Here is an 89,401-nt window from a genome sequence, read left to right as displayed (position 1 = left end):
CCCGCTACCTCCCGAACTACCTGGGCTGGCGCCGCATGCTTGAACGCTATCAGCAGCGTATTCAGCCCGTTCACTGTATCCAGGAGGCGGTTGGTCGGACCATGCAACACGCGATTGGGACATAGCCTTTTTTATTGCCTGAATCCACAGCAACCACACCGCGCGACGAAGGGCAGCGATTAATCCTTGCTATAAATCTAATAAGAATTATTCTCACCCAACTATTTGAAAGGGAGATGAGTCATGACCTACCTGACCGATGCCTGGCTGGACCGCCCGCAGCCGTATCTACGCATTCTTAACCGCAATACCGGCGAAGTCTGCGCGCTGCTTAAGGAGGATGCCCTGGATGAGCTGCGTGATCAGGGCGATCTGGATCTGCACGAGCTGAACTCCAGTGAGCCGCTGGTGCTTAAGGAGTTGGTGCGTAATCTGTTTCTCTACTGCTATGCCCGGGCGTTGCGCCCCTGACAATCTGGCCTTAAACGCATCGCGGGCATGGCCCGCGATAGATAGCGCCTGAGACTATAGATCTCGCGAGCTAGAGTCCTACAAGGCGCTACGTTAGTAACAGCCTCCGGCTGGTCAAAACGGCGAGGAAGCGGAGTGTACTGTTGTACATGAACATTACTCGCTTCGCTCGCCCCTTCGGGGCCGCACTGGCGTGCGTTAGCCGCAAGCGGCTTTTCGAGCCTGTTTTTACGCAGTAGGGCCGACGCGCAGCAGATCGTGGAGCGTCTCTTAGAGAACGTCCAGCAGCTCCACGTCAAACACCAGCACGCTGTGCGGTGGGATGCTGCCCACGCCTTGCTCGCCGTAAGCCAGCTCGCTCGGCACATACAGACGCCACTTGCTACCGGCATTCATCAGTTGCAGGGCTTCGGTCCAGCCGGCGATCACGCCGCCCACCGGAAACTCGGCAGGCTGACCGCGCTCGTAGGAGCTATCGAACACAGTGCCATCGATCAGGGTGCCGTGATAATGCGCGCGAATGGTGTCTTCGCGGGTCGGCATCGCGCCAGCACCGGTATTCAGCACTTCGTACTGCAGGCCGGAAGCCAGAACTGTAATGCCATCACGCTTGGCGTTTTCCGCGAGGAAAGCCAGGCCAGCACCGGCAGCCGCTTCAGCCTTGGCAGCCGCTTCGGCTTGCATGATGTCGCGGATTACTTTGAAGCTGGCGGTCAGCTCAGCTTCGCTAACGCGGCTTGGCTGGCCGGAGAAAGCATCGGTGATACCGGCGATGATCGCGTCCAGGCTGGCACCCGGCGGCGGGTTGTCGCGCAGCTGACCACCCAGTTGACGGCCGATGCCGTAGCTGACGCGGGTTTCGTCAGTCGAGAGATTGATATCGGACATAACACTGCTCCGCTAGGGGCTAAAAAAGGTCGGCCAGCCTAGCACAAACACCATTGCCACTCTAACCGCCGGCCACGCCAGCCGAGGAGCGATTACGCCGACAACGCTCGGAGCAGTACTTCACCTCACCCCAGCAATGCGCCCATTTCTTGCGCAACGCGAAAGGCAAACCACACACCTGGCAGGTCTTGACCGGCAGCTCGGCCTTTTTCACAACGCCTCGCCGGCATCCAGCCGTTCCAACAAATGCGCGCCGCGTGCCCAGAGGCCCTGCTGCTTGGCCTCGCTCATCTTGTCCAGGCCACGGTAGATCATGCCCAGCCGATGGTTACCCGACAGCTGCTCACGGTGGCGCATCAGGAAATGCCAATACAGCGCATTAAACGGGCACGCCTGCTCACCCACGCTCTCACTGACCTTGTAGGCGCAATCGCCGCAGTAGTTGGACATCCGCTTGATGTACTGGCCGCTGGCGCAGTAAGGCTTGGAACCCAGATACCCGCCATCGGCGTGCATGACCATACCCAGGGTGTTGGGCAGCTCGACCCAGTCGAAGGCATCCATATACACGGCCAGGTACCAGTCGCAGACCTGGCTGGGCACAATACCGGCCAGCAAGGCGAAGTTGCCGGTGACCATCAGCCGCTGGATATGGTGAGCATAGGCATGCTCCAGAGTCTGGCAGATAGCCTGGCTCATGCATTTCATGCGGGTCTTGCCGGTCCAGTAGAACTCCGGCAGCGGCCGGGTATTGCCGAAGGCATTGCGCTCGGCGTACTCGGGCATGTGCAGCCAGTAGATGCCGCGCACGTATTCGCGCCAGCCAATCAACTGGCGGATAAATCCCTCAGCGGCGTTTAGTGGCACCTGGCCGCGCCAGTAGGCCGCCTCCACGTCCGCACACAGACGGCGCACATCCAGCAGGCCGATATTCAGCGCCGCACTGATCCGCGCATGAAACAGAAACGGCTCACCGACCGCCATAGCGTCCTGGTAATCACCGAAGGCCGGCAAAGCGAAATCGAGAAAATGCTGCCACAGCGCCTCGGCCTCGGCGTGGGTCACCGGGTAATCGAAAGACCCCAGGCTGCCGTAATGGTGACTGAAACGCTCGGCCACCTGCTTCAGCACGTCCCGGGTAATGGCGTCCGCCGGGAAACGCGCGGTCATCGGCGCCTTGATCTGTTTGGGCAGCGCCTTGCGGTTTTCCGCATCGAAGTTCCACGCACCGCCCACCGGGGTACTGTCACCGTTAAGCAACAAGCCGGTCTTGCGGCGCATCTCGCGGTAGAAAAACTCCATACGCAGCTGCTTGCGCCCCTCGGCCCAACGGGCGAACTCGTCACGGGCGCAGATAAAACGATTGTCGGCATGCCAGGTGATCGGCACACCGCTGCGCTTCAACTGATCTTCCAGGCGCCACTCACCACATGCGGTGATATGCACCTCGGCCGCCTGCAACTTCGTAACCCAGCGCTGCAACTCACCCGGCAGCGAGCCGCTGTTCTGCGCATCGTCCAGCTTGACGTAATGCACGCGCCAGCCACGCTCGCCCAGGGCCTCGGCAAAATTGCGCATGGCACTGAAGATCAGCGCGATCTTCTGCGGATGGTGCGGCACATAGTCGGTTTCCGCCGCCACCTCAGCGAGCAGCACGGCATCCTGCTGCGGGTCCAGGGCCTGCAAACTGTGCAGATCGAAAGACAGCTGATCACCCAGTACCAGGGCAAGCCGGCGAGTAGACATAGATGGAGTCGTTACCAGGAAGAGTTGAAGGAGATCGGCACGCGCAAGGTGTCCTGGGTGCCATCCTGCATGCCGCACATTTCGTCATGCACCACCGCATGTACCAGGTGGAACGGTATGCGCGGCAAGTCGTGCAGCAGGTCGCGGGCATGCTCGATCGAGCGCAGGTGCAGGGTCTTTCCACTGCTATCACTGAGCGGGTGGGCACGGCCGTCCATGTGCGCCTCCAGCAGGTAGATCCCACCTTCGATGGAGATCAGGTTGAGCGCGTCGATATGCCCGGCGTGGGCGTGCAGCGACAAGTCTTGCAGGTTCATGGCGATATCCTCGGGCAAACAAAACTATACAAAAATCTATACAAATACAATTTTTGTACAGCACAGCAAAAGCACAAGGTACAACGCAAACCGCCCGTCCGTTTTGCAACGGCCGGGCGGCGGGGACGCATAAGAAGGGGGTCAGCTCGATTCGTACTTGGTCAGCTTATCCAGATAACCCATGGCGAAAGCCGACCCGACAAAAGTCAGGTGGATGATCACGTACCACTGGAGGTGATCAACATCGTAACTCTTGGCATCCATAAACACCTTAAGCAGGTGAATCGAGGAAATCGCCACAATCGAGGCAGCAACCTTCATTTTCAGCGAGCTGGAATCCATCTTGCCCAGCCAACTGAGCTTCTCGGTGCCCTCGTTTATATTGAGCTGAGAAACGAAATTCTCGTAACCCGAGAGCATCACCATCACCAGCAGGCCACCGACCAATGCCATATCGATCAGCGATAGCAGGCGCAGGATCAGGTCAGCCTCGGTCAGGGCAAAGATATCAGGGAGGATGTGATAAACCTCCTGAAAGAACTTGATGGACAGCGCCAGCACCGCCAGCGACAGTCCGAAATAGATAGGTGCCAGCAGCCAGCGCGAGGCATACATGGCATTTTCGATAAAGCGTTCCATAAGGGCTCACTCAGGGTTTAAAACTGCCGGCGAGTATACCCAGCGCCCTCGCCTAGACAACCCTGGAGTGTGGCAATTAATGACCGCTGCGGTTATCCCCTATAACTGTGGATAACCTTGTGGGCAGGCTCAAGATCAATGGCTGCAAGCCAGCCCTGAATAGGGTTGGCGACACCTGATCAAATACTCGGCAATTGCCCGCTCAGGTTTCCGGCTGAAACTGGTAATCACCCAGGTGATGACCTCGCTCAGCGTTCAAACGGCGCAGCTCGGCCTGGATATGCAGGCGCCAGATCGGCACGTCGGTCGATTGCTCGTACCCCATGCCGTGCAAGTTTTCAGCGATATCCGTGAGGATGCTTTCGGCAGCGAAAGCCCCGTGGAATGGGCCCTGCGCCTTGATCGTGGAAGGCTGTGCACCAGCCATGCCGGCGGCGCAGATCAGCGTCCAGAGGCCATTGTTACCGGCCAGCGGCAACACCACGCATTCGATACGAGTATCCAGGCCCAGACAGTGGCGAGTGAGATTGAGGCTGCGCGACATGGCGACGACCCTCTCAGGAGCAGGCCTTCAGCCTACACCCGAGCAACCGCCAGTGGGAAGCCAACAATTATCCCCGTTTGCTGTGGATAACTGTGTGGATGAAGTGAGGAAAAGCCGGCCCGATCCAGGCGCACGGGCCGGCGGCGCAATTCGCTCAGTGACTGACCAGCCACCGGGCGAATTGCCTGCGCGCTGCGGTCATTCAGCCGCAGGCTTTTTCGCTCGCGGCTTTTTCTCCTTGGCCGCAGCAGCCGGCTCTTCCTTCTTCGACTCCTCCTTGTCATCGTCTTCCATCCCCATGGCGGCGATATCGCGCAGACGCTCAACCACCCGTGCATTGACGCTGCCCGCAGGGAACTGGCCCTGTTCATTGGGCGAGCCAGCATCCGCGCCGACCAGCAGACTCAACGCCTCATCGACCTGACGCACGGCATAGATATGGAACTGCCCAGCGCGTACCGCCTGCAGCACCCGCTCATCGAGCATCAGGGTGGTGACGTTGGAGTGCGGAATGATCGCGCCCTGCTCGCCGGTCAGGCCGCGGGCCTCACAGAGGCGGAAGAAGCCTTCGATCTTCTCGTTGACCCCGCCAACCGCCTGCACCTCGCCAAACTGATTGATCGAGCCGGTAATGGCGAAACACTGCTTGAGCGGGGTGCGCGACAAGGCCGAGATCAACGTGCAGACCTCACCCAGCGAGGCGCTGTCGCCGTCGACATACCCGTAGGACTGCTCCAGGGCGATGCTCGCGGAGATTTCCAGAGGGAATTCCTGGGCATAGCGGCTACCCAGATAGCCAGTCAGGATCATCACACCCTTGGAGTGGATCGGCTGGCCGAGGTTGACCTCTCGTTCGATGTCGACGATGCCGCTGCCACCGGGATAGACCGTGGCCGAAATCCGCGCGGGCACACCGAAGGCCGAGTCGCCGACTTCCAGCACGGTCAGACCGTTACACTTGCCCACGGCTGCGCCGGCGGTGTCGATCAGGATAATCCCGGCCAACATGTCGTCGATGATCCGCGCCGACACGCGGCCCGTGCGGGTGGCTTTGGCCTTTAGCGCGCGCTCGATATGTCCGGCGTCAGTCACTTCATCACCGGCCAGGCTGCGGATAAAGTCGGCCTCGCTGACCAACTGGAACAGATCGCCAATACGCGCCGACAAACGCCCCTGGTGTTCAGCCAAACGCGCGCTGTAGGTCGCCACGCGCGCCACGGCGGCAGCGGTCAGCGGCGCCATGCCCTCTTCCGAGGTACGGGTTTTCATCAGCTGAGCGAATTGCTCCAGGCTGTCATCGGCCAGCGGGATATCTTCATCAAAGTCGACCAGCACGCGGAACATTTCCTGGAAGTCCGGATCGTGGTCCTGCAACGCGTAATACAGCTGGCGCGAGCCAATGATCACCATTTTGAGCTGCAACGGGATCACCTGGGGGTTGAGAGTCACGGTAGCAATGCGCCCGAGGTCGCCTAGCGGCGATTCCATCTTCAGCTGCCGCGATTGCAGGGCACGCTTGAGCGCGTCCCAGACAAACGGTTCACCGAGCATCTTTTCCGCTTCAAGAACCAGAAACCCACCGTTGGCGCGGTGTAGCGCACCGGGACGCAGCTGGCGGTAGCTGGTGTAGAGCGCGCCCTGGTCGGTGTTGTATTCGATGCGGCCGAACAGGTTGTCGTAAGTCGGGTGCGGCTCGAACACCACGGGCGCGCCGCCCTGGGCGTGATGACCGACCACCAGGCTCGGGCAGTACTGTTCTTCAAGCAATTTGCGGGTCTGGGCATCGATACGCTCCACTTCGACCAGCTGATCGACCACAGTTTTGAGCAGGTTGACCTGCATCGCCTGCAAATAAGCGCAGACCCCGGCGTTTTCCGCATATTTTTCCGATAGCGGAGCGAGCAGCGGCTGCAACGCCACGGTGATGGTCTCTTCGTTGAGCTGACGCAGCAGATTGCTCGATTCGCGCTTCCATTGCGGCAGGCTGGCCAGCTCCTCGTTCAGACGCTCTTCCAGGGAAGCGATATCGGCATGGAAGCGCTCTCGGTCGGCTTCCGGTAATTGAGCAAACTCGGCTTCATCCAGCGCCTTACCCTCAAGCATTGGGGTGAAGGCGATATTGCTGCTGTCGCGGTACAGGGCCACGCTCTTTTCCAGCGACAGGCGCTCAATCACATCCAGCGCCTGGTCGTAGCGCTTGTTGAAGGCGCGGTCGATGGCGTTCTTCTTCTGCTGGAACGAGGGGTGTTCGAACACCGCTGGGAAGGTCGCCAACAGGTTGTCGATCAGGCCATTGATATCGGCGAGAAACTCGCCGGCAGTGCCAGACGGCAGCTCCAGCGCACGCGGCTCGCGCGGCTCATCGAAATGGTTGACGTACAGCCGGTCAGCCGGAGTCTCCAGGCGTTTGGCTTCAGCCTTGAGATAGCGTTTGACGAAGGAGAAGCGGCCGGTGCCGGGCTCGCCCATGACAAATACGTTATACCCAGGGCGCGGCATCGCCACGCCGAACTGCAACGCCTCGACGGCGCGCTCCTGGCCCAATACACCACGAAAGGGTTCCAGGTCTTCGGTATTGGTGAAGTTGAACTGCTCAGGGGAAAAGGGACGGGTAAGTGCTTCAGGTGCCAACCGCAAATGGGCTGCGACGGAGTCTGGCATTGGAAATCCTTGGACGGGGGCCTGGTGGAAATCATGGCCGCATCGGCCCTCATCCACAAGCCAATAAGCGCGATCCTGTACACGTACGCCTGCGCGCAATGCACAAGAGCGCACACAACGCGGCCCAGGCAGGCTGTTGGCTCAAACTCAGAAACAAAAACGGAGCCTTGCGGCTCCGTTTTGTATTGCAACGTAGCTTACTGCGCCAGCTTCTTGTAACGCACGCGGTGCGGCTGCGCGGCAGCATCACCCAGACGCTTCTTACGGTCGGCTTCGTACTCGGTGTAGTTACCTTCGAAGAACTCGATATGCGAGTCGTCTTCGTACGCCAGGATATGGGTCGCCACGCGATCCAGGAACCAGCGATCGTGAGAGATCACAATGGCGGCGCCTGGGAAGTCGAGCAGTGCCTCTTCCAGCGAACGCAGGGTTTCCACGTCGAGATCGTTGGACGGTTCGTCCAGCAGCAGCACGTTGGCACCCTCTTTCAGGGTCAGGGCCAGGTGCAGACGGCCGCGCTCACCACCGGAGAGGTCCTTGACGAACTTCTGCTGGTCGCCACCCTTGAAGTTGAAGCGCCCCACGTAGGTGCGTGACGGTACTTCATAGTTGCCGATCTTGATCATGTCGGAACCGCCAGACACGGCCTCCCATACGCTCTTGCTGCCGTCGAGGTCGTCGCGGCTCTGATCGACGCACGCCAGCTGCACGGTTTCACCGATCTCGATGCTGCCCGAGTCCGGCTGCTCTTTGCCCATCAGCATGCGGAACAAAGTCGACTTACCGGCACCGTTACCGCCGATCACCCCGACAATGGCCCCTTTAGGCATACTGAACGACAGGCCGTCGATCAGCGCGCGGTCGCCGTAGCCTTTGCTGACATTAACGAAGTCGATGACCTTGTCGCCCAGACGCGGGCCAACTGGGATATAGATTTCGTTGGTCTCGCTGCGTTTCTGGAATTCCTGCGACTGCATTTCCTCGAAACGCTGCAGACGTGCCTTGGATTTCGACTGGCGGGCTTTGGCGCCTTTGCGCACCCACTCCAGCTCTTCCTTCATGGCTTTCTCATGCGCCGACTGCTGCTTGGATTCCTGGGCCAGACGGTTCGATTTAGCCTCGAGCCAGCCGGAGTAGTTGCCCTCGTACGGAATACCAGCGCCGCGGTCGAGTTCAAGAATCCAACCGGCGACGTTATCCAGGAAGTACCGGTCGTGGGTAATCGCCACCACGGTGCCCTGGAAGTCATGGAGGAAGTGCTCCAGCCAAGCCACCGAGTCGGCATCCAAGTGGTTGGTCGGCTCGTCCAGCAGCAGCATGTCGGGGGCCGACAGCAGCAAGCGGCACAGCGCTACACGGCGCTTCTCACCACCAGACAGTACGGCGACCTTGGCGTCCCAGGCCGGCAGACGCAAGGCGTCGGCTGCAACTTCCAGCTGACGCTCAAGGTTATGGCCATCGCTGGTCTGCAAAATGGCTTCGAGCTTGGCCTGTTCGGCGGCCAGCTTGTCGAAGTCGGCATCCGGCTCGGCGTAAGCGGCGTACACCTGATCCAGACGCGCCTGGGCGTCCTTGATATGGCTGACGGCCTCTTCCACCACTTCGCGCACGGTCTTGCTCGGGTCGAGCTGCGGTTCCTGCGGCAGGTAGCCGATGTTCAGTTCCGGCATTGGCCGGGCTTCGCCGTTGAACTCGGTATCGACCCCGGCCATGATTTTCAGCAGGGTGGACTTACCCGAACCGTTGAGGCCAAGTACGCCGATTTTCGCGCCGGGGAAGAACGACAGGGAGATGTCTTTGAGGATTTCCCGCTTCGGCGGCACTACTTTGCCGAGTCGATGCATGGTGAAGACGTACTGAGCCAAACTGAATACCTCGCAAAAAACGTAAAAAAATTGCGCCCATCTTATGACAGATAAGGGTGAGTCGACCATTTACATATCGAAGCAATCGCTAAGGTAACCCAAGCAAACCACTGACCTGCCGCAGTGGCCTATCGAACGGGGGACACGAGGCCGGGCGCTGTACGAGCGGGTGTCTGCCCGTGACCGCTATGCCTGTATTCGTTGCGGGAATACGCAAATCGTGGAAAGCCAGCAGCCCCCCCTCTGCGCCCGCGGTGAGCACAGCAGTTAGTCGCCCCGCGCTAAGGCATTCACGGCTGCGCTGACACACACTCTGCGCACTGCCGACGGTCTTTGACCACAGGCCGTCAGAGCTTCACCGCGCTTAACTGCAACCACAGCGAAAATGCCCCCAGTACGCCCCAGAACACGGCGAATAGCCAGGGGGAGCGCAACGAGAACAATAAGGTCTTGTAATAGCTGTCCTTTTTCGACTCCTGCTCACTAAACAATGGAGAGTCATCGTAGGCGTGGCCGAATTTTGGCTCACTGCGCAGCAGGTGTTCCTGCTTGAAATGCCAGTGGCCGATGATGTTTGCCGACGCCTTGATACCCGGCCAGGCGTGCAGTGAGCTGACGATACCCAACAGCGCCAGGAGCGCCGGCACCACCAAGGTGAAGAGATCGCCCCACTTCGTGTTGAGATTGGCCATGGAGGAGGCATAAGCAATCACCAGAAACGACTGAGCCGACAGGTAGGCATTGGTTCGATTGGCCAGCAGGCTGGTTTCGTATTGGATTTCCCGACGATAGAAATCCAACCGTTCTCTCGGCGTACCGAACATCAGTGGATCGGATGCCGCATTTGCGTCGACGGCGAGGTTCTCGGGAGAAATGATTCTGGACACATTCAGTACCGCGCTACAGGGGACACAACAGCGATCTGCCGTCGCCACACACTTCATTCGCTTGAGCTTGAGCCCGACCAGCAACTTGGTAGCGGCGCCGACCATCCATGGCCGCGCGTTAGTGATCCGCTACTCGGCGCTATACATCTCGGAAAGCTCATGGGCGAACTGGTCTTCAATCGCTTGGCGAGCCATCGTTATTCTCCTTATGACTTTACGTTCACGAGCCTGGACGATGCCTTCCCGCTCAATGTTCGTGTGTGACTGGCCATCGCAATAATGAGTTCAGACTCTTTAAGCAGCGTACGATCGACGCGCCAGTGGCACCCGGCTTCGTGATGCCCCCGTTCGCGGCGCGTCTGCATGGAAGGTTCCTGCGGGTTGGGCCTATCGTCGGCCCGAAAGCCAAAACAACAGTACCGTTCAGCGGGGTAACGCGCTGGCGACGACACCCGCCACCAAGCACCAGGAATATTGTGTATCTGCACTTCAGAATAACCTGGGCACGCCGACTATCTGAATGGCCGTCCACTAACCAGCGAGTCTCCTGTCATGTTCAACACGCATTTGAAGAAGGAACTGGAAGCGCTTCGGGAAGAAAATTCCAAGAATCAGCAGATCAAGGAATCGATCTATGCGGAAATGCTGGTGCTGGAACTGGACGCGCGTGGACATATCATCTTCGCCAATGAGCATTTCGTCCGGGAAATGCTGCACCGTCGCGAGGACCTGATCGGCCGTTCAATAGAAGATTTCATCCCAGATTCTTTCCGCCGCGAAGCCAACTACAGCAAGCTCAAGACCGCGTTGGCTCGCGGCGAGCACGTTAGCGGTGCCTACCGCATGCTGCGCGCCAATGGTGAGGAAGCCTGGCTACGCTCGATCTGGCAGCCGCTGAAGAACAGCAAGGGCCAGGCCACGGGCTTCACCCTGTGCGCCAATGACCTGACCCGCACCATCGAGACCTCGAAGGAGCATGAAGGCCTGATCAATGCCCTGCTGCGCTCCACCGCCGTCATCGAGTTCAATCTCAAGGGTGAGGTGCTGACCGCCAATGACCGCTTCCTCCAGGGCATGGGCTATCGCCTGGAGCAGATCAAGGGCAAGCACCACAGCATGTTTTGCGAGCCCGAGGAGTACAACTCCCCCGCTTACCGGGAATTCTGGGCTCAGCTCAACCGTGGCGAATTCGTCGCCCACCGCTTCAAGCGTGTAGACGCCATGGGTCGCGTAGTCTGGCTCGAAGCCTCTTACAACCCGGTACACGACGCCCACAACAAACTCTACAAAGTGGTGAAATTTGCCACGGTGATCACCGACCAAGTGGAGCGCGAGGAGGAAGTCGCCGCGGCTGCCAGCATCGCCTACGGCACCTCGCAGCAGACTGACGCCACCGCCAAGAAAGGCGCCGCGGTGATCAGCGAAACCGTGACCGTCATGCGGCGCATCTCCGAGCAGGTGCAGGAAGCGGCGCAAGGCATCGAGGCGCTGGACAAACAATCGCAGTTGATCAGTTCGATCATCAAGACGATCAGCGGCATTGCCGGCCAGACCAACCTGCTGGCGCTCAATGCGGCCATCGAGGCGGCCCGCGCGGGCGAACAGGGTCGCGGCTTCGCGGTGGTGGCCGATGAGGTCCGGCAACTGGCCGGACGCACCAGCCAGGCGGCCGAGGAGATCGTCGAGGTGGTGCAAAAGAACCAGAGCCTGGCGCAAACGGCAGTGGACAGCATGGCCAGTAGCCGCGAGCAGGCGGAACAAGGGCTGCACCTGGCCAACGAGGCCGGAGCAGTAATCGTTGAAATCCAAGACGGCGCGCAAAAGGTGGTCGATGCTGTCGGCCAGTTCGCCAATCAATTGAAGAGCTGATTGGTGGATCGCTGGCACTAACCCGGGTGCGCAAACGACGCTCGTCGGCCGCACTGGCACTTTGCCACGTTTATGGCATGCTAGCCGCCCCTTGGCTGCCGGCCGTTTCGCGCACCCGCCAGGGGCCCGCACATTGCCGTCAAGCCCCCAGGATGTATGTCTTTGCCAACAGTCACGCCCCCAACCACGCCGCGTACTCCTGGCGCCCCGCCGGCTGAGGCGATGCGTGGGCCGACCCGCGGCGCATTGGTGGTGCTGGTCCTGAGCATGTTGGTGCTGCTGCTCTGGCAACTGCGTCAGGAATCCCAGCAACTGCTGGACAATCAACGCCAACTTGGCCTGGCCTACAGTTCGCAGCTGGCCAACCATTTGAGCCTGAACATGGCGCTCAAGGCCAGCGCCGGCCAGGCCCTTCTACAACCCCATGTACTGCCGCCGAAGAACCCAGATGAACTGGAAGAGCTGCTACATACGTTGCGCGGCGTATTTCCAACCCTACGCAGCCTGGCCTGGCTGAATCGCCAGGGGCGTATTGTCGCCGACAGCCATACACCCACCGAAGATGCGCTGTACCTGGCTGAGTTGCTGCAACGTGGCGCCCGCGAAAGCTTCTTCTACACCTTCAGCGCTAACGATCACGGTCGCATCTATCTATTGCTGCGACATAACCCCGACAGCGCCGCCAGCGGTTTCTGGGTGTTGCGTCTGACCAACAGAGCCTTGACCAGCTGGCTGCATGAACACCATCAAAGCCCGCATCAGTGGCTGCTGGAAGACCGTAATGCGCAACGGGTCATTGCCAGCAATGCGATCCAGGGCGCTACCAGCTTGCCGGTGGCGCCACCGGTTACCGCAGAAAACCTTGACCAGAGCATGCAGGAAACCCCGCTCAATGGCAGCGATTGGCAGCTGCGCGCGTTATTCAATGAGCGCAAGGTGCGTGCCCAGCAACTGCCGCAACAGGCCAGCAAGCTGCTGCTGTTTATCCTCTGCGCCACCCTTACGCTGCTGGCGCTGTATCGCCTGCTGAATGAACAGCGCAGCCTGCATGCGCTGAATACCGCCTCACGGCGCTCGTTGCAGCAAGCGGCCAGCGTGCTGGGCGCCATCGAAGAACGTGTACTGGTCACCGACAGCAACGGCCAGTTGCAGTACCTCAACCCACAGGCCGAGGCGATGTTCGGCCTGAGTAACGACGAGGCGCGTGACTGGCATCTGCTCAAGCTGCTGCCGCGCCTCGACCCGCTGCTGCTGCACGACACCGCCCTGCACAACGACCTCGGCCCCGACTTGGTGGAAATCCAGCAAAATGGCGTCGCCCACCTGTACGACATCAGTCGCAGCGACCTCAGCGAAGACAATAAGCGCACAGGTTTTGTCTGGGTGCTGCGCGATGTCACCGAAGAACAGCACGCCTCACAGGTGCTGCAGGAAACCCGCCGGCGTTATCAGGATATCTTCGATGGTACCGGCACTGCGCTGTGCGTACTTGATCTGGCCGACCTGCAACGCTATCTGCAACAGCAGCAGTTGCGCAACATAGCCAGCCTGCAACGCTGGCTGGAGGTCGATCCGCAGCACCATATTGAGCTCTGCCAGCGTCTGCGCCTGACCGAAACCAACCATGTAGCCCTGCAACTGCTCGGCGTCGACTCCAATCAGCAAGCCTGGCAGCACCTGTTTAACAGCGGCCCGCTACGCCCGGAAGGCTTCCGCATGCAGTTGCTCAACGCCCTCCTGAGCGGCGGCGGCCAGCTGGAGATGGAGCGGCAGATCTGCACTCCGCAGGGCCACGAACGTCACCTGTGGCTGCTGATGCATCTACCGGAAAGCATTGACGACCTGCAGGCCGTAACACTCAGCATCAGCGACATCACCAATCGCAAGCGCATTGAAACCTCGCTGATCGAACGCGAGCGCTTCTGGTCCGATGTGGTCAGCGCGGTGCCCGACACCATCTATGTGCACGACATCGCCGGCAAACGGGTGATGTACAGCAACAACCACCTCGGCCCGCAGCTGGGCTACAGCAAGGCGGAAATGCTTCAGCTCGGCGAGCGACTGTGGGAGAAGATCCTGCATCCCGACGATGTCGAGCTGTATCAGCGCATGCGCAATATCCAGCAGGTACTGGGCAACGGCCTGCTGATGCAATTCGAGCTGCGCTGGCGGCACCGCGATGGCAGCTGGCACTGGTTTGATATCCGCGAGCAGGCCCTGGCGCGCGATGCCAAGGGTCGGGTCAGTCGGCTGATCGGCGTGGCCAAGGACATCACCGAGCAGATCACCCACAGCGAATCCCTGCGCACCAGCGAGCAGCGCTATCGCCTGCTGGCGGAAAGCATCAGCGACGTGATCTTTTCCACCGACGCCCAGTTGCAGCTCAACTACGTCAGCCCCTCGGTGATGCCGGTGCTCGGCTATGACAGTGAGTGGGCGCTGGCCAACGGTTTTCACAGCCTGGCCACCAACCCACGGCAGTTGAGCGGCTTCTACGCCCTGCTCGACCGCGTGCGCAACGCCCTAGGCGACCCGCAGCGGCTGGCCGAGCTGCGTGCCGAGTTTCTGCCACAGCTGTTTGTCTTCGACTGCCTGCGCGCCGATGGCCAGAAGATCCCGATCGAGCTGCGCCTGGTACCGATGTGGGATGACAGCGGGCGCTTCGAAGGCCTGCTCGGCGTCGGCCGCGACATCAGCTTGCAGCGCCGTGCGGAGAAAGACCTGCGCATGGCCGCCACGGTATTCGAGCACTCCACGGCGGCGATTCTGGTCACCGATCCGGCCGGCTATATCGTGCAGGTCAACAATGCCTTTAGCCGGGTCAGCGGCTACAGCTCCAAGCAGATTCTCGACCAGCTGCCGAGCATGCTCACCGCAGACACCCAGCAGGCCAGTCACCTAGCCTATGTGGTCAAACAGCTTAACCAGCAGGGCAGCTGGGAAGGCGAAGTGTGGCTCAAGCGCAAGAGCGGCGAGAAATTCCCGGCCTGGGTCGGCATCACCGCAGTTAAGGACGATGAAGGCGACCTGGTCAGCTATGTGTGTTTCTTCAGCGATATCAGCGAGCGCAAGGCCAGCGAACAGCGCATCCACCGCCTGGCCTACTACGACGCCCTGACTCAGCTGCCCAACCGCACGCTGTTCCAGGACCGCCTGCACAGCGCCCTGCAGCACGGTGAGCGGCACCAGGAGTGGGTGGTATTGATGTTCCTCGACCTTGATCGTTTCAAACCGATCAACGACTCCCTCGGCCACGCCGCCGGCGACCGCATGCTCAAGGAAGTGGCCACACGCCTGCGCGCCTGCGTTGACAGTGACGACACCGTGGCGCGCATGGGTGGCGACGAATTCACCCTGCTGCTGCAATCCCAAAGCCAGCGTGAGGTCGCGCTGACCCGCGCCATTCACGTCGGCGAGCAGATTCTCGCCAGCCTGGCACAGCCATTTGTTCTCGAAGGCCGCGAGTTCTTCGTCACCGCCAGTATCGGCATCGCCTTGAGTCCGCAGGATGGTAACGAGCTGAGTCAGCTGATGAAAAACGCCGACACAGCGATGTACCACGCCAAGGAACGTGGCAAGAACAACTTCCAGTTCTATCAGGCCGATATGAACGCCAGTGCCCTGCAGCGTCTGGAACTGGAGAGCGACCTGCGCCACGCCCTCGAGCAGAACGAGTTCAGGCTCTATTACCAGCCGCAATTTTCCGGCGACGGCAAGCGCCTGACCGGGGCCGAAGCGCTGTTGCGCTGGCAGCATCCACAACGCGGCCTGGTACCGCCGAATGACTTTATTCCGGTGCTTGAAGAGCTAGGCCTGGTGGTGCAGGTCGGCGACTGGGTACTGCGCGAGTCCTGCCGCCAGCTGGCCGAATGGCACGAAGCGAAGATTCGCGTACCGAAGATTTCGGTCAACCTCTCGGCGCGTCAGTTTGCCGAAGGCGACCTCGATCGGCGTATCGCCCAAATTATCGAGCAGAGTGGCGTTGCGCCGGCCTGTCTGGAGCTGGAGCTGACCGAAAGCATCCTGATGGAAGACGTGGCCAACGCCATGCAGACACTCACAAGCCTCAAAAAGCTGGGCGTGGGCATCGCCATCGACGATTTCGGCACCGGCTACAGCTCGCTGAACTACCTCAAGCAGTTCCCCATCGATGTGCTGAAAATCGACCGCAGCTTTGTCGACGGCCTGCCCCACGGCGAGCAGGACGGGCAGATTGCCCGGGCGATCATCGCCATGGCCCACAGTCTCAATCTCACAGTAATCGCCGAAGGTGTGGAAACCCTGGCCCAGCTGGACTTCCTGCGCGGCCACGACTGCGACGAAGTGCAAGGCTTCCTGCTCGGACGCCCAATGCCGGCGCACCAGTTCACCGCCCTGTTCACTGGCACCGCGCTGTTTATGCTCAGCTAGAACCTGCCGCACATGAACCCCGCTTGTCCGCCAGATGACCACGCTTCATATGCCTGTTTATTACGGATGAGGTAGAATTCGCCCCCTCTTTCTACCGCCCAGCTGATTTTCTCAGGGGAATGCCATGTTCAGCCGTGATTTGACTATCGCCCGTTATGACGCCGAATTGTTTGCCGCGATGGAGCAAGAAGCCCAGCGCCAGGAACATCACATCGAGCTGATCGCCTCGGAGAACTACACCAGCCCAGCGGTGATGGAAGCCCAAGGCTCGGTACTGACCAACAAGTACGCCGAAGGCTATCCAGGCAAGCGTTACTATGGCGGTTGCGAATACGTCGACATCGTCGAGCAGTTGGCCATCGACCGTGCCAAGGAACTGTTCGGTGCCGACTACGCCAACGTCCAGCCGCACTCCGGCTCGCAAGCTAACAGCGCCGTGTATATGGCTCTGCTGGAAGCCGGCGACACCGTACTGGGCATGAGCCTGGCCCACGGCGGCCACCTGACCCACGGCGCCAGCGTCAGCTTCTCCGGCAAGATGTACAACGCCGTGCAGTACGGCATCACCGATGCCGGCCTGATCGACTACGACGAAGTCGAGCGCCTGGCCGTTGAGCACAAGCCGAAGATGATCATCGCCGGCTTCAGCGCCTACTCGCAGGTGCTGGACTTCCCGCGCTTCCGCGCCATCGCCGACAAGGTAGGCGCTTACCTGTTTGTCGACATGGCTCACGTGGCCGGCCTGGTTGCTGCTGGTGTGTACCCGAATCCGGTGCCGTTTGCTGATGTGGTCACCACCACCACGCACAAAACCCTGCGCGGCCCACGCGGCGGCCTGATCCTCGCCCGTGCCAACGAAGCGCTGGAGAAGAAATTCAACTCCGCGGTATTCCCAGGCGGCCAAGGCGGCCCGCTGGAGCACGTCATTGCCGCCAAGGCCGTGTGCTTCAAGGAAGCCCTGCAGCCTGAGTTCAAGGCCTACCAGCAGCAAGTGATCAAGAACGCCCAGGCCATGGCCAGCGTGTTTATCGAAAACGGCTACGACGTGGTCTCCGGCGGTACTGAAAACCACCTGTTCCTGCTCAGCCTGATCAAGCAAGACATCACTGGTAAAGACGCCGACGCCGCCCTGGGTCGCGCCTTTATCACCGTGAACAAGAACAGCGTGCCGAACGACCCACGTTCGCCATTCGTCACCTCCGGCCTGCGTATCGGCACCCCAGCCGTGACCACTCGCGGCTTCAAGGAAGACGAATGCCGCACGCTGGCTGGCTGGATCTGCGAGATCCTCGCCAACCTGGGCAACGACGCTGTTGAAGCGCGCGTGCGCGAGCAAGTCAAAGCGGTCTGCGCGAAGTTCCCGGTTTACGGCAACTGAGTCTCTGACCCGCTGTCGAAAAGCCCGCCTTCAGGCGGGCTTTTTTATATCTGCCAGGTAGCTCTCAAGCACAGATAAAATCAAGCCATCGCCAGCAGCCTTGGCTATAGTGGATAAAACCTCGCAGGAGTTTCTTTGCATGAGCGAAACAGCCAATGAGCGTCGGCGCTTTCACCGCATCGCTTTTGACGCCCCCACCGAGATAGTGCAAGGGGAGCGGCGCTGGGCGGTCGAACTGCATGACGTATCGCTGAAAGGTCTGCTGATCAAGCGCCCCGACGGCTGGAATGGCGACCCAAATCAGCCATTCGAAGCCAATATCCAATTGGCCGACGACACCCGCGTGCTGATGGAGGTGGTGCTGACCCGCACCCAGGCCGACCTGCTCGGCTTTGTCTGCCGGCATATCGACCTCGACTCGATCAGCCACCTGCGCCGCCTAGTCGAGCTCAACCTCGGCGATGACAGCCTGCTGGAGCGCGAACTCGCTGCCCTAGGCGAAGACGACGAGTAAACAAAAAGGAGGCCGAGGCCTCCTTTTTTCATCCTGCCTGCGCGGGTTTAGAACGTGTTTACGATTTCGCGAGCTAGAGCCAGACAAGGCAAAAACAGCCGAGAAACGCAGCGCAGCGGAGTAACAGCCAAAGGCTGACCCGCAGGGTGAGCGAAGCGAATCACGCGCAGTTTACGAGCTGTAAATGAGCATTCCGAAGCTGTTTTTAACGCCAGATGGCCGACGCGCAGCAGATCGTAAACAGGTTCTTACTCGAACAACGCATCCAGCGCCTGTTCCAGGCGCGTTACGGCAATCACCTGTAAACCCGGCGGCGGATCTTTCGGCGCATTGCCCTTGGGCACGATGGCGCGCTTGAAGCCGTGCTTGGCCGCCTCCTTAAGACGCTCCTGACCGCTCGGCACCGGGCGGATCTCGCCAGACAGCCCCACCTCGCCAAACACCAGCAGATCATGCGGCAGTGGCTTGTTACGCAGGCTGGAAATCACCGCGGCCATCAGCGCCAGATCCGATGCGGTCTCCAGCACCTTGACCCCGCCCACCACGTTTAGGAATACGTCCTGATCATAGGTCGGGATGCCGCCATGCCGGTGCAGCACGGCCAGGAGCATAGCCAGACGGTTCTGATCCAACCCCAGGGTGACACGGCGCGGGTTGGCCATATGGCTGGTGTCGACCAGCGCCTGCACTTCCACCAACATCGGCCGGGTGCCTTCCCAGGTAGCCATCACCACGCTGCCCGGCACTTCTTCCTGGGCGCGGGTAAGGAAGATCGCCGAGGGGTTGGTGACCTCTTTCAGGCCCTTGTCGGTCATGCCGAACACGCCCAGTTCGTTGATCGCACCAAAGCGGTTCTTCACCGCGCGTAGCAAGCGCAGACGACCATCAGACTCGCCCTCGAAATACAGCACGGTATCGACCATGTGTTCGAGTACACGCGGGCCGGCCAGAGCACCTTCCTTGGTCACGTGGCCAACCAGGAAGATCGCCGTACCACTCTGCTTGGCAAAGCGCACCAGCAACGCCGCACTTTCGCGCACCTGGGCGACGCCGCCAGGGGCCGATTGCAGTTGTTCGGTAAAGATGGTCTGAATCGAGTCGATCACCATTACCTTGGGCTTTTCCAGCCGTGCGGTGGCGATGATGCTTTCAATGCAGGTTTCGGTCATCACCTTGAGCTTGTCTTCCGGAAGACCCAGGCGGCGCGCGCGCATGGCCACCTGCTGCTGGGATTCCTCACCAGTGACATACAGCGCGGGAAAGCGCGTGGCGATATTGCACAGGGTCTGCAAGAGGATGGTCGACTTGCCGATACCGGGGTCGCCGCCAATCAGCACCACCGAACCGTCCACCAAGCCGCCGCCAAGCACCCGATCCAGCTCGCCGGAGGCAGTGGAGAAACGCGGCACTTCCTCAACACTGACCTCGGCCAGGGTCTTGATTTGTACCTGATCACCCGCCCAACCAGCACGCCCGCTGGGAGTGGCCGCATTGGCTTCGAGCAGGGTTTCGACCAGGGTATTCCAAGCCCCGCACTCGCCGCACTGGCCGGCCCATTTCGGGAAGGTGGCGCCGCACTCGGTGCAGCCATACATGCGCTTGGCCTTGGCCATGCCGGACTCCTATAAACGCTGAGCCCGGATCATACGAAATAGCTGGATATATTTACAGCTCCATGACTTTAGAACCTGTTTCAGCTCTCGCGAGCGAGAGTCCGGCAAAGCAAAAACAGGCTCTTAGGACTTGCAGCCATTGCCGCAACCACAGCACTGCCCGGATGCACGCTTAAGCCGGCGAGCGAGATCATCCTTGAGGCCAATGCGTTCCTGCTTGAGCGCCAGCAGTGCATCGTCTGCCAGCAGCTCACCACCCGACTCGACCCGGCAGATGCGCTTATCCAGGGTTTCATAACTATCTGCCAGGCGCGCGAAGTCGGCATCGCCGAGGCGCAGCTCATGCAGCGCGCCACGCAGTTCGGGGAAGTCTTTGATCAGCGGATGGTGTTCAACATGCATGTAGGCGCTGCTCTGGGATAGTCACTGCCTGCAGACTATCCCCCGAGCCGGAGCCGACACTTGATCCGGATCAAACTAAGACGATTACGGCGTGCTACCCAGCAGACCGGCCAGTTCGTCCTTAAGGCTGACGCGCTGCATCTTCAAGCCCAGTAACAGCATCTCATCCATGGCCACTCGACCGCTTTCCGCCTCATAGATGCGCTTATCAAGCTCTTCATACTCTTCGGCCAAACGGGCGAAATGCCCATCACTGGACAACAAGGCGTGCAGCTGCGGCTTGAGCTCGGGAAACTCGCGGTGCAGCGGGTGATGTTCCAGTGGCATAACGACATCCTCATGGCGGGCCTGTATTGAGCCTAGTCCAGTCGCAACGGCTCTGCCTGAAGCCGCAGAACCTCCTTTGATGCCTGACCGGAGGCGCATTACACTCAGCCCAACCTCACCTATCAGGGAACGTCATATGAGCATACTCAGTGAATTCAAAGCCTTTGCAGTCAAAGGCAACGTGGTCGATATGGCCGTGGGCATCATCATCGGCGCGGCCTTCGGCAAGATCGTCTCGTCCTTTGTCGGTGACGTGGTGATGCCACCCCTGGGCATGCTGATTGGCGGCGTGGATTTTTCCGACCTGGCCATTGTGCTGAAAGCCGCCGAAGGCGAAGCCCCGGCAGTAACCCTGTCCTACGGCAAATTTATCCAGACGATTATCGACTTTGTGATTGTTGCCTTCGCCATCTTTATGGGCGTCAAGGTCATCAACAGACTCAAGCGCGAAGAAGAGGCCGCGCCGGCGGCCCCCGCCGCACCGACCAAGGATCAGGTATTGCTCAGCGAAATCCGTGACCTGCTCAAGGCGCAGCAAACCAAGGAATAGCCCGGCAACAACGCACAAAGGTACCCTCGGGTGCCTTTTGTTTGCCTGCGGCAATGGCTACCAGTAGTTCTCCACCGCAACCTGCCCCGGCCGGCGGGTCAGGCTGAGCTGCAGACCGCGCTGCTTCAACAACGCGCGGGTATCGTCGATCATCTGCGGATTGCCGCAGATCATCAGCCGTGAGTTCGCCGGGTCCAGATGTAAACCAGCCGCCCGTTCCAGCTCGCCACTTTCCAGCAAGGTGGTGATGCGCCCATGCAGGCAACCGGGCACCTGCTCGCGGGTAACCAGCGGCAGGTAAACAAAGCGCTCGGCGTACTCCTGCAGATGTTCCTGCTGCATCAATCCGTGAATCAGTGGTTGATAAGCCAACTCGCTGGCCGTGCGCGCGCTGTATATCAGCACCACGCGCTGAAAACGCTGCCACACTTCTAGCCCCTGCAGGATCGACAGAAACGGCGCGAGCCCCGTGCCACTGGCCAACAGCCAGAGGTCGCAGCCATCGGCAAAGCGATCAAGGGTGAGAAAGCCCAAGGCCTGCTTTTCCACCAGCAGGCGGTCGCCGACCTTTAGCCGGCTCAGCTCGGAGGTGAACTCGCCGCCAGGCACGACGATGGAGAAGAACTCGAGAAACTCGTCATGGGGCGCCGAGGCCATCGAATAGGCGCGCCAGACCACCGAGCCATCGGCCTTTGCTACGCCGAGACGGGCGAACTGCCCAGCGCGAAAGCGAAAGCCCGCATCGCGCGTACAACGCAGACTGAACAGGCTGGGCGACCAGATCTGAATAGAGGTAAGGGTTTGCTGGGTGTACTTGTCGTCATTGATCATGCGAACACCGGGTTTATGCGGATTGCACAAACCCAGTGTGGCGCAACACCGGCCAGACAAACACCGGCAAAAGCTGGGGACTCTTGGCCAGCGCCCTTAGAACCTGCCCTTAGCGACGGTTGACGGCCTGCGCGGCGCGCAACACATCGGCGCCAATTTCAGCTTCATAGGTCTTCCACAGCGGACTCAGCGCAGTGCGCCAGGCGGCGCGCTCATCTGCTGAAAGGGTGACCACTTGGGCATTGCCTGCGGCAATGATGCGCTCACGATCATTGTTGTTCAGCGCTTCGGCGTCCTTGTTCACCGAAAAAGAAACCTCTTCGATGATCGCTTCCAGCTCGGTGCGGGTCTTGTAGGGGATGCTTGTCCAGAACTCCTTGCTGCTGATCAGCATATAGCTCAGCGAGCCGTGGTTGAGCTCGCTGATAAACGGCTGCACGGTGTCGACCTTCTGGCTGGCGATATTCGACCAAGGGCCTTCGGTGCCCTGGATGGTGCCGGCCTGCAGCGCCTTGAACGCCTCGGCGAACGGCATTTTCACGGTCTTGGCGCCAAGCTGACCGAACTGCGCTTCCAGCACTGACGAGGGCTGGATGCGGAAGGCCAGGTCCTTGGCATCTGCTGGCTTGCGCAGCTCACGACTGGAGGTCATCTGCTTCATGCCATTATTCCAATAAGCCAGGCCGTAGATGCCCTGATTGGCCATGGAATGCAGCAGCTCGCGGCTCTTGTCACGCTTCTGGAAGCGCTTGACTGCTTCCAGGTCATCGAACAGAAACGGCAGGTCAAACACCTGCAGCTGCTTGGTGTAAGCCTCGAACTTGGACAGCGAAGGCGCCAGCATCTGCACCTTGCCCTCGCGCAACGCGGTGATCTCCTCGCCATCACCGAATAGCGTCGAATTCGGATAGACCTCGACCGAAATCTGACCGGCCAAGCGCTCTTCCACCAGTTTCTTGAACAACAATGCGCCCTTGCCCTTGGGCGTGTTCTCGGCCACCACGTGGGAGAACTTGATAACAATTGGAGCCTTACCTTCCGCCAGGGCCGGGCTTGCCGCAACCAGCAACGCAGTGAAGGTTAAAGACAACAGGGACTTGAACATGAACATACCTTTTTGCAAATAGAACGCCGTGAAGCCTGCATAAGCAGGCCTCATTGAGTGGGGGTGTGGGCTATGGATGATCCGGCAGACGCAGCAGAGCAGCGGCGCAATCCTGATCATCAGGCGCTACCAGATCGCAGCCGGGCATAACGCCCGGGGCCTGGTTATTATTTGAATGCGGGCCTTGCTGACTCATGATTGCTGACTCGTGGGTATCAGACACGACTGAGCAGATCTGCAAGGGGGCGGCATTCTTCGGCAAAGCCGTGCGCGGCACAACCGCGATTTGCTGAACCAGCTCTCAGTTCCGAGACTTTTCCGCCACTTGCACCGACAATAGCGACCAATTGCACTTTCTATCGCGCCCTTGCGGCCTGCTACCCGAGTTTTCCATGCCTGTGTTCAGCAACCCGTTCGCCCAACTCGATTTGATCCGCCAACCCGACCAGCCTCACGAGCCGCTGCAGGCTTTCGATGCGGCGGACGAGTACCTGCTCAACCATCTGCATGCACAAGGGATGACGAACGGCGCGCGGGTATTGGTGCTGAATGACAGCTTTGGCGCACTGGCGGCCAGTCTTGCCGGACATGCGCAGGTCACCAGCAGCGGCGACTCGCACCTCGGCCACCTGGGTTTGCAGGTCAATCTGCAGCGCAATCAGTTGTCGGCGGATGCCGTGACATTTGTCTCAGCGTCCGCCGTTGCGCAAGGGCCATTCGATGTGGTGTTGATCCGCGTGCCGAAAACCCTGGCGCTGCTGGAAGAGCAACTGATTCGCCTACACGGCCAGTTCGCGCCCGGCGCGCAAGTGATCGCAGCAGCGATGGTCAAACACCTGCCGCGCGCTGCCGGTGATCTGCTGGAGCAATATGTCGGCCCTGTGCAGGCCTCACTAGCAGTGAAAAAAGCCCGACTGCTGTTTGCCACACCGCAAATCAAAGCCGCGCCTGTATCGCCCTACCCCACGCGTTATCGCCTGGAAAAACCAGCCATCGAGCTGCGCAACCACGCCAATGTGTTCTGCCGCGAAGACCTGGATATCGGCACCCGCGCCTTCCTCCCGCATCTGCCCAAACACCTCAGCCGCATGCGCGTGGCCGATCTCGGTTGCGGCAATGGCGTGCTGGGGATTGCTTACGCTCTGGGCAGCCCGCAGGCCGAACTGACACTGGTGGATGAGTCGTATATGGCGGTGCAATCGGCCGAGGAAAACTGGCGAACGGCGCTAGGCGAGCGCGCGGTGGAAATTCGCGCGGGGGATGGCCTGGCCGAGCAGGCAGAGGATTCGCTGGACCTGGTGCTATGCAACCCGCCCTTTCACCAGCTGCAGGTAGTTGGCGACTTTCTCGCCTGGCGCATGTTCCAGCAGGCTCGCGCCGCGCTGGTGACCGGCGGCGAACTGTGGATAGTCGGCAACCGCCACCTGGGCTATCACGCCAAGCTGAAACGTCTGTTCCGCGGCGTAGAACAGGTAGCGGCCACACCGAAGTTTGTGGTGCTTAAAGCGATCAAATAAGCCCCGGACCGTAGGGTGGATCACGCGTCACCGATCCACCATGGCGTCGGCACGGTGGATGAAAAAAGGCGTCAGCTACGCGCCCCGATCCACCCTACAAAAGGGTCCGCCGTTACGGCGTGCCCATCCCTGCGGCCAGCATAAACAGGCGCAGCAGATAGGACACCGCGCCCAGGGCCAGCACGCTGCCGGTCCAGATAAGCACCAGCCAGCCAAGGCGCTGCCACAGCGGCTTTTTCTCTTCTACATCGTTCATCACTCGCACCTCAGTGATAGCCATCTTCTTCCGTCACCTTGCCGCGAAACACGTAATAGCTCCAGGCGGTGTAGATCAGGATCAGCGGGATGATCAGCAGCGCGCCGACCAGCATAAAACTCTGGCTTTGCGGCGGCGCGGCGGCGTCCCAGATCGATACCGACGGCGGGATGATATTCGGCCACAGGCTGATACCCAGGCCGCCGTAGCCGAGGAAGATCAGCGTCAGGGTCAGCAGAAATGGTGAGTAGTTGGCGTTGCGTTCGATCGCCCGCAACAGGGCGAAGGTGGCCGCCAGCACCAGCAGCGGCACTGGCATCAGCCAGAAAATATTCGGCACGCTGAACCAGCGCTCAGCGATGGCGCTATGCGCCAGAGGCGTCCAGAGGCTGACCGCACCAGTCACCCCGAGCACCACAAACACCAGCGGCCGGGCGATATCGTGCATCTGCCGCTGCAGGCGGCCCTGGGTCTTCATTATCAGCCAGGTGCAGCCAAGCAGCGCATAGGCGGCGATCAGCGCCAGGCCACAGAACAGCGAGAACGGCGTGAACCAGTCCAGCGAACCGCCGACGAACACTCTGTCCACCACCTCAAAACCATCAACATAGGCGCCCAACGCCACGCCCTGGAAGAAGGTCGCGGTGAGTGAACCGCCGATAAACGCCTTATCCCAGATATGCCGCTTTTCCGCCTTGGCCTTAAAGCGGAACTCGAACGCCACACCGCGAAAGATCAAGCCGAGCAGCATAAAGATCAGCGGCAGATAGAGCGCGCTCAGCACCACCGAATAGGCCAGCGGAAAGGCGCCGAACAAGCCGGCGCCACCGAGCACCAACCAGGTTTCGTTGCCATCCCAGACCGGCGCTACGGTGTTCATCATCACATCGCGCTCGCCTTCACTTTTCACAAAGGGAAAGAGGATGCCGATGCCCAGGTCGAAGCCATCCATCACCACATACATCATCACGCCAAAGGCGATGATGGCGGCCCACACCAGTGAAAGATCGAAGTCCATGATTAATTCCTCTCGCCCAGTTGGTCGCCGTGGCCTTCGTCCAAGCCCTCGTCCGCCGCGGACAGCGGCCGCGCTGGCGTGCGTTTCTGGCCAGGGCCGCCAGTGCCCTCTTCTTTGCCTTCGTGGGTAACCGGGCCTTTACGCACCAGGCGCATCACATAGCTGACACCCGCGCCGAACAGCGCGAAATACACCACCACGAACAGCACCAGCGTCAGGCTCATTTGCGCGAAGCTGTGCCCGGATGAAGCATCCGCGGTGCGCATCAGGCCATGAATAACCCAGGGCTGACGGCCGATTTCCGTGGTGTACCAACCCGCGAGGATGGCGATAACCCCCGACGGGCCCATCCACACTGCCAGATGCAGGAACGGCCGACTCTGGTACAGCTTGCCGCGCACGCGTAACCACAGACCCCAGAGACCAGTAACAATCATCAGCATGCCTAGGCCGACCATGATCCGAAAGGTCCAGAACACGATGGTCGAGTTGGGTCGGTCTTCCTTGGCGAACTCCTTGAGCGCCGGCACCTGTTTGTCCAGGCTGTGAGTCAGGATCAGGCTGCCGAGCGCAGGAATCTCAAGTTTGAAGCGGGTTTCCTCGGCTTCCATATCCGGCCAACCGAACAGGATCAGCGGAGTCGGTTCGGCGCCGTGGTTTTCCCAATGGCCTTCTATCGCAGCAATCTTCGCCGGCTGGTATTTGAGGGTGTTAAGCCCGTGGAAATCGCCAATTACTGCCTGGATCGGGGCCACGAGCAACGCCATCCACAGAGCCATCGAAAGCATCTTGCGGATCGCCGGATTATCGCGGCCGCGCAGCAGATGCCAGGCTGCCGAGGCGCCGACGAAGAATGCGGTGGCGAGGAAGGCCGCAACGGACATATGCGCCAAGCGGTAGGGGAACGATGGGTTAAACACCACGGCGAACCAGTCAACCGGGATCACCCGCCCGTCGATAATCTCGAAGCCCTGCGGGGTGTGCATCCAGCTGTTGGAAGCGAGAATCCAGAAGGTCGAAATCAGCGTGCCGACCGCCACCATCAGCGTGGAGAAGAAGTGCAGGCCCGGGCCTACGCGGTTCCAGCCGAACAGCATAACGCCGAGAAAACCTGCTTCGAGGAAAAACGCGGTGAGCACCTCATAGGTCAGCAGCGGCCCGGTGACTGCCCCGGCAAAATCGGAGAAGGCATTCCAGTTGGTGCCGAACTGATAAGCCATGACCAGGCCGGAGACCACGCCCATGCCGAAGTTGACCGCAAATATCTTCGACCAGAAGTGATACAGATCGCGGTAAACCTCCTGGTGGGTTTTCAGCCACAACCCTTCGAGCACTGCCAGGTAACTGGCCAAGCCGATGGTGATGGCCGGGAAGATAATGTGGAAGGAGATGGTGAAAGCGAACTGGATCCGAGCGAGGTCGAGAGCCTCCAATCCAAACATGACGTTTCCTCTGTCAGGTGATACGGGGCATGGTCGCGGGCGCACATGCCAGTCACGGGCAAATCAGTCGGGGAAATTATTGTTTTGGGTGGACCACTAGCGAGCCGAAAAAAAAGCCCTCACAACCACGCGCCGAAGGTGTTGACGCGAGTCAAGATATGTACAGAGAGTAGCGTTTGCCGGGGTAAGTTCAGCTGTGGTCGATTGTCGCGCGACCGGCTGCCACAAGGGCTGTTGACTTATAACAGCGCCTCGGGACGATCTACATCACGCAGTACACCAGGGTCATTTACCTCAACGCTGTGGCTGGCAACTGGATGAGCTTGCAGCAGCGCACGTGCACCTTGATCACCGTGCAAAGCCTGCAGTTGCGGCCAGAACGCACGACCAAACAGCACCGGATGGCCGCGCTGGCCGTCGTACTGCGGATAGACGATGCGCTCGGCCGTCGCTTGAGTAATGAGCTGGCGCAGGCTGTCGGCGGCAACCCAGGGCATATCACCAAGCAGCACGGCGATGGCCTCGGCGGGGTCCCCCGCTAAAGCCTGCACGCCAGCCGCCAGGCTATGGCCCATGCCCTGATCGGCCTCGCTGCAACGGATAATCCGGCACTCAGCCGGCAGCCCTAACGCCTGCGCATCGTCTTCATCGCGCAGCAACACATGCACCTCTGCAAACACCTGCAGCGCGCGCTCGGCGCTGGCCGCGAGCAGGCCGCGACCGTCCGGCAAACGGGCCAGGCGCTTGTCGCTGCCAAAACGCCGGCCGCGCCCAGCGGCCAATAACAGAGCCAAGACGCGCGGCATGCTAGAGCGCATCCCGCGCCAGGCCGTTGCGCACCCGCAGAATATCGGCGAGTACCGCCAGGGCGATTTCCGCCGGGGTCTTGCTGCCCAGGTTTAGGCCAATCGGCGCGATAATTCGCGCCAGCTGTGCATCATCCAGGCCGCCGACCCGGCGCAGGCGCTCGAAACGCTTGGCGCTGGTGGCCATCGAACCCATGACACCGATGTAGAACGCCTCAGTGCGCACGGCCTCGATCATCGCCAGATCGTCGATGCGCGGATCATGGGTCAGCGCCACCACGGCGGTGTCGGCATGGCAGCCGCCGAGACGGATCACCTCGGACGGCAGCTCACGGCGGATTTCCACCCCCGGCAAATCGACGCCCTGCAGCACCTCATCGCGCGGGTCGCAGAGCAGCACCTCGAAACCAAGGCCCTGGGCGAACTGCGCACAAACCTGCGCCACCGAGGAGTAACCCGCCAGCAGCAAGCGCTGGGCCGCCCCGACGCGCAAACGCAGCAGGCTCGGCTGGCGTTCAACTCTTGGCCCCTGTGTGTTGTCGGCCAGCAAGCGGCGCTCACCGTTTGGTAGCGCCACTTCGCGGATCAGCCGGCGCTGGCCCGCCAAAGCGCTTTCCAGCTCACGCAGGTGAGCTTGAACATCGCAGTCGGCCGGCAGGTTTTCCACTAGCACTTCCAGTACGCCGCCACAGGGCAGACTGATCTGCGAGTGCGGGTCGCTACCATCACCGTAACGCAGCAGATGCACAGGCTCAGGGAAGGCCCCGGCGATCAGGCATTCAAGGAACTCATCCTCGACGCAGCCGCCGGACAGCGAGCCGATCCACTCGCCATTGGCGGTAGCGGCAAGCAACGAGCCCGGCGCACGCGGCGTCGAGCCGTAGGTGGTCAGCACCGTGCACAGCCACACGCGCTGCCCCGCCGCCGACCATTGCAGCGCCTGGCGTACCACCTGCTGATCAAGGTGCTGCATCAGGGTTCACCCAGCCTCAATGGCCCTTCTCACTGCGCAACTGGCTAACCTGCTCGGCGGTCAATTGCGCGTCCAGGCCACCCCAGGTCTGGCGCAGGTAATGCAACAGATCGAGCATCTGCGAGTCATCCAACGTGTCGCTAAAGCCCGGCATCGGCTGCATACGCTCGAAGCCGGTGAACTGCTGCTCCTTGATACCGTCGTCGATTACCCGCAACAGGTTACGCGCGTCAGTCAGGCGCAGGGTGGTGTTGCCCTCCATGGCCACGGCCACATGAGGGATGCCCTCGCCCGCCACACCGTGACAACCGGCGCAGACGTTGAGGTAGTGCTGACGGCCCTGCTGAGCACTCTCGTCGAGCTGGTCCAGCGCTACGCTGGCGACCTTGCGCGGCTCTGGCGGCTGGTCGCCAAGCAGGTAGGTAGCCATCGCCTTGTGGTCGTCCTTGGGCAGGTACTGGGTGCTGTGGTGAAACACCGGGTACATCTCGTTGAACATCGAGCCCTGGGCACTGATGCCGTGTTTGAGGAAGGTCGCCAGGTCGTCTGTGCTCCAGCCGCGCGCGGCCAGGTCGTCGGCCAACAGGCTGGGGGCCTCATAACCGAGCATCACAGCGCCCTGCAGACGCTCGTCCTGCTGCAATGCGCCAATGACATTGCGCGGGGTATGGCACTCGCCACAGTGGCCGAGCACTTCGACCAGATACTGACCGCGCTGCCAGGGCTCACTTTTGCCTTCAGCCGGCTGCAACTGCACGCTGTCCTTGTAGAGCATGTTCCAGAAGCTCAGACCGAAGCGCAGATTGAACGGAAAGCTCAGGTCAGTCTGCGGGCTCGGCTTGGCGATCGGTTCCAGGCTCATCAGGTAGGCGTAGATGGCGTCGGAGTCTTCGCGCTTGAGCAGGTGATAGGAGGTATACGGCATCGCTGGGTAGAGGTTGCTGCCATCACGCCGCTCGCCCTCGGCCACCGCGCGGTAGAAGTCATCGGCACTGTACTCGCCAATGCCGTACTGCTTGTCTGGGGTGATATTGGTGCCGTAGATGGTGCCGAACGGCGACTCCAAAGGCAGGCCGCCAGCGTATTCGGCGCCGCCCTCGATGCTGTGGCAGGCCACGCAGTCGGCGGCGCGCGCCAAGTACTTGCCGCGCTCGATCAGTTGCTTATCGGCCGCCTGGGCAGCCAACGGCAGCAACAGGGCGGCAGCGATCAGAATGCTCTTCATGCTTAACCTTCCTTGACCAGGCCGAGGGACTCCACCACATCGCGCGCGGCGCTGTAGTAGCGCACGTAGCCAGTGCAGCGACAGATGTGCTTGCCCAAGGCGTCTTCGATCTCGCCCTCCAGCTCGCTGCGTTTGACCGGCTGACGCTGCAATTTCTCCACTAGCACGGTGGCGGCATTGACGTAGCCCGGCGTGCAGTAACTGCACTGGAAGGCAAACTGATCGACGAACTGCTGCTGGATCGGGTTGAGCTCGCTGACCTCGCCCTGAGCATCGCGCTTGGCATGGCCTTCAATGGTGCGCACACGCTTGCCGTCGAAGAAATGCGCGCCGGTGATGCAGGTGCGAATCTCCTCGCTGGTGCCATCGGCTTTGTCGAGGATCGCCACGCAGGCGTGACACACGCCCTGGCCGCAGCCCAGGCGCGAACCGGTGAGGTTCAGGTATTCGTGGAGAAAGTCGATCATCATCAGGTCGTCGGGCACTTCCATCGGGCCGACTGCCTGGCTGTTGATAATCATGCTGAGCAGGCGCTTAGCCATGGAGGGCCTCCTTGATGCGGGCCGGAGTCAGGGGAAGGTCGCGCAGGCGCTTGCCGGTGGCGTGCGCCACCGCGTTGACGATGGCGCCGACCACCGGAATCATCACCACCTCGGCGATACCCTTGGCTGGGTCGCTGGGTGATAGCGGCGGCAGAATCTCCGCGCTTTGCGACCACACCGCGCAATCCTTGGCGCGTGGCAGCTGGTAGCGGTTGAAGTTCCAGGTGCCGTCGCCGGGGCCGCCTTCATACAGTGGCATTTCCTCCAGCAGCGCGTGGCCGATGCCCATGGCGATACCGCCTTCGAGCTGACCGAGCACCAGCTCCTCGACTATCACCCGGCCGCATTCGAGCCAGGAGTGATGGTTGATCACCCGCGCCTCGCCGCTGCCTTTGTTGACCTTGACCTCGACCAGGGTGGCCACCGGGCTGTAGTAGGTGACCATGGCGTTGTTCAGCTGGGTGACCGGGTACTTGATGCTGACGCGATCGAGCAGGTGGAAGCCGTTGCGGCTCATCTGCGCTTTCTGCGCGGAGGTTGCACCGTCACCGTATTTCACCGCCAGGGCATCCAGCGGCACGCGCTCGCGCTGGCCGTTGATCTCGAACTCGCCCTCGGCCCAGCTCCAGCGGTTGAAGCCGTGCACGCTGACGCCAGTGACCAAACCCAGCTCATGGGCCTTGTGCGCCAGCAGTTTGAACGGAATCGGCGGCATGCCATCGGCCGTCAGCTTGCCTTCGACCCAATGCGCGTTCTCGCGGCGCACCACATAAGGGTTGGCCAGGCCGCCATGTTCGCCCCGGCCCCAGATGGCCAGGGCCGCCGGCCACAGGCCATGGATAAACAGCAGGCGCGCCGCCTCGCGGGTGGAGTGCCCGGTGTAGTAGGAGGAGTTGGTCGCCGACGACGGCGAAGCCAGCTTGCCGACCCAACGCGGGTTGCGCAGCGCGGCGTCCTGCTCGGCCTGGCTGATCATGTAAGGGTTGCCGCTGGTGGTCAGGGCCAGCTCGCTCCACTCGGTTTCGCCGGTCTTGATTTCGTCGGCGGGCTGGCCGAGGTAATCGGCGACCAGCAGGGCCTGCGAAGTGGCCATGCCGGTGCCCATGTCGATGGCGATCTGGCGCAGGCTGACGCGGCCGTCGGCGCTGAACTCCAGGCTGGCCATCGGCGCTTCGGAACCGGTACCGAAGTCCTTCTGGCAGATGGCGAAGCCAACGCCATAGAGGTTGTCCGGGTCCTCGGCATCGAAGCGTTGCTTGCGTGCCACGCGGTCCTTCCAGATCTCATGCTGCGCGGCCTTGTCGAGGATTTCATCGAGGCGCAGGGCACCGGCCGGGATCGCGCCCTGGGTGTTCTTCATGCCGGACTGAAACACGTTCTTCTTGCGCAGCTCAATGGCGTCGATGTTCAGCCGCCCGGCCACTTCGTCCACCATCATCTCGGTAGCTGCCATGGTTTGCAGGGTTCCGTAACCGCGCATTGAGCCAGCTTCCACGCCGCGCGAGTAATAGGCCGTGGCCGCCAGATCGCTGCGCGGCAGGTAGTAGATCGACTGCGCTGCAGTGGCGCCGACTGCAGCCACCGATGAGCTGTAGTTGGCGCGGCCGCCGCCATCGACATCCATATGCGCACGGAAGATCTGGAAGCTGTGATCCTGCTTGTTCACCGCCAGCTGGTAATGCATGTCGAAGGGATGGCGCTTGATCCCGCTCTGGAACTGCTCGTAGCGATCATTGGCCAGGCGCACCGGCACCCCGTCGCCGTACATAGCCGCAAGGGCGGCGTAGAACACGAAGATGTTGTTGTCCTTGGAGCCGTAACCAACGGTGTAACCGGGGTGCATGTTCAGCGTCTTTACGGCGAAACGTGACGGCGCAAGCATGTGCGCAGTCTGCTCGGCCACTTCGAACGGGCACTGGGTGGCGACCACGAAATGCAGGGTGCCGCTAGCCGGATCGAACCAGCCGTTGCCGTTGTCGGCTTCCAGCGCGGCCGGTTCGATGGATTGGGTAGTGAAACGCTCATCGAACACCAGCCAGTTGTCCGGCGGCGTTTGCAGTTGGTTGAGCATCTGCTCTGCGTGATACAGGCCCTGCTGGGTCAGGTCGCCACTGACCTTGCCCTCGCCCCAGGCCGGTTTGCGGTTGTGGATCAGCGGAAACAGCATGCTGTCCTTGAGGCTGGAGAAGGTGTCCGGATCAAACGGCGTGGTGCCGCCCACGCGCACGAAGCGGAAGCTGCCATAAGGGTCGCTCTGGAACGCCGGAGCTTGATCGCCATAGCGGATCACTTTGTCATTGAACTTGAGGATGTTCTTGGCTTGGCGGTAGCGCTCGAAGTCATGCCAAATCAACAGCGCCACCGGGTGCCCGATAAACATCGGCACCTGGCCTTCGGGCAACAGCGGATCGAGGTTATGACCATCAGGAAAGCTGATGCCGTCCTTGCGCAGATCGCTGGCGGTGACCACCCGCTGCGGTTGCAACTCGGCCGGCAACAGCGACAGGTCAAAACCCTGGTACAGCTGCTCGGTGCGCGTGGCCTTGAGCAACAGGGCATGACCTTGCTGCTGCGGCCAACCGGGCATGTCCTTGGCGCGGATATCGCGGGCAAACACCTTGCCGCCCACGGCTTTGGACACCCCATCAATACGCGCCACGGCCTTACCGCTGGCGTTGTACCAGGGCTGCGGCATGCGCGTAACACGCTCTTCAAACAGGGCGGCGAACGCCTTGCTGCCCAATGGCGCGAAGCTGATACCGATGCCGGCGATGACGCTGCCTTGCAGAAAGGCGCGGCGGGATAAATCAGGAGTGGACATGTCCGTTCCTCGGGGCCAGATCAGCTTGGCCATTTGCGTGAACAAAAGAGAGACAGGCGCGCCGCTTAACAAGCACGGAGCATTAATCAGCGTAGACGACAGATTTATTGACCTGAAAGTCAGATTCTACCCAAGTCATTGCTACAACAGAATAAAAACCTGTCTTTTAAGTCAGACAAATTTGTCATTGCTGCTCTAAACCGGCCTTCTGCGCACTGCTAACGCGGGCGCATGCTAGGCTGCGCCTCCCGCCAACCGTGCGAGCTCTTTCGGCCATGTCTCAGCTTTTACGTCACCAGCGCCCATTCCTGGCCTTCTGGTTCGCACGGGTATTCACCGCCAGCGGCTTCCAGATGATTACCGTGGCGATTGGCTGGCAGATGTATGCGCTGACCGGCAACGTGCTCGACCTCGGCCTGGTCGGGCTGATCGAATTTCTACCGAAGATCCTGTTTATCCTGCTCACCGGGCATGTGGCCGACCGCTTCGACCGGCGTAAGGTGGCCGCGCTCTGCCAGGGCGCGCAGGGGCTGATAGCCCTGGGCCTGTTGCTCGGCAGCAGCGCCGGCGGTATCAGCCGCGAAATGATCTTCGTGATTGCCTTTCTGCTTGGCACCGCTCGCGCCTTCGAGATGCCCACCACCCAGGCCTTGCTGCCAAATATCGTGCCGCCAGGGCTATTCCCAGCGGCTGTAGCTGCGTCGGCCTCGGCCATGCAGGCTGCCACCATCATTGCGCCAGCACTGGGCGGTTTGCTCTATGCCGTCGGCACGCAGTGGGTCTATGGTCCCGCGGTGCTGCTGTATGGCTGCGCCCTGAGCCTGATGCTCAGCCTGCCGGCGCGCCAGTTGCCACTGAAGCAGAAGGTCTCGCTGGATTCGCTACTGGCCGGCTTTCGCTTTATCCGCAGTCGCCCCGCCGTGTTCGGTGCGGTGTCGATGGACATGCTGGCGGTGCTGCTCAGCGGCGCCACTGCGCTGCTGCCGGTGTTTGCCAAGGACATCCTGCTCACCGGTCCCTGGGGCCTTGGCCTGTTACGCTCGGCGCCGGCCGTGGGCGCGCTGCTGATGTCGCTGTGGCTGGCGCGCTTTCCCATTGAGCGCCGGGTCGGCCCGGTGATGTTCACCTCGGTGGCGATCTTCGGCGTGGCGACCATCGGCTTCGGCTTGTCCACCTCACTCTGGTTTAGCCTGACCGCTCTCGTCGTACTGGGTGCGGCGGACATGATCAGCATGGTGATCCGTGGCGCCTTCGTGCAGCTGCAAACCCCGGACGAGATGCGCGGCCGCGTCGGCGCGGTCAACGGCCTGTTTATCGGCGCGTCCAATCAGCTCGGCGACTTCCGCGCCGGGGTCAGTGCCGCCTGGTTCGGCACGGTGCCGGCGGTGCTGATCGGCGGCGTAGGGGCGATTCTGGTCACCGGGATATGGATTCGTCTATTTCCCGAATTGGCCAAGCGCGACCATATGCACCCGCAAGGCCCAGAGCGAACCAACGACTGATGGGTTAGCCGACCAGCATGGCCTCGGCTACCTGCTTGCGCACCGCCTTGCCACACAGCTGCTCAACCAGCGTCAGGGCGAACGCCAGGGCGGTGCCGGGGCCCTGGCTGGTGATGCAGTTGCCATCGACCACCACCGGCTGATCGACAAACACACAGCCGCTCAGCCGATCACTGAACGCCGGATAACAGGTCATACGCCGCTGCTTGAGCACGCCATACTGCTGCAGGGCCACGGCGGGCGCTGCGCAAATGGCGGCAAACAGCTTGCCGGCCTTGGCCTGCTCGCGCACCTTTTCAGCCAGTGGCTGATGCTCGGCCAGGTGCTCGGCACCGGGCATGCCGCCGGGTAGCACGATCAGGTCAAAATCCTGGGCCAGCACATCCACCAACATGGTGTCGGCCGTCAGGCGTGTGCCGCGGGCGCAGGTGATCATCCGCCGCTCTTCGATGCTGGCTACCACCACTTCGATTTCGGCGCGCCGCAGCACGTCGATCAGGGTCACGCACTCGATGTCTTCATTGCCGTCAGCGACGCTGATCAGGGCTCGCGTGGTCATATTGGCCTCCTTCTTGCCTATACAAATAGCTGATGCAAGCTGACCATTTGGTCATAAATTCACCCCCTCGGGGCGAGCTGATATGATGCGCGCCTTTTCCCGGATCGCCAGCAAAAACACACGCACACGCGCCGATGTGCTTTGCTTTCGATTTGCATATTCACGGCACAAAAGCCGTTACGGAGTGTTGCAGATGCTGGAAAGATTGTTCCAACTCAAGGCACATAACACCACGGTGCGCACCGAAATGCTCGCCGGGCTGACCACCTTTCTGACCATGGCCTATATCCTCTTCGTCAACCCGGAGATGCTGGCCAAGACCGGTATGGACCATGGCGCGGTATTCGTCGCCACCTGCCTGGCAGCCGCCATCGGCTCGCTGATCATGGGCCTGTGGGCCAACTACCCGATTGCCCTGGCGCCCGGCATGGGCCTCAACGCCTTCTTCACCTACACCGTGGTAATGACCATGGGCCACACCTGGCAGGTGGCGCTGGGTGCGGTATTCCTCTCCGGGGTGATCTTCTTTCTGTTGTCGATCTTCAAGATTCGCGAGTGGATCATCAACAGCATCCCCCTGGCCCTGCGCGCCGGCATCGCCGCCGGTATCGGCCTGTTCCTGGCAATTATCGCGTTGAAAAATGCCGGTATCGTGGTCGATCACCCTGCCACCCTGGTGACCCTTGGCGACATGACTCAGGGCGGAGCACTGTTGGCCTGCCTGGGTTTTTTCGTGATCGCCGCGCTGGCGCAGCGCCGGGTCACCGGAGCAGTGATGATCGGCATCCTGCTGATCACCGCTCTGTCCATTCTGTTCGGGCTGTCCAAGCTGAATGGCGTGGTGTCCATGCCGCCATCCGTGATGCCGACTCTGATGCAACTGGACATCATGGGCGCGCTGGATATCGGCTTGGTCAGCGTGATTTTCGCCTTCCTCTTCGTTGACCTGTTCGACACCTCCGGCACCCTGGTCGGCGTTGCGCAGAAAGCCAACCTGCTGGACAAAGACGGCAAGATGCCCAAGCTCGGCCGTGCCCTGCTGGCCGACAGCACCGCGACCATGGCCGGCGCCGCACTCGGCACCTCGACCACCACCAGTTATATCGAATCCGCTGCTGGCATCAGTGCCGGTGGGCGTACCGGCCTGACCGCTTGCGTGGTGGCCGCGCTGTTCCTTCTGGCGCTGTTCTTCGCCCCGCTGGCTGGCGCCGTACCGGCCTATGCCACCGCACCAGCGCTGCTGTTCGTCGCGGTGCTGATGATGAGCAGCCTGGCGCAGATCGAATGGGACGACCTTACCGTCGCCGCCCCAGTAGTCGTTGCCGCCCTGGCCATGCCTCTGACCTTCTCGATTGCCAACGGCATCGCCTTCGGCTTTATCGCCTGGACCCTGATCAAGCTGCTGGCCGGCCGCTGGCGCGAACTCAACCCGGCGCTGGTGGTGCTCTCGGTGCTGTTTGCGATCAAACTGGCGTACTTCGCCTGATGACCTTGCGGGTGAGTCATCACTCACCCGCTTCTAATTTGAAAAGAGTCCCGCATGAGCCGTTCCCAGTTCGATCCCGCCAACTACGCCGCCCAGCTTGCTGACAAGCAGCAGCGCCTGATCGAGCTGCTGGCGCCGTTCAACGCCCCTGCACCCGAGGTATTCGAATCGCCGCGCGAGCACTATCGCCTGCGCGCGGAATTCCGCCTGTGGCGTGAAGGTGAGGATCGCCATTACGCGATGTTCGAGGCCGGCGATAACCTCAACCCGATCTTCTTCGAAGACTTCCCCATCGCCAGCGCGCAGATCAATGCGCTGATGCCGCGCCTGAAGGCCGCCTGGCAAGCCAGCAGCGCCCTGAGTTTCAAACTGTTCCAGGTCGAATTTCTTACCACCCTGGCCGGCGACGGACTGATTACCCTGTGCTATCACCGCCCGCTGGATGCCGCCTGGCAGGCCGAGGCCGAAAAGCTGGCTGCAGACCTGCAGGTCAGCATCATTGGCCGCTCCAAGGGCAAGCGCCACGTTATCGGCAAGGACTATGTCGAGGAAAAACTGCAGGTCGCTGGCCGCACCTTCAGCTATCGCCAGCCAGAGGGCGCGTTTACTCAGCCCAACGGCGAGGTGAACCAGAAGATGCTCACCTGGGCCTACGAAGCGCTGGGTGAACGCACGGACGACCTGCTGGAACTGTATTGCGGCAACGGCAACTTCACGCTGCCGCTGGCCACCCGCGTGCGCAAGGTGCTGGCTACCGAGATCAGCAAGTCCTCGGTGAATGCCGCCCTGGCTAACCTGGCCGACAACGGTGTGGACAACATCACGCTGGTACGCCTGTCTGCCGAAGAGCTGACCGAAGCGCTGAATGAGGTGCGGCCGTTCCGCCGCCTGGCTGACATCGACCTGAAGAGCTACGACTTCGGCTGCGTATTTGTCGACCCGCCGCGCGCCGGCATGGACCCGGACACCTGCGAGCTGACCCGACGCTTCGAGCGCATCCTCTATATCTCCTGCAACCCGGAAACCCTGGCCGCCAACATTGCCCAACTCAGCGACACCCACAAAGTGACGCGCTGCGCGCTGTTCGATCAGTTCCCCTACACCCACCATATGGAGTCGGGCGTACTGCTGGAGCGTCGCTAGCGTTACCGCGCCACCCACAGCTACACCGGGTGCAAGCAGCAGACCCATCGGCGGATTGGCGTAAGGTTGCACCACCCGGCCTAGACTGCGGTGGCCAGGTGCCTGGCAACCATCCGCCAAGGAGTCGTCGATGCGTCGTTATCTATTAGCCCTGCTGCTGCCCCTGCTGAGCGCCTGCACCAGCACGCCAGAACCGTCGATACAGGTGCTGCAGCCTGTGCAAACTGCGCCGTATGAGACCTTCAGCGTGCGGGCGGTCAGGGCCAGCGGTCATCGTATGGATCTGGAACAGCGCTTTAACCAGGCGGTGCAGAACGCACTCAGCGCCAAGGGTTACCGCTTCACTGAAACGCAGCCTGATATGCAAGTCATTTATGCCCTCGGCCTGGAACAGGAAACAGGCATTGAACTTGCCCCGGTGGCTGTCGGCGGCACGGTCTACACCCAGACCCGCGCCACCGAAGACGAGCGCGCGCGTCTGGCTCTGCGCATTCTCGATAGCGAGACCCAGGCGGTGCTGTTCCAGGCGCAGATCAACCGGCAACTGCACAACCCGGACATGAGCCAGGAAAACTTCGACCGTGGCGTAGCCGAGATCCTCGAAGACTTCCCCACCGCACGCTGACTCAGACGCGCGGCAAACCGCGCAGCGCCCAGAAGCTCAGCCCCGCAGAGACCACTTCCAGCAGCAACGCGTAGAGGTTAAAGGTCTGCTGCGCGCCGCCATCCAGCCACAGACCGCCGATGCGCGCCAATGCCAGGGCGCTGTAGAGCAGCACTAGCAGGGTCAGCGCCGCGCGGGTGAAGTCCAGCCGGCTTAGCGACAGACCGATAAACGCCGCCAGGCCCAGTTGCAAGCCACCATAGAAGGCCCGCACATCAGTAGCAGCGGCCGGCGACATAAGCAGCATGCCGCTGAGATTGGTCATTTCATGGGGTTGAACAAAATAGGCCAGGCCCAGGCCCGCCAATGCCAACAGTTGAATCACCAGTACTACGCGTGCAAACAACATGGACAGCATCCTTTTCTTGGAATTCGAGAGCCCAGAAATCGAGCACGCAGCATAAGCCCCAGCCACGCCTTTCGGAAATCGACGGTGGTTAGCCACGGCCGCCGGGCGCTATGCTCAGCCTTTCACCTGCCAGGAGTTACCCGATGCGCCAGTTGCTTGTTCTCGCTGGGCTGTTTGTCAGCAGCCTGAGTTTCGCCGCCGAGCCCTTGACTATAGACGTGCACCGCGACGCCAACTGCGGCTGCTGCAAGGCCTGGATCAGCCACCTGCAGGACAACGGTTTTAACGTAGTCGATCATGTCGAAACCAATATGAGCGCAGTCAAACAGCGCCTCGGCGTGCCGCCACGTCTGTCCTCCTGCCATACCGGGGTAATAGGCGGCCAATTTGTAGAAGGCCATGTGCCGGCGTCCGACATCCTCAGAATGCGCAAGCAGCCCGACCTGCTCGGCGCGGCCGTGCCGGGCATGCCAGCCGGCTCACCGGGTATGGAATACGGCAATGTGCGTGACGCCTATCAGGTCATTGGCCTGGATAAGCAAGGCGCAGAACGGGTGATCAGCGAATATCCGCGCATCGAATAGATAACACCTGCGCTGGCGTAGCTCAGGCCAGCGGACGACACTCAAGCTCGACATACACAGGACGATAGCGATGCGCTGGAAACGCGGAAGACGCAGTGACAACGTGGTGGATGCGCGCGGCAGCGGCTCACGCATGGGCGGCGGCAAGGGCCTGACCCTAGGCGGGGTGGCCATCGTGGTGATCGTCGGCCTGCTCAGCGGCCAGGACCCGATGCAGATTCTCGGCCAGCTGGCCGGGCAAGCCATGCAGGGCGGTTCAGTCAGCGCACCGCAAAGCTCCGCGCCTGCGGTCAATGACGAACAATCGGAGTTCGTCCGCGCAGTGCTCGGCGACACCGAGGACACCTGGCGGGAAATCTTCCAGGGAGCCAATCGGCAGTACAAGGACCCGACCCTGGTGCTGTTTCGCGGCGGGGTGAACTCCACCTGCGGCTTCGCCAACTCGGCAGTCGGGCCGTTTTATTGCCCCGGCGATCAGCGGGTGTATATCGACCTGGCGTTCTTCCGCGAGCTGGAACAGCGCTTTGGCGCGGCCGGCGATTTTGCCCAGGCCTATGTGATTGCCCATGAGGTCGGCCACCACGTGCAGACCCTGCTGGGCGTCTCGGCCAAGGTCAACGCCGCCCGCCAACGTGGCGAGCGGGTGGAGGGTGCAAGCGGGCTACTGGTACGTCAGGAGTTGCAGGCTGACTGTCTGGCAGGCGTGTGGGCCTACCACGGCCAGCAACGACATGGCTGGCTGGAGCCTGGAGACATTGAGGAGGCGCTAAACGCTGCCAACGCCATTGGCGATGACCGCTTGCAGAAACAGGCGCGTGGCCAGGTGGTGCCGGACTCTTTCACCCACGGCACTTCAGAGCAGCGCGTGCGCTGGTTCAAGACTGGCTTCGACGGTGGCAATGTCGGCCGCTGCGATACCTTCAAGGCCACACGGCTATAGCCCTAGGCTCATGGTGCGGCCCGTAGGGTGGATGTCGCTCCACCCATCCACCACCGCGCCTCCCGATGGTGGATGAAAAAACGTCATCCACCCTACAGACTGAAAGCTGCCCGTGATGGATTACTGACATAAAAAATGCCGCTGACCTGATCAGGTAAGCGGCATCATTTTGTCAGCAACGAGCTCTGTTTATTGCGCCCAGGGCGGTGGCGGCTCCTCACCCTTGGGCGCATCTTCGGCATTGAGCAGCGCCTGACGACGCTCTTCGTCGGCCAGGGCGGCCTTGATCTCGCGCATCACTGCGTCGATATCAGCTTCTTCTTCCGGGTCATCGAACTCGCCGGTCAGCGGGCTTTCCGGGGTCAGTTCACCGGCCTCATACAGCGCCCACATTTCCTTGGCGTACTTGGTGAACTTCAATTCCGGGGCGAACTGACCAAAATACGCCGACATGTTGCCGACATCCCGCTCAAGCATCTTGAACGCATGGTTGTTGCCGGCAGCGTCCACCGCCTGTGGCAGGTCGATGATCACCGGGCCGCCCGGATCAAGCAGCACGTTGAATTCCGACAGGTCGCCATGCACCAGCCCGGCGCAAAGCATTTTCACCACTTCATGAATCATAAAGGCGTGGAATTCGCGGGCATCGTCCGGATGCAGGTCGACATCGTTGAGGCGTGGAGCGGCATCGCCCTCGCCGTCATCGACCAGTTCCATCAGCAACACGCCTTCAAGGAAATCATACGGTTTGGGCACCCGCACTCCGGCGCTAGCCAGGCGGAACAGCGCCGCCACTTCGGCGTTCTGCCAGGCGTCTTCCTGACCCTTGCGACCATACTTCGAGCCTTTGGCCATGGCCCGAGCATCACGACTGTTACGCACCTTGCGGCCTTCCTGATACTCGGCGGCCTGACGGAAGCTGCGTTTGTTGGCCTCTTTATAGACCTTGGCGACGCGCAGTTCTTCGCCGCAGCGCACCACGTAGACCGCGGCTTCTTTACCGCTCATCAGCGGGCGTATCACTTCATCGACCAGCCCGGCTTCAACCAGGGGCTCAATACGTTTTGGCGTCTTCATCAGCTTTAATCAGGGGTCCTGTATTGCCCAAGTCGTATCTGCCGCCCGTTATACGGCAATCTTTACGCAGCGCCCACCCTCCTGTCAGCACGCCACCTATTACCGAAGCCCACCCAGACCTGCGCAACGTAACAAGATCCGCTCAATTACGCCGACTGGCGGCACGTATAACCGTCCAAGCGGAGCGAACCGGGCGTTACAAGCAAGCGACGGATGCAACCAAAGGGGATTAAAGACTGTCCCATGGGCTACATCTTCGCCAGGCAACCTATGCCTTACGCACCGGAACCTTACCTTGACTCCGCAAAGACGCTTTGCCCGAGCCTGCAGTGATTGGGAAATACAAGCATGAAACACGCCCTGTCTGGCATCGGTACCATTAACCAAAGTCCAGTCTTCAACCCGCGCACTGCACTGGACAAACTTGCAGCCCAGCGTCATGCCATCCCCAGCCGGTGCAACGGCATCAGTGCGCCCTGCATCGCCTCCAGCTATGTCGCCACGCCGACGCCGGCGCGCTATATCAGCCGCCTCTGCGAGCAGTTTGCCCACAAACTGACAGTCAGTTGCGATGAGCATCATGGCCGCATCGAATTCGACTTCGGCCTAACCCTTCTACAGGCGGAGCGAACCGGCCTGCATATCACGGCCCTGAGCAGCAACCTGCAAGACCTGGAAAAGCTCAAGCATCTGATCGCCGCACACTTCGAACGCTTCGCCTGGCAGGCCGAGCTGAGCCTCGATTGGCACTAACCGTCAGGGCGCCAGTAGATGCTGACGCAGCGCCTCGATGGCATAGCGCACCTTGGCCGGTTGCGCATCGCGGCGCGGCGTCACCAGGTAAATACCGAATGGTGGCATACGCCAGTTCGGTAGCAGTTCGCGCAGGCTGCCATTGGCCAATTCCTCCTGTACTTCCTGCTCCGGTTGCAGCGACACGCCCATACCGGCCAAAGTGAAATGGCGCACGGCGAGGATGTTGTTGCAGCCCACCCGGCTTTCCACCCGTAGTTTCTCCACCTGGGCATTTGGCCCGTGCAGTTCCAGCACGTTGAACGCGTTATCACCATGCAGGATTAGCCAGTCCAGGCCGATCAGATCTTGCGGCTGATTGACCGGCGGCTTGCGCAGCAGGTAGGCCGGCGCGGCGCATAGCAGCATGCGCGAGTCGCCGATATGCCGCGCCACCAGGCTCGAGTCGTCCAGATGGCCGACGCGGATGGCCAGGTCGATGCGCTGCTCAATCAGATCGATTTGCTCATCATGGAAAAACAACTTGAGGCTCAGGCCGCTGTGCGCCTGCAACAGCGGCGCCAGTGCTGCACTGAGCCGCCGCCCGGAAAAGCCCACGGGCGCGGCTATACGCAACTCCCCCACCGGTGCATCACGCAGCTCGGCCAGGCGCAGCTCGGCCTGCTGCGCCAGCGCCAGCACCTGAGCGCAACTTTGATAAAACGTCGCGCCTGCCTCGGTCAGGGTCAGCTTGCGCGTGGTGCGGTGCAGCAGGCTGACCTGGGTGCTGTCTTCCAGTTTGCGAATCTGCTGGCTGACCGCCGATGCGCTCATGCCCAACACCTCGGCCGCGGCCACCATGGAGCCACGGTCGACCACGGTGGCGAACACCGCCATGCGCTTTAACTGCTCCATTCGTAAGCCCTGCTTAATAGTTAAAGCCCTTTTAGCCTATTTTTCTGAGCTTTACCCAGCTGCGATTATCTCTCGCACTTAATCCCTCCTGGAGAAACCCATGAAACTCGCTCTGATCGGCGCCAGCGGCTTTGTTGGTGCAGCTGTTCTGCAAGAAGCCCTGGACCGTGGCCACCAGGTCACCGGCATCGTCCGTAATCCCGCGAAACTGCCACAGCACCCGGCGCTTAACGCCGTAGCTGGCGATGCCTACAACGCCGACGCCTTGGCCGCGCAGCTCAAGGGTCATGACGCGGTAATCCATGCATTCAACCCAGGCTGGGGCACGGCGGAAATTCGCCAGCGCTTTATCCAGGGCAGCCAGGCGATCATCGCTGCCAGCAAACAGGCCGGCGTACAGCGCCTGCTGGTGGTCGGCGGCGCAGGCAGCCTGTATGTCGCCCCAGGCCTGCAACTGATCGATACCCCGGACTTCCCCGCCGAATACAAGGAAGGTGCCGAAGGCGCGCGGCAGGCTCTCAACCTGCTGAAGACCGAAACCGATCTGGCCTGGAGCTTTATCTCACCGCCTGCACTACTGCAGCCAGGCGCGCGCAGCGGGCAGTTCCGCATTGGTGGCGACCAATTGCTGATGAATGGCGATGCCCCAGCGCAGATCTCGGTGGCTGACCTGGCCGTGGCCATCATCGATGAGCTGGAGCGCCCGCAACAACTGCGCCAACGCTTTACCGTCGGCTATTAAGCCGCCTCTCGATCAAGGAGAAAATCATGCAGTTAAACGCCAGTGCCTATGTCGTCACGGATACACCGGCCCGCTATATCAGCCGGTTGTGCAAACACTTCGCCCACAAGATTCCGGTGAGTTTCGATGAACAACAAGGACGTATTGAATTCGACAGCGGCTTGGCGCTGCTGCAGGCCGAAGCAGATGGCCTGCGCCTGAGCGTACAAAGCGCCAGCAGCGAAGGCCTGGAAAGCCTGAAAAAGGTCGTCACCAGCCATTTCGAACGCTTCGCCTGGCAGGCCGAGCTAAGCCTCGATTGGCAGTGATCAACCCGCCGGCAGGGTCAGCTCGATGCGTTCCCCCAGCGACTCGTCCAGGCGCTGCAGCTCGGCATGAATCGCCGCTGCGTCGTCGGCCAGCTGCTGGGCGATATTGGCGAAGTCATCGGCAGCCTCGATAAAGGCCAGCACCACCGAGGGATCGAAACGCGTACCGCTGGCCGCGCTGATCTGCCTAAGCGCATCGGCGTGACTGCAGGACGACCGGTACAGATGGTGACTGGTCAGCTCCTCATAGGTGCCGATCACCGCCATCAGCCTGGCTGTCAGCGGAATCTGTTCACCCAGCAAGCCTTGCGGATAACCGCTGCCGTCCCAGCATTCATGCTGGCTGTAGATGATATCGCGGGCATCGCGGAGAAAATCAGTGACGTTACCCAGCTTGGCTTCGGCGGCCAGCAAGGCATCACGCCCGGCTTCGGTGTGACGGTGCAGCAGTTGCAGATCATCGCCCTGCAGTTGCTGGTTCGGGTTGAGCAGTATGCGATCCGGCAGCACCAGTTTGCCGATGCCATGTAGCAGTGCCGACTTGCCCAGCTGGGTGATGCGCTCGCGATTCAGCTCATCGGTCAGCGCCGGCTGCTGATGGGCCAGCGCCGTGGCCAGGGTGGTCATATAAGGTTCGATGCGCGCCAGGTGCTTGCCACAGGGGTTGTCGCGCATGGCCGCGAGACTGGCCATGGCCTCGATGGTGACTTCCTGCAGGCGCTGCATATCGCGGGTGCGGCGGCGTACTTCCAGTTCCAGGTACTCACTTTTGTCACGCAAAAAATCCGCCCCGGCCTTGAGCTGCAGCTGCGCCTTTACCCGCGCCAGCACCAACGGCGGGCTAATCGGTTTGGTGATGTAATCCACCGCGCCCAGATCAAAGCCTTGCTGCTCATCAGCCACCTCAGTTTTGGCGGTGAGAAATATCACCGGAATATCCGCCGTGGCCGGGTTGAGCTTGAGCAGGCGGCAGACTTCGTAACCGTCCATCTCCGGCATCATGATGTCGAGCAGGATCAAGTCCGGCTGCTGGCTGCCAGCAGCGATGCGCAGCGCCTTGACGCCACTGCTGGCGACCTTGACCCGGTAATCATCGAGCAACAACGCGCTCAACAGCTCAAGGTTTTCCGGGGTATCGTCCACCACCAGCACCAATGGCTGATCCGGCCGGTCGAGTATGTTGTCCATCACCGCCCCCCACTCATAGTGTCAGTTGCCGTTGTGCGGCTGCGGCCTGCAGCAGCGCCAGCGCCTGTTCAAAGTCAAAACCACGCACCGCTGCAGCCAGCGCCGCGTATTCACTAGTAAAGGCGCTGCGCAGCAGTTCGGCCTGTTCATCGAAGAGTTTTCCAGCGCGCGGGTCATCCTCGGCAAACAGCCGCTGCAGCTGCCGGCACAGTTGCAGCAACTGCTCGGTATCCACCGCCAGCAATTCGTGCGGCGGCGCGGCAGGAAATTGTGCGTTGATCGCCGCCACCAGGGCTTCCAGGCTCTGCTGCAACTCGGCAAGCAGGCCATCCAGCTCATCGTGGCGAGCATCCTTGATCGCGCTCTCCAAAGTCGCCGCCTGGGCCGCCAGATCCATCGCGCCTAGGTTGCCCGCCAGCCCCTTAAGGCTGTGGGCCAGACGCTCGGCACTTTCCTGCTGATTAGCCGCCAGCGCGGCACGCAACTGCGCGGGAAAATTCCCCTGGCTGGCGACAAACTTGCCGAGCAGGCGCTGGTACAGCTCACGCTTACCGAGCACCCGGCGCAGGCCGCTGTCGATATCCACGCCCGGTAGCTGCCAGTCCACGGCCATGTCAGCTACACGGGGCGAATCAACCAGCGGCCCAGTCTGGATCGGCATCCAGCGCTCCAGGGTATGCCACAGCTCGTTCGGCTCAATCGGTTTGCCCAGGTGATCATTCATCCCCGCCGCCAAGCAGCGTTCGCGGTCGGCGGGCATGGCATTGGCGGTCATGGCGACGATTGGCAGCCCTGCAAAGCGCGGCTCGCGGCGGATCGCCTCGGTAGTAGCGATGCCGTCCAGCACCGGCATCTGCATGTCCATCAGCACCAGAGCGTAATAGCCGTCGGCATGGCTGCTCAGCAGCTCCAGAGCGACACCGCCGTGCTCGGCCTGATCGATCTGCAAGCCGCTTTCCTGCAGCAGGCCACAGGCCACTTCGCGGTTCAGCTCGTTGTCTTCCACCAACAGCACGCGCAAGGAGCTGAAATTGGCAACCCGCTCACCCACCGGCAAACGCGCTAATTTCTGCTCCGCACCCTCGCCAACCAGGATGCGGATCAGCGCATCGAACAGCAGCGAGGAATTGAGCGGCTTGAGCAGCACATCCTCGACACCGACTTTCTCCGCGCCCAGCAGCACCTCCTCACGACAATGGGCAGTAACCATCAGCAGGTGCGGCGGTGGTTGCAGATTGAGTTCGCGCACCCGGCGCAGGGTTTCAATGCCATCCATGCCAGGCATCTGCCAGTCGACCAGCAGTACCTCGAACGGCTCACGTTGCAGGCTGGCCTGTTGCACCTGCTGCACGGCGGCCATGCCCGAGGCCACGGCTTCGACGCGAAAGCTCATGCTTTCCAGCATGTCGTGCAGCACCTGGCGTGCGCTGTCGTTGTCATCCACCACCAGCACCTTGCGCCCGCGCAGATCGGCCTGCGGCAGCAGCCGTTGGGTTTGCTCGCGAGCGATACCCAGCGGCACCCGGCACCAGAACAGGCTGCCCTGCCCCGGCTGACTGTCGACCCCGACACTGCCACCCATGGCTTCAGCCAGGCTTTTGCAGATCGCCAGCCCTAGGCCCGTGCCGCCGTATTTGCGCGTGGTCGAGGTGTCGGCCTGCTGGAAGGATTCAAACAGCCGGCCCATCTGCTCGGGCGTCAGGCCGATACCCGTGTCACGCACGCCGAGATAGAGCAGCAGTTGCTCTGCGTCGCGCTGCTCGACGCGCAGGATCACCTCGACCTCGCCCTGCTCGGTGAACTTCACCGCGTTGTTGGCATAGTTGATCAGGATCTGCCCCAGGCGCAGCGGGTCGCCGACCAATTGCTGCGGCAGCTGCGGGTCGAGGTTGAACACCAGCTCCAGGCCCTTGGCAGCGACCTTGTCGCCGATCAGGTTGGCGAGGTTTTCCAGCACCTGTTGCAGGCCGAAATCGATGCGTTCGATGGTCAGCTTGCCGGCCTCAATCTTAGAGAAGTCGAGAATGTCGTTGATGATCCCCAGCAGGTGCTGGCCGGATTGCTGGATCTTGCCCAGATAATCGCGCTGGCGCGGGTTCAGCTCGGTTTTCAGGGCCAGGTGCGACATGCCGATAATCGCGTTCATCGGCGTGCGGATTTCGTGGCTCATATTGGCCAGGAAATCCGATTTCAAGCGCGCCGCCTCTTCGGCCAGCTCCTTGGCCTCGGCCATGGCCTGCTCAGCCTGCTTGCGCGCGGTGATGTCGCGGCTAATACCCACCAGGCCGAGCAACTGACCCTGCTCGTCATAGAAGGTGGTGCGCAGCGTATCGAAGATCACCCGCCGACCATCCGGGTAGACTGAATAGCCTTCGCTTTCAAACGGCTGTGCCTGACTTCTGGCGATGCGGTCATGCTCGGCGCGCGAGGCGGCCCAAGCCGGATCGAGCAGCGCCTCGTCATGCTGGCCCTGCACCGCCTCACTCGGCAGCCCAAACAGCGTGGCGCAGGCCTGGTTGATGCCGACATAACAACCATCGACATCCTTGAACCAGATCGGATCGGGAATCGCGTTGATCAACGCCAGCAAGGTGCTGCGCTGGCGGCTGGCTTCGGCCTCGGCGCGCTGGCGCTCGGCTATCTGCACGGTCAGGCGGCGATTCCACACCAGCACGAAAATTACCAACGCCAGCAGGCCGAGCAAGTAGGGCCAACCCACGGCCAGCAGGCGCCGCCAGTTGAATGCGGTCAGCGGCGGCAACCAGCGCTGCTTGATCGCCTCCCGTTCGGTGTCGCTCAGGTCGTCCAGGGCCAGGTTGAGCAGGTTCACCAGTTGCGGCCAGTCCGGGCGTACGGCAAAGCGAAACTCGCTGCTGGACAAGCCGGTTTCGCCGCGTAATTCGAGGTTGGTCAGGTTGAGTTCGCGAATCAGATGGCTGGCCACAATCATGTCGCCGACATAGGCATCCGCGCGTCCGGACGACACCGCGCGCAGAGCTGCTTCGGTGTCTGCCACTTCAAGCAAACGCACGCCCGCCACCCGCTCACGCAACGCCTGCTGTAAAACATAGCCGCGCTCGATGGCCACCTGTCTGCCAGCCAGATCCTTGACGCGCTGCACCGCCAGCTCGTTGCGGGTAAAGATCAGGCTGCTGCTGGTCAGATAGGGCTCACTGAACGCCATAAAGGCTTCGCGCTCGGCGGTCTTGGCCACCGAAGGCAGCAGATCGACCTGGCCGTTGCGCAAAGCCTTCAAGGCAGCCTCCCAGTCATCCAGCAGCACCGGTTCAACGCGCAGCCCCAGGCGCTGACCGAGCAGCGCCAGGTAGTCGCCACTCAGGCCGCTATGGCGGCCTTCCTTGTCCAGCACATCGAACGGAGGCCAGCCGCTGCGCTCAATACCGACCCGAACCACCCCATGCTCGGCAACCCAGGCGCGCTCCGCCTCACTCAGCGATACGGCCGCAGGCACGGCCAGTGGCAGCAGGCATAACAGCAACAGGCAATAGAGGCGCGGCATGCAGGCGTCCTTGCGGGCGAGCAGGTGTTCTTCAGCTTAGTCAGCAGTTTGAAAGTCAGATGTGGATTGGCAGACCGCCAGCCGCAGCTGACAATCAGCCCATGTTTATTGGAGGATCGCGCCATGCTCGATGCCAACCGCTGCTGGCAAGCCGTATGCGACCGTGATGCCGCGCGGGACGGTCAGTTTGTATTTGCCGTACGCAGCACCGGTATCTATTGCCGGCCTAGCTGCCCGGCGCGGCGGCCCAAGCGCGAAAACGTCAGTTTTCATGTCGATGCTGACGCAGCTTCGACAGCCGGCTTTCGCCCATGCAAACGCTGCTCGCCGCAGGGGCAGAGCCCGGCCGAACAACTGGATGCACTGGTGGTAGCCGCTTGCGAGCTGCTCAACACCAGCGAGCAGCCACTGCCCCTCACACAGCTGGCAGCGCGAATCGGCCTGTCCGCCTCGCACCTGGCGCGCGCCTTCAAGGCGCGTACCGGACTAACGCCAAAAGCCTGGAGCGAGGCGCAACGCCGCGCGCGGCTGGAACAACAGTTGCCGGCGGCAGGCAGCGTGCTGGATGCCGCGCTAAACGCGGGCTACTCAGGCACCCGTGCGCTGTATCAACAAGCGACCGCTCTGAGTCCGGCGCAACGGCGTAAACAGGCTGCGGGTGAACAACTGCGCTACAGCATTGCGCCCTGCCCGCTCGGCCACTTGCTGTTGGCCAGCAGCGCCAAGGGCATCTGCGCGCTGCTGTTTGGCGACGATCCGACGCTGCTGCTGAGTGAACTGCAGCAACGCTTTGCTGCCGCCGAGCTGCATGTGGATAACGCGGGCCTGGGTGACAGCTTGCGCCAGGTGCTGGCGCAAATAGGCGAACCGCAGCACGCCGCCCGGCTGCCACTGGATATTCGCGGCACGGCGTTTCAACAACAGGTGTGGCGCGCCCCACAGCAGATCCCGGTTGGACAGACGCGTAACTACGCCGAACTGGCCGCACAACTGGGCAGCCACCCACGCGCCATCGCCCGTGCCTGCGCCAGCAACCCGCTGGGCCTGTTGGTGCCCTGCCACCGGGTGATCGCCAGCAACGGCAGCCTCAGCGGTTACCGCTGGGGCCTGGCGCGCAAGGCGGCGCTGCTTGATGCCGAGAGGGATTAGGGCTGACTGCGGTAGTTCGGGTGGGTTAGGCCGCGCCCGCTCCCTGCGGGCTTGCGGCATTCACCCCATCCATGGGGATTGCGCACGGTCACGGACTATCTGTCGATACCCAAGCCAATTGCGCCGTAACCCACCAGCGTGGCCAACTCGATCACCGCTTGGTGGGTTACGTGGCGCACTGATCCCGCCATTGCGTCGCCCACCGGGCCCGCGCCACTAATCCACCCTACAAAACGGCCTGGCGCAGATGACGGGGCAGAACCTAAAAAAAGAGCGGCACCACCTACGGTGGGCCGCTCCAAATCACGGAGTTGCATACATCAGTACCCGCACAACATGCGGATACGGCTGTTTGATTACTTTTCCAAGATTGCAGTCACACCTTGACCGCCAGCGGCGCAGATCGAGATCAGCCCGCGGCCTTCCTGCGCCACCGAAAGCAACTTGGCCAGGTTGGCAACAATGCGCCCGCCGGTGGCCGCAAAGGGGTGGCCGGCAGCCAGGGAGCTGCCCTTGACGTTCATCTTGCTGCGGTCGATGGAACCCAGTGGCGCATCCAAGCCCAGGCGATCACGGCAGTAGTCGGCGTCTTCCCAGGCCTTGAGGGTGCAGAGCACCTGGGCGGCGAAGGCCTCGTGAATTTCGTAGTAGTCGAAGTCCTGCAGGCTCAGCTTGTTGCGCGCCAGCAGGCGCGGCACTGCATAGGCCGGGGCCATCAGCAGGCCTTCCTTGCCGCCGACAAAATCCACCGCCGCCGCTTCGCCGTCCTTCCAGTAGGCCAGAATCGGCAGCCCACGGGCCTTGGCCCAGTCCTCACTGGCCAGCAGCACCAGGGAGGCACCATCGGTCAGCGGCGTCGAGTTGGCGGCGGTCATGGTGCCGCGCGGGCTGCGCTCGAAACAGGGTTTGAGGGTGGCGAGTTTTTCCAGGCTGATATCGGCGCGCAGATTTTGGTCGCGGGTCAGGCCACGGAACGGCGTCAGCAGATCGTCGTGCCAGCCTTCGGCATAGGCGGCGGCGAGCTTCTGGTGGCTGGCCACGGCCAGTTGATCTTGCTCATCGCGGGGAATGGCCCAGGTCTGCGCCATCAGTTCGCAATGCTCGCCCATCGACAGCCCGGTACGCGGCTCGCCGTTACGCGGAATGGCCGGGGCCAGATGGCGCGGGCGAATCTGCAGTAGGCTCTTGATCTTCTCGCCGGTGCTCTTGCCGCGATTGGCCTGCAGCAGGATCTGCCGCAGTCCCTCGTTGACCCCGATCGGCGCGTCCGAGGTGGTGTCGACGCCGCCGGCGATGCCGCACTCGATCTGCCCCAAGGCGATCTTATTGGCCACCAGCAGCGCCGCCTCAAGACCGGTGCCACAAGCCTGCTGCAGATCATAGGCCGGAGTTTCCGGGGCCAGCCGCGAACCCAGCACGCACTCACGGGTCAGGTTGAAATCCCGTGAATGCTTGAGTACGGCACCGGCCACCACCTCACCGAGGCGCTCGCCGTGCAGGTTGAAACGCTCGACCAGGCCATCCAGCGCGCTGATCAGCATCTCCTGGTTGCTCGCAGTGGCGTAAACGGTGTTGGAGCGGGCGAACGGAATGCGGTTACCACCAACGATGGCGACGCGACGCGGCTGGGTCATGGAAGACTCCTGAGCAGGGATAGGTCTTAGAATCTGTTCAAAGTCTCGCGAGCTAGAGTCCTGCAAGGCAAAAACAGGCGAGGAAGCGGAGTGTACTTTTGTACATGAGCATTCCGAGCCTGTTTTTAACGCCGCAGGGCCAACGCGCAGCAGACATTGAACGGGTTCTAGTGAATGGCGCACAGGCTAACCTGTTACCGCAGTGTCGCATTGGCCGCCTTGCCAGTGCAGCAGGCGATGCGGTCAATTGCGCATTTCTGCTGCCTGCGTAGAGTGGGCGCACTTTTGATCTGTGTGCAGGAGCCGCCCCATGTCCGACCGTTATCTCGCCTTTGCCAACTCCACCTCCGGTCGCCGTCTGGTAAGCGCGCTCGGTCTGCCGGCCCCGCTACTGCTGGAGCGCTGGATGGCCGGGCGCAGCCGGCCGGTAGATGGCGCGCTGCTGATTGGCGGCGAAGGCAGCCTGGCCAGCGCCGTGCTGCCATTCGCCCACAAGCTAACCGACGCCCTGTTCGCCGCCCGCGAAGGCCAGCTTGAACTGCCGCGCTGGACCGCCGAGCATGGCCCCAAGCTCAAGGCTCTGGTATTTGACGCAAGCCACCTGAGCCGTTTCGAGCAGCTGATCGAGCTGCGCGACTTCTTCCAGCCGGCCTTCAAAGGCCTGGATAAATGCCCGCGCGTAGTGATCCTCGGCCGCGCTCCGGAAACATTGAAAGACCCGATTGCCGCCAGCGTGCAGCGCTCGCTGGAAGGCTTTAGCCGCTCCCTGGGCAAGGAAATCCGTCGCGGCGGTAACGTGCAGCTGATCTATGTAGGCAAAGGCGGCGAGACGCAGCTGGAAGGCGCGCTGCGCTTTTTCCTTTCACCGAAAAGCGCCTACATCTCCGGCCAGGTGCTGCGTTTGAACGCCTGCGGCGAACAGGTCAACGACTGGACCCGCCCGCTGGCCGGCAAAAAAGCGCTGGTCACCGGCGCCTCCCGTGGCATCGGCGCGGCCATTGCGGAAACCCTGGCCCGCGACGGTGCCGAAGTGGTGCTGCTGGACGTGCCACCGGCCAAGGACGCGCTTGATGCCCTGGCTGCACGCCTGGGTGGCCGTAGCCTGGCTCTGGATATCTGCGCCAGCGACGCCGCCGCGCAGCTGGTCGAGGCGCTGCCGGACGGCATCGATATCGTCGTGCACAACGCCGGCATCACCCGCGACAAGACCTTGGCGAAGATGAGCGACGAGTTCTGGAACTCGGTGATCAACGTCAACCTGAATGCCCCACAAGTGCTGACCCAAGCCCTGCTGGACGCCGGCAAGCTGCACGACAACGGCCGCGTGGTGCTGATCGCCTCAATCAGCGGCATCGCCGGCAATATGGGCCAGACCAACTATGCGGTGAGTAAGGCTGGCGTGATCGGCCTCGCCCAGGCCTGGGCGCCGACGCTGGCTAAACGCGGTATCAGCATCAACGCCGTGGCGCCCGGCTTTATCGAAACCCAGATGACCGCCGCCATCCCGCTGACCATCCGCGAAGCCGGCCGACGGATGAACTCCATGGGCCAGGGCGGCCTGCCGCAGGATGTCGCCGAAGCCGTGGCATGGTTCGCCCAGCCGGGCTCGGGCGCCGCCACCGCGCAAGTGCTACGTGTATGCGGGCAAAGCCTATTAGGGGCTTAATCGCCGTCAGCAGAATGCAAAAGGCCCCGCAGTGCGGGGCCTTTTGCATTCTGCGCGAACTTAGACCTACTCAAGATCTCGCGAGCTAGAGTCCTACAAGGCAAGAACAGGCGAGGAAGCGGAGTGTACTTTTGTACATGAGCATTCCGACTGGGCTCGCATCCGAGCCTGTTCTTAACGCAGTAGGGCCGACGCGCAGCAGATCGATTACGTCCTAGGACGACAGGTAGGACGAACGGGTCAACCCCAAACGCAACGCATCGAGGAACTGGGTGCGTTCGCGCGGGCTGATCTTGGCACTGGCGACCTTGTCGCGGTAGTGGGTCATCAACTCCTCCGGCGACAGGTGCACGTAGCGCAGCATGTCCTCGATGGTGTCGTGGGTCTCGATACCGGCGTGGTACACGCTGCCATCCTGGTTTTGGTAGATGTTCACCGAGTCGGTGTCGCCGAACAGGTTATGCATGTCGCCGAGAATTTCCTGGTAGGCACCGACCAGGAAGATCCCTAGCAGATAGTCCTCACCCTCGCGCACTTCGTGCACCGGCAGGCTGGTCTCGATGCTCTGCTCATCGACGTACTGGCGGATTTTGCCGTCGGAGTCGCAGGTCAGGTCTTGCAGCACCGCGCGGCGCAGCGGCTCTTCGTCCAGGCGATTGAGCGGCAAAATCGGCAGCACCTGGCCGATGGCCCAGGTGTCCGGCAGGCTCTGGAACACCGAGAAGTTGCAGATGTACTTGTCGGCCAGCTTGTCGTTCAGCTCATCCAGCACCTGACGGTGCGAACGCTGACGCGCCTTCAGCGAGTTATGCAGGCGCCGGCATACGGCGAAGTAGCACTGCTCGGCCAGGGCTTTTTCGGTCAGGCTGAGTTTGCCATCGGCGTACTGAGTGGCCACGTCGCTCATATAGTGCGTGGCGCGCCAGTAGGTCTCGGTGACCATCTCGATATCGGTTGGGCCGAGCAGCTCGACCAGATAACGCACGGTTTCCGGCAGGCTGGTGACGTCTTCGATCTTGGGGATCTCGTCGTTGTGCTTTTCCACATCGGTGACCTGCACCACCAGCATGGCGTGGTGCGCGGTCAGCGAGCGGCCGCTTTCCGAGAAGATGTGCGGATGCGGCAGTTCCTGGGCATCGCAGAACTCTTTGAGCATGCCGACCACGACACCGGCGTAGTCGTCCATGTCGTAGTTGATCGAGCTGGCATTGCGCGAGTGGGTACCGTCGTAATCCACCCCCAGGCCGCCGCCGACGTCGATATGATCGACCGGCAGGCCCAGGCCACGCAGCTCGCCGTAATAGCGGATGGCTTCCTTGAAGCCGTGCTGGTAGTCGGACAGGTTGGCGATCTGCGAGCCCATATGGAAGTGCAGCAGGCGGATGCCCTGATCCAGCTTGGCCGCACGGAAGCGCTCGACCACCGAAAGCAGCTGCGCGGCCGACAGGCCGAATTTGGATTTCTCGCCGCCGGTGTCCGCCCACTTGCTCGATGCCAGCGAGGACAGGCGCACGCGTAGGCCGATCTGCGGTGCGACCTTGAGTTCGGCCGCCTCGTCGATCACCAGCTGCACTTCGGACTCTTTCTCGATCACGATAAACACGTTGTGACCGAGCTTCTGCCCCATCAGCGCCAGCTTGATAAATTCGCGGTCCTTGTAGCCGTTGCAGACGATGGTGCCGCCTTTCGGCGCCAGCGCCAGTACCGCCATCAGCTCCGGCTTGGAGCCGGCTTCCAGGCCGATGGAGACGTTCTGCGTGGCGATGATATTTTCCACCACCGCTTCCTGCTGGTTGACCTTGATCGGGTACAGCGCGGTATACGGGCTCTGGTATTCCAGACGCGCGATATTGGCGTCGAAGGCGCCAGTCAGCTGACGTACGCGGTCTTGCAGGATGTCCGGGAAGCGCACCAACAACGGCAGCGACAGGCCGCTGGAACGCAGTTCGTCGATCTGCTCATAAAGGTCGATCGGCGTACTTTGCGGGCCATTCGGGCGCACCTCGACACGGCCCTGATCATTGATCGCGAAATAACCCGCGCCCCAATGGCGAATACCGTAAACGCTACGGCTGTCCGCTACGGTCCACTGGCTGCCGTCATCTTTGCGTGTGCGTCGTGCAGACATCGAAGTCTCCCTTGCTGGCGATAGTGGCCTTGGCACAGCCAAGACGCGTACAGATTAAAGTCTGGAAATGACGATTGCTCAGCTGTGACCAAGGCCCAGCTGAGGAAGTTTAGAAAAGACTGGCTTAGCCGCCGGATTTCTTGGCTTTAAAGCCGTGCTTGATCAGCTCGGCGATCAGCAGTTCGACGTGATCACCCTGAATCTCGATCACACCATCCTTGAGCGAACCGCCGCAGCCGCAGCGCTTTTTCAAAGCGCTGACGAGGTCCTTCAGCGGCTCTTCGGCCAGTGGCACACCGCTGATGGTGGTCACCGTCTTGCCGCCGCGACCTTTGGTTTCGCGGCGCACGCGGGCGATGCCATCACCCTCGGGGATCAGGGTTTGTTTACAGATGCAGGCGTCCACCGGCTGGCTGCAGCCTGGGCAATGCCGGCCGCTGTCGGTGGAATACACCAGGCCGCTGAGGGCGGCGAATGAGGAAGCTTTCTTGACCACCGGTTTGTCCTCGAAGGGGTCAGGATAGCGACTGGTCGACAGTGCAGCTAAGAACCTGTTTCGGATTTCGCGAGCTAGAGCGAGACAAGGCAAAAACAGCTGAGGAAGCGGAGCTTACGGGATGTAAATGAGCATTCCGAGGCTGTTTTTAACGCAGTATCGCCGAAGCGCAGCAAATCCAAGACGGTTCTAGGTGTCGACCGCGAAGCCCCACTCATGCAGGGGCGGCGCACCCTGGCATTACACGGCCAAGGCTTGAAGGCGGCGCAGTGTAACGGCAAAAACTGCAGCTGCTAAGTGTAAAAATGCGCCATTAATCGGTGGATTGGCGACGCTGTGCGGGATGCCGAACAAAACGTCCAGATATCCTGCACAAAGCTATAAATCACGCGGCTTTAGCGGGCCTGACGGTGACGGCCGGATATGGGTTGGCGAGCGATATTCATGCTGCCAAGGCGATGGGTTACGCCTACGGCTAACCCATCCTACGCAATAGCCGCCAGATAACGCTGCAGGGCGGCCAACGAATCAGGGCAATACGGCAGGTGCTGGGTCTCGTCCAAAGCTTCGTCAATGGAGATAAAGCGCGCCTCCAACACTTCTTCCGGCTGCAAACGCAACGGCGCATCGGACACCGCCGAATAGGCCATGCACCACAGGCGGCTTTCCGGGGCATCGTAGAGAAAATGCGCATGCTCAACCAGCGGCGCGTCTTCGATACCCAGCTCTTCAACCAGCTCACGTGCGGCAGATTCGGCGTAGCTTTCGCCTTCGAGCACCATGCCGCCGGCCGCCACATCCCAATAACCGGGATACAGCGCCTTGCTCAGGGTGCGCCGATGCACGCAGAGCAGGCCGGCACTGTTGAACAGCAGAATGTAGGTGCCGCGCCCGAGCAGATGCCGCGCGCGCAGCTCACTGCGCAACACACCGCCGAGCAGACGATCCTCCTCGTCGACCCAGGCGATGCGCTCGGCATCGGAGGCGGCACGGTGCGCCACCTCAGCGTCGGACCAAGCCACCGCTTAGCCCTGCGACAGCAGTTGGCGCAGGTCGATCAGCCCGGCATTGGCGCGCGAGATGTAGTTGGCCATCACCAGCGAGTGGTTAGCCAGCAGGCCATAACCGCTGCCATTGAGGATCATCGGGCTCCACAGGGTTTCCTGCGCGGCCTCAAGCTCACGGATGATCTGACGCACGCTGACAGTGGCGTTCTTCTTCGCCAGCACATCGGCGAAATCCACCTCGATAGCGCGCAGCAGGTGCGCCAGCGCCCATGCCTGACCACGAGCCTCGTAGAACACGTTGTCGATCTGCAGCCAAGGTGTTTCGTAGTCCACCCCTTCGACAAAATCGGCCTGCACCATACCCTCAGCCAGCACTGGATCGACCTCGTTGGTATTCAAGCGTACCCGCCCAACACTGGCCGACAGACGCTGCGACAGCGACCCCAGACGCGTGGCGGCATCGCCCAGCCAGTTGTTCAGGTTGTCGGCGCGGGTATAGAACTGCGCATTAGACTGGCTTGGATCAGCCAGGCGGGCCAGGTAGCGGTCCAGCGACTTGATGCCTTCCGCGTATTCAGCCTCGGAGGCCGGCAGCGCCCAGCTCTTGTTGTCGAAGTGAAAACGCGGCTCGGCCTTGGCCAGATCCGGGTCCTCGGTAGATTGCGACTGCGAACGGGTGAAGTCCTTGCGCAGCGCGCGGGACATATCACGCACCTGCACCAGCACGCCAAATTCCCAGCTCGGCATATTGTCGAGCCACAAGCCCGGTGGCGCGAGGTCGTTGGACAGGTAACCGCCCGGCTTGTCGAGCAAGGTGTTGGCCACCTGTTTGAGGGTTTCGGCGGTGGTGTAACCATTCACCAGCTTGTGCCCACGGGCCTGGGAAGCCGCCTCGGCGCGCTGCTGCACGGAGAATTGCGCCGGCTCCTGGCTCCAGTACCAGCCCACTACCAAGGCGACAACCAGGTAGAGCCCCAAAAGGCCACCGATCAGGCGCGTAGTCCGGTTTGCAGTGGATTTGCTTGGTGAGGTGTTGGCGGCGCCTGCCGCGTCAGCATGCGCTCCGGCAGTTCGATTCTTCCAATCCAGCATGGCAATGTCCTTTTGTTACCCAAGTAGCAAGCTGCGACCGGACTGCACAAACCGGTGACTGCTCATTCGACCACAACCCTCAAGCAGGGTTGCGCAACTGTCTTGCACTATAAGGGAAGCATGGCCGGCTGCGCAGCGGCGAAGGGCAAACTTAGCGCCGGTGAAGCCGATTACGTATCTGTGATGTCATAGACAGAAGGCCGACGCCAATAGATCGACGGCACTCGCAAATAATCAAACGGGTGTTAGCATTGCTAGCACTAAGCCATCACCTGCAGCTATGCGCCGCACTTACCGAAACCGGGCCATGAACGAGCAAGAAGACCCCAGCCGCGACCGCCTCAAGCAGCACTTCGCCCAGCGCGTGATCAATCAGGCGCGCCAGGTATTGGAAGTCTGGCAGCGTCTGCAGCGCAGTGAGTGGAACGAAGCCGGCATGGGCGAATTGCGCGAGGCCACGCAGCTGTTGCAGCGCTATGCCGAACGTTTCGATCAGGCCGAGCACAGCCAACTGGCCCAGGAAATCAATAGCTGCCTGCAACTGGTGGCCGACAATCGTGGCCGTCTCAACAGTCAGCTGATCAGTCAACTCAATGAGCTGTTGCAGCGTCTTTCACGCACCGGCCTGCGCCACGGCGACCGTTTCGAGCAAACTGTGCTGCCGCCGCTGCGCAAGCCGGTATACCTGGCCCTGCAGCACTTGGAACGCGCCGAACAGTTGGTCCAGCGCCTGGAATTCTTCGGCATGACTGCCATTGCTCTGGATAGCGCTAACGCGTTTCGCAACGCCATGCGCGAACGGCACCCGGCGGCAATCCTGATGGAAGTCGACTTCTCTGGCCCCGGTTGCGGCCTGCAACTGGCAAAAAGTGTGCAGGAAGGCCTGGAGCACCAGATCCCGCTGCTGTTCTTCAGCCAGGAAGACACCGACACCATGACCCGTCTGTCTGCGGTGCGCGCCGGTGGCCAGGAGTTCTTCACCGGTAGCCTGGATGCCTCGAACCTGTTCGAGCGCATCGAAGTGCTGACCCACGTTTCGCAGTACGAGCCCTACAAGGTGCTGATCATCGACGACTCGCGGGCCCAGGCCACGCACACCGAGCGCGTGCTCAACAGCGCCGGCATCGTCACCCGCACCCTGATCGAGCCGATCCAGGCCATGAGCCATCTGGCTGATTTCCAGCCGGACCTGATCATCCTCGACATGTACATGCCCGAGTGCAACGGCCCGGAACTGGCCCAGGTGATCCGCCACAACGACCGTTATGTCAGCGTGCCGATCATCTACCTGTCCGCCGAAGACGACCTCGACAAGCAGCTCGATGCGATGAGCGAAGGCGGCGATGACTTCCTCACCAAGCCGATCAAGCCACGCCATCTGATCGCTACCGTACGCAACCGCGCCGCCCGCGCGCGCAGCCTCAAGGCGCGCATGGTGCGTGACAGCCTGACTGGCCTGTATAACCACACCCATACCTTGCAACTGCTCGAAGATGCGCGCTTCCGTGCCGAACGCGACGGCCAGCCGCTGAGCTTTGCGATGATCGATATCGACTTCTTCAAAAAGGTCAACGACACCTACGGCCACCCCATGGGCGATCGGGTGATTAAAAGCCTGGCGCTGTTTCTCAAGCAGCGCCTGCGCAAGAGCGACCATATCGGCCGTTACGGCGGTGAAGAATTCGCCGTGGTGATGCCCGACACCGATGCCGAATCGGCGCGCCGGGTACTCGACGACATCCGCCAGCGCTTCGCCGAAATCCAGTACTCGGCGCAGCCGCATGACCTGTCCTGCACCTTCAGTTGCGGCATCGCCCAGCTGGCGCCGCAACTGGACGGCAAACTGCTCTCGCAACAAGCCGACGAAGCGCTGTATGTAGCCAAGCACGGCGGGCGCAACCAGGTGGCGATCTATCAGGGCGGCTGAGACTCGTCCCGACACATCTGAGCGTTCACCAACCACCCGACAGAAAACTGTGACGCAATCGGCGTCGTCATATTACGGTCACGAAAAAGCAATAAATTCTGAGGCTTAGCAGCCGCCCTGACGCGTCCGTCGGCGGCCGGAACCGTTCGTTGTCGGTCGAGCCCTATGCGCCTTAAATCCCTTACCAACCTCAATACTCTGCTGCTGGTCACCGTTTGCGTGGCCCTGGCCGTCACCCTCTGGTGGTCGCAGCGCGCCCTGGAACGCCCTTATCTGCTGATGGCGCGCTACCTGAGCCTGTCCCAGCAGTTCCAGGGCGAAGCCGCGCAGAACATCAGCGCCTACCTGGAAAGTGGTGACGCCCTGCGCCATAGCGCTGCTCTGCAATCGCTGGACAGCCTCGAGCAGGCCATGACGGAACTGCCAACGCAGCTGGCCGGTGATCTGCGCGATAGCCTCGCCGAGCTCAAAGCCTTTAGTGCTCACCAGCTATTGGCCGCGGGCAAGCTCTCCGCCGACCCGCAAGGCCTGCTGTTACAAGCAGAACGCGAGATGGACGCGACGCTGGAGCAGCTCGCGCAATACGCCGACAGCAGCGAAGCCAATGCCGCCGCGGCTTATCACAGCCCTCTGTTTAGCGCGGCACGCCACCTCACCCGCCTGGCCCATGCCCGCGACAAGCTGGTGCGCAGCGGCCGCAGTGAGCTGGCCAGCGAAGTCGAACGCGAGCTGACAGCCTTGGGCAAACAGGCGCAAACCCTCAGTGACCTGCCGTTGCTCGGCGTGGCCGATGCCAGCCAGTCGTCCAGCAATTCGTTTGCCGACATGCTGGGCTTGGACGCCAGCAGTGAGAGCAGCGAGGCCGAAGACCGTGGCATTGCCCTCAAACGCGACCTGGCCAGCCTGATCAGCCGCTACCCGGCCGAACTGCAACGCACCCGTAATCTGATCGAACAACGCAGCGCCCTGGCTACCAGCACGCGCACGCAGATCGACCAGGTGCAGCAGGCACTGGCCGCACTGGAACCTCTGGTACGCGCCGAGCACGGACGCATTCAGGGCGAGGTGCAGCTGATCCTCGGTCTGATGATCGGCCTGATTCTGTTGATCGCGCTGATCATCGACACTATCCAGCGGCGCCTCACCCGCGTGCTCACACGCCTGGTTCCAGCCCTCTCCGCCTGGGCCGCCGGCGACTTCGCCGATGATATCCAGCTCAATTCACGCACCCGCGAACTGCGCGATATTGAAGAGTCGCTAAATCGCCTGCGTGCCTATCTGGTCGACCTGGTCGGCACCATTCGCCGGCATGCCGAACAGGTGGTTGGCTCTAGCCGCACCCTGGCCGAGCTCAGCGGCGGTCTGCACGGTGGCGCTGAACGTCAGGCCGGCGACACCGCGCAGATCCGCGATGCCCTCGGCGAGCTGCAATCGACTATTCAGCAAGTAGCCGGCGACGCCAGCCAGGCCGCCGACGCCAGCCGCGACGCCAACCGCGCTTTGGAACAAGGCCAGCAGGTGATTGGCCACAGTCTTACCGGCCTGCACTCGCTGGTTGATGAAGTGCAGGGCAACGCCCAGGCCATCGAACGCCTGGCTGAAGAAACCGCAACCATCGGCAATGTGCTGACCGTCATTCGCGGCATCGCTGAACAGACCAACCTGCTCGCGCTCAACGCCGCCATCGAGGCCGCCCGAGCCGGCGAGCTGGGCCGCGGCTTTGCCGTGGTCGCCGATGAAGTGCGCTCACTGTCGCAACGCACCAGCGGCGCGACGGCGCAGATTCAGGAATTGATCGGGCGCCTGCAACAAGCCGCACTGCAATCGGTACAAGCCATGCGCACTCAGGTCGAACACGCTGAAGCCACCGCCAGTCAGGCCGAAGCCGCCGATGGCGCGCTGGATGAAATCGTCGTGGCGATCCGCACTATCGCCAGCATGGCCGAGCGAATTGCCGATGCCACTGCGCAGCAGAGCGATGCAGTCAGCGAGATTCGCGGCCACAGCGAGCGTATTCATCAACTTGGCGGTGACAACCTGCAGCGTATCGGCGAAGGCCGCAACCAAGGCGACCAGCTACTGCAGCTCGGCGGTCAGTTGCATACCGCCGTGCAGGCGTTCAGGGTTTAACCGACGGTTTACGGCCGCTGGCGCGGCAATCTGTCGCGCACCATCCAGCCTGTAGACAAGACCGCTTACAGGCTAAGGCATGCGCGCAGCCTTATGCCTCCGCTATGATGCGGCGATTCCCGCATCACGAGCCTGCCATGCACCGTCTACTCAGCCTGCTTCTGCTTCTGGTCGTACTGCCGGCCAGCGCCGGCCTGTTTGATAAAGCCCCCGCCCCTGCGCAACTCGGCGCCCCCCTGAACAACAGCGCGGACTTCCTGCCGGTACGCGAGGCGTTCAAGCTGAGCCTGATCAGCAGCTCCAGCGAGTCTGTGAAATTGCGCTTTGTCGCCGCCGAAGGTTATTACCTGTATCGGCACCGCTTCAGTTTCAGCAGCGAGCCAGCCGATATCAGCCTGGGCCAGGCCGTGCTGCCGCCCGGCCAGGCGAAGCATGATGAGTACTTCGGCGATGTCGAGGTGTATTACGAGGTGCTGGATGTCGAGGTGCCGGTCGACAACCCGGATAATCGTCCCTTCAACCTCAGCGTCAACTACCAGGGCTGCGCCGATAAAGGCCTGTGCTACCCGCCGGAAACCGAAGTGCTGGCGATTGGCGGCGGTGCAGCGGCCAGCAGCACTGCACCTGATGCGGCAACGCCGTGGAGCTGGACCGACCTGGCGCTTTTCTTCCTCGGCGGCCTGGCGCTTACCTTCACCCCGTGCGTACTGCCGATGCTGCCAATCCTCACTGGCGTGGTGCTGCGTGGCCAGCCGGGCGGCCTGCGCAGCCTAGTGTTGTCACTGGCCTATGTGCTGCCGATGGCCCTGAGCTTTGCCATCCTCGGCGCACTGATGGGCCTGTTCGGCGCGGAACTGAATCTGCAGGCGCGCCTGCAATCGCCCTGGGTGCTTGTGCCGTTTGCCATTTTCTTTGCCCTGTTCGGCGCGGCCAGCCTGGGCTTTCTCGAACTGCGCCTGCCAGCGGCAATCGACGGCCGCTTGCAGCGCCTGAGCCAGCGCCTGCACGGCGGCACGATTTTCAGCGCAGCAGCGCTCGGTGTGCTGTCCAGCGTACTGGTTTCACCCTGCGTATCCGCACCACTGGCCGGCGCGCTGCTGTATATCAGCGCCAGCGGTGACGCCCTCGGCGGCGGCCTCAAGCTGCTGGCACTGGGCCTGGGCATGGGCGCGCCATTGGTGCTGTTCGCCGTCGGCGGCGGTGCTCTATTGCCGAAATCCGGGCCATGGATGCTCACCGTGCGCAACCTGTTCGGCGCCTTGCTGATGGCCGTGGCGATCTGGCTGCTCGAGCGTGTGGTACCCGGCCCAGTCAGCCTGGCGCTGTGGGGCCTGCTGGCCGCAGGTATCGCACTGTGGCTCGGCGTGCTGGAACTGACGCCGAAAACCCATCACCAGAAACTCGCGCAACTGCTCGGCCTGCCACTGCTGGTCTACGCCCTGGTGGCCTGGGTCGGCGCGCTGCAAGGCCAGGATGACCCGCTGCGCCCGCTCGGCCGTATGCTCAGCAGCGCCGAAGCTACCCAGGTGCAATCCGGCCAATGGCAAACCATCAACACCCCCGCCGAGCTGGATGCCGCGCTGCTCGCCGCAAAGAACAACGGCAAGCCGCTGCTGCTCGACTGGTACGCCGACTGGTGCATCAGCTGCAAGGTGATCGAGCGTGAAGTGCTCAGCGCGCCGGAGGTCGGCCGCCAGCTGGGCGACTATCAGCTGGTGCGTTTCGACATCACCGAAAGCAACCCCGCCCAGCGCGCCCTGCTCGACCACTACCAGCTGTTCGGCCCGCCGGCCATTCTGCTGTTCGACGCCAAGGGTGACGAATGGCTGGATCTGCGTGTCGTAGGTGAGGTGGATGCAGCGACCTTTGCTGCGCGCCTGAGCACGGCGCGGGAACGTTTTTAACGCCCCGAGTCATATATTTGCCGCAATTTGCGGTCATCGTGTCGACTATTGCTGAGAACTGGACAGCCCCGCGCTGTCGCGGCATAGTCCTGCGCAGCATAGGGTCTGTTGACGCTTCAGCACGACCGCGCCGGAGCCTGTTTGAGCGCGAGGCCAGGCACGAGAAGCGAAGTTTGGTTGTTCCAAATAAGCGACGAGAAACGCAGCATCGCGCTCAAACAGGCCCGGCCCTATGGGTTGCGCGGAAAATCTCGCCATGCGGTGTTGGAGGACTTGGCAAGGGAATAGCATTACCTGCGTCCTCCGCCTAGCCTGGCGAGATTTTGCGCAGCAACGCGGTTTGCGCTGAAGCGTCAACAGACCCTACACACAAGGATTAAGGATCATGGCGACCTTACTGGTACTGCACGGCCCCAACCTCAACCTGCTCGGCACTCGCGAGCCAGGGGTTTACGGCGCCGTCACCCTGGAGCAGATCAACCTCGACCTGGAGCGCCGCGCGCGCGAGGCAGGCCACCATCTGCTGTACCTGCAAAGCAATGCCGAGTACGAGCTAATTGACCGTATTCACGCCGCAAAAGGCGAAGGTGTCGACTTTATCCTGATCAATCCTGCCGCTTTTACTCACACCAGCGTCGCATTACGTGACGCATTGCTGGCAGTGAGCATCCCATTCATCGAAGTGCATTTGTCCAACGTGCACAAACGCGAAGCTTTCCGCCATCACTCCTACTTTTCAGATGTTGCGGTGGGAGTGATCTGCGGCCTTGGCGCCAGCGGTTACCGACTGGCCCTGGAGGCTGCACTCGAACAACTTGAACTTAAGCGCCCCTGACCTCACCGGGAGTTAAACCACTATGGATATTCGTAAAGTCAAAAAACTGATCGAGCTGCTGGAAGAATCCGGTATCGACGAGCTGGAGATTCGCGAAGGCGAAGAATCCGTGCGGATCAGCCGTCACAGCAAGCAGCCGGCCTTTATGCAACAGCCGATGTACGCCCAGGCACCTGCGCCTGCAGCTGCACCAGTTGCAGCCCCTGCTGCTGCCGAAGCTGCTGCCCCGGCTGCCGCCAAACTGAACGGCACCGTGGTGCGCTCGCCGATGGTCGGCACCTTCTATCGCGCCTCCGGCCCAACCTCGGCGAACTTCGTCGAAGTCGGTTCGAGCGTGAAGAAAGGCGACATCCTCTGCATCGTTGAAGCGATGAAAATGATGAACCACATCGAGGCTGAAACTAGCGGCGTGATCGAATCCATCCTGGGCGAGAACGGTCAGCCGGTGGAATACGACCAGCCTCTGTTCACCATCGTTTGATCCACGGAGAGCCAGCGATGTTGGAAAAAGTTCTGATCGCCAACCGCGGCGAGATCGCCCTGCGCGTCTTGCGCGCCTGTAAAGAGCTGGGCATCAAGACCGTCGCGGTGCACTCCACCGCCGACCGCGAGTTGATGCACCTTGGTCTGGCCGACGAGTCGGTGTGCATCGGCCCGGCTTCTGGCGCGCTGTCTTATCTGCAGATTCCAGCGATTATCGCTGCCGCAGAAGTCACCGGTGCCACCGCCATTCACCCCGGCTACGGCTTCCTGGCGGAAAACGCCGACTTCGCCGAACAGGTGGAAAACTCCGGCTTCGCCTTTATCGGCCCTAAAGCCGAGACCATCCGCCTGATGGGCGACAAGGTTTCAGCCAAGGACGCCATGAAGCGCGCCGGTGTACCAGTCGTGCCTGGCTCCGACGGCCCTCTGCCGGAAGACGAAGAAACCGCCTTGGCGATTGCTCGCGAAGTCGGTTATCCAGTGATCATCAAGGCTGCAGGCGGCGGCGGTGGTCGCGGCATGCGCGTGGTGTACAAGGAAGAAGACCTGATCAAGTCGGCCAAGCTGACCCGCAGCGAAGCGGGCTCGGTATTCGGCAACCCGATGGTCTATCTGGAGAAGTTCCTCGGCAATCCGCGTCACGTGGAAGTCCAGGTGCTCTCCGACGGCCAGGGCAACGCCATCCACCTGGGTGACCGCGATTGTTCGCTGCAGCGCCGCCACCAGAAGGTACTGGAAGAAGCGCCGGCACCGGGCATCGATGAAAAAGCCCGCGCCGAAGTGCTGCAACGCTGCGTCGATGCCTGCATCGAAATCGGTTATCGCGGCGCTGGCACCTTCGAGTTCCTCTACGAAGATGGGCATTTCTACTTTATCGAGATGAACACCCGCGTACAGGTTGAGCACCCGGTTTCGGAAATGGTCACCGGCATCGACATCGTCAAGGAGATGCTCAGCATCGCCGCTGGCAACAAGCTGTCGTTCAAGCAGAGCGACGTAGTGATTCGCGGCCACTCGCTGGAATGTCGAATCAACGCCGAAGACCCGGACAACTTCATGCCCTGCCCCGGCAAGGTCAAGCACTTCCACGCCCCGGGCGGTAACGGCGTACGGGTCGACTCGCACCTGTACAGCGGCTACACCGTGCCGCCGCATTACGACTCACTGATCGGCAAGATCATCACCTACGGCGCCACCCGCGATGAGGCCATGGCCCGTATGCGCAACGCCCTGGACGAGATCGTGGTCGACGGCATCAAGACCAACGTGCCATTGCACCGCGACCTGGTCCGTGACAAGGGCTTCTGCAAAGGCGGCGTGAATATCCATTATCTGGAAAAGAAACTAGGTATGGATAAGCACTAAGCTTCGGCGTAGCGCACTGACAAGGGCTGCCATTCGGCGGCCCTTGTCGTTTCTGCCGACGGCAGGGTGGAAAACCGCGAAGCGTTTTCCAAGGCCTGACATCCACCACCTTCAGGTGGATGTAGACAGCGACATCCACCCTACACTGGCAGCACGCACGCCCGTTCAAGTAAGCTGCGCGCCAATTTGCGCCATCACGTCACAACGTTTACGAGGTTTGCCATGCCCTGGTTACAAGTCCGTCTCGCCATCACCCCGGAGCAGGCGGAAACCTACGAAGACGCGTTGCTGGAAGTCGGCGCCGTATCGGTAACCTTTATGGATGCCGAAGATCAGCCAATTTTCGAGCCAGACCTCGGCACCACGCCACTGTGGTCGCACACCCACCTACTCGCCTTGTTTGAAGCCGACACCGACGCCAACGCAGTATTCGCGCACCTGCAGCTGCTGACCGATGCTGAGTTGCCTGAACACCATGCCGAAGTAATCGCCGATCAGGACTGGGAGCGCAGCTGGATGGACGGTTTCCAGCCGATGCGTTTCGGTCAGCGCCTGTGGATCGTGCCGAGCTGGCACGCTGCCCCAGAGCCGGATGCAGTTAATCTGCTGCTCGATCCAGGCCTGGCCTTTGGCACCGGCACCCACCCAACCACGGCGCTGTGCCTGGAATGGCTGGACGGCCAAAGCCTGCAGGATTGCAGCGTGATCGACTTTGGTTGCGGCTCGGGCATCCTGGCGATTGCCGCCCTGCTGCTCGGCGCGCCGCAGGCAGTCGGCACCGATATTGATATCCAGGCCATCGAAGCTTCGCGCGACAATGCCGGACGCAACGGTATCGACCCGGCGCGTTTCCCGCTCTATCTGCCGGACGATATGCCGCAACAGCCGGCCGATGTGGTGGTGGCCAATATCCTCGCCGGCCCACTGGTGGCACTGGCGCCGCAGATTACCCGCCTGGTCAAGCCGGGCGGCCGCCTGGCGCTGTCGGGCATCCTTGCCGAGCAGGCCGACGAAGTGCGCGCCGCCTATGCCGACGCCTTTGCTCTGGATCCGACCGCCGATAAAGACGGCTGGGTGCGCATCAGTGGCGTACGCTGCTAACCGCCCCAACACGCACAGCTGCTGCATTAGCGAGCACTTGCGTTAGACTAGCCGCCTTGTTTAGCCGGATCGCCGCATGACCCAGAGCTTCGTCACCCAGTGCCCCCATTGCCGCACCAGCTTTCGCGTGAGCCTCACGCAGCTGGGTGCCGCCCATGGTGCCGTGCGCTGCGGAGCCTGCCTGCATGTGTTCAATGCCGCGCAACAGCTGCGTGAGCAGGGCCAGCAACTGCCCGGCTCGGCGACGGCGACGCCAGCAGCTGCGCCAACGCCGGCGCCACAACCCAGCAAAACGGCCGCGCCACCATCACCGCAGCCAGCCGTACACAGCGCGCGCCCTGCAGCACCAGCCGCACCTGCCAGCAACAAAGCCGGCGACACGCTGTGGATCCATGACGACCTGGACCTCGACAGCCTCGACCTGGATGAAGAACTGGCCAAGCTCGAAGCCCAGGAACAGCAGCTGTCCAAGCAGTTCCTGGCGATTGATAGCGCGCCCAAATACGCCGAAAACTTTCTGGCGCCAGAACCGATAGAGCACGACCCGCACGACGAGCGCTGGGCCGAAGCCCTGCTGCAGGATGAGCTGAGCAAGCCCACCGCCATCCTGAGCCCCAAACCTCAGCCGCTGACGCCCCCAGCACGCCCGGCCACGCCACCCGTAACACCCGAACCAGTCGACGAGCCCGATGACAAACCGTCGCTCGACCTCAACACCCTCGACCGCCGCCATCCCGAGCCAGAAATCGAGCACATTGAGCTGCACGCCGAGCGCGAGCCCTTTGGCGCTCTGACAGACAGCCCGGCCGATGAAGAGCCCGCCGTAAAAGCGCCGAAAAAGGCCCCGCGCAGCGAGCCCGAATTGCGTGACGAGCACCTGTTCGAACTGGATGACGAGCCGCTGCAACTGGACTGGCAACAGCCGAAGAAGCCCTGGGGCCGCTGGATCGGCTGGGGCCTGCTGAATTTTCTGGGTGCTACCGCGCTTGCCGGGCAGTACGTGATGTATCACTTCAATGAGTTGGCGCGCCAAGATCAATACCGCCCCTGGTTCGAGCAATTCTGCCCGGCGGTCGGCTGCCAGCTGCCGTCCAAAGTCGACATCACTCAGGTCAAGAGCAGCAACCTGGTGGTGCGCAGCCACCCGGAGTTCAGCGGCGCACTGGTGGTCGACGCCATCCTCTACAACCGCGCGGCGTTCTCCCAGCCCTTCCCGCTGCTGGAAATGCGCTTTGCCGACATTAACGGCCAGCTGCTCGCCAGCCGTCGCTTCAAACCCAGCGAATACCTTGCTGGAGAGCTGGCCGGCAACTCAGAAATGCCGCCGCAGACGCCTATTCACATCTCCCTGGACATCCTCGACCCAGGCACGCAGGCAGTGAACTACAGCCTGAGCTTCCATTCGCCGGAATAGCCTGCACCCAGTGGATTGCTTGAAAATCCACCGCAACCAAACCCTTCGCGATAAGCCCAGAGCTGTTCAGAATTTGTTCAAAACAGCCTTTCTCCGGTCATCCAGAGCGGGTATCATGCCCACCCTTTTTCGCACTCTCCTATTTGTTCAACAGCAGGTCTCTTGAGCAGGGAAGCCCTATGTCGGCGCTACGCATCGGCCCCTACACATTGCCAAACTCGCTGATCCTCGCCCCTATGGCGGGCGTCACTGACCAGCCGTTTCGACAGCTGTGCAAGCGTATGGGTGCGGGCCTGGTGGTGTCGGAAATGGTCACCAGCGATGTGCGCCTGTGGAATACCCGCAAGTCGAGCCTGCGCATGATGCACAGCGGTGATCCCGAGCCACGCTCGGTACAGATCGCCGGAGGTGATCCCGAGATGCTCGCGGAGGCTGCGCGACGCAACGTGGAAATGGGCGCACAGATTATCGACATCAATATGGGCTGCCCGGCCAAGAAGGTCTGCAACAAGGCTGCTGGTTCTGCCCTATTGAAAGACGAGACGCTGGTTCGCAAGATTCTTCAAGCCGTAGTCGCCGCCGTGGATGTGCCGGTGACCCTGAAAATCCGCACCGGCTGGGACCGTGAGAACAAGAACGGCATCGCTGTGGCAAAGATCGCCGAAGACGCCGGCATTGTCGCGCTGGCCGTGCATGGCCGCACTCGCGCCGACCTGTATATGGGCGAAGCCGAGTACGACACCATCGCCGCGATCAAGCAGGCGGTGTCGATTCCGGTGCTGGCTAATGGCGATATCGACTCGCCGCAAAAGGCCAAGGCCGTATTGGCCGCCACTGGCGCCGATGGCCTGTTGATCGGTCGCGCGGCACAGGGCCGGCCGTGGATATTCCGTGAGATCGAGCATTACCTGAGTACCGGTGAAGAACTCCCGGCACCCAACCTGTGTGAGGTGGAACGCATTCTGCTTGAACATCTGGCTGCACTGCACGCCTTCTACGGCGATGTAATGGGCGTACGTATTGCCCGCAAGCATGTCAGTTGGTATCTCGCAACCTTGCCGGGCGCCAGGGAGTTCCGCGCCCAATTCAATCGTCTGGACAGTACGGACGCGCAGTGCACCAACGTTCGCGAGTTCTTCAGCGAACGTCATAACAATGGAGAAGGGGTGGCCGCATGACGATGTTGACTGAGACCTTAGTGAGTGGAATGGCTCCCGTGAGAGACAACAGCAGTTTGAAGCAGCACCTCAATACGCCCAGCGAAGAGGGACAAACCCTGCGCGGCAGTGTTGAGAAGGCCCTGCACAATTATTTCGCCCATCTTGAGGGCGCAGACGTCAGTGACGTGTACAACCTGGTGCTCACCGAAGTGGAAGCGCCGCTGCTGGAAACCGTGATGAATTACGTCAAGGGCAACCAGACCAAGGCCTCCGAGCTGCTCGGCCTGAATCGTGGCACCCTGCGCAAGAAGCTCAAGCAATACGACCTGTTGTAACCCCGAACTCCCGAAAAGGGCGGCCCACATGAGCCGCCTTTTTTGCTGATAACGCCTTTGCCAATACTTCTGCTCTGATGGATTCTGAAATGACCGACCAGACCACCCGCCTCCCCGTTCGCCGTGCCTTGATCAGCGTTTCCGACAAGACCGGCATCCTTGAGTTTGCCCGCGAGCTCGTCGCCCTGAATGTGGAAATCCTTTCCACCGGCGGCACTTACAAGCTGCTCAAGGACAACGGCATCGCTGCTGTGGAAGTGGCCGACTACACCGGCTTCCCGGAAATGATGGACGGTCGCGTCAAGACCCTGCACCCGAAGATCCACGGCGGCATTCTTGGCCGTCGCGCCATTGACGGCGCAGTGATGGACGAGCACGGCATCAAGCCGATCGATCTGGTTGCAGTCAACCTCTACCCTTTCGCCGCCACTGTGGCCAAGCCTGGCTGTGACCTGGCCGACGCCATCGAAAACATCGATATCGGCGGCCCGACCATGGTCCGCAGCGCCGCGAAGAACCATAAAGATGTGGCCATCGTGGTCAACGCTGGCGACTACGCCCGCATCGTCGAGTCCCTGAAAGCCGGCGGCCTGAGCTACGCCCAACGCTTTGACCTGGCCCTGAAAGCCTTCGAGCACACCGCTGCCTACGACGGCATGATCGCCAACTACCTGGGCACCATCGACCAGAGCCGCGACAGCCTGTCCACCGAAGAGCGTGGCGCCTTCCCGCGCACCTTTAACAGCCAGTTCATCAAGGCCCAGGAAATGCGCTACGGCGAGAACCCGCACCAGAGCGCGGCGTTCTACGTGGAAGCCGGCGCCTTGAAGGGCGAAGGCGAAGCCAGCATCGCTACCGCCGTGCAGCTGCAAGGCAAGGAACTGTCGTTCAACAACGTGGCCGACACCGACGCCGCGCTGGAATGCGTGAAGAGCTTCGTCAAGCCAGCCTGCGTCATCGTCAAGCACGCCAACCCGTGCGGCGTGGCCGTGGCCCTGGACAGCGAAGGCGGCATCCGCCAGGCCTATGAGCTGGCCTACGCCACCGATACCGAATCGGCCTTTGGCGGCATCATCGCCTTCAACCGTGAGCTGGACGGTGCCACCGCCCAGGCCATCGTCGAGCGTCAGTTTGTCGAAGTAATCATCGCGCCGAAAATCTCCCAGGCCGCCCGCGACGTGGTTGCGGCCAAGGCCAATGTGCGCCTGCTGGAATGCGGCGAGTGGCCAGCCGAGCGCAGCGCTGGCTGGGACTTCAAGCGCGTCAACAGCGGCCTGCTGGTGCAGAGCCGTGATATCGGCATGATCAAGGCGGAAGACCTGAAGATCGTCACTAAGCGTGCGCCGACCGAGCAGGAAATCCATGATCTGATCTTCGCCTGGAAAGTGGCCAAGTTCGTCAAATCCAACGCCATCGTCTATGCCAAAGGCCGCCAGACCATCGGCGTCGGCGCCGGCCAGATGAGCCGCGTCAACTCCGCGCGTATTGCTGCAATCAAGGCCGAACACGCCGGCCTGCAGGTTGCCGGTTCGGTCATGGCCAGCGATGCCTTCTTCCCGTTCCGCGACGGCCTGGACAACGCTGCGGCCAATGGCATCACAGCGGTGATCCAGCCAGGTGGCTCGATGCGCGATGCGGAAGTCATCGCCGCCGCCGACGAAGCCAATATCGCCATGGTCTTCACCGGCATGCGTCACTTTAGGCACTAAAATCGGCCGCACTCGGACAGGCATCTGCGGCGTTGTCCGGCCCTCCCCCCATGCTCATTGCCAGAAGGCAACTCCGCTGGGTGAAGGGCCAGACGCCTTGCATCTACCAGCCCGATCGCGACCTCGAAATTTGTAGGGTGGATAACGCTTCGCTTATCCACCAAACGGCCATACGCCGGCCTCCATTGGGAGAGAAACATGAACGTATTGATCATCGGCAGCGGCGGTCGTGAACACGCCCTGGCCTGGAAAGTGGCGCAGGACAAGCGCGTCAACAAAGTCTTCGTCGCCCCGGGTAACGCCGGCACTGCGACTGAAGCCAAATGCGAAAACGTCGCCATCGACGTACTGGCCATCGAACAGCTGGCGGACTTCGCTGAAAAGAACGTGCAGCTGACCATCGTCGGCCCGGAAGCGCCGCTGGTTAAAGGCGTTGTTGATCTGTTCCGCACCCGCAAGCTGGACATCTTCGGCCCAACCGCCGCCGCCGCGCAGCTGGAAGGTTCCAAGGCCTTCACCAAAGACTTCCTCGCTCGTCACGCAATCCCTACCGCCGACTACCAGAACTTCACTGAAGTCGAGCCGGCCCTGGCCTACCTGCAAAAAGTCGGCGCGCCAATCGTGATCAAGGCCGACGGCCTGGCAGCGGGTAAAGGCGTGATCGTTGCCATGACCCTGCAAGAAGCCGAAGACGCCGTGCGCGATATGCTCGCTGGCAATGCCTTCGGCGACGCCGGTTCGCGCGTGGTAATCGAGGAATTCCTCGATGGCGAAGAAGCCAGCTTTATCGTCATGGTCGACGGTGAAAACGTGCTGCCAATGGCCACCAGCCAGGACCACAAGCGCGTTGGCGACGCTGATACCGGCCCGAACACCGGGGGTATGGGTGCTTACTCGCCGGCCCCGGTGGTCACCGCCGAGGTGCATCAGCGAGTGATGGACGAAGTTATCTACCCGACCGTGCGCGGCATGGCCAGCGAAGGCAACGTCTATACCGGCTTCCTCTACGCCGGGCTGATGATCGACAAGGCCGGCAAGCCGAAAGTTATTGAGTTCAACTGCCGCTTCGGCGACCCGGAAACCCAACCGATCATGTGCCGCCTGGAATCTTCCCTGGTGCTGCTGGTCGAAGCTGCACTGGCCAAGGCTCTGGACAAGGTTGAAGCTACCTGGGACCCGCGCCCGACAGTAGGCGTGGTGATTGCCGCCGGCGGATATCCGGCCGATTACGCCAAGGGTGATGTGATCGAAGGCCTGGAGGCCGCCGCGCAACTGGAAGGCAAGGTCTTCCATGCCGGCACCGCGCTGAAGGACGGTCAGATCGTCACCGCCGGCGGCCGCGTACTCTGTGCCACCGCCATTGGTCGCACGGTTGAGGAAGCCCAACAACAGGCCTATCGCCTGGCCGAAAAGATCAGCTGGAGCGGTAGCTTTTACCGCAACGATATCGGTTACCGCGCCATTGCCCGCGAACGCGGGGATAAGTGAAGGTAAATAGAAGGTAAAACCCGGCAAAGGTGACCAATTGGCCACCTTTGTCATATTTCCCTCGCGAACAGCTTGGCTATAATCCGACCACTTATTTCTGAAGGGACTTCAATGTGCGCCGGCTGAGGATTGCCACCCACCTGCTACTCAGCATTCTGCTGATGGCGCTCACCGTAGCGTCGGCTCAGGCAGCGCCGCAGGCATCCTGGTCAAGCCTCACCGACCCGACCGCCGAGCTGCAATTCAATGATGTCAGCAGCCCCGAGCGCCAGGCGCAGTTCCGTTCCACCGACCTTACCCAGCTTTACACCCCCGGCGGCAACAGCGCACTGTGGCTGCATCACCGTATGCCGGCCAACACTGACGCACAGATGCTGCGGGTATTCGCGCCCTACCTGGCTTATCTCGACCTGTATGTACTGCAAGGCGACACGCTGATCGAGCAGGCGCACACCGGCAGCAACCTGCCGTTTTCCAGCCGACCGCTGGCCAGCCGCGATTTCCTCCTGCCACTGCCCAAAGCCGAACAGCCGCTGGATATCTACCTGCGACTGGCCTCGGAACACTCGCTGCGGCCCAGCATTACCCTGCAGAGCGCGCAGGCAATGGTCGCTGATGACAATCGCCCACTGATGTTTGGCTTGCTGCTTGGCTGCCTCGGCATGCTAGTGGCTTACAACCTGGTGCGTTTTGCCTACACCCGTGCAGCCAGCGGTCTGTGGCTGGCAGCTACCCAGGTCTGTCAGCTGATTGCAGTGGTCAGCCTGCTCGGTATCAGCACGCCCTGGCTCAATGAGTGGCAAAGCCTGCAGCCACAGATCGCCAACCTGTCGATGCTGTTAGCCGCCCTCTGCGCCCTGTGTTTTACCGCCAGTTTCTTCCATAAAGTCTGCCCGAGCACGTCGCTGAACCATCTGCTCACCGGTGAAGTGGTGGTGATCGGCCTGGTCTGCGTGGCACTGCTGGTGGCGACCAATCTGCAGTTCAATCAACTGGTCTATCTGCTCAACGCCGTCGCCGGCCTGACTATCCTCATGGTATCGCTGACTCACTGGCGCCATGGCTACAAGCCGGCGCGGCTGTTCAGCCTGGCTGTGCTGCTGTTCTGTGTGGCCTTTATCTGCGCTCTGCCGATCCTCTTCGGCTACTGGGCGGTGCAGAGTGAGTGGATGGCCTACGGCCTGCTCGCTGTGACCACCGCCAGCGGTTTTATCCTCAGCATGGCGCTGAGTGAACGACAGCGACGCATCATGCAGGACCAGTTCAGCACCAGCCGCGCCCTCGCCGCCAGCTCCGCCGAATTGAAAGCCAAGGCGGAATTTCTCGCCAAGATCAGCCACGAAATCCGCACCCCCATGAATGGCGTACTGGGCATGACCGAACTGCTGCTCGGCACGCCGTTGTCGGCCAAGCAGCGCGACTACGTGCAGACCATCCATAGCTCGGGCAACGAGCTGCTCACCCTGATCAACGAAATTCTTGATATCTCCAAGCTCGAATCCGGGCAGATCGAGCTGGATGACGTGCAGTTCGACCTCAACGCGCTGATCGAAGACTGTCTGGATATCTTCCGCGCCAAGGCCGAGCAGCAGAAGGTCGAACTGATCAGTTTTATGCAGCCACAAGTGCCACGGGTGATCAGCGGCGACCCCACGCGCCTGCGCCAGACCCTGCTAAGCCTGCTGGACAACGCTTTTAAACAGACCGACGAAGGCGAAATTCTTCTGGTCGTGGCCCTCGACACTAATACCGAGCAGCCGCGCCTGAGGATTGCCGTGCAGGACAGCGGCAAGCCGCTGGATGCCAGCGAGCGCGACGCACTGCTAAATGCCGAACTGCACAGCAAGGACTTCCTCGCCGCGACCAAACTCGGCGGCCGCCTCGGCCTGATCATCGCCCGCCAGCTAGTGCGTTTGATGGAAGGCGAGTTCGGCATCCAGAGTGGCGGCAGCCAGGGTTCAACCCTGTGGCTGACCCTGCCACTGGACGCCACGCGCCTGGAACAACCCACCGCCGACCTGGACGCCTCGTTGCAAGGCGCGCGCCTGTTGGTAGTGGACGACAACGACACCTGCCGCAAGGTTCTGGTGCAACAATGCAGCGCCTGGGGCATGCAGGTCAGCGCCGTGCCGTCGGGCAAAGAAGCCATGGCCCTGTTGCGCACCAAAGCGCACCTGCACGAGTACTTCGATGCCGTACTGCTTGATCAGCATATGCCTGGTATGACCGGCATGCAGCTGGCGGCGCGGATCAAGGAAGATGCCAATCTCAATCACGACATTCTGGTGATCATGCTTACCGGCATCAGCAATGCACCGAGCAAGATCATCGCGCGCAACGCCGGGATCAAACGCATCCTGGCCAAGCCGGTGGCCGGCTACACGCTGAAAACCACCCTGGCCGATGAACTGGCGCAGCGCGGTAAAGGTGATTCGCCAATGTTCAATCCGGTGCCACAGAGCCCCCCGCTGAACGTGCCCAATGATTTCCGCATTCTGGTGGCCGAGGACAACACCATCTCCACCAAGGTGATCCGCGGCATGCTCGGCAAGCTCAACCTACAGCCCGACACCGCCAGCAATGGCGAAGAAGCCCTCAGCGCGATGAAGGCGCAGCAGTACGATCTGGTGCTGATGGACTGCGAAATGCCGGTGCTCGACGGCTTCTCCGCCACCGAGCAGCTGCGCGCCTGGGAAGCCGCCGAACAGCGCGCACGCACGCCTGTGGTCGCGCTCACCGCGCATATCCTCAACGAGCACAAGGAGCGCGCGCGCCAGGTCGGTATGGACGGGCATATGTCCAAGCCGGTGGAAATGTCGCAACTGCGTGAGTTGATCGAACACTGGGTCGTCGAACGGGAGATCCGCCGCCAACGTGACGCCCTGCCGTCCTGATCGACAGTCCGGGTTGCCCCTGGGCCATTACCCTCTTACCCTGCCTGTTCTTTTGCCAAGCGAGTCTTGTTCATGGCGTCCGCGCTGTTCAGCCTGTATTTGAAACTGCTGGTGCTCTATAGCCCGTTCTTCGTGCTGTCGTGCTTTATCGGCCTGAGCCGCGGCTACACGGTCAAGGAGCGCAAGCGCCTGGCCTGGAAGGTCGCCGCCGGCGTGCTGATCGCCAGCGTACTGCTGTACCTGTTCGGCAAACACATCTTCACCCTGTTCGGCATCACCATCGACGCCTTCCGCATCGGTGCCGGCAGCGTGCTGTTTATCTCGGCCCTCGGCATGGCCCAGGGCAAATCGGCGGTGCAGAGCGATAACGTGCAACAGGACGTGACCATCGTGCCGTTGACCATCCCGCTCACCGTCGGCCCCGGCACCATCGGTGCGCTGCTGCTGATGGGCGCCAGCCAACCCGACTGGGGCGATAAAGCCGTGGCCGTGCTGGGTATCGCCCTGGCCAGCCTTACGGTGGGCGTGGTGCTGTATATGTCCAACCAGTTCGAGCGCCTGCTCGGCGATCAGGGCCTACAGATCGTCAGCCGCCTGATGGGACTGTTTGTCTGCGCCCTGGCTGCGCAGATCATCTTTACCGGGGTAAAGAACTACCTCGCCCTCTGACACCGCCCGGATGCACTTCGGGCTGCACCATAAGCTGGCAATCGGCCCCGCCGCGGTGCACAAATCGTTCTGCGCCGCCCTCTGAAAAGCCGCAGCACGCGGCTAACTCATTGAAATAGATCAGTTTGATAAACCTGGCACCCGGCTTGCTCTAGGCATTCCATCACTTGGATACAAGATGGAATTCAGAGCATGTCCAGCGCGCCTATCGCCTTCACCCTCGCCGACTGGCAACAGACCTACCGCGACGGCCAATCACCCGCCGAACTGCTGCATAGCCTGCGCCTCGAACTCAGCACAGCGGATAACGCCTGGATCGCCCTGGCCAGCGAAGCGCAACTTAATGCCCAGCTCGATGCTTTGTCAGCGCTACTCGACACTGCTGGCGGCGAGCCAAGCAAGCTGCCGCTGTACGGCGTGCCCTTCGCCGTCAAGGACAATATCGACGCAGCTGGTTGGCCGACCACCGCCGCCTGCCCGGAGTTTGCCTACACCGCAGCCACCGACGCCACGGTGGTGGCCAAGCTGCGCGCCGCGGGTGCCATCCTGATCGGCAAGACCAACCTCGACCAGTTCGCCACCGGCCTGGTAGGTACCCGCTCGCCTTATGGCGCGGTGTGCAACAGCTTTAACCCGGACTACGTCAGCGGCGGTTCCAGCTCCGGCTCGGCCAGCGTGGTGGCGCGGGGCCTGGTGCCGTTCTCGCTCGGCACCGACACCGCCGGCTCCGGCCGCGTTCCAGCGGGCTTCAACAATATTGTCGGGCTCAAACCGAGCAAGGGCTGGCTATCCAACAGCGGCCTGGTGCCGGCCTGCAAGACCCTCGATTGCATCTCGGTCTTTGCCCTGACCGTCAGCGATGCCCTGAGCGTGGCGCAGATCGCCGGCGGCTATGACGCGACCGATCCCTACAGCCGCAAGAACCCCAATAGCGCCAAGGTCGGCATGCCAGCCAAGCCACGTTTGGCGGTGCCGAGCAACCCCGAGTTCTTTGGCGATACGCAGAACCAGGCAGTGTTTGAGCAGGCCCTGGGCACACTGCGCGAACTGGGCGCTGATCTGGTGGAAATCGATTTCACGCCATTCCAGCAACTGGCCGAGCAGCTCTACTACGGCAGCTGGGTCGCCGAACGCACGGTGGCGCTGGCAGGCGTTAATCCCGAGCATATCAACCCGGTAGTGCGCGGCATCGTCGAGAACGGCCATAAATACAGCGCCTGCGATGCCTACAAGGCCGAATATATCCGCGCCGAACTCAGCCGGAAGATCAACGACATCCTGGCCGGCTTCGATGCCTTGGTGGTACCGACTTCGCCGACCATTCGCAGCCTCGCTGAGATGGACGCAGAACCCGTGCTGTTTAACAGCCAATTCGGCACCTACACCAACTTCACCAACCTCGCCGATCTGTCGGCCCTGGCCGTACCCGCCGGTATGCGTGCCGACGGCCTGCCAGCCGGTATCACCCTGATCGCTCCGGCCTGGCACGACCAGGCACTCGCCGCCTTTGGCCAGCGCTGGCAGCAGGCGCTCAACCTGTCGTTGGGCGCCACTGGCAAAGCACTGCCCGCACAAACGCCGAGCGACAAACCAGCCCACGGCAGCGTGCGTGTCGCCGTAGTCGGCGCGCACCTGACCGGCATGCCGTTGAACTTCCAGCTCACCAGCCGCGACGCCGTATTGGTTGAGCAAACCACCAGCGCCGCGACGTATCGTCTGTATGCCCTACCGGGCACCGTGCCGCCGAAACCGGGCCTGGCGCGGGTGGCCGAGGACGGCGCGGCGATCATCGTTGAGCTGTGGGATATCCCCCAGGCGCGCTTTGGCGAATTTGTCGCGGAAATTCCCGCACCGCTAGGTATTGGCAACCTGCAGCTGGCCGACGGTCGCTGGGTCAAGGGCTTTATCTGCGAGCCGTACGCCCTGAACGGCGCGCGCGATATCACCAGCTTTGGCGGCTGGCGCGCATTTATCGCCAGCCAGCAGCAGGGCTGAATCCATGCAGCTGAGCGGCACACCCAGCACCGGCAAGGAGCGTCCGGAGAATCTCGCCGAGCGCATCTATCAACAGCTCAAGGACGACATCTTCGAGTTCCGCCTGTTGCCCGGTGATCGCTTCTCCGAAGGAGAGATCGCCGAGCGCATGGCGGTCAGCCGTACGCCGGTGCGCCAGGCTCTGTATCGGCTGCAGCGAGAGGATTATCTGCAGGTGTATTTCCGCAGCGGCTGGCAGGTCAAGCCGTTCGACTTCGCGCATTTCGAGGAGCTGTACGAGGTGCGCATCGTCCTCGAAATGGAAGCCGTGCGGCGTTTGTGCGAACGCCCCCAAGACGAGCAATCCGCTGTCCTTGAGCAACTCAAGCGCACCTGGTTGGTGCAACCCGAGCAACGCTTACAGGATGGCCGCGAGGTTTCACGCCTGGATGAGCGCTTTCATTGCCTGCTGGTGGAAGCCACTGGTAATCGCGAAATGGCCCGCCTGCACGCCGAGGTCAGCGAGAAGATCCGCATTATCAGGCGCTTGGACTTCACCCAGGGCCCACGGGTGACGGCCACTTACGAGGAACACGGACAAATTCTCGCGACAATCCTGTCGCGCCGATGCGAAGAGGCACAGCTATTGCTCAAGACCCATATAGAGGTCAGCAAGGCGGAAGTGCGCAAGATCACCCTGCACATGCTGCATAGCGCGCGTCAGCGCACCATGCCGGCACCAGAGGTGAGGACCTGAGGTGAAGACCCTAGGGGGCGGAACCTGTTTTAACTGCCAGACAAACAACTAAAAACCAGCAGCTCAAACACTTAAGTTCGTGAATGGAGATCGCACCATGCAACGTCGCAATCTGATCAAGGCCTTTACCCTATCCGCTTCCATCGCCGCCATGGGCATGACCTGGACCGTGCAGGCCGCCGAGACTATCAAGGTCGGCATCCTCCACTCGCTGTCCGGCACCATGGCCATTTCGGAAACCTCGCTGAAAGACATGGCGTTGATGACCATCGACGAAATCAACGCCAAGGGCGGCGTCAATGGCAAACAGCTGGAAGCCGTGGTGGTTGACCCGGCCTCCAACTGGCCACTGTTCGCCGAAAAAGGCCGTCAGCTGCTGACCCAGGACAAGGTCGATGTGGTGTTCGGCTGCTGGACCTCGGTGTCGCGCAAATCCGTGCTGCCGGTATTTGAAGAGCTCAACGGCCTGCTGTTCTACCCGGTGCAATACGAAGGCGAAGAGATGTCGCCGAACGTCTTCTACACCGGCGCGGCGCCTAACCAACAGGCCATTCCGGCGGTCGAGTACCTGATGAGCGAAGACGGCGGCGCGGCCAAGCGCTACTTCCTGCTCGGCACCGACTACGTCTATCCGCGCACCACCAACAAGATCCTGCGCGCCTTCCTGATCAGCAAAGGCGTGGCCGAGAAGGACATCGAAGAGGTCTACACCCCGTTCGGTCATAGCGACTATCAAACCATCGTCGCCAACATCAAGAAATTCTCCGCGGGCGGCAAAACTGCGGTGATCTCCACCGTCAACGGCGACTCCAACGTGCCGTTCTACAAGGAACTGGCCAACCAAGGCCTGGAAGCCACCGACGTGCCAGTCGTGGCCTTCTCCGTGGGTGAAGAAGAACTGCGCGGCATCGACACCAAGCCACTGGTCGGTCACCTGGCAGCATGGAACTACTTCCAATCCGTGGAAAACCCGGTCAACACCGAATTCGTCGCCAAGTGGAAGGCCTACGCTAAAGCCAAGAACCTGCCAGGCGCCGACAAGGCTGTGACCAACGACCCAATGGAGGCCACTTACGTCGGCATCCATATGTGGGCCCAGGCCGTGGAAAAAGCCGGCACCACCGATGTCGATGAAGTGCGCACTGCGCTCTATGGCCAGACCTTCGCTGCGCCAAGCGGCTACACCCTGACCATGGACAAGACCAATCATCACCTGCACAAGCCGGTGATGATCGGTGAAATCCAGGACGACGGTCAGTTTTCCGTGGTCTGGGAAACCAGCAGCCCGGTCCGCGCTCAGCCGTGGAGCCCGTATATCGAAGGCAACGACAAGAAGCCGGATTACGCGGTCAAGTCGAACTAAGGCAAAAGCCCTCTCTCCTGAATGTGGTGACGCGCTAAGCGTGTTTGCCTCCCCTCTCCCGATTGCGGGAGAGGGGGCGGGGGAGAGGGTCGCTGTAGCCCGGATGTAATCCGGGAAGACTGCTCCCGGATTACATCCGGGCTACGCCAAGGAAGCCCCATGCCCACTGCCTTTACCCGAATTCTGCTGAGCCTGCTGTTGTTGCTGCCCCTGGCTGCGCACGCCGGTGACGCCCAGGACTTTGTCGCCGCCAACCCGGCCAAGCAGGCCAACCTGCTGGAAAGCTGGTCCGCCGCACCGGATGCCGCGCGCCTGCCGCTGCTCGAAGCCCTGCAACAAGGCCGCGTCGCCGCCGACAGCAGCAAGACCGCCTTTATCAAAACCACCGGCAGCTATCAGCCCACCGAAGGCGATGCACAGCCACTCGAAACGCCGAAGAAGTTGCGCCTAAATAACCGCCTGCGCGGCCTGATCGCCACCGCCGTGGCCAGCCACCAGCTACTGGTCGATGACCCGGCGCTGCGCCTGGCTGCCGCCCAGCAACTGCAAAAGAGTGCCAAACCGGCGCAGCTGCAACTGCTCAACGCCCAGGTCGCCAGCGAAACCGATGATGCCGTGCGCGATGCCCTGACCCTGGCCCTGGCCAACCTGCAGCTGGTCGACAGCGACCTGGCCGTGCGTCTGGCCGCCGTGCGCCTGCTCGGTGAAACCGGCGACCCACTGGCCCGCACCCGCCTGGAAGCGCTACTCGACCCAAGCGTGGAAAGTGACCCGACAGTGCGTACCGCCGCGGAAACCAGCCTGGCCCAGGTCAAACGCAAACTGCTGATCGGTGAGATCCTTGGCCAGGCCTTTAGCGGCCTGTCGCTCGGCTCGATTCTGTTGCTGGCGGCGCTGGGCCTGGCCATCACCTTCGGCCTGCTCGGGGTGATCAATATGGCCCACGGCGAGATGCTGATGCTCGGCGCCTATTCCACCTATATGGTGCAGGTGCTGTTCCAGCGTTTCGCCCCGGAAGCTCTGGCGCTCTACCCGCTGGTGGCGCTGCCGGTGGCGTTCTTCGTCACTGCCGCCATTGGCATGGCGCTTGAGCGCACGGTGATTCGCCACCTCTACGGTCGCCCACTGGAAACCCTGCTCGCAACCTGGGGCATCAGCCTGATCCTGATCCAGCTGGTGCGGATGATCTTCGGCGCGCAGAACGTCGAAGTGGCCAACCCTTACTGGCTGTCTGGCGGTATTCAGGTGCTGCCGAATCTGGTGCTGCCGTACAACCGTATCGTGATCATCGGCTTCGCCCTGTTTGTGGTGGTGCTGACCTGGCTGCTGCTGAACAAGACCCGTCTCGGCCTTAACGTCCGTGCCGTGACGCAGAACCGCAATATGGCCGCCTGCTGCGGCGTGCCGACGGGCCGGGTGGATATGCTCGCCTTCGGCCTCGGCTCCGGTATCGCTGGCCTCGGCGGCGTGGCCCTGAGCCAGATCGGCAACGTCGGTCCCGATCTCGGCCAGAGCTATATCATCGACTCGTTCCTGGTGGTGGTGCTCGGCGGCGTCGGCCAACTGGCCGGTAGCGTGATGGCGGCCTTTGGTCTGGGTATCGCCAACAAGATTCTCGAACCGCAGATCGGTGCCGTACTCGGCAAGATCCTTATCCTCGCGCTAATCATTCTGTTTATTCAGAAACGCCCGCAAGGTCTGTTTGCTTTGAAAGGACGGGTGATCGATTGAGCCAGATTAGCTGCATTGAAACCGTAGGAGCTGGCCATGCCTGCGACCGCGTTGCCGCCATTGCTCGCGCGCATGGCGCGCTCCTACAGGCTGACGAACTCAGCCCAAACCAACAATCATTTGCTGCGACAGGATGGGTGATCAACTGATGACCATGCCACTCAACCAAACGCTATTGGCCCGCGCCAGCGCCAAGCTCGGCCCGCAAGTGTCGATCGGTATTGGCCTGTTGGTACTCACCCTGCTGATCGCCATGCCGCTGCTGCACCTGCTGCCGGCGGACAACGCCCTGCACGTCTCGGCCTATAGCCTGACCCTGGTCGGCAAAATCCTCTGCTACTGCATCGTCGCCCTGGCGCTCGATCTGGTCTGGGGTTACGCCGGCTTGCTGTCGCTCGGCCACGGCCTGTTCTTTGCCCTCGGCGGCTACGCCATGGGCATGTATCTGATGCGCGAAGCGGCCGGCGATGGCCTGCCGGCCTTTATGAGCTTCCTCGCCTGGACCGAGCTGCCCTGGTACTGGTACGGCACCAACAACTTCCTCTGGGCGTTGTGCCTGGTGGTGCTGGCCCCGGGATTGCTGGCGCTGGTGTTCGGCTTCTTCGCCTTCCGCTCGCGGATCAAAGGCGTGTATTTCTCGATCATGACCCAGGCGCTGACCTTCGCCGGCATGCTGCTGTTCTTTCGCAACGAAACCGGCTTTGGCGGTAACAACGGCTTTACCAACTTCCGCACCATTCTCGGCTTCGATATCACCTCGGCGCACACCCGTGCGGTGCTGTTCTTCGCCACCGTCGTGTTGCTGGTCGCCAGCCTGTACCTGGGCTGGACCCTGGCGCGTAGCAAGTTTGGCCGGGTGTTGACGGCGCTGCGCGATGCGGAAAACCGCCTGATGTTCTGCGGCTACGACCCACGCGGCTACAAGCTGTTTATCTGGGTGCTCAGTGCGGTGCTCTGTGGTCTGGCCGGCGCGCTGTATGTGCCACAAGTGGGCATCATCAACCCCAGCGAAATGTCGCCGACCAACTCCATCGAAGCCGCCGTGTGGGTCGCCCTCGGTGGGCGTGGCACGCTGATCGGCCCGCTGCTCGGCGCCGGCTTGGTCAACGGTATGAAGAGCTGGTTTACCGTGGCCTTCCCCGAGTATTGGCTGTTCGCCTTGGGCTTCTTATTCATTGTCGTAACCCTGTTCTTACCCAAGGGCGTGATCGGCCTATTGCGTAAAAAAGGAGAGCAGTGATGCGCGCCACTCCAGTACCCGAACTTATGCTCGAACCCGCCTTTGACCCCGCCGGCAGCGGCCGCGATGCGATTGGTGCAAGTACCCTGGCAAGCAAAGGCCTGAACGTGCGCCACGGCACCATCCTGACCTTGGAAGACATCAACGTCAGCTTCGATGGCTTCAAGGCGCTGACCAACCTGACGCTGTATATCGGCGTCGGTGAACTGCGCTGCATCATCGGCCCCAACGGCGCCGGCAAGACCACCATGATGGACGTGATCACCGGCAAGACCCGCCCGGACAACGGCGTCGCCTACTTCGGCGAAACCCTCGACCTGACCCAGATGAGCGAAGTCGAGATCGCCCAGTCCGGTATCGGCCGCAAGTTCCAGAAGCCCACGGTGTTCGAGGCGCTGAGCGTGTTCGAAAACCTGGAACTGGCGCAGAAGACCAACAAGTCGGTGTGGGCCAGCCTGCGCGCCAAACTCACCGGCGAGCAGAAGGACCGCATCGACGAAGTGCTGCACACCATCAAGCTCGACAGCTCACGCCAACGCCCGGCCGGTTTGCTCTCGCATGGCCAGAAGCAGTTTCTCGAGATCGGCATGCTGCTGGTGCAGGACCCGCAACTGTTGCTGCTGGATGAGCCGGTGGCGGGCATGACCGACGCCGAAACCGAGTTCACCGCCGAGTTGTTCAAGTCCCTGGCGCGCAAGCACTCGCTGATGGTGGTCGAGCACGACATGGGCTTTGTCGGCAGCATCGCCGACCACGTCACCGTGCTGCACCAAGGCAGCGTGCTGGCCGAAGGCTCGCTGGAGCAGGTGCAGAACGATGAGCGGGTGATCGAGGTGTACCTCGGCCGCTAGAACGTAGGGTGGATGACGCTTTTCTCATCCACCACAGCCACTGCACGGTGGATCGATAAAACGCGATCCACCCTACGCATAAACAAGGACATCCACATGCTGCAAGTTGAGCAACTGCATCAGTACTACGGCGGCAGCCATATCCTCCGTGGTCTGTCGTTCGACGTGAAGGTCGGCGAAGTCACCTGCCTGCTCGGGCGTAACGGTGTGGGCAAGACCACCCTGCTGAAATGCCTGATGGGCCTGATCCCGTCCAAGGAAGGCGCAGTCAACTGGGAAGGTAAAGCCATCACCGGCTTCAAGCCGCACCAGCGCGTGCACGCCGGCATCGCCTATGTGCCCCAGGGCCGGGAAATCTTCGGCCGCCTGACCGTGGAAGAGAACCTGTTAATGGGGCTTTCCCGTTTCGGCGCAAAGGAAGCCAAGGTGGTGCCGGAGTTTATCTACGAGCTGTTCCCGGTGCTGCGCGAGATGAAGCAACGCCGCGGCGGCGATCTCTCCGGCGGCCAGCAACAACAGCTGGCCATCGGCCGCGCACTGGCAAGCAAACCGCGCCTGCTGATTCTCGACGAGCCCACTGAAGGTATCCAACCTTCGGTGATCAAGGAGATCGGCGTAGTGATCAAGAAGCTCGCCGAGCGCGGCGATATGGCCATCCTGCTGGTCGAACAGTTCTATGATTTTGCCGCCGAGCTGGCCGACCAGTACCTGGTAATGAGCCGTGGTGAGATCGTCCAGCAGGGCCGTGGCGAAACCATGGAAGCCGATGGCGTGCGCGGACTGGTGGCAATCTGAATGGCGACGCCGCACCTGCACTTTGCGCATAATCAGGCTTTCGCTCATGGACTCGAGGCCCCAATGCCACCCTTGCGTACACTCCTGCTCCCGCTTATCGCACTGGTCGGTATGGCACTGGTGATCTGGGCCGGCAGCCTGCCGGATTACTGGATGCTGCGCGCCATGCCGGTTGGCAGCGAGGCGGTCTACCCGCTCAAGCCGGTGCTGATTTTCTGCGCCATTGTTATTGCCGAATGCGCCCTGTTGCTGGGGCTGCTGCGCCCGCGCTCCTATTGCCGCTCTTGGGGCCGCGCGCTGTGCGCCAGCCTGCTGGCGCTGGGCCTGGCGCTGTTCTGGCTGCAAGGCGCGCTGCACGCGCCGCCCTACTACGGCATGCACCTGCAATGGTGGCTGGCGGTCTGCCTGGGGCTATTGCTGCTTACTGCGTGCTCCGCCGTGCAGGCCTGGCTAGCCAGCCGCCGCAAGGTGGCAGCGTGAACGCGCCCGCAAGCGTATTTACCCCCAGCTGGCATGCCGAGCTGGAGCTGGGCTATGGCCGCGATGGCGATTGCACAAGGCCGACGTTACGCCGGCACAAAGGCCCACTGCGGGTGCAGAAGCATCTGTATGCAGAAGGGCCGCACGTTTGCCAGCACATCATCGTCCATCCTCCTGGCGGCATTGCCGGCGGCGATCGCTTGGATATTTCGGCCAGCGTCGGCGCCAACGCCTGGGCCCAGTTGACCAGCCCCGGCGCCGCCAAGTGGTACCGCGCCGCCGGCCCGGCTTACCAGCGCCTCACACTGCGGGTCGAAGCCGGTGCCACCCTGGAATGGCTGCCGCAGGAAACCATCGTCTACGCCGCCGCCCAGGCTGAACTGACCACCGATATCGAACTGCACGGCGATGCCAAGCTGCTCTATTGGGACATCGTTGCCCTCGGCCGCCCAGCCAGTGGTGAACGCTTCGAGGCCGGCCACTTTCAAGCGCAGCTGAATATCCGTCGCGACGGCCAACTACTCTGGCACGAACGCCAGCGCGTGGTCGGCGGCGATGGCCTGCTCGACTCGCCCATCGGCCTGGACGGCAAACCGGTCTTCGCCACCCTGCTGATCAGCGGTGAAATCGACAGCGAACTGCTTGAACACTGCCGCAGCCTGGACACCCCGGTGCGCGGTGACCTGACCCAATTACCCGGCCTGCTGGTGGCCCGCTGCCTGGCGAGCGAGGCCCTGCACGCCCGCGCCTGGCTGATTGCACTCTGGCAGCTGCTGCGCCCGGCGCTGCTCGGCCGCACGGCAGTACCCCCACGAATTTGGAGCACGTAGGGCGGACAAGCGCGCAGCGTTGTCCACCCGCAACAGGTGGATGTGAAAAACGACATCCACCCTATGAACGGAGCAAAACGATGGACCTTACACCGAGAGAAAAAGACAAACTGCTGATCTTCACCGCCGGCCTGGTGGCTGAGCGGCGCCTGGCCCGTGGGGCAAAGCTCAACTACCCGGAAGCCATGGCCTATATCTCCGCCGCGCTGCTGGAAGGCGCCCGCGACGGCCAGACCGTGGCCGAGCTGATGCACTTCGGCACCACACTGCTGAGCCGTGATCAGGTGATGGAAGGCATCGCGGAAATGATCCCGGAGATTCAGGTCGAGGCCACCTTCCCCGACGGCACCAAGCTTGTAACCGTCCACCAGCCCATCGCCTGAGGAAATCGCCCAATGCCTACTGCGCTTGCCCATGCTGCGCTCGCTACTGCCTTGGACGATTTCCTGGAGACACGAAGAATGATTATTCGCGATGCCCGCGACGACGATCTGGAAGCCATCCGCGCCATCTTCAATGAGGCCGTGCTCAACACCACGGCAATCTGGATGGACGATATCGTTGACCTGGCCAACCGCCAGGCATGGCTAGCCGCTCGCCGCCAGCAAGGCTACCCGGTGCTGGTGGCGGTAGACGCCGACGACAGCGTACTCGGCTATGCCGCCTACGGCGACTGGCGGCCCTTCGACGGTTTCTGCAACACCGTGGAAAACTCCCTGTACGTACGCGCCGACCAACGCGGCCGTGGCCTCGGCGTGCTGCTGCTCGGCGCATTGATCGAACGCGGCAAGGCCGGCGGTAAACACGTGATGGTCGCCGCCATCGAGAGCGGTAACCTCGCATCCATCGGCCTGCACCAGCGCTTCGGCTTCAGCATCACCGGGCAAATGCCCCAGGTCGGTCGCAAGTTCGGCCGCTGGCTGGACCTGACCTTTATGCAGCTGATGCTTAGCCCCGAACGAAGCGCGCCCTGATGCTGAGCATCGCGCGCCTCGCGGCAGCAGATTTTGAGTCGTATCGCCAAGGCCTGGGGAGCCTGCTGCTGGACTGCGTGGCACATGGCGCCTCGGTGGGTTTTCTCGCCGATCTCGATATTGACGCGGCCAACATCTATTTCGACCAAGTCCTCGCTGGCATGCGCGACGGCACTCACCTGCTCTGGCTGGCCCATGACCAGGGCGAAGTGCTGGGTAGCGTGCAGCTGGTGCTGTGCCAGAAACCCAACGGCCTCAACCGCGCCGAAGTGCAGAAGCTTCTGGTACACAGCAACAGCCGCCGCCGCGGCATCGCCAACAGCTTGATGCAGTGCCTGGAAGGCGAAGCGGCCGAGCTACAACGCGGCTTGCTGTACCTGGACACCGAAGCCGGCAGCGACGCCGAAGCCTTCTACCAGGCCCTGGGTTACACCTGCATTGGCGGGCTACCTGACTACGCTTGCGGCCCTGACGGGCAGTACCGCGCCAACGCC

Annotated in this window: 76 protein-coding genes and 3 pseudogenes (1 of these 79 running past the window's edge); 46 read left to right on the top strand and 33 right to left on the bottom strand. The window is 61.7% G+C overall.

The window, feature by feature from the left end:
* Both AACX99_RS16695 and AACX99_RS16690 read left to right on the top strand, forming a co-directional pair.
* Positions 1–125 (top strand): annotated as a pseudogene (locus AACX99_RS16695) (IS1595 family transposase); the annotation flags it as partial.
* A gap of 118 nt (positions 126–243) precedes the next feature.
* Positions 244–471, top strand: a complete 228-nt coding sequence (locus tag AACX99_RS16690; protein WP_339413536.1) for a PA4570 family protein — start codon at positions 244–246, stop codon at positions 469–471.
* A 270-nt stretch (positions 472–741) separates the two neighbouring features.
* Here the strand turns inward: AACX99_RS16690 and AACX99_RS16685 are convergent, their stop codons facing one another.
* From AACX99_RS16685 to AACX99_RS16645, 9 genes are all read right to left on the bottom strand, one after another.
* A complete protein-coding gene (locus tag AACX99_RS16685; RefSeq protein WP_339413534.1) occupies positions 742–1,359 on the bottom strand; it encodes an FKBP-type peptidyl-prolyl cis-trans isomerase in 618 nt (205 codons plus the stop codon).
* A 61-nt stretch (positions 1,360–1,420) separates the two neighbouring features.
* Positions 1,421–1,573, bottom strand: coding sequence for a DUF2256 domain-containing protein (locus tag AACX99_RS16680; RefSeq protein WP_339413533.1), 153 nt, complete (start codon positions 1,571–1,573; stop codon positions 1,421–1,423).
* Positions 1,570–3,105, bottom strand: coding sequence for a cryptochrome/photolyase family protein (locus AACX99_RS16675; RefSeq protein WP_339413532.1), 1,536 nt, complete (start codon positions 3,103–3,105; stop codon positions 1,570–1,572). Before AACX99_RS16675 ends, AACX99_RS16680 begins: the two co-directional genes overlap by 4 nt.
* 11 nt (positions 3,106–3,116) lie before the next feature.
* The gene (locus AACX99_RS16670) at positions 3,117–3,422 is read right to left on the bottom strand and encodes a DUF6482 family protein (protein ID WP_339413531.1); all 306 of its coding nucleotides are present in this window, start codon (positions 3,420–3,422) and stop codon (positions 3,117–3,119) included.
* A 141-nt stretch (positions 3,423–3,563) separates the two neighbouring features.
* Entirely contained in the window at positions 3,564–4,061 is a 498-nt protein-coding gene (locus tag AACX99_RS16665; protein WP_339413530.1) for a TIGR00645 family protein, read from the bottom strand.
* Between the two features lie 202 nt (positions 4,062–4,263).
* Entirely contained in the window at positions 4,264–4,605 is a 342-nt protein-coding gene (locus tag AACX99_RS16660; protein WP_339413527.1) for a PA4575 family protein, read from the bottom strand.
* Positions 4,606–4,803: 198 nt separating this feature from the next.
* Positions 4,804–7,266 carry a Lon protease family protein gene (locus AACX99_RS16655; RefSeq protein ID WP_339413525.1) on the bottom strand — a complete coding sequence of 821 codons (2,463 nt, stop codon included), beginning with the start codon at positions 7,264–7,266 and terminating at the stop codon, positions 4,804–4,806.
* 197 nt (positions 7,267–7,463) lie between these two features.
* A complete protein-coding gene (ettA, locus tag AACX99_RS16650) occupies positions 7,464–9,131 on the bottom strand; it encodes an energy-dependent translational throttle protein EttA (RefSeq protein WP_339413524.1) in 1,668 nt (555 codons plus the stop codon).
* A gap of 347 nt (positions 9,132–9,478) precedes the next feature.
* The gene (locus AACX99_RS16645) at positions 9,479–10,018 is read right to left on the bottom strand and encodes a hypothetical protein (RefSeq protein WP_445261879.1); all 540 of its coding nucleotides are present in this window, start codon (positions 10,016–10,018) and stop codon (positions 9,479–9,481) included.
* 552 nt (positions 10,019–10,570) lie between these two features.
* Between AACX99_RS16645 and AACX99_RS22260 the strand changes: the two are divergent.
* From AACX99_RS22260 to AACX99_RS16625, 5 genes and pseudogenes are all read left to right on the top strand, one after another.
* A pseudogene (locus AACX99_RS22260) lies at positions 10,571–11,347 on the top strand (PAS domain-containing protein); the annotation flags it as partial.
* A complete protein-coding gene (locus AACX99_RS22255; RefSeq protein WP_445261882.1) occupies positions 11,327–11,887 on the top strand; it encodes a methyl-accepting chemotaxis protein in 561 nt (186 codons plus the stop codon). The pseudogene AACX99_RS22260 and the gene AACX99_RS22255, both read left to right, overlap by 21 nt.
* A 222-nt stretch (positions 11,888–12,109) precedes the next feature.
* Positions 12,110–16,297, top strand: a complete 4,188-nt coding sequence (locus tag AACX99_RS16635; protein ID WP_445261881.1) for a bifunctional diguanylate cyclase/phosphodiesterase — start codon at positions 12,110–12,112, stop codon at positions 16,295–16,297.
* A gap of 124 nt (positions 16,298–16,421) precedes the next feature.
* Entirely contained in the window at positions 16,422–17,675 is a 1,254-nt protein-coding gene (gene glyA / locus AACX99_RS16630; protein ID WP_339413518.1) for a serine hydroxymethyltransferase, read from the top strand.
* 139 nt (positions 17,676–17,814) lie between these two features.
* The gene (locus AACX99_RS16625) at positions 17,815–18,189 is read left to right on the top strand and encodes a PilZ domain-containing protein (protein ID WP_339413517.1); all 375 of its coding nucleotides are present in this window, start codon (positions 17,815–17,817) and stop codon (positions 18,187–18,189) included.
* A gap of 248 nt (positions 18,190–18,437) precedes the next feature.
* Here AACX99_RS16625 and radA read toward each other — a convergent pair whose 3' ends face one another.
* The 3 genes from radA to AACX99_RS16610 all read right to left on the bottom strand — a co-directional run bounded on the left by radA (position 18,438) and on the right by AACX99_RS16610 (position 20,531).
* Entirely contained in the window at positions 18,438–19,802 is a 1,365-nt protein-coding gene (gene radA, locus AACX99_RS16620) for a DNA repair protein RadA (RefSeq protein WP_339413515.1), read from the bottom strand.
* A gap of 123 nt (positions 19,803–19,925) precedes the next feature.
* Positions 19,926–20,204: a YdcH family protein gene (locus AACX99_RS16615; RefSeq protein ID WP_339413513.1), complete on the bottom strand. Its 279-nt coding sequence runs from the start codon at positions 20,202–20,204 to the stop codon at positions 19,926–19,928.
* Positions 20,205–20,288: 84 nt separating this feature from the next.
* Positions 20,289–20,531, bottom strand: a complete 243-nt coding sequence (locus AACX99_RS16610) for a YdcH family protein (RefSeq protein WP_339413512.1) — start codon at positions 20,529–20,531, stop codon at positions 20,289–20,291.
* 136 nt (positions 20,532–20,667) lie between these two features.
* Here AACX99_RS16610 and mscL point away from each other — a divergent pair, with 136 nt between their 5' ends.
* Positions 20,668–21,081 (top strand): large-conductance mechanosensitive channel protein MscL, encoded by a 414-nt coding sequence (gene mscL / locus AACX99_RS16605; RefSeq protein ID WP_339413510.1) that lies wholly within the window; start codon positions 20,668–20,670, stop codon positions 21,079–21,081.
* A gap of 57 nt (positions 21,082–21,138) precedes the next feature.
* Here mscL and AACX99_RS16600 read toward each other — a convergent pair whose 3' ends face one another.
* Positions 21,139–21,912, bottom strand: a complete 774-nt coding sequence (locus AACX99_RS16600; RefSeq protein ID WP_339413508.1) for a ferredoxin--NADP reductase — start codon at positions 21,910–21,912, stop codon at positions 21,139–21,141.
* 109 nt (positions 21,913–22,021) lie between these two features.
* Positions 22,022–23,017 (bottom strand): DctP family TRAP transporter solute-binding subunit, encoded by a 996-nt coding sequence (locus AACX99_RS16595; RefSeq protein WP_339413506.1) that lies wholly within the window; start codon positions 23,015–23,017, stop codon positions 22,022–22,024.
* A 392-nt stretch (positions 23,018–23,409) separates the two neighbouring features.
* Between AACX99_RS16595 and AACX99_RS16590 the strand changes: the two genes are divergently transcribed.
* The gene (locus AACX99_RS16590; RefSeq protein ID WP_339413505.1) at positions 23,410–24,534 is read left to right on the top strand and encodes a class I SAM-dependent methyltransferase; all 1,125 of its coding nucleotides are present in this window, start codon (positions 23,410–23,412) and stop codon (positions 24,532–24,534) included.
* A gap of 112 nt (positions 24,535–24,646) precedes the next feature.
* On the opposite strand, the gene AACX99_RS16585 is transcribed toward AACX99_RS16590, so the two are convergent.
* The 8 genes from AACX99_RS16585 to AACX99_RS16550 all read right to left on the bottom strand — a co-directional run bounded on the left by AACX99_RS16585 (position 24,647) and on the right by AACX99_RS16550 (position 33,617).
* Positions 24,647–24,790, bottom strand: a complete 144-nt coding sequence (locus AACX99_RS16585) for a DUF2474 domain-containing protein (protein WP_339413547.1) — start codon at positions 24,788–24,790, stop codon at positions 24,647–24,649.
* Positions 24,791–24,800: 10 nt separating this feature from the next.
* Positions 24,801–25,808 (bottom strand): cytochrome d ubiquinol oxidase subunit II, encoded by a 1,008-nt coding sequence (gene cydB, locus AACX99_RS16580; protein WP_339413504.1) that lies wholly within the window; start codon positions 25,806–25,808, stop codon positions 24,801–24,803.
* A gap of 2 nt (positions 25,809–25,810) precedes the next feature.
* On the bottom strand, positions 25,811–27,250 hold the full coding sequence (locus AACX99_RS16575; protein ID WP_339413502.1) for a cytochrome ubiquinol oxidase subunit I: 1,440 nt from the start codon (positions 27,248–27,250) through the stop codon (positions 25,811–25,813).
* Between the two features lie 239 nt (positions 27,251–27,489).
* Entirely contained in the window at positions 27,490–28,056 is a 567-nt protein-coding gene (locus AACX99_RS16570; protein WP_339413501.1) for a nucleotidyltransferase family protein, read from the bottom strand.
* A 1-nt stretch (position 28,057) separates the two neighbouring features.
* A complete protein-coding gene (locus tag AACX99_RS16565; protein ID WP_339413500.1) occupies positions 28,058–29,029 on the bottom strand; it encodes an XdhC family protein in 972 nt (323 codons plus the stop codon).
* 16 nt (positions 29,030–29,045) lie between these two features.
* The gene (locus AACX99_RS16560; protein ID WP_339413498.1) at positions 29,046–30,254 is read right to left on the bottom strand and encodes a cytochrome c; all 1,209 of its coding nucleotides are present in this window, start codon (positions 30,252–30,254) and stop codon (positions 29,046–29,048) included.
* 2 nt (positions 30,255–30,256) lie between these two features.
* Positions 30,257–30,796 carry a (2Fe-2S)-binding protein gene (locus AACX99_RS16555; protein WP_339413496.1) on the bottom strand — a complete coding sequence of 180 codons (540 nt, stop codon included), beginning with the start codon at positions 30,794–30,796 and terminating at the stop codon, positions 30,257–30,259.
* The gene (locus tag AACX99_RS16550; protein WP_339413495.1) at positions 30,789–33,617 is read right to left on the bottom strand and encodes a xanthine dehydrogenase family protein molybdopterin-binding subunit; all 2,829 of its coding nucleotides are present in this window, start codon (positions 33,615–33,617) and stop codon (positions 30,789–30,791) included. The genes AACX99_RS16555 and AACX99_RS16550 overlap by 8 nt, the downstream gene beginning before the upstream one ends.
* A 275-nt stretch (positions 33,618–33,892) precedes the next feature.
* Here AACX99_RS16550 and AACX99_RS16545 point away from each other — a divergent pair, with 275 nt between their 5' ends.
* The gene (locus tag AACX99_RS16545; protein ID WP_339413494.1) at positions 33,893–35,119 is read left to right on the top strand and encodes an MFS transporter; all 1,227 of its coding nucleotides are present in this window, start codon (positions 33,893–33,895) and stop codon (positions 35,117–35,119) included.
* 4 nt (positions 35,120–35,123) lie between these two features.
* Here the strand turns inward: AACX99_RS16545 and AACX99_RS16540 are convergent, their stop codons facing one another.
* On the bottom strand, positions 35,124–35,678 hold the full coding sequence (locus AACX99_RS16540) for a DJ-1 family glyoxalase III (RefSeq protein WP_339413493.1): 555 nt from the start codon (positions 35,676–35,678) through the stop codon (positions 35,124–35,126).
* A 193-nt stretch (positions 35,679–35,871) separates the two neighbouring features.
* Between AACX99_RS16540 and AACX99_RS16535 the strand changes: the two genes are divergently transcribed.
* From AACX99_RS16535 to AACX99_RS16525, 3 genes are all read left to right on the top strand, one after another.
* On the top strand, positions 35,872–37,164 hold the full coding sequence (locus tag AACX99_RS16535) for an NCS2 family permease (RefSeq protein ID WP_339413491.1): 1,293 nt from the start codon (positions 35,872–35,874) through the stop codon (positions 37,162–37,164).
* A gap of 54 nt (positions 37,165–37,218) precedes the next feature.
* Positions 37,219–38,307 (top strand): tRNA (uridine(54)-C5)-methyltransferase TrmA, encoded by a 1,089-nt coding sequence (trmA, locus tag AACX99_RS16530; RefSeq protein ID WP_339413489.1) that lies wholly within the window; start codon positions 37,219–37,221, stop codon positions 38,305–38,307.
* Between the two features lie 130 nt (positions 38,308–38,437).
* Positions 38,438–38,932, top strand: a complete 495-nt coding sequence (locus tag AACX99_RS16525; RefSeq protein ID WP_339413488.1) for a DUF4136 domain-containing protein — start codon at positions 38,438–38,440, stop codon at positions 38,930–38,932.
* A 1-nt stretch (position 38,933) separates the two neighbouring features.
* On the opposite strand, the gene AACX99_RS16520 is transcribed toward AACX99_RS16525, so the two are convergent.
* Positions 38,934–39,320: a DUF4345 domain-containing protein gene (locus AACX99_RS16520; protein ID WP_339413486.1), complete on the bottom strand. Its 387-nt coding sequence runs from the start codon at positions 39,318–39,320 to the stop codon at positions 38,934–38,936.
* 143 nt (positions 39,321–39,463) lie between these two features.
* Between AACX99_RS16520 and AACX99_RS16515 the strand changes: the two genes are divergently transcribed.
* On the top strand, positions 39,464–39,904 hold the full coding sequence (locus AACX99_RS16515) for a DUF411 domain-containing protein (RefSeq protein ID WP_339413484.1): 441 nt from the start codon (positions 39,464–39,466) through the stop codon (positions 39,902–39,904).
* Between the two features lie 70 nt (positions 39,905–39,974).
* On the top strand, positions 39,975–40,844 hold the full coding sequence (gene ypfJ, locus AACX99_RS16510; protein ID WP_339413483.1) for a KPN_02809 family neutral zinc metallopeptidase: 870 nt from the start codon (positions 39,975–39,977) through the stop codon (positions 40,842–40,844).
* 189 nt (positions 40,845–41,033) lie between these two features.
* On the opposite strand, the gene AACX99_RS16505 is transcribed toward ypfJ, so the two are convergent.
* Entirely contained in the window at positions 41,034–41,921 is an 888-nt protein-coding gene (locus AACX99_RS16505) for a PA4780 family RIO1-like protein kinase (protein WP_304869500.1), read from the bottom strand.
* 348 nt (positions 41,922–42,269) lie between these two features.
* Between AACX99_RS16505 and AACX99_RS16500 the strand changes: the two genes are divergently transcribed.
* Entirely contained in the window at positions 42,270–42,674 is a 405-nt protein-coding gene (locus tag AACX99_RS16500) for a DUF2218 domain-containing protein (protein WP_339413480.1), read from the top strand.
* Between the two features lie 3 nt (positions 42,675–42,677).
* Here the strand turns inward: AACX99_RS16500 and AACX99_RS16495 are convergent, their stop codons facing one another.
* The gene (locus tag AACX99_RS16495; protein WP_339413478.1) at positions 42,678–43,568 is read right to left on the bottom strand and encodes a LysR family transcriptional regulator; all 891 of its coding nucleotides are present in this window, start codon (positions 43,566–43,568) and stop codon (positions 42,678–42,680) included.
* A 100-nt stretch (positions 43,569–43,668) separates the two neighbouring features.
* On the opposite strand from AACX99_RS16495, the gene AACX99_RS16490 reads away from it, so the two are divergent.
* Positions 43,669–44,310, top strand: a complete 642-nt coding sequence (locus tag AACX99_RS16490) for an NAD(P)-dependent oxidoreductase (protein WP_339413477.1) — start codon at positions 43,669–43,671, stop codon at positions 44,308–44,310.
* 26 nt (positions 44,311–44,336) lie between these two features.
* On the top strand, positions 44,337–44,618 hold the full coding sequence (locus AACX99_RS16485; protein ID WP_090376619.1) for a DUF2218 domain-containing protein: 282 nt from the start codon (positions 44,337–44,339) through the stop codon (positions 44,616–44,618).
* Here the strand turns inward: AACX99_RS16485 and AACX99_RS16480 are convergent, their stop codons facing one another.
* A complete protein-coding gene (locus AACX99_RS16480; protein ID WP_339413476.1) occupies positions 44,619–45,806 on the bottom strand; it encodes a response regulator in 1,188 nt (395 codons plus the stop codon). It abuts the gene before it with no gap.
* Between the two features lie 13 nt (positions 45,807–45,819).
* On the bottom strand, positions 45,820–49,326 hold the full coding sequence (locus tag AACX99_RS16475) for a response regulator (RefSeq protein ID WP_339413474.1): 3,507 nt from the start codon (positions 49,324–49,326) through the stop codon (positions 45,820–45,822).
* Positions 49,327–49,449: 123 nt separating this feature from the next.
* On the opposite strand from AACX99_RS16475, the gene ada reads away from it, so the two are divergent.
* A complete protein-coding gene (gene ada, locus AACX99_RS16470) occupies positions 49,450–50,475 on the top strand; it encodes a bifunctional DNA-binding transcriptional regulator/O6-methylguanine-DNA methyltransferase Ada (protein WP_339413472.1) in 1,026 nt (341 codons plus the stop codon).
* 356 nt (positions 50,476–50,831) lie between these two features.
* On the opposite strand, the gene AACX99_RS16465 is transcribed toward ada, so the two are convergent.
* Entirely contained in the window at positions 50,832–52,109 is a 1,278-nt protein-coding gene (locus AACX99_RS16465) for an acetyl-CoA C-acetyltransferase (protein ID WP_339413471.1), read from the bottom strand.
* Positions 52,110–52,419: 310 nt separating this feature from the next.
* On the opposite strand from AACX99_RS16465, the gene AACX99_RS16460 reads away from it, so the two are divergent.
* The gene (locus AACX99_RS16460) at positions 52,420–53,775 is read left to right on the top strand and encodes a 3-oxoacyl-ACP reductase (protein ID WP_339413469.1); all 1,356 of its coding nucleotides are present in this window, start codon (positions 52,420–52,422) and stop codon (positions 53,773–53,775) included.
* A gap of 214 nt (positions 53,776–53,989) precedes the next feature.
* Here AACX99_RS16460 and speA read toward each other — a convergent pair whose 3' ends face one another.
* The 4 genes from speA to AACX99_RS16440 all read right to left on the bottom strand — a co-directional run bounded on the left by speA (position 53,990) and on the right by AACX99_RS16440 (position 58,498).
* Positions 53,990–55,903 (bottom strand): arginine decarboxylase, encoded by a 1,914-nt coding sequence (gene speA / locus AACX99_RS16455; RefSeq protein ID WP_339413468.1) that lies wholly within the window; start codon positions 55,901–55,903, stop codon positions 53,990–53,992.
* A gap of 124 nt (positions 55,904–56,027) precedes the next feature.
* Positions 56,028–56,399: a translation initiation factor Sui1 gene (locus AACX99_RS16450; protein ID WP_311089386.1), complete on the bottom strand. Its 372-nt coding sequence runs from the start codon at positions 56,397–56,399 to the stop codon at positions 56,028–56,030.
* Between the two features lie 485 nt (positions 56,400–56,884).
* Positions 56,885–57,421: an NUDIX hydrolase gene (locus AACX99_RS16445; RefSeq protein WP_339413466.1), complete on the bottom strand. Its 537-nt coding sequence runs from the start codon at positions 57,419–57,421 to the stop codon at positions 56,885–56,887.
* Between the two features lie 3 nt (positions 57,422–57,424).
* Positions 57,425–58,498, bottom strand: a complete 1,074-nt coding sequence (locus AACX99_RS16440) for a DUF2333 family protein (protein WP_339413465.1) — start codon at positions 58,496–58,498, stop codon at positions 57,425–57,427.
* A 307-nt stretch (positions 58,499–58,805) separates the two neighbouring features.
* On the opposite strand from AACX99_RS16440, the gene AACX99_RS16435 reads away from it, so the two are divergent.
* The 26 genes and pseudogenes from AACX99_RS16435 to AACX99_RS16310 all read left to right on the top strand — a co-directional run.
* Positions 58,806–60,425: a PleD family two-component system response regulator gene (locus AACX99_RS16435; protein ID WP_339413464.1), complete on the top strand. Its 1,620-nt coding sequence runs from the start codon at positions 58,806–58,808 to the stop codon at positions 60,423–60,425.
* Between the two features lie 1,614 nt (positions 60,426–62,039).
* Positions 62,040–62,555 (top strand): annotated as a pseudogene (locus AACX99_RS22250) (methyl-accepting chemotaxis protein); the annotation flags it as partial.
* Positions 62,556–62,692: 137 nt separating this feature from the next.
* The gene (locus AACX99_RS16425) at positions 62,693–64,459 is read left to right on the top strand and encodes a protein-disulfide reductase DsbD (protein WP_339413461.1); all 1,767 of its coding nucleotides are present in this window, start codon (positions 62,693–62,695) and stop codon (positions 64,457–64,459) included.
* 385 nt (positions 64,460–64,844) lie between these two features.
* Entirely contained in the window at positions 64,845–65,294 is a 450-nt protein-coding gene (aroQ, locus tag AACX99_RS16420; protein ID WP_160085619.1) for a type II 3-dehydroquinate dehydratase, read from the top strand.
* Positions 65,295–65,316: 22 nt separating this feature from the next.
* The gene (gene accB, locus AACX99_RS16415) at positions 65,317–65,775 is read left to right on the top strand and encodes an acetyl-CoA carboxylase biotin carboxyl carrier protein (RefSeq protein ID WP_339413458.1); all 459 of its coding nucleotides are present in this window, start codon (positions 65,317–65,319) and stop codon (positions 65,773–65,775) included.
* Positions 65,776–65,792: 17 nt separating this feature from the next.
* Positions 65,793–67,142 carry an acetyl-CoA carboxylase biotin carboxylase subunit gene (gene accC, locus AACX99_RS16410; RefSeq protein ID WP_339413457.1) on the top strand — a complete coding sequence of 450 codons (1,350 nt, stop codon included), beginning with the start codon at positions 65,793–65,795 and terminating at the stop codon, positions 67,140–67,142.
* 222 nt (positions 67,143–67,364) lie between these two features.
* Positions 67,365–68,243, top strand: a complete 879-nt coding sequence (prmA, locus tag AACX99_RS16405; protein WP_339413455.1) for a 50S ribosomal protein L11 methyltransferase — start codon at positions 67,365–67,367, stop codon at positions 68,241–68,243.
* Positions 68,244–68,319: 76 nt separating this feature from the next.
* Positions 68,320–69,657 (top strand): DUF3426 domain-containing protein, encoded by a 1,338-nt coding sequence (locus tag AACX99_RS16400; protein ID WP_339413453.1) that lies wholly within the window; start codon positions 68,320–68,322, stop codon positions 69,655–69,657.
* Positions 69,658–69,836: 179 nt separating this feature from the next.
* Entirely contained in the window at positions 69,837–70,835 is a 999-nt protein-coding gene (dusB, locus tag AACX99_RS16395; protein WP_339413451.1) for a tRNA dihydrouridine synthase DusB, read from the top strand.
* A complete protein-coding gene (gene fis, locus AACX99_RS16390) occupies positions 70,832–71,152 on the top strand; it encodes a DNA-binding transcriptional regulator Fis (RefSeq protein WP_339413449.1) in 321 nt (106 codons plus the stop codon). The genes dusB and fis overlap by 4 nt, the downstream gene beginning before the upstream one ends.
* An 89-nt stretch (positions 71,153–71,241) precedes the next feature.
* The gene (gene purH / locus AACX99_RS16385) at positions 71,242–72,861 is read left to right on the top strand and encodes a bifunctional phosphoribosylaminoimidazolecarboxamide formyltransferase/IMP cyclohydrolase (protein ID WP_339413447.1); all 1,620 of its coding nucleotides are present in this window, start codon (positions 71,242–71,244) and stop codon (positions 72,859–72,861) included.
* A gap of 198 nt (positions 72,862–73,059) precedes the next feature.
* Positions 73,060–74,349 (top strand): phosphoribosylamine--glycine ligase, encoded by a 1,290-nt coding sequence (purD, locus tag AACX99_RS16380; protein ID WP_339413445.1) that lies wholly within the window; start codon positions 73,060–73,062, stop codon positions 74,347–74,349.
* Positions 74,350–74,462: 113 nt separating this feature from the next.
* On the top strand, positions 74,463–77,243 hold the full coding sequence (locus AACX99_RS16375) for a hybrid sensor histidine kinase/response regulator (protein WP_339413443.1): 2,781 nt from the start codon (positions 74,463–74,465) through the stop codon (positions 77,241–77,243).
* A 72-nt stretch (positions 77,244–77,315) separates the two neighbouring features.
* Positions 77,316–77,912 (top strand): MarC family protein, encoded by a 597-nt coding sequence (locus tag AACX99_RS16370; protein WP_311089400.1) that lies wholly within the window; start codon positions 77,316–77,318, stop codon positions 77,910–77,912.
* 192 nt (positions 77,913–78,104) lie between these two features.
* Positions 78,105–79,907, top strand: coding sequence for an allophanate hydrolase (atzF, locus tag AACX99_RS16365; protein WP_339413440.1), 1,803 nt, complete (start codon positions 78,105–78,107; stop codon positions 79,905–79,907).
* 4 nt (positions 79,908–79,911) lie between these two features.
* Positions 79,912–80,643 carry a GntR family transcriptional regulator gene (locus tag AACX99_RS16360; protein WP_339413438.1) on the top strand — a complete coding sequence of 244 codons (732 nt, stop codon included), beginning with the start codon at positions 79,912–79,914 and terminating at the stop codon, positions 80,641–80,643.
* A gap of 97 nt (positions 80,644–80,740) precedes the next feature.
* Positions 80,741–82,006 (top strand): urea ABC transporter substrate-binding protein, encoded by a 1,266-nt coding sequence (gene urtA, locus AACX99_RS16355; RefSeq protein ID WP_339413436.1) that lies wholly within the window; start codon positions 80,741–80,743, stop codon positions 82,004–82,006.
* Positions 82,007–82,165: 159 nt separating this feature from the next.
* Complete coding sequence (gene urtB, locus AACX99_RS16350) at positions 82,166–83,737, top strand: urea ABC transporter permease subunit UrtB (RefSeq protein WP_339413433.1); 1,572 nt, start codon at positions 82,166–82,168, stop codon at positions 83,735–83,737.
* A 148-nt stretch (positions 83,738–83,885) separates the two neighbouring features.
* Entirely contained in the window at positions 83,886–84,977 is a 1,092-nt protein-coding gene (gene urtC, locus AACX99_RS16345) for an urea ABC transporter permease subunit UrtC (RefSeq protein WP_339413431.1), read from the top strand.
* A complete protein-coding gene (urtD, locus tag AACX99_RS16340) occupies positions 84,977–85,828 on the top strand; it encodes an urea ABC transporter ATP-binding protein UrtD (protein WP_339413428.1) in 852 nt (283 codons plus the stop codon). The genes urtC and urtD overlap by 1 nt, the downstream gene beginning before the upstream one ends.
* 96 nt (positions 85,829–85,924) lie before the next feature.
* Positions 85,925–86,623 carry an urea ABC transporter ATP-binding subunit UrtE gene (gene urtE / locus AACX99_RS16335; protein ID WP_339413426.1) on the top strand — a complete coding sequence of 233 codons (699 nt, stop codon included), beginning with the start codon at positions 85,925–85,927 and terminating at the stop codon, positions 86,621–86,623.
* 63 nt (positions 86,624–86,686) lie between these two features.
* On the top strand, positions 86,687–87,103 hold the full coding sequence (locus AACX99_RS16330) for a hypothetical protein (RefSeq protein ID WP_339413424.1): 417 nt from the start codon (positions 86,687–86,689) through the stop codon (positions 87,101–87,103).
* A complete protein-coding gene (locus tag AACX99_RS16325; RefSeq protein ID WP_339413422.1) occupies positions 87,100–87,933 on the top strand; it encodes an urease accessory protein UreD in 834 nt (277 codons plus the stop codon). The genes AACX99_RS16330 and AACX99_RS16325 overlap by 4 nt, the downstream gene beginning before the upstream one ends.
* A gap of 80 nt (positions 87,934–88,013) precedes the next feature.
* Positions 88,014–88,316 (top strand): urease subunit gamma, encoded by a 303-nt coding sequence (gene ureA / locus AACX99_RS16320; RefSeq protein WP_339413420.1) that lies wholly within the window; start codon positions 88,014–88,016, stop codon positions 88,314–88,316.
* A gap of 78 nt (positions 88,317–88,394) precedes the next feature.
* Positions 88,395–88,907: a GNAT family N-acetyltransferase gene (locus AACX99_RS16315; RefSeq protein WP_339413419.1), complete on the top strand. Its 513-nt coding sequence runs from the start codon at positions 88,395–88,397 to the stop codon at positions 88,905–88,907.
* On the top strand, positions 88,907–89,401 hold the 5' portion of the coding sequence (locus tag AACX99_RS16310) for a GNAT family N-acetyltransferase (RefSeq protein WP_339413417.1). 36 nt of this gene lie beyond the right edge of the window; 495 of the gene's 531 nt are visible here — the first part of the coding sequence; it begins with the start codon at positions 88,907–88,909; the stop codon falls past the right edge of the window. Before AACX99_RS16315 ends, AACX99_RS16310 begins: the two co-directional genes overlap by 1 nt.

This window comes from Pseudomonas sp. EA_35y_Pfl2_R5, assembly GCF_963970805.1.
Lineage (GTDB): Bacteria > Pseudomonadota > Gammaproteobacteria > Pseudomonadales > Pseudomonadaceae > Aquipseudomonas.
Note: the sequence above shows the minus strand (reverse complement) of the source record. Positions and strands in the feature narration are given on the sequence as shown.

Bases quoted from the DNA above. Each gene is read 5' to 3' on its own strand.
- speA (WP_339413468.1), bottom strand. From the start codon at position 55,903: ATGTCTGCACGACGCACACGCAAAGATGACGGCAGCCAGTGGACCGTA.
- AACX99_RS16490 (WP_339413477.1), top strand. From the start codon at position 43,669: ATGAAACTCGCTCTGATCGGCGCCAGCGGCTTTGTTGGTGCAGCTGTT.
- accB (WP_339413458.1), top strand. From the start codon at position 65,317: ATGGATATTCGTAAAGTCAAAAAACTGATCGAGCTGCTGGAAGAATCC.
- AACX99_RS16315 (WP_339413419.1), top strand. From the start codon at position 88,395: ATGATTATTCGCGATGCCCGCGACGACGATCTGGAAGCCATCCGCGCC.
- AACX99_RS16525 (WP_339413488.1), top strand. From the start codon at position 38,438: ATGCGTCGTTATCTATTAGCCCTGCTGCTGCCCCTGCTGAGCGCCTGC.
- AACX99_RS16505 (WP_304869500.1), bottom strand. From the start codon at position 41,921: ATGAAGACGCCAAAACGTATTGAGCCCCTGGTTGAAGCCGGGCTGGTC.
- AACX99_RS16660 (WP_339413527.1), bottom strand. From the start codon at position 4,605: ATGTCGCGCAGCCTCAATCTCACTCGCCACTGTCTGGGCCTGGATACT.
- AACX99_RS16480 (WP_339413476.1), bottom strand. From the start codon at position 45,806: ATGGACAACATACTCGACCGGCCGGATCAGCCATTGGTGCTGGTGGTG.
- AACX99_RS16440 (WP_339413465.1), bottom strand. From the start codon at position 58,498: ATGCTGGATTGGAAGAATCGAACTGCCGGAGCGCATGCTGACGCGGCA.
- atzF (WP_339413440.1), top strand. From the start codon at position 78,105: ATGTCCAGCGCGCCTATCGCCTTCACCCTCGCCGACTGGCAACAGACC.
- AACX99_RS16465 (WP_339413471.1), bottom strand. From the start codon at position 52,109: ATGACCCAGCCGCGTCGCGTCGCCATCGTTGGTGGTAACCGCATTCCG.
- AACX99_RS16425 (WP_339413461.1), top strand. From the start codon at position 62,693: ATGCACCGTCTACTCAGCCTGCTTCTGCTTCTGGTCGTACTGCCGGCC.
- AACX99_RS16575 (WP_339413502.1), bottom strand. From the start codon at position 27,250: ATGTTTGGATTGGAGGCTCTCGACCTCGCTCGGATCCAGTTCGCTTTC.
- AACX99_RS16615 (WP_339413513.1), bottom strand. From the start codon at position 20,204: ATGCATGTTGAACACCATCCGCTGATCAAAGACTTCCCCGAACTGCGT.
- AACX99_RS16435 (WP_339413464.1), top strand. From the start codon at position 58,806: ATGAACGAGCAAGAAGACCCCAGCCGCGACCGCCTCAAGCAGCACTTC.
- AACX99_RS16675 (WP_339413532.1), bottom strand. From the start codon at position 3,105: ATGTCTACTCGCCGGCTTGCCCTGGTACTGGGTGATCAGCTGTCTTTC.
- trmA (WP_339413489.1), top strand. From the start codon at position 37,219: ATGAGCCGTTCCCAGTTCGATCCCGCCAACTACGCCGCCCAGCTTGCT.
- AACX99_RS16665 (WP_339413530.1), bottom strand. From the start codon at position 4,061: ATGGAACGCTTTATCGAAAATGCCATGTATGCCTCGCGCTGGCTGCTG.
- AACX99_RS16500 (WP_339413480.1), top strand. From the start codon at position 42,270: ATGAAACACGCCCTGTCTGGCATCGGTACCATTAACCAAAGTCCAGTC.
- AACX99_RS16635 (WP_445261881.1), top strand. From the start codon at position 12,110: ATGCGTGGGCCGACCCGCGGCGCATTGGTGGTGCTGGTCCTGAGCATG.
- cydB (WP_339413504.1), bottom strand. From the start codon at position 25,808: ATGGACTTCGATCTTTCACTGGTGTGGGCCGCCATCATCGCCTTTGGC.
- AACX99_RS16690 (WP_339413536.1), top strand. From the start codon at position 244: ATGACCTACCTGACCGATGCCTGGCTGGACCGCCCGCAGCCGTATCTA.
- AACX99_RS16460 (WP_339413469.1), top strand. From the start codon at position 52,420: ATGTCCGACCGTTATCTCGCCTTTGCCAACTCCACCTCCGGTCGCCGT.
- ypfJ (WP_339413483.1), top strand. From the start codon at position 39,975: ATGCGCTGGAAACGCGGAAGACGCAGTGACAACGTGGTGGATGCGCGC.
- aroQ (WP_160085619.1), top strand. From the start codon at position 64,845: ATGGCGACCTTACTGGTACTGCACGGCCCCAACCTCAACCTGCTCGGC.
- radA (WP_339413515.1), bottom strand. From the start codon at position 19,802: ATGGCCAAGGCCAAGCGCATGTATGGCTGCACCGAGTGCGGCGCCACC.
- AACX99_RS16560 (WP_339413498.1), bottom strand. From the start codon at position 30,254: ATGAAGAGCATTCTGATCGCTGCCGCCCTGTTGCTGCCGTTGGCTGCC.
- AACX99_RS16540 (WP_339413493.1), bottom strand. From the start codon at position 35,678: ATGACCACGCGAGCCCTGATCAGCGTCGCTGACGGCAATGAAGACATC.
- accC (WP_339413457.1), top strand. From the start codon at position 65,793: ATGTTGGAAAAAGTTCTGATCGCCAACCGCGGCGAGATCGCCCTGCGC.
- AACX99_RS16590 (WP_339413505.1), top strand. From the start codon at position 23,410: ATGCCTGTGTTCAGCAACCCGTTCGCCCAACTCGATTTGATCCGCCAA.
- AACX99_RS16475 (WP_339413474.1), bottom strand. From the start codon at position 49,326: ATGCCGCGCCTCTATTGCCTGTTGCTGTTATGCCTGCTGCCACTGGCC.
- urtC (WP_339413431.1), top strand. From the start codon at position 83,886: ATGACCATGCCACTCAACCAAACGCTATTGGCCCGCGCCAGCGCCAAG.
- urtD (WP_339413428.1), top strand. From the start codon at position 84,977: ATGCGCGCCACTCCAGTACCCGAACTTATGCTCGAACCCGCCTTTGAC.
- AACX99_RS16585 (WP_339413547.1), bottom strand. From the start codon at position 24,790: ATGAACGATGTAGAAGAGAAAAAGCCGCTGTGGCAGCGCCTTGGCTGG.
- AACX99_RS16610 (WP_339413512.1), bottom strand. From the start codon at position 20,531: ATGCCACTGGAACATCACCCGCTGCACCGCGAGTTTCCCGAGCTCAAG.
- AACX99_RS16495 (WP_339413478.1), bottom strand. From the start codon at position 43,568: ATGGAGCAGTTAAAGCGCATGGCGGTGTTCGCCACCGTGGTCGACCGT.
- AACX99_RS16600 (WP_339413508.1), bottom strand. From the start codon at position 21,912: ATGATCAATGACGACAAGTACACCCAGCAAACCCTTACCTCTATTCAG.
- AACX99_RS16550 (WP_339413495.1), bottom strand. From the start codon at position 33,617: ATGTCCACTCCTGATTTATCCCGCCGCGCCTTTCTGCAAGGCAGCGTC.
- AACX99_RS16360 (WP_339413438.1), top strand. From the start codon at position 79,912: ATGCAGCTGAGCGGCACACCCAGCACCGGCAAGGAGCGTCCGGAGAAT.
- AACX99_RS16400 (WP_339413453.1), top strand. From the start codon at position 68,320: ATGACCCAGAGCTTCGTCACCCAGTGCCCCCATTGCCGCACCAGCTTT.
- AACX99_RS16555 (WP_339413496.1), bottom strand. From the start codon at position 30,796: ATGGCTAAGCGCCTGCTCAGCATGATTATCAACAGCCAGGCAGTCGGC.
- mscL (WP_339413510.1), top strand. From the start codon at position 20,668: ATGAGCATACTCAGTGAATTCAAAGCCTTTGCAGTCAAAGGCAACGTG.
- AACX99_RS16535 (WP_339413491.1), top strand. From the start codon at position 35,872: ATGCTGGAAAGATTGTTCCAACTCAAGGCACATAACACCACGGTGCGC.
- AACX99_RS16370 (WP_311089400.1), top strand. From the start codon at position 77,316: ATGGCGTCCGCGCTGTTCAGCCTGTATTTGAAACTGCTGGTGCTCTAT.
- AACX99_RS16565 (WP_339413500.1), bottom strand. From the start codon at position 29,029: ATGCAGCACCTTGATCAGCAGGTGGTACGCCAGGCGCTGCAATGGTCG.
- dusB (WP_339413451.1), top strand. From the start codon at position 69,837: ATGTCGGCGCTACGCATCGGCCCCTACACATTGCCAAACTCGCTGATC.
- AACX99_RS16655 (WP_339413525.1), bottom strand. From the start codon at position 7,266: ATGCCAGACTCCGTCGCAGCCCATTTGCGGTTGGCACCTGAAGCACTT.
- ureA (WP_339413420.1), top strand. From the start codon at position 88,014: ATGGACCTTACACCGAGAGAAAAAGACAAACTGCTGATCTTCACCGCC.
- AACX99_RS16520 (WP_339413486.1), bottom strand. From the start codon at position 39,320: ATGTTGTTTGCACGCGTAGTACTGGTGATTCAACTGTTGGCATTGGCG.
- AACX99_RS16545 (WP_339413494.1), top strand. From the start codon at position 33,893: ATGTCTCAGCTTTTACGTCACCAGCGCCCATTCCTGGCCTTCTGGTTC.
- glyA (WP_339413518.1), top strand. From the start codon at position 16,422: ATGTTCAGCCGTGATTTGACTATCGCCCGTTATGACGCCGAATTGTTT.
- urtA (WP_339413436.1), top strand. From the start codon at position 80,741: ATGCAACGTCGCAATCTGATCAAGGCCTTTACCCTATCCGCTTCCATC.
- ada (WP_339413472.1), top strand. From the start codon at position 49,450: ATGCTCGATGCCAACCGCTGCTGGCAAGCCGTATGCGACCGTGATGCC.
- urtE (WP_339413426.1), top strand. From the start codon at position 85,925: ATGCTGCAAGTTGAGCAACTGCATCAGTACTACGGCGGCAGCCATATC.
- AACX99_RS16515 (WP_339413484.1), top strand. From the start codon at position 39,464: ATGCGCCAGTTGCTTGTTCTCGCTGGGCTGTTTGTCAGCAGCCTGAGT.
- urtB (WP_339413433.1), top strand. From the start codon at position 82,166: ATGCCCACTGCCTTTACCCGAATTCTGCTGAGCCTGCTGTTGTTGCTG.
- purH (WP_339413447.1), top strand. From the start codon at position 71,242: ATGACCGACCAGACCACCCGCCTCCCCGTTCGCCGTGCCTTGATCAGC.
- prmA (WP_339413455.1), top strand. From the start codon at position 67,365: ATGCCCTGGTTACAAGTCCGTCTCGCCATCACCCCGGAGCAGGCGGAA.
- purD (WP_339413445.1), top strand. From the start codon at position 73,060: ATGAACGTATTGATCATCGGCAGCGGCGGTCGTGAACACGCCCTGGCC.
- fis (WP_339413449.1), top strand. From the start codon at position 70,832: ATGACGATGTTGACTGAGACCTTAGTGAGTGGAATGGCTCCCGTGAGA.
- AACX99_RS16570 (WP_339413501.1), bottom strand. From the start codon at position 28,056: ATGCCGCGCGTCTTGGCTCTGTTATTGGCCGCTGGGCGCGGCCGGCGT.
- AACX99_RS16685 (WP_339413534.1), bottom strand. From the start codon at position 1,359: ATGTCCGATATCAATCTCTCGACTGACGAAACCCGCGTCAGCTACGGC.
- AACX99_RS16595 (WP_339413506.1), bottom strand. From the start codon at position 23,017: ATGTTCAAGTCCCTGTTGTCTTTAACCTTCACTGCGTTGCTGGTTGCG.
- AACX99_RS16485 (WP_090376619.1), top strand. From the start codon at position 44,337: ATGCAGTTAAACGCCAGTGCCTATGTCGTCACGGATACACCGGCCCGC.
- AACX99_RS16330 (WP_339413424.1), top strand. From the start codon at position 86,687: ATGCCACCCTTGCGTACACTCCTGCTCCCGCTTATCGCACTGGTCGGT.
- AACX99_RS16625 (WP_339413517.1), top strand. From the start codon at position 17,815: ATGAGCGAAACAGCCAATGAGCGTCGGCGCTTTCACCGCATCGCTTTT.
- AACX99_RS16670 (WP_339413531.1), bottom strand. From the start codon at position 3,422: ATGAACCTGCAAGACTTGTCGCTGCACGCCCACGCCGGGCATATCGAC.